123 protein-coding genes and 3 tRNA genes (2 of these 126 cut by a window edge) are annotated in these 106,626 nt (G+C 63.0%); 47 read left to right on the top strand and 79 right to left on the bottom strand.

Going from position 1 to position 106,626, the window contains the following annotated elements:
• The 5 genes from FJ867_RS08790 to FJ867_RS08770 all read right to left on the bottom strand — a co-directional run.
• Positions 1-1,546 carry the 5' portion of a terminase gpA endonuclease subunit gene (locus FJ867_RS08790; protein WP_140817144.1) on the bottom strand. The gene continues 572 nt to the left of window position 1, outside the view, so 1,546 of the gene's 2,118 nt are visible here — the first part of the coding sequence; it begins with the start codon at positions 1,544-1,546; its stop codon lies off the left edge, out of view.
• Entirely contained in the window at positions 1,539-2,189 is a 651-nt protein-coding gene (locus tag FJ867_RS08785) for a terminase small subunit (protein ID WP_140817142.1), read from the bottom strand. The genes FJ867_RS08790 and FJ867_RS08785 overlap by 8 nt, the downstream gene beginning before the upstream one ends.
• A 135-nt stretch (positions 2,190-2,324) precedes the next feature.
• Positions 2,325-2,918: a hypothetical protein gene (locus tag FJ867_RS08780; RefSeq protein ID WP_140817140.1), complete on the bottom strand. Its 594-nt coding sequence runs from the start codon at positions 2,916-2,918 to the stop codon at positions 2,325-2,327.
• Between the two features lie 142 nt (positions 2,919-3,060).
• Positions 3,061-3,708 (bottom strand): transcription termination/antitermination protein NusG, encoded by a 648-nt coding sequence (locus FJ867_RS08775; protein WP_140817138.1) that lies wholly within the window; start codon positions 3,706-3,708, stop codon positions 3,061-3,063.
• On the bottom strand, positions 3,677-4,867 hold the full coding sequence (locus FJ867_RS08770; protein ID WP_140817136.1) for a helix-turn-helix domain-containing protein: 1,191 nt from the start codon (positions 4,865-4,867) through the stop codon (positions 3,677-3,679). Before FJ867_RS08770 ends, FJ867_RS08775 begins: the two co-directional genes overlap by 32 nt.
• Before the next feature lie 53 nt (positions 4,868-4,920).
• On the opposite strand from FJ867_RS08770, the gene FJ867_RS08765 reads away from it, so the two are divergent.
• Positions 4,921-6,183, top strand: a complete 1,263-nt coding sequence (locus FJ867_RS08765) for a hypothetical protein (RefSeq protein WP_140817134.1) — start codon at positions 4,921-4,923, stop codon at positions 6,181-6,183.
• Between the two features lie 38 nt (positions 6,184-6,221).
• On the opposite strand, the gene FJ867_RS08760 is transcribed toward FJ867_RS08765, so the two are convergent.
• From FJ867_RS08760 to FJ867_RS08735, 6 genes are read right to left on the bottom strand one after another with little or no spacing between them, the layout of a single operon-like run.
• Positions 6,222-6,770, bottom strand: coding sequence for a hypothetical protein (locus FJ867_RS08760; protein ID WP_140817132.1), 549 nt, complete (start codon positions 6,768-6,770; stop codon positions 6,222-6,224).
• Positions 6,767-7,057, bottom strand: a complete 291-nt coding sequence (locus FJ867_RS08755; protein ID WP_140817130.1) for a hypothetical protein — start codon at positions 7,055-7,057, stop codon at positions 6,767-6,769. Before FJ867_RS08755 ends, FJ867_RS08760 begins: the two co-directional genes overlap by 4 nt.
• Positions 7,054-7,344 (bottom strand): hypothetical protein, encoded by a 291-nt coding sequence (locus FJ867_RS08750; protein ID WP_140817128.1) that lies wholly within the window; start codon positions 7,342-7,344, stop codon positions 7,054-7,056. The genes FJ867_RS08755 and FJ867_RS08750 overlap by 4 nt, the downstream gene beginning before the upstream one ends.
• Positions 7,341-7,637, bottom strand: a complete 297-nt coding sequence (locus tag FJ867_RS08745; RefSeq protein ID WP_140817126.1) for a hypothetical protein — start codon at positions 7,635-7,637, stop codon at positions 7,341-7,343. Before FJ867_RS08745 ends, FJ867_RS08750 begins: the two co-directional genes overlap by 4 nt.
• Entirely contained in the window at positions 7,630-8,331 is a 702-nt protein-coding gene (locus FJ867_RS08740; protein WP_181168336.1) for a hypothetical protein, read from the bottom strand. Before FJ867_RS08740 ends, FJ867_RS08745 begins: the two co-directional genes overlap by 8 nt.
• Positions 8,328-9,038 carry a site-specific DNA-methyltransferase gene (locus FJ867_RS08735; RefSeq protein WP_140817123.1) on the bottom strand — a complete coding sequence of 237 codons (711 nt, stop codon included), beginning with the start codon at positions 9,036-9,038 and terminating at the stop codon, positions 8,328-8,330. The genes FJ867_RS08740 and FJ867_RS08735 overlap by 4 nt, the downstream gene beginning before the upstream one ends.
• A gap of 59 nt (positions 9,039-9,097) precedes the next feature.
• On the opposite strand from FJ867_RS08735, the gene FJ867_RS08730 reads away from it, so the two are divergent.
• Positions 9,098-10,102, top strand: coding sequence for a hypothetical protein (locus FJ867_RS08730; protein ID WP_140817122.1), 1,005 nt, complete (start codon positions 9,098-9,100; stop codon positions 10,100-10,102).
• A 5-nt stretch (positions 10,103-10,107) separates the two neighbouring features.
• Here the strand turns inward: FJ867_RS08730 and FJ867_RS08725 are convergent, their stop codons facing one another.
• From FJ867_RS08725 to FJ867_RS08700, 6 genes are all read right to left on the bottom strand, one after another.
• Complete coding sequence (locus FJ867_RS08725) at positions 10,108-11,475, bottom strand: MT-A70 family methyltransferase (protein ID WP_140817119.1); 1,368 nt, start codon at positions 11,473-11,475, stop codon at positions 10,108-10,110.
• A complete protein-coding gene (locus FJ867_RS08720) occupies positions 11,475-11,741 on the bottom strand; it encodes a DUF2312 domain-containing protein (protein WP_140817310.1) in 267 nt (88 codons plus the stop codon). Before FJ867_RS08720 ends, FJ867_RS08725 begins: the two co-directional genes overlap by 1 nt.
• 59 nt (positions 11,742-11,800) lie before the next feature.
• Positions 11,801-12,169: an HNH endonuclease signature motif containing protein gene (locus tag FJ867_RS08715; protein WP_140817117.1), complete on the bottom strand. Its 369-nt coding sequence runs from the start codon at positions 12,167-12,169 to the stop codon at positions 11,801-11,803.
• Positions 12,166-12,453, bottom strand: a complete 288-nt coding sequence (locus FJ867_RS08710; protein WP_140817115.1) for a hypothetical protein — start codon at positions 12,451-12,453, stop codon at positions 12,166-12,168. The genes FJ867_RS08715 and FJ867_RS08710 overlap by 4 nt, the downstream gene beginning before the upstream one ends.
• Positions 12,450-12,932: a hypothetical protein gene (locus FJ867_RS08705; protein ID WP_140631197.1), complete on the bottom strand. Its 483-nt coding sequence runs from the start codon at positions 12,930-12,932 to the stop codon at positions 12,450-12,452. The genes FJ867_RS08710 and FJ867_RS08705 overlap by 4 nt, the downstream gene beginning before the upstream one ends.
• Positions 12,933-13,054: 122 nt before the next feature.
• Entirely contained in the window at positions 13,055-13,582 is a 528-nt protein-coding gene (locus FJ867_RS08700; RefSeq protein ID WP_140817113.1) for a hypothetical protein, read from the bottom strand.
• 50 nt (positions 13,583-13,632) lie between these two features.
• Here FJ867_RS08700 and FJ867_RS28950 point away from each other — a divergent pair, with 50 nt between their 5' ends.
• From FJ867_RS28950 to FJ867_RS08655, 9 genes are all read left to right on the top strand, one after another.
• Positions 13,633-14,298, top strand: coding sequence for a helix-turn-helix transcriptional regulator (locus FJ867_RS28950; RefSeq protein WP_246675027.1), 666 nt, complete (start codon positions 13,633-13,635; stop codon positions 14,296-14,298).
• A 726-nt stretch (positions 14,299-15,024) separates the two neighbouring features.
• Positions 15,025-15,252 (top strand): hypothetical protein, encoded by a 228-nt coding sequence (locus tag FJ867_RS08685; protein WP_140817109.1) that lies wholly within the window; start codon positions 15,025-15,027, stop codon positions 15,250-15,252.
• A 5-nt stretch (positions 15,253-15,257) separates the two neighbouring features.
• Entirely contained in the window at positions 15,258-15,563 is a 306-nt protein-coding gene (locus FJ867_RS08680) for a hypothetical protein (RefSeq protein ID WP_140817107.1), read from the top strand.
• Positions 15,563-15,754, top strand: a complete 192-nt coding sequence (locus FJ867_RS08675) for a hypothetical protein (protein WP_140817105.1) — start codon at positions 15,563-15,565, stop codon at positions 15,752-15,754. The genes FJ867_RS08680 and FJ867_RS08675 overlap by 1 nt, the downstream gene beginning before the upstream one ends.
• Positions 15,751-15,900: a hypothetical protein gene (locus FJ867_RS28695; protein WP_181168335.1), complete on the top strand. Its 150-nt coding sequence runs from the start codon at positions 15,751-15,753 to the stop codon at positions 15,898-15,900. Before FJ867_RS08675 ends, FJ867_RS28695 begins: the two co-directional genes overlap by 4 nt.
• Complete coding sequence (locus tag FJ867_RS29270; protein WP_281405951.1) at positions 15,893-16,123, top strand: DUF5131 family protein; 231 nt, start codon at positions 15,893-15,895, stop codon at positions 16,121-16,123. Before FJ867_RS28695 ends, FJ867_RS29270 begins: the two co-directional genes overlap by 8 nt.
• Positions 16,120-16,458 carry a DUF4326 domain-containing protein gene (locus FJ867_RS08665; protein ID WP_140817103.1) on the top strand — a complete coding sequence of 113 codons (339 nt, stop codon included), beginning with the start codon at positions 16,120-16,122 and terminating at the stop codon, positions 16,456-16,458. Before FJ867_RS29270 ends, FJ867_RS08665 begins: the two co-directional genes overlap by 4 nt.
• Positions 16,455-16,745, top strand: coding sequence for a hypothetical protein (locus FJ867_RS08660; protein ID WP_140817101.1), 291 nt, complete (start codon positions 16,455-16,457; stop codon positions 16,743-16,745). Before FJ867_RS08665 ends, FJ867_RS08660 begins: the two co-directional genes overlap by 4 nt.
• Positions 16,738-17,925, top strand: coding sequence for a hypothetical protein (locus FJ867_RS08655; RefSeq protein WP_140817099.1), 1,188 nt, complete (start codon positions 16,738-16,740; stop codon positions 17,923-17,925). The genes FJ867_RS08660 and FJ867_RS08655 overlap by 8 nt, the downstream gene beginning before the upstream one ends.
• A 45-nt stretch (positions 17,926-17,970) precedes the next feature.
• Here FJ867_RS08655 and FJ867_RS08650 read toward each other — a convergent pair.
• Positions 17,971-18,047, bottom strand: a tRNA-Asp gene (locus FJ867_RS08650).
• 216 nt (positions 18,048-18,263) lie between these two features.
• Here FJ867_RS08650 and FJ867_RS08645 point away from each other — a divergent pair.
• A tRNA-Val gene (locus FJ867_RS08645) sits at positions 18,264-18,339 on the top strand.
• 25 nt (positions 18,340-18,364) lie between these two features.
• Here FJ867_RS08645 and rbsK read toward each other — a convergent pair.
• The 3 genes from rbsK to ugpC are packed head-to-tail and all read right to left on the bottom strand — an operon-like array spanning position 18,365 to position 20,828.
• A complete protein-coding gene (rbsK, locus tag FJ867_RS08640; RefSeq protein WP_140817098.1) occupies positions 18,365-19,294 on the bottom strand; it encodes a ribokinase in 930 nt (309 codons plus the stop codon).
• Between the two features lie 4 nt (positions 19,295-19,298).
• Positions 19,299-19,751, bottom strand: coding sequence for an RbsD/FucU family protein (locus tag FJ867_RS08635; protein WP_140493920.1), 453 nt, complete (start codon positions 19,749-19,751; stop codon positions 19,299-19,301).
• A 27-nt stretch (positions 19,752-19,778) separates the two neighbouring features.
• Positions 19,779-20,828, bottom strand: a complete 1,050-nt coding sequence (ugpC, locus tag FJ867_RS08630; protein WP_140493922.1) for a sn-glycerol-3-phosphate ABC transporter ATP-binding protein UgpC — start codon at positions 20,826-20,828, stop codon at positions 19,779-19,781.
• A gap of 288 nt (positions 20,829-21,116) precedes the next feature.
• Here ugpC and FJ867_RS08625 point away from each other — a divergent pair, with 288 nt between their 5' ends.
• The 3 genes from FJ867_RS08625 (at position 21,117) to FJ867_RS08615 (ending at position 24,931) form a co-directional block, all read left to right on the top strand.
• The gene (locus FJ867_RS08625; protein WP_140493924.1) at positions 21,117-22,781 is read left to right on the top strand and encodes a sugar ABC transporter substrate-binding protein; all 1,665 of its coding nucleotides are present in this window, start codon (positions 21,117-21,119) and stop codon (positions 22,779-22,781) included.
• 97 nt (positions 22,782-22,878) lie between these two features.
• A complete protein-coding gene (locus FJ867_RS08620) occupies positions 22,879-24,000 on the top strand; it encodes a sugar ABC transporter permease (protein ID WP_140521848.1) in 1,122 nt (373 codons plus the stop codon).
• Between the two features lie 13 nt (positions 24,001-24,013).
• Positions 24,014-24,931 carry a carbohydrate ABC transporter permease gene (locus FJ867_RS08615; RefSeq protein ID WP_140515758.1) on the top strand — a complete coding sequence of 306 codons (918 nt, stop codon included), beginning with the start codon at positions 24,014-24,016 and terminating at the stop codon, positions 24,929-24,931.
• A gap of 45 nt (positions 24,932-24,976) precedes the next feature.
• On the opposite strand, the gene FJ867_RS08610 is transcribed toward FJ867_RS08615, so the two are convergent.
• Both FJ867_RS08610 and FJ867_RS08605 read right to left on the bottom strand, forming a co-directional pair.
• A complete protein-coding gene (locus FJ867_RS08610) occupies positions 24,977-25,720 on the bottom strand; it encodes a creatininase family protein (RefSeq protein WP_140515756.1) in 744 nt (247 codons plus the stop codon).
• 4 nt (positions 25,721-25,724) lie between these two features.
• Positions 25,725-26,270 carry an SIS domain-containing protein gene (locus FJ867_RS08605; protein WP_140515824.1) on the bottom strand — a complete coding sequence of 182 codons (546 nt, stop codon included), beginning with the start codon at positions 26,268-26,270 and terminating at the stop codon, positions 25,725-25,727.
• 208 nt (positions 26,271-26,478) lie between these two features.
• On the opposite strand from FJ867_RS08605, the gene FJ867_RS08600 reads away from it, so the two are divergent.
• Positions 26,479-27,501: an aldo/keto reductase gene (locus tag FJ867_RS08600; protein WP_140515754.1), complete on the top strand. Its 1,023-nt coding sequence runs from the start codon at positions 26,479-26,481 to the stop codon at positions 27,499-27,501.
• Between the two features lie 93 nt (positions 27,502-27,594).
• Here the strand turns inward: FJ867_RS08600 and FJ867_RS08595 are convergent, their stop codons facing one another.
• The 4 genes from FJ867_RS08595 to clpP form a co-directional block, all read right to left on the bottom strand.
• On the bottom strand, positions 27,595-27,867 hold the full coding sequence (locus tag FJ867_RS08595; protein ID WP_006201846.1) for an HU family DNA-binding protein: 273 nt from the start codon (positions 27,865-27,867) through the stop codon (positions 27,595-27,597).
• Between the two features lie 196 nt (positions 27,868-28,063).
• A complete protein-coding gene (lon, locus tag FJ867_RS08590) occupies positions 28,064-30,475 on the bottom strand; it encodes an endopeptidase La (RefSeq protein WP_140493937.1) in 2,412 nt (803 codons plus the stop codon).
• 272 nt (positions 30,476-30,747) lie between these two features.
• Positions 30,748-32,022: an ATP-dependent Clp protease ATP-binding subunit ClpX gene (gene clpX / locus FJ867_RS08585; protein WP_140493939.1), complete on the bottom strand. Its 1,275-nt coding sequence runs from the start codon at positions 32,020-32,022 to the stop codon at positions 30,748-30,750.
• A 295-nt stretch (positions 32,023-32,317) separates the two neighbouring features.
• Positions 32,318-32,947 (bottom strand): ATP-dependent Clp endopeptidase proteolytic subunit ClpP, encoded by a 630-nt coding sequence (gene clpP, locus FJ867_RS08580; protein WP_027028064.1) that lies wholly within the window; start codon positions 32,945-32,947, stop codon positions 32,318-32,320.
• Between the two features lie 337 nt (positions 32,948-33,284).
• Between clpP and FJ867_RS08575 the strand changes: the two genes are divergently transcribed.
• Positions 33,285-33,875, top strand: coding sequence for a hypothetical protein (locus FJ867_RS08575; protein ID WP_140817096.1), 591 nt, complete (start codon positions 33,285-33,287; stop codon positions 33,873-33,875).
• A 2-nt stretch (positions 33,876-33,877) separates the two neighbouring features.
• On the opposite strand, the gene FJ867_RS08570 is transcribed toward FJ867_RS08575, so the two are convergent.
• Complete coding sequence (locus FJ867_RS08570) at positions 33,878-34,981, bottom strand: FAD-dependent oxidoreductase (protein ID WP_140817094.1); 1,104 nt, start codon at positions 34,979-34,981, stop codon at positions 33,878-33,880.
• Positions 34,982-35,085: 104 nt separating this feature from the next.
• Between FJ867_RS08570 and FJ867_RS08565 the strand changes: the two genes are divergently transcribed.
• A complete protein-coding gene (locus tag FJ867_RS08565) occupies positions 35,086-36,336 on the top strand; it encodes a cytochrome P450 (RefSeq protein ID WP_140817092.1) in 1,251 nt (416 codons plus the stop codon).
• Positions 36,337-36,371: 35 nt separating this feature from the next.
• On the opposite strand, the gene FJ867_RS08560 is transcribed toward FJ867_RS08565, so the two are convergent.
• The 6 genes from FJ867_RS08560 to FJ867_RS08535 all read right to left on the bottom strand — a co-directional run bounded on the left by FJ867_RS08560 (position 36,372) and on the right by FJ867_RS08535 (position 40,799).
• Positions 36,372-36,722, bottom strand: coding sequence for a cupin domain-containing protein (locus FJ867_RS08560; RefSeq protein ID WP_181165167.1), 351 nt, complete (start codon positions 36,720-36,722; stop codon positions 36,372-36,374).
• 83 nt (positions 36,723-36,805) lie between these two features.
• A complete protein-coding gene (locus FJ867_RS08555; RefSeq protein WP_140493947.1) occupies positions 36,806-38,086 on the bottom strand; it encodes an O-acetylhomoserine aminocarboxypropyltransferase in 1,281 nt (426 codons plus the stop codon).
• 157 nt (positions 38,087-38,243) lie between these two features.
• Entirely contained in the window at positions 38,244-38,765 is a 522-nt protein-coding gene (locus tag FJ867_RS08550) for a CoA-binding protein (protein WP_140521835.1), read from the bottom strand.
• Positions 38,762-39,544, bottom strand: coding sequence for an AAA family ATPase (locus FJ867_RS08545; RefSeq protein ID WP_140521833.1), 783 nt, complete (start codon positions 39,542-39,544; stop codon positions 38,762-38,764). Before FJ867_RS08545 ends, FJ867_RS08550 begins: the two co-directional genes overlap by 4 nt.
• On the bottom strand, positions 39,544-39,966 hold the full coding sequence (locus FJ867_RS08540) for a VOC family protein (protein ID WP_140521831.1): 423 nt from the start codon (positions 39,964-39,966) through the stop codon (positions 39,544-39,546). Before FJ867_RS08540 ends, FJ867_RS08545 begins: the two co-directional genes overlap by 1 nt.
• A gap of 11 nt (positions 39,967-39,977) precedes the next feature.
• Entirely contained in the window at positions 39,978-40,799 is an 822-nt protein-coding gene (locus tag FJ867_RS08535; RefSeq protein ID WP_140666789.1) for an enoyl-CoA hydratase, read from the bottom strand.
• 152 nt (positions 40,800-40,951) lie between these two features.
• Between FJ867_RS08535 and FJ867_RS08530 the strand changes: the two genes are divergently transcribed.
• From FJ867_RS08530 to rpsI, 4 genes are all read left to right on the top strand, one after another.
• Entirely contained in the window at positions 40,952-41,398 is a 447-nt protein-coding gene (locus FJ867_RS08530; RefSeq protein ID WP_140670019.1) for a PaaI family thioesterase, read from the top strand.
• Between the two features lie 62 nt (positions 41,399-41,460).
• Complete coding sequence (locus tag FJ867_RS08525) at positions 41,461-42,108, top strand: LysE family translocator (protein ID WP_140817090.1); 648 nt, start codon at positions 41,461-41,463, stop codon at positions 42,106-42,108.
• 273 nt (positions 42,109-42,381) lie between these two features.
• Complete coding sequence (gene rplM, locus FJ867_RS08520) at positions 42,382-42,846, top strand: 50S ribosomal protein L13 (protein WP_010915638.1); 465 nt, start codon at positions 42,382-42,384, stop codon at positions 42,844-42,846.
• A 1-nt stretch (position 42,847) separates the two neighbouring features.
• The gene (gene rpsI, locus FJ867_RS08515; protein WP_140493960.1) at positions 42,848-43,330 is read left to right on the top strand and encodes a 30S ribosomal protein S9; all 483 of its coding nucleotides are present in this window, start codon (positions 42,848-42,850) and stop codon (positions 43,328-43,330) included.
• A gap of 60 nt (positions 43,331-43,390) precedes the next feature.
• Here rpsI and FJ867_RS08510 read toward each other — a convergent pair whose 3' ends face one another.
• The 3 genes from FJ867_RS08510 to FJ867_RS08500 all read right to left on the bottom strand — a co-directional run bounded on the left by FJ867_RS08510 (position 43,391) and on the right by FJ867_RS08500 (position 47,223).
• Complete coding sequence (locus FJ867_RS08510) at positions 43,391-44,779, bottom strand: MFS transporter (RefSeq protein ID WP_246675026.1); 1,389 nt, start codon at positions 44,777-44,779, stop codon at positions 43,391-43,393.
• An 80-nt stretch (positions 44,780-44,859) separates the two neighbouring features.
• A complete protein-coding gene (locus tag FJ867_RS08505; RefSeq protein WP_140817087.1) occupies positions 44,860-45,918 on the bottom strand; it encodes a glycerophosphodiester phosphodiesterase family protein in 1,059 nt (352 codons plus the stop codon).
• 96 nt (positions 45,919-46,014) lie between these two features.
• Positions 46,015-47,223, bottom strand: coding sequence for an acyltransferase (locus FJ867_RS08500; protein WP_140817086.1), 1,209 nt, complete (start codon positions 47,221-47,223; stop codon positions 46,015-46,017).
• 123 nt (positions 47,224-47,346) lie between these two features.
• Here FJ867_RS08500 and speB point away from each other — a divergent pair, with 123 nt between their 5' ends.
• Genes speB through FJ867_RS08485 form a run of 3 tightly spaced genes read left to right on the top strand, consistent with a single transcriptional unit; the run spans position 47,347 to position 50,149 of the window.
• Positions 47,347-48,354 (top strand): agmatinase, encoded by a 1,008-nt coding sequence (gene speB, locus FJ867_RS08495; protein ID WP_140817084.1) that lies wholly within the window; start codon positions 47,347-47,349, stop codon positions 48,352-48,354.
• A gap of 29 nt (positions 48,355-48,383) precedes the next feature.
• Positions 48,384-49,310, top strand: coding sequence for an N-acetyl-gamma-glutamyl-phosphate reductase (argC, locus tag FJ867_RS08490; RefSeq protein WP_140493968.1), 927 nt, complete (start codon positions 48,384-48,386; stop codon positions 49,308-49,310).
• Positions 49,307-50,149, top strand: a complete 843-nt coding sequence (locus tag FJ867_RS08485; RefSeq protein WP_210240547.1) for an aminoglycoside phosphotransferase family protein — start codon at positions 49,307-49,309, stop codon at positions 50,147-50,149. The genes argC and FJ867_RS08485 overlap by 4 nt, the downstream gene beginning before the upstream one ends.
• 82 nt (positions 50,150-50,231) lie before the next feature.
• Here FJ867_RS08485 and FJ867_RS08480 read toward each other — a convergent pair whose 3' ends face one another.
• On the bottom strand, positions 50,232-51,320 hold the full coding sequence (locus tag FJ867_RS08480; RefSeq protein ID WP_140817082.1) for a COX15/CtaA family protein: 1,089 nt from the start codon (positions 51,318-51,320) through the stop codon (positions 50,232-50,234).
• Between the two features lie 183 nt (positions 51,321-51,503).
• On the opposite strand from FJ867_RS08480, the gene FJ867_RS08475 reads away from it, so the two are divergent.
• Entirely contained in the window at positions 51,504-51,719 is a 216-nt protein-coding gene (locus tag FJ867_RS08475; RefSeq protein WP_140556977.1) for a DUF2842 domain-containing protein, read from the top strand.
• A gap of 17 nt (positions 51,720-51,736) precedes the next feature.
• Here the strand turns inward: FJ867_RS08475 and FJ867_RS08470 are convergent, their stop codons facing one another.
• Positions 51,737-52,795 (bottom strand): polysaccharide deacetylase family protein, encoded by a 1,059-nt coding sequence (locus FJ867_RS08470; RefSeq protein ID WP_140817080.1) that lies wholly within the window; start codon positions 52,793-52,795, stop codon positions 51,737-51,739.
• Positions 52,796-52,883: 88 nt separating this feature from the next.
• Here FJ867_RS08470 and FJ867_RS08465 point away from each other — a divergent pair, with 88 nt between their 5' ends.
• A complete protein-coding gene (locus FJ867_RS08465; RefSeq protein ID WP_140817078.1) occupies positions 52,884-54,110 on the top strand; it encodes a GNAT family N-acetyltransferase in 1,227 nt (408 codons plus the stop codon).
• A 46-nt stretch (positions 54,111-54,156) separates the two neighbouring features.
• On the opposite strand, the gene FJ867_RS08460 is transcribed toward FJ867_RS08465, so the two are convergent.
• The gene (locus tag FJ867_RS08460) at positions 54,157-56,406 is read right to left on the bottom strand and encodes an exopolysaccharide transport family protein (protein ID WP_140817076.1); all 2,250 of its coding nucleotides are present in this window, start codon (positions 56,404-56,406) and stop codon (positions 54,157-54,159) included.
• Positions 56,407-56,659: 253 nt separating this feature from the next.
• Here FJ867_RS08460 and FJ867_RS08455 point away from each other — a divergent pair, with 253 nt between their 5' ends.
• From FJ867_RS08455 to FJ867_RS08440, 4 genes are all read left to right on the top strand, one after another.
• Positions 56,660-57,223, top strand: coding sequence for a polysaccharide biosynthesis/export family protein (locus tag FJ867_RS08455; protein WP_140493982.1), 564 nt, complete (start codon positions 56,660-56,662; stop codon positions 57,221-57,223).
• A gap of 9 nt (positions 57,224-57,232) precedes the next feature.
• The gene (locus FJ867_RS08450) at positions 57,233-58,363 is read left to right on the top strand and encodes a glycosyltransferase family 4 protein (RefSeq protein ID WP_140817074.1); all 1,131 of its coding nucleotides are present in this window, start codon (positions 57,233-57,235) and stop codon (positions 58,361-58,363) included.
• Positions 58,364-58,456: 93 nt separating this feature from the next.
• Positions 58,457-59,992 carry an undecaprenyl-phosphate glucose phosphotransferase gene (locus FJ867_RS08445; protein ID WP_140493986.1) on the top strand — a complete coding sequence of 512 codons (1,536 nt, stop codon included), beginning with the start codon at positions 58,457-58,459 and terminating at the stop codon, positions 59,990-59,992.
• Positions 59,989-61,263 carry an O-antigen ligase family protein gene (locus FJ867_RS08440; protein WP_140817072.1) on the top strand — a complete coding sequence of 425 codons (1,275 nt, stop codon included), beginning with the start codon at positions 59,989-59,991 and terminating at the stop codon, positions 61,261-61,263. Before FJ867_RS08445 ends, FJ867_RS08440 begins: the two co-directional genes overlap by 4 nt.
• 80 nt (positions 61,264-61,343) lie before the next feature.
• Here the strand turns inward: FJ867_RS08440 and FJ867_RS08435 are convergent, their stop codons facing one another.
• The 3 genes from FJ867_RS08435 to FJ867_RS08425 form a co-directional block, all read right to left on the bottom strand.
• Positions 61,344-61,853: a DUF892 family protein gene (locus FJ867_RS08435; RefSeq protein ID WP_140493990.1), complete on the bottom strand. Its 510-nt coding sequence runs from the start codon at positions 61,851-61,853 to the stop codon at positions 61,344-61,346.
• Between the two features lie 117 nt (positions 61,854-61,970).
• Positions 61,971-62,573: a DUF4142 domain-containing protein gene (locus FJ867_RS08430; protein WP_140493992.1), complete on the bottom strand. Its 603-nt coding sequence runs from the start codon at positions 62,571-62,573 to the stop codon at positions 61,971-61,973.
• A gap of 49 nt (positions 62,574-62,622) precedes the next feature.
• Entirely contained in the window at positions 62,623-64,020 is a 1,398-nt protein-coding gene (locus tag FJ867_RS08425; protein WP_140556988.1) for a cytochrome B6, read from the bottom strand.
• A gap of 389 nt (positions 64,021-64,409) precedes the next feature.
• Here FJ867_RS08425 and FJ867_RS08420 point away from each other — a divergent pair.
• Positions 64,410-64,486, top strand: a tRNA-Pro gene (locus FJ867_RS08420).
• Positions 64,487-64,532: 46 nt separating this feature from the next.
• Here the strand turns inward: FJ867_RS08420 and FJ867_RS08415 are convergent.
• Together FJ867_RS08415 and FJ867_RS08410 are read right to left on the bottom strand one after the other, a co-directional pair.
• Positions 64,533-64,994, bottom strand: a complete 462-nt coding sequence (locus FJ867_RS08415) for a YbaK/EbsC family protein (protein ID WP_140624656.1) — start codon at positions 64,992-64,994, stop codon at positions 64,533-64,535.
• 139 nt (positions 64,995-65,133) lie between these two features.
• On the bottom strand, positions 65,134-65,418 hold the full coding sequence (locus FJ867_RS08410) for a helix-turn-helix transcriptional regulator (RefSeq protein ID WP_140560581.1): 285 nt from the start codon (positions 65,416-65,418) through the stop codon (positions 65,134-65,136).
• A 286-nt stretch (positions 65,419-65,704) separates the two neighbouring features.
• On the opposite strand from FJ867_RS08410, the gene FJ867_RS08405 reads away from it, so the two are divergent.
• Positions 65,705-66,316, top strand: a complete 612-nt coding sequence (locus tag FJ867_RS08405; RefSeq protein WP_140560580.1) for a hypothetical protein — start codon at positions 65,705-65,707, stop codon at positions 66,314-66,316.
• 220 nt (positions 66,317-66,536) lie between these two features.
• Positions 66,537-66,722, top strand: a complete 186-nt coding sequence (locus FJ867_RS08400; RefSeq protein WP_140817070.1) for a hypothetical protein — start codon at positions 66,537-66,539, stop codon at positions 66,720-66,722.
• A gap of 282 nt (positions 66,723-67,004) precedes the next feature.
• On the opposite strand, the gene FJ867_RS08395 is transcribed toward FJ867_RS08400, so the two are convergent.
• The 7 genes from FJ867_RS08395 to FJ867_RS08365 all read right to left on the bottom strand — a co-directional run bounded on the left by FJ867_RS08395 (position 67,005) and on the right by FJ867_RS08365 (position 71,860).
• Positions 67,005-67,307, bottom strand: coding sequence for a hypothetical protein (locus FJ867_RS08395; RefSeq protein ID WP_140494003.1), 303 nt, complete (start codon positions 67,305-67,307; stop codon positions 67,005-67,007).
• A 100-nt stretch (positions 67,308-67,407) separates the two neighbouring features.
• A complete protein-coding gene (locus FJ867_RS08390) occupies positions 67,408-67,947 on the bottom strand; it encodes a MerR family transcriptional regulator (protein ID WP_140494005.1) in 540 nt (179 codons plus the stop codon).
• Positions 67,948-68,171: 224 nt separating this feature from the next.
• Complete coding sequence (locus FJ867_RS08385) at positions 68,172-68,495, bottom strand: integration host factor subunit alpha (RefSeq protein ID WP_140494007.1); 324 nt, start codon at positions 68,493-68,495, stop codon at positions 68,172-68,174.
• Positions 68,496-68,595: 100 nt separating this feature from the next.
• Positions 68,596-69,567 carry a beta-ketoacyl-ACP synthase III gene (locus FJ867_RS08380; RefSeq protein ID WP_140494008.1) on the bottom strand — a complete coding sequence of 324 codons (972 nt, stop codon included), beginning with the start codon at positions 69,565-69,567 and terminating at the stop codon, positions 68,596-68,598.
• A 9-nt stretch (positions 69,568-69,576) separates the two neighbouring features.
• Entirely contained in the window at positions 69,577-70,647 is a 1,071-nt protein-coding gene (plsX, locus tag FJ867_RS08375) for a phosphate acyltransferase PlsX (protein ID WP_140494009.1), read from the bottom strand.
• 119 nt (positions 70,648-70,766) lie between these two features.
• Positions 70,767-71,315, bottom strand: a complete 549-nt coding sequence (locus FJ867_RS08370; protein ID WP_140515709.1) for a DUF177 domain-containing protein — start codon at positions 71,313-71,315, stop codon at positions 70,767-70,769.
• Positions 71,312-71,860, bottom strand: coding sequence for a ubiquinol-cytochrome C chaperone family protein (locus FJ867_RS08365; protein ID WP_140494013.1), 549 nt, complete (start codon positions 71,858-71,860; stop codon positions 71,312-71,314). The genes FJ867_RS08370 and FJ867_RS08365 overlap by 4 nt, the downstream gene beginning before the upstream one ends.
• Positions 71,861-71,974: 114 nt before the next feature.
• Here FJ867_RS08365 and FJ867_RS08360 point away from each other — a divergent pair, with 114 nt between their 5' ends.
• Complete coding sequence (locus FJ867_RS08360; RefSeq protein ID WP_140494015.1) at positions 71,975-72,490, top strand: outer membrane protein assembly factor BamE; 516 nt, start codon at positions 71,975-71,977, stop codon at positions 72,488-72,490.
• A gap of 243 nt (positions 72,491-72,733) precedes the next feature.
• Here FJ867_RS08360 and FJ867_RS08355 read toward each other — a convergent pair whose 3' ends face one another.
• Both FJ867_RS08355 and FJ867_RS08350 read right to left on the bottom strand, forming a co-directional pair.
• Complete coding sequence (locus tag FJ867_RS08355) at positions 72,734-74,875, bottom strand: sodium-translocating pyrophosphatase (protein WP_140521791.1); 2,142 nt, start codon at positions 74,873-74,875, stop codon at positions 72,734-72,736.
• 230 nt (positions 74,876-75,105) lie between these two features.
• Positions 75,106-75,606, bottom strand: coding sequence for a DUF2165 domain-containing protein (locus FJ867_RS08350; protein ID WP_140494019.1), 501 nt, complete (start codon positions 75,604-75,606; stop codon positions 75,106-75,108).
• Between FJ867_RS08350 and FJ867_RS08345 the strand changes: the two genes are divergently transcribed.
• Positions 75,578-75,919, top strand: coding sequence for a hypothetical protein (locus tag FJ867_RS08345; RefSeq protein ID WP_224519177.1), 342 nt, complete (start codon positions 75,578-75,580; stop codon positions 75,917-75,919). The genes FJ867_RS08350 and FJ867_RS08345 overlap by 29 nt on opposite strands.
• 25 nt (positions 75,920-75,944) lie before the next feature.
• On the opposite strand, the gene FJ867_RS08340 is transcribed toward FJ867_RS08345, so the two are convergent.
• The 5 genes from FJ867_RS08340 to FJ867_RS28690 form a co-directional block, all read right to left on the bottom strand.
• A complete protein-coding gene (locus FJ867_RS08340) occupies positions 75,945-76,694 on the bottom strand; it encodes an ABC transporter permease (RefSeq protein ID WP_140494023.1) in 750 nt (249 codons plus the stop codon).
• Entirely contained in the window at positions 76,691-77,629 is a 939-nt protein-coding gene (locus FJ867_RS08335) for an ABC transporter ATP-binding protein (RefSeq protein WP_140670042.1), read from the bottom strand. The genes FJ867_RS08340 and FJ867_RS08335 overlap by 4 nt, the downstream gene beginning before the upstream one ends.
• Complete coding sequence (locus FJ867_RS08330; RefSeq protein ID WP_140670044.1) at positions 77,626-78,789, bottom strand: ABC transporter permease; 1,164 nt, start codon at positions 78,787-78,789, stop codon at positions 77,626-77,628. The genes FJ867_RS08335 and FJ867_RS08330 overlap by 4 nt, the downstream gene beginning before the upstream one ends.
• A 316-nt stretch (positions 78,790-79,105) precedes the next feature.
• Positions 79,106-80,017, bottom strand: coding sequence for an ABC transporter substrate-binding protein (locus tag FJ867_RS08320; RefSeq protein ID WP_140817068.1), 912 nt, complete (start codon positions 80,015-80,017; stop codon positions 79,106-79,108).
• 79 nt (positions 80,018-80,096) lie between these two features.
• A complete protein-coding gene (locus FJ867_RS28690) occupies positions 80,097-80,306 on the bottom strand; it encodes a hypothetical protein (protein WP_181168349.1) in 210 nt (69 codons plus the stop codon).
• Here FJ867_RS28690 and FJ867_RS08315 point away from each other — a divergent pair.
• Complete coding sequence (locus FJ867_RS08315) at positions 80,223-80,795, top strand: NADPH-dependent FMN reductase (protein ID WP_140817066.1); 573 nt, start codon at positions 80,223-80,225, stop codon at positions 80,793-80,795. The two genes, FJ867_RS28690 and FJ867_RS08315, sit on opposite strands and share 84 nt — an antisense overlap.
• Positions 80,796-80,810: 15 nt before the next feature.
• On the opposite strand, the gene FJ867_RS08310 is transcribed toward FJ867_RS08315, so the two are convergent.
• The 13 genes from FJ867_RS08310 to FJ867_RS08250 form a co-directional block, all read right to left on the bottom strand.
• Positions 80,811-82,025 carry an MFS transporter gene (locus tag FJ867_RS08310; RefSeq protein WP_140817064.1) on the bottom strand — a complete coding sequence of 405 codons (1,215 nt, stop codon included), beginning with the start codon at positions 82,023-82,025 and terminating at the stop codon, positions 80,811-80,813.
• Positions 82,022-82,522, bottom strand: coding sequence for a transcription antitermination factor NusB (gene nusB, locus FJ867_RS08305; protein WP_140494035.1), 501 nt, complete (start codon positions 82,520-82,522; stop codon positions 82,022-82,024). The genes FJ867_RS08310 and nusB overlap by 4 nt, the downstream gene beginning before the upstream one ends.
• Complete coding sequence (gene ribH, locus FJ867_RS08300) at positions 82,519-83,013, bottom strand: 6,7-dimethyl-8-ribityllumazine synthase (protein WP_140494037.1); 495 nt, start codon at positions 83,011-83,013, stop codon at positions 82,519-82,521. Before ribH ends, nusB begins: the two co-directional genes overlap by 4 nt.
• A gap of 237 nt (positions 83,014-83,250) precedes the next feature.
• Positions 83,251-83,868: a riboflavin synthase gene (locus tag FJ867_RS08295; RefSeq protein ID WP_140515697.1), complete on the bottom strand. Its 618-nt coding sequence runs from the start codon at positions 83,866-83,868 to the stop codon at positions 83,251-83,253.
• An 11-nt stretch (positions 83,869-83,879) separates the two neighbouring features.
• The gene (gene ribD, locus FJ867_RS08290; RefSeq protein WP_181168346.1) at positions 83,880-85,010 is read right to left on the bottom strand and encodes a bifunctional diaminohydroxyphosphoribosylaminopyrimidine deaminase/5-amino-6-(5-phosphoribosylamino)uracil reductase RibD; all 1,131 of its coding nucleotides are present in this window, start codon (positions 85,008-85,010) and stop codon (positions 83,880-83,882) included.
• The gene (gene nrdR / locus FJ867_RS08285; protein ID WP_010915593.1) at positions 85,007-85,486 is read right to left on the bottom strand and encodes a transcriptional regulator NrdR; all 480 of its coding nucleotides are present in this window, start codon (positions 85,484-85,486) and stop codon (positions 85,007-85,009) included. Before nrdR ends, ribD begins: the two co-directional genes overlap by 4 nt.
• A gap of 139 nt (positions 85,487-85,625) precedes the next feature.
• The gene (locus FJ867_RS08280) at positions 85,626-86,210 is read right to left on the bottom strand and encodes a hypothetical protein (RefSeq protein ID WP_140494043.1); all 585 of its coding nucleotides are present in this window, start codon (positions 86,208-86,210) and stop codon (positions 85,626-85,628) included.
• Positions 86,211-86,291: 81 nt separating this feature from the next.
• Complete coding sequence (gene glyA, locus FJ867_RS08275) at positions 86,292-87,605, bottom strand: serine hydroxymethyltransferase (protein WP_140817062.1); 1,314 nt, start codon at positions 87,603-87,605, stop codon at positions 86,292-86,294.
• Positions 87,606-87,786: 181 nt separating this feature from the next.
• Positions 87,787-89,427 (bottom strand): Na+/H+ antiporter, encoded by a 1,641-nt coding sequence (locus FJ867_RS08270; RefSeq protein WP_140515693.1) that lies wholly within the window; start codon positions 89,425-89,427, stop codon positions 87,787-87,789.
• A gap of 163 nt (positions 89,428-89,590) precedes the next feature.
• Complete coding sequence (locus FJ867_RS08265) at positions 89,591-90,844, bottom strand: murein L,D-transpeptidase (protein WP_140494050.1); 1,254 nt, start codon at positions 90,842-90,844, stop codon at positions 89,591-89,593.
• Positions 90,845-91,194: 350 nt separating this feature from the next.
• Positions 91,195-91,710 (bottom strand): winged helix DNA-binding protein, encoded by a 516-nt coding sequence (locus tag FJ867_RS08260; RefSeq protein WP_013896002.1) that lies wholly within the window; start codon positions 91,708-91,710, stop codon positions 91,195-91,197.
• 237 nt (positions 91,711-91,947) lie between these two features.
• Positions 91,948-92,370 carry a DUF6163 family protein gene (locus tag FJ867_RS08255; RefSeq protein WP_140557009.1) on the bottom strand — a complete coding sequence of 141 codons (423 nt, stop codon included), beginning with the start codon at positions 92,368-92,370 and terminating at the stop codon, positions 91,948-91,950.
• Positions 92,367-93,410, bottom strand: coding sequence for an enoyl-CoA hydratase/isomerase family protein (locus FJ867_RS08250; RefSeq protein ID WP_140494054.1), 1,044 nt, complete (start codon positions 93,408-93,410; stop codon positions 92,367-92,369). Before FJ867_RS08250 ends, FJ867_RS08255 begins: the two co-directional genes overlap by 4 nt.
• A gap of 193 nt (positions 93,411-93,603) precedes the next feature.
• Between FJ867_RS08250 and FJ867_RS08245 the strand changes: the two genes are divergently transcribed.
• The 3 genes from FJ867_RS08245 to FJ867_RS08235 all read left to right on the top strand — a co-directional run bounded on the left by FJ867_RS08245 (position 93,604) and on the right by FJ867_RS08235 (position 96,445).
• A complete protein-coding gene (locus tag FJ867_RS08245; protein ID WP_140817060.1) occupies positions 93,604-94,434 on the top strand; it encodes a DUF2066 domain-containing protein in 831 nt (276 codons plus the stop codon).
• 88 nt (positions 94,435-94,522) lie between these two features.
• Positions 94,523-95,554 (top strand): porphobilinogen synthase, encoded by a 1,032-nt coding sequence (gene hemB, locus FJ867_RS08240; protein WP_140515685.1) that lies wholly within the window; start codon positions 94,523-94,525, stop codon positions 95,552-95,554.
• A 243-nt stretch (positions 95,555-95,797) separates the two neighbouring features.
• Positions 95,798-96,445 (top strand): dihydrofolate reductase family protein, encoded by a 648-nt coding sequence (locus FJ867_RS08235; RefSeq protein ID WP_140494060.1) that lies wholly within the window; start codon positions 95,798-95,800, stop codon positions 96,443-96,445.
• 90 nt (positions 96,446-96,535) lie between these two features.
• Here the strand turns inward: FJ867_RS08235 and ppk2 are convergent, their stop codons facing one another.
• Complete coding sequence (gene ppk2 / locus FJ867_RS08230; RefSeq protein ID WP_140494062.1) at positions 96,536-97,456, bottom strand: polyphosphate kinase 2; 921 nt, start codon at positions 97,454-97,456, stop codon at positions 96,536-96,538.
• Positions 97,457-97,695: 239 nt separating this feature from the next.
• Here ppk2 and FJ867_RS08225 point away from each other — a divergent pair, with 239 nt between their 5' ends.
• Both FJ867_RS08225 and FJ867_RS08220 read left to right on the top strand, forming a co-directional pair.
• Positions 97,696-98,739: an aldo/keto reductase gene (locus FJ867_RS08225; RefSeq protein ID WP_140560568.1), complete on the top strand. Its 1,044-nt coding sequence runs from the start codon at positions 97,696-97,698 to the stop codon at positions 98,737-98,739.
• An 80-nt stretch (positions 98,740-98,819) separates the two neighbouring features.
• Complete coding sequence (locus FJ867_RS08220) at positions 98,820-98,966, top strand: hypothetical protein (RefSeq protein ID WP_140494066.1); 147 nt, start codon at positions 98,820-98,822, stop codon at positions 98,964-98,966.
• A gap of 27 nt (positions 98,967-98,993) precedes the next feature.
• On the opposite strand, the gene FJ867_RS08215 is transcribed toward FJ867_RS08220, so the two are convergent.
• Positions 98,994-99,227, bottom strand: a complete 234-nt coding sequence (locus tag FJ867_RS08215; protein WP_246670991.1) for a DUF982 domain-containing protein — start codon at positions 99,225-99,227, stop codon at positions 98,994-98,996.
• Between the two features lie 130 nt (positions 99,228-99,357).
• Positions 99,358-100,023 carry a GntR family transcriptional regulator gene (locus FJ867_RS08210; protein WP_140547575.1) on the bottom strand — a complete coding sequence of 222 codons (666 nt, stop codon included), beginning with the start codon at positions 100,021-100,023 and terminating at the stop codon, positions 99,358-99,360.
• Positions 100,024-100,141: 118 nt separating this feature from the next.
• Here FJ867_RS08210 and FJ867_RS08205 point away from each other — a divergent pair, with 118 nt between their 5' ends.
• Both FJ867_RS08205 and FJ867_RS08200 read left to right on the top strand, forming a co-directional pair.
• Positions 100,142-101,395: a multidrug efflux MFS transporter gene (locus FJ867_RS08205; RefSeq protein WP_140515675.1), complete on the top strand. Its 1,254-nt coding sequence runs from the start codon at positions 100,142-100,144 to the stop codon at positions 101,393-101,395.
• A 36-nt stretch (positions 101,396-101,431) separates the two neighbouring features.
• Positions 101,432-101,797 (top strand): DUF423 domain-containing protein, encoded by a 366-nt coding sequence (locus FJ867_RS08200; RefSeq protein WP_140565179.1) that lies wholly within the window; start codon positions 101,432-101,434, stop codon positions 101,795-101,797.
• Positions 101,798-101,812: 15 nt separating this feature from the next.
• Here FJ867_RS08200 and FJ867_RS28685 read toward each other — a convergent pair whose 3' ends face one another.
• Together FJ867_RS28685 and FJ867_RS28680 are read right to left on the bottom strand one after the other, a co-directional pair.
• Positions 101,813-101,962, bottom strand: a complete 150-nt coding sequence (locus tag FJ867_RS28685) for a hypothetical protein (RefSeq protein ID WP_181167565.1) — start codon at positions 101,960-101,962, stop codon at positions 101,813-101,815.
• Positions 101,963-102,027: 65 nt separating this feature from the next.
• Entirely contained in the window at positions 102,028-102,168 is a 141-nt protein-coding gene (locus FJ867_RS28680) for a hypothetical protein (protein ID WP_181167564.1), read from the bottom strand.
• Between the two features lie 164 nt (positions 102,169-102,332).
• On the opposite strand from FJ867_RS28680, the gene FJ867_RS08195 reads away from it, so the two are divergent.
• Positions 102,333-103,409: a LacI family DNA-binding transcriptional regulator gene (locus tag FJ867_RS08195; protein WP_140817058.1), complete on the top strand. Its 1,077-nt coding sequence runs from the start codon at positions 102,333-102,335 to the stop codon at positions 103,407-103,409.
• Positions 103,410-103,424: 15 nt separating this feature from the next.
• Here FJ867_RS08195 and FJ867_RS08190 read toward each other — a convergent pair whose 3' ends face one another.
• Positions 103,425-104,603, bottom strand: coding sequence for an OpgC family protein (locus FJ867_RS08190; RefSeq protein WP_140728255.1), 1,179 nt, complete (start codon positions 104,601-104,603; stop codon positions 103,425-103,427).
• 201 nt (positions 104,604-104,804) lie between these two features.
• On the opposite strand from FJ867_RS08190, the gene FJ867_RS08185 reads away from it, so the two are divergent.
• Positions 104,805-105,464 carry an alpha/beta hydrolase gene (locus tag FJ867_RS08185; protein ID WP_140515667.1) on the top strand — a complete coding sequence of 220 codons (660 nt, stop codon included), beginning with the start codon at positions 104,805-104,807 and terminating at the stop codon, positions 105,462-105,464.
• Positions 105,465-105,488: 24 nt separating this feature from the next.
• On the opposite strand, the gene FJ867_RS08180 is transcribed toward FJ867_RS08185, so the two are convergent.
• On the bottom strand, positions 105,489-106,109 hold the full coding sequence (locus tag FJ867_RS08180; RefSeq protein WP_140494084.1) for a TetR/AcrR family transcriptional regulator C-terminal domain-containing protein: 621 nt from the start codon (positions 106,107-106,109) through the stop codon (positions 105,489-105,491).
• An 80-nt stretch (positions 106,110-106,189) separates the two neighbouring features.
• Between FJ867_RS08180 and FJ867_RS08175 the strand changes: the two genes are divergently transcribed.
• A protein-coding gene (locus FJ867_RS08175; RefSeq protein ID WP_140728254.1) for a TCR/Tet family MFS transporter crosses the window boundary here: on the top strand, positions 106,190-106,626 show its 5' portion. It continues 754 nt past the right edge of the window; 437 of the gene's 1,191 nt are visible here — the first part of the coding sequence; its start codon is at positions 106,190-106,192; its stop codon lies beyond the right edge, outside the window.

Here is a 106,626-nt window from a genome sequence, read left to right as displayed (position 1 = left end):
CGCCGGAATCGACGATCATCGCACGCGGCAGGAGTTCGTAGCCGCTGCCGGCAACCGGGTATGAGCGATCCAGCAAGGGCCGGAGAGCCGCCCAATCCTCGCTGTACCGCGGCGGATCGATCGCCCGGCCCTTGCCCGCACTATCGCGCTCGGCACCGGGCGCTCCGGCCGGAGGTTCCGAAATGTCGAACCGATCGATCAACCAATGCTCAAGGTCGCGTCCCCACGCCTCGACCGACACCACGAAGCGGTTGCCCTGGACGTCGACCTGCAATGTCAGGAAACGCGTGCCCTCCGGCGCCACACCCATGGCGAAGCGCTGCGACAGAGCCTTGAGAGTTTCGGTTCCAAGCCCTTCGCCGACAGTGCGAACCGCGGGAAGGTAGGGACGGCCCTGATCGAGATTGATCGTGGCTTTCAGCGACGTCTCATCGCCTCGTTCATCGAATTGCGCCTTGCCCTGGAGATAGCGCAGCACGAGCTGCTCCCAGCTCTGCATCGCCGCCACCGGACCCTCACACCAGTAGGAGACGACGTCCGTGTCGCGGACATTGTCGTCGTCGATCTCGACAAGACTCTGGCCGTCGCCTGTCTCGTGCAGCCAGATGCCGCCCTTGTTCAGTTCCCGCTTGCGATCATGGCCGATGACACAGCCATGCGGGCAGGCCATGAACACCGTCTTGGCCATCTCGCCATGGGTCTCGCGCGCTTCCCAGTGCAGGGTGTCGAAGAGCGGACGAAATGGCGTCTTGCAGCTCGGACACATCCAGTAGAACTGGCCGCGCGTGCCCATATTGTATTCCGACAGGATGCCCGCACATGGCGGAGCCTCGTGCAGCGTCGCCGGCTCCCAATCGTCGCGCTCGATCGTGCGGCCGGGCGATGATTCCGAGACTGCCATGCCGAGGGATCCGGCATGCTGAACGCGCTTGCGGGCAAGCATGAAGGGATCGCCTTCACCGTCGACATCGTCGGGCATGCGGTCCCGGTCGGTGAGCAGGACGGTGAAGTATTCGTTCTGCGAGAAATAGCCGATCACCGGCCAGCCGATTTGGAGATCCATGCCGCCGTCGAACTTCTTGGCGTGGATGTTGTCCGCCCCGCGTTCACTCTTTTGCCTGACGCGAAGGTGCGGGTTGGCCCGCAGCATCGGCCCGAGTTTGCGCTCGGAAAACTGCTTGGCGGAATCCTTGGTCTGGCAGACGACAAGCATGTCGCGCGGCTTGCACTCGATCGCATGGCCGATCGGATTGAGGATCAGGCTTTCCGATTTCGCGGTGCGGGCCGGCCCGACGAACACTTCCGCGCCGTACCGCCTCGAGGTGATCATGCGCGACGGCTCGGTCATGTAGGGCGCGAAGTCGTTCGACCACTTGCCCTGGAAGGTCGGCAGCGAAATCCGCCTCGATGTCTCCGCCCATTCGGCGACATCGATGCGACGTTGTGGCGTCAGCGTCGGCAGCGATCCCCGCACGACTTCCTCGACCGTCGCGAATTCTGGCGGCGGCAACGCCGGCAAGAACCGGAGCCAGGACATTTCACGCATCGAACAGATCCCGCTTTTCCACCGCGGTAACCTCGCGATGGTCGAGCCAGAAGCTTTCGATCCGGCCGCGCAGTTCGTCGATCAGCGAATCGCAGACGCCGATGAAGGCTTGCACGGCTTTCGGCGGCATGGCCTCGATCCGCTCGACGCGGTCGGGCGCGGCCTCCATCGTGTCGCGCACCATCGCGAACATCTGGTCGAGCATCTCGGCGACATCGGCACGGCGCATGAGCTGCTTGCGCTGCGCGCTGAAACGCTCCTGTTCGATCTGAACGGCGAGGATCTCGCGCCTGGTCTTGGGGTCGAGCGCCTCGATCGAGTCGCCGGTACCGCCGCCGACCAGCGCCAGGCGCATCGCCATCTGCGCGGTCTTGACCTCGGCGGACCGGAGATCCTCGTCGGCCTTCTTCGACTGCCGCCAGGCCCAGCAATGCGACAGCCGCAGCTCATAGGCCTTGCCCTGCCCGCCCGTCTGCTGCACCGGCATGCCGGAATTGATCCATGCCGTGACAGTGTTCATCGAAGTCGCCAGCGCGTCGGCCAGCTCTTCCCGGTTCATGACGCAATCGCCCACGCCATCCGGCAAGGGATAGCGCGCCACGAGATCATCGATCTGCAACTGCGTCAGGTCGGAGGTGTCCATAGGCTTTCTGCAATGCGAGCAAGCGGAACAACAACAACAAGGCCATCCGCCACCCAAGCCGGACACCTCGCATCGCCATGACCTGCGCGCGCGAAATACCCGTGGGGCTGCTATTTCTCTGGGAGTACCTTCGAATTATCTGGCCGAGGCCAAGGCCTGGCTGAACGCGGCATCGAAGCGGCGGGGGAAATGCAGCTCGGCCACCGATCTCGCAGTCTCATGGAAGCCGAAGCGAGGTGAGTAGCTGGCCTGATCGGCCCATGCGATCAACAGCTTCAATCCCTTGCGGGTACGCTGCCAGATACCGCCCTTGCCGTTGACCCGACCCGAGAACGTATCCTTGCGCGCAAGCAGCCGTTGGACCGTGCCGCGTGGAAGGTTGCCGTAGCTGTTGACCTTCTGGGCAGCAGGTATGACCAGCGCACGCTTGAGCGGTGTGCGGACCCCACCATGCTCTTCGATCTTCAGGTAGCGTTCCTGCGCATCCATGATGAACACCTTGGATGCCAGCACGCTCTTGTTGGCGGGCCTGTAGGCAACACCACGCTTGGTAAACTCGATCGGCTTTTCGAAGACGACCTCGATCCGGCGCTCGATCTCTGGTTTGACGTCAAGGCGCGCTACATCGGTCAAGGCCTTGGCAGTGGCGAAGGGCAGTTGTTGCCGTTCGAACGCCACCATGCCCGCCGTCCACTCACGGATATTGCTCTCGAACGAAACGTCGATCACAGCCGCATCCTGTCTGGAATCTCATCCATCGCGGCGAAGCTGGGGCGCTTCGCCTGGGTCCGTTCGGGGCTCGGCCTGTCGGCTGCCACTCGGTCTCAGAAGCTTTCGCTTCAGGTCAACGGATCATCCTGGGACGGACTCGCTAATCCCTTTTGGTGATTTGCGCAAGGGAGAGCTCGACCGGTGTGAAGCGCCCGAATATCTCGACCAGCACGACGGCCGAGCGCTCCTCGAGCACGCTCTCAATGACGCCGGTGAACGACGCGAATGGCCCTTCCTCGATCAGCACTTCGGCACCCAGCGGGAACGCCGCCTCGACCACATCCTTGTCGGTCGACTTCTCGCCAAGTTTCTTCTTGAATTCCATAAGGTTGACCTCCGGCACAGGCACCGGGCCGACACGCCCGCCAAGCACCGAAAGAACGCCCTCGACCGACAGGATGCCGGACCATGTGGCATCCTGGTTGACCACTCTGACGAACAGATATCCAGGGAAGACAGGCGCCTGAAACACGACCTGACGCTTGGCATGAGGCGCTCGGCGCAGCCGCTTTTCCATCGGCCGCCAGCATTCGATGCCGACAGCGCCGAGTGATTCTTCCACAGCTTTCTCGCTGTTGGGAACGACACGCACGACGAACCACCGCATCGCCGGACCTGATTCGCCCGCAGCAGCAAGCAGCGCCTGTGCCCTTCGGCTAAGCCCTCGCTGCCTGTCTGATTCGGCATGGCAGCGGTCGAGGTTGATCGGGTCCGCCTCATTCAGCCGCTTCACGTCCGCCCGCATCATGGTTCCCTCGCACCGCCTGTTCGAATTCCGCCAATCGATCCGGCCCGCCTGCCGGGAAGTAGACCCATTCCTGCCGTCCGGGGTCGGGAAGCCAGGGCCAGCCGCGCTCGTCGTGCAGCGCCTTCCATGCCCGGTATTCGTCCGAGCCCACGCGGCATGCAGCCATCATCGTCAGCACCGCCTCGGCAGGCTCGGCCTCGGGGACGAGCGTCCAGCCCTTGGCGTCGGCGGCGAGCTGATGCATGCGGCTGACCTCGGGAAAGCCGAAGGTCGCCTGGCGCGACAGGAGCTCGCGGCGGCCCATCTCGCCGCCCTGCTCGATCAGCTTTGCCGAGAACCCTTTCGGCTCCGGCAGCGGCCCAGCGCCCGACAGCAGCACCACCATGCGGCGGGCGCCCCATGCCTTGCCGAACGGCGCCGCCAGCACCGGAGCCGCCGGCGCGTCGGCCGGATCCTGCACCGCCTCCCACAGCTTCTCCGACAGGTAGGTCGAGGGCGCCGGGGTATGCGATTTCTTCTGCGACCGCAGCAAGGTCAGCCAGGGCAGGAAACGACGCCGCGCCGTCGCCCGCTCCTCGGCATCCAGCGTGCGCCACACCCGCATCGCCGGTTCCTTGGGCATGCCGTCAAAGCCCGGCCAGTTCTTCAGCAGCGCCCAGCCTTCGGCCTCGATCTTCTTTTCATCCCCGTCCTTTTCGGTAACCTCTCGCGCGCGCTCTCTCAGATTCGTTCTAAGAGGGTCGTTCTTAGGTGCCGGTCCAGGACCGGCAGGGGGTGCCGATATACCGGCAGGGGGTGCCGGCTGGTCGGCAGGGTCGGAAGCCTCGCAAACATCCTCTTCCGGCTCCGGCAGCAAGGTCGAAAGCGCGGCGTGCACGGGGTCGAGGATGACGCGGTAGAGGTGCGGCGCGTCGCGGCCGTTGCTCTGCTCGACGACGTGCCGTTCGAGGTAGCCGGCCGCCATCAGCCGCTCTATCGCCTCGAACACGGTCGAGCGCGCGCAGCCCATTTCCGCCGCCATCTTGACCTGGCTGCGCGTACACCAGCCGAGATCGTCGGTGTGGCGACCGAGCACGCAAAGCACCTGCAGGTCGCGTGGCTTCAGCGACCTGTCAGTCGCAGCGCGCGCCGGGATGATGGAAAGGCGGGGGCCAGTCATGATAGTTGTCCGTCGCCTGCGCAGCTCAGGCCTGGAAAGTCAGGGGGAACAAAATGTCGGCATCCGACGTCGAGACTATTTTCAATATTCTGCACAATCAGCCGATTGGTGACGCTCTGAGTGAAGATCTGGCCGGAAACGCAAAACGACTGCTCAGTTTGGCGAGCGCGATCCGAGCCAAGGTATTTGAAGTGATGACTCCCGGCCCGTGGATGGACACGATTCTGGATTTCAACAGAAATCTTGAGCAATACCTTAGAATGGACGCTAATTCTCGCGACCTTCCCAGAATCGCCAAAGACGAAAATGATATATTTAACGATATCAAAGCTAGCAGCGCAGAGATATTGAACGCGTATATTGCAGGAATTCAATGTGAATTCGGACCTGTTCTTCCACCAATTGCCGACAATGACAAAATAGCTAGAGACCGGGGACTTTACACCAGAATGGTTGCGGTGTCCGACCAAGGCGGAAGTGTACCGTTCGACGAACAGCGTGTACAAAAAAGCGTTGTTAGGCTGTTGAGTGAAGAACGCAAACGGATCACGGATGGCATCCGGGAAATCGAAAGCGACTTCCAGAAAACAATAGCCGAAGCGAATTCGCAGTTTGCAGCCGCAGTCGTCGAAATTCGCAAGATAGTGAACGAGGCATCGGAAAGTGTAGCATTGGCCGTTGCTAAATCGGACACGGCAGTTCAGCAGGCAGAGGCGGGGCACAAGCTCGCTAACAGTATCAATGAGCAAACAAAGATCACCGAATTGAACCTGAATTCTTTTGTGAACGAGGCACGCGCTCGCGGCAATTTTGATCAGCTCAAGATCGAGTGGAACAACCGGGCGAATGCGGCCACATGGGCGGTGTCGCTGTCGTACGCCCTTGTGCTGATTCTTATTGCCGCACCTGTCGTGTACCTTAGCTTTAGCTACAGCAACGTGATGGATTATCTCAAGGAAGTGGGCTCTCTCACAAAAGAGGAACTCGGGGAAAACCCCAATGCAGGCCTTGCAGCCGTGGTTGCAGCTACCCGCCTTGCTCTGATTGGCGTCCCGTTGGTCCTTTACTTCTGGATTATCCGGCTTGCCGTCAAATTCAATTCTCGATCCATGATGCTGATGGACGACAGTCGAGCTCGTGCAACAATGCTCGAAACCTACTACCGCATGATAGCAAAAGATGCGGCGAAGGATGAGGATAGAGCCCAGGTGCTTGCGGCTCTCTTTAGACCTACGCCTGGCTATGAGGCCGATAGCGGTGAGCCACCAACTCTCATTTCCAGCGTACTCAATCTTGCCAACGGAAGGGGCGGCTGAACCATTGTTTTCTCTCTTTCGCAATGCTTGGGCCACGTTCATCGTTCCGCCTTCAGCCATGCGGCGAAATCGGCGCGCAGCGCTTTCCACGCTTCGCTGGCCCGGCCGCCTTCGTTGATGTCTTTTCGGGAGGTGACGCCAAGGATCGAGCGCACCTTTTGCGCCACGCGCTTGTCACTCAGCGGGCGTTCAAGCCCGTGCCGCTCTTCCAGGAACACCTTGAAAGCCGGCTCCTGGCATTTCATCGCGCATTCGGCGGCGAAGTTCTTCGGCTCGCTGGCCGCAGGCGGCCCGGCCGGGGCGTTGTGGCGCGCCGGCTCGCCCTTGAGCGCGCGGATCGTGCCGAAAGCTTCGTCGAGCAGCCGCAGCAGGAACCGCACCGTGTCCGCCGCATCGCAAAGAAAGGCGATCTCGTCCGGCGTCGCCATGTCGAAGCGCGCCAGCACGAACAACTCGCCCATCTCGCCGCGCGCTTCGATAAAGGCGCCGGTAGCGCTGTGCACGCGCGTCCAGTTGGCCGGCGCGACTGCCGCGAAGCCGGCGCGGATGTCTTTCAGTTTCCGGGCGCCCGGCGAGAGCGCGTTCATGGCATGCGCCCGTGGCGGCACATAGCGCGCCGAAGTCCATTGGCCGCGTTCTCCAGCGATTTGCGCGCGGCGATCTCGCCGGGGCCATACTTCGCCTGCGCCAGCCGGTCGGCGGCGCTGGCAACCACACGGCAGGCTTTCATGATGTCGGCGTCGACCTCGCCGGCCTTGGCCCTGCTCGACGGTATCGACGCGGCGATGCGCTCGACTTCCGCCATCAGCATCTCGCGCACCACGGGCGCGAGCTTGCGCGCAAGCGGATCGACCTGCTTGCCGATCGCCGTCATGCGCCACCCCTGGCGAATTCGGCCATTACATCGCGATAGTGGTCCAGCGTCTTGGACAGGTCGACCGGCGCAAGCCCGGTGGCATCCCGCACGGCCAGGCACACCGAGACGCGCAGTTCGACGAAGGCCATGCCGACCTCGAACCCGCCGCGCCGGCACGCGGCAAGGATCACGTCGTGATACTTCAGCATCACCGAATCCGGCATGCGCAGCAGCGTGTCCGCCCGTGCCCGGTCGCCGTCGGCATCGTGCAGCTGGCGCAAAATCGGCAGCATGGAATCGGTCATCTGCCGTCTCCTGTTTCACATGGGACAGGTGGTGTAACCCACTGGTCAGAAATGCTTTTGAGCGTTACGCGGCGGTGCGGCGGGCGCTCCAGATAGGCGTAGGGGTCAAGCCCGGCCATCTCGCACAGCAGCAGGTAATTGCCGGCCGACAGCGTCTTGCCGTTGATGGCGCGCGACAGCATGGCGCGGTCGGTGTCGGGCCATTGCTCTTCCGCCCGCCGCAGCGAATAGCCGAGCGCGTTCAGCCGGTCCTGAAAGTCGTTGGCGAAGCGCAGGAAGGAGACCTCAGCCACGGCCCGCCTCCCGCAGCTTGCGGTCCAGTGCCCGCTTCAGCCGCTTTATCTCGCGTTCGGTCTCAGGATCCGGCGCGCGTTCTTGATGCTCGGGGTAATGCGTGTCCCCGCGCAGCCGCTTGGCCTCGATCGCGGCGGCGTAGCAGCCGGCGGAGTTCTTGGCCGCGTCATAGTCAGCCGGTGCGCAAGGCGCATATTTGCCGCCGCCAAAGACGTACTCACGCCAGGGCGTCCAGCACCAATTGCCGTCCCGGTTGCGCAGGAAACCCCATTTGCGGTTCGAGCGGCCCTGCCAGACGATGGTCACGATCTTGCCAGGGCCGGCGTCGCTGACGTCGGCAAAAGGCACATGCTTGTTGCCGGTCCAGCGACCGATGACGCGATGCGTGTGCTCGGCCGGCCGGTAGGACCATCGCCACGATGGGACGACGTGGCGGCTCAACATGTATCGGGCCGCCGGCTCAGGTGCGTCAGCCGCGCAAGTATCGCGCTGCCGCGTCGCGACCTCCTCGACATAGGACGTCAGCGGAAAGGTCCAGAAATCCCATGGATGATCGTGTGGGTCCGGGTCAGCGTCGCCGCGATGAAAGACATGGATGCGAAGCCGGCCGGCGCGGAAGCGCGTCAGGAAAGGCGTCGCATGTTCGCCGTCGACGCCATAGATCGTTTCGAAGCCGAAGAAGCTTTGTGTCATAGCTCCAGCGCCTCCTGCTTCGGATCAGGAGCACGAGGCTCAACGAACATGTCAGGCTGGGCATAGGCCTTGCGGATGCGCTCGCAGGCGATGTCGAAATAGGTTTCGTCGATCTCGATGCCGATGAATTTGCGGCCGAGCTTGATGCAGGCGACGCCCGTGGTGCCCGAGCCCATGAACGGGTCGAGGATGACCGACGACTTCACCCGCTCGACACACCAGACCATCAGGTCCAATGGCTTTTGCGTTGGGTGCTTGCGTGAATCCGTCAGTGCATAATTCGACAGATCGCGCTTGCAATAGACGCCATAACCACCCTTCTGCCACGCCACTTCGGCATCCGACAGGAACGACCCGAAGGCCGCATCGAGCCGCTTGATCCAGACGAGCGTCGTGCCGACAGGCAGGCGGGCGGCAAAATGGTTCGACCCGAACAGGATGCATTCGGGAAACGCCGCCCAAATCGCAGGGTCGAACGGCTTGTCGTCGTTCTTGACCGCACCCCAGTCGTCGCGCCCTTCTTTGCGACGCAGCCTATGGGTCCGATGCCCCCCGCTGAAGCGCGTGGAATCGGTGTCCCAATCCATGCCGTAGGGCGGATCACTGACGACAGCCATGCCGCCCGCCAATAGCGGCAACACCTGCAGGCAATCGCCCAGGATGAGCCGGCAGTCGCCGATGGTTTCCTCGCGGCGGATGGCGCTCATGCCGCCCTCGCCAAATCTTGACGCGTCGTGCTACCAGCACAACTTGGGAGGGACATTGCATGGCCGAGGATAAAGATGATGAGGTTTGGAAGAGCGCCGAGAGTTGGAAGGCGGGCGCAGTTGCCATCGCGGTAATCACGCCCGTTGTCAGCGCTTTTTCGTTTCCCTGGATATGGGCCGCCGCGACTGACGAAAGCATGCTGCATAGGGTGCAGATAGTCGGGGCAGGTGCGGCGTTCGGAATAGCGTTGATTACGTTCTGTACGGTGGTTTGGAGGGGGACGATTGCGACTCAACAGGCGAAGCTGCAACGGATTCAAATTGATCGGCTGTCCGCGCAGATAGCGGCCACAGATGAAAACAACACCGCTCTTCGCCTTCAGAAGGGAGCTGAGTTGCTGGGCGAACACGGGAAACGTTCGCATATCAGTGCCGGTCTCATGACTCTCCAAGCCGTCGCAACAGCGCCTAAATCGCCCTTCGCTGTTGAGGCGATGAACCTGATCGCTGATTTTATCGACGAGCGGGGCAAAACGAGCCACTCTGATACCGGTGTTCAGCTCGCGATCACCGCACTCGAAAAGGCTTGGCGAGCCACCAACCTGATCGCTGAACGCGAACTCGGCTTCGAAATGGCAACCATTGACGACGGCACGCCAAAAATCACCAACTGGCGGATTGTAAGGGGTGCGATATCGGCCAGTTATGATGAAGGCACATTCAGACGTGCAAACAACATCACGGAACAGGACGCCAGCATATACTTTCTTGAGTGCCGATTTATTTCCTCGACATTGAGGGTCGACGGCAACTTCTTTAAGTGCAAATTTAACCTTTGCCGGATCAACAGTATTGATCACGTGACGAGTCATGAATTCGTAAAATGCGATTTCTCCGGCGCCTTGATCAGCAGCTCTGTAGTTCCCGATCTGCGCGAGGGCAGGAATTGGTTTGATCCTGAAAATCCGCCGATCGCTGCCGATGGCCGGGCAGTCGATTGGTCGCAGCATTTCCACATGGGCAAACCGAAAAGTCCTCCAAGGCGAGCGAAAGCTAAAGCTTGACGTCGTCATGCCGGCACCGCCTTGCGCGGCCGGCCGCGCTTGGGCTTCGGCGCTTCTTCAGCCGCGATCATCATGTCGAGCGCCTTGACCAGTGCCTTGCGGCCGGTTTCGGTCTGCATGCCCTTGGCGACGGTTTCGATCAGCTTGGGGTCAACGTCAGCCCCCAACGGGGCAGCGCCCCCCTCTGCCCTGCCGGGCATCTCCCCCTCAAGTGAGGAGAACGGCTGCTCCGGCGCCTCGCCCGCCTCAAACCCCCAAGCATCCCAACCCGGCCTTGGATTGCGGCAGAACATTTCGAGCTTCGGCACGCCGGGATATAGCCGCTCGATCTGCTCGGCATACCAATCGGGCTTGGCGCTATGCGCCGAGACTGGATGCGCGGTCAGCTTGCGCGGTTGCGTGCCGGGCAGCGGCGCAGGGAAATCGCCGCGCGTGCCGATCAGCAGCAGCTCGCAATTGTCGAAGCCCCAATAGCCGGTACCGTGCTGCTCGCCGGGATATTGTTTCTCCCACGCCCAGTAGGACTTGAAGGCGAAGCCCCAAGCCTGCATGCAGGCCAGCCCGTTGGCGAGATCTGTCACCCACAGGAACAGCACCGCGTTCTTTGTCGCCGGGCAGCCGAGCGCGAGGATGTCGGCCAGGTCCATCGTCGGATAGTGGTTTTCGGCGCTCTTCTCCCGTCCCGTCACTTCGGAATGGACGATGAACTTCCACGGGGGATCGGCGTAGATGATCGGATAGGTCGGACCTTCGCCGCCATCCTTCCACCAGATCGGAGCGGTGGCTTCGCCGCGCTTGGCAATCAGGCCGAGATGTTCGACCCGAACGGCATGCGCGACCTTCTGCCGCTCGGCGCGGATGACCTTGGCGCCCTTCAGGAACTCGCCGACGTTTTCGCGGTCGGGGACGAAGGCGGTCTTGATCGTCTTGCGTGCCGGCTGGCGCACGCCGTCCTTACCCTCGACCTCGTCGTGGTGGGGAATTTCCCCACCGTCGACCATTCGCTTGCGCACGCCCGACACGGTCTTGTGGTCGACACCCAGCATGGCGGCAACCGCACGCGACGAAATCGACGGCGTGTCGCGCAGCTGGTCGGCGATGACCTCCTGCTTTTGCGCGGTGCTGAGATGCCGGCGGGCGAAATTGAATTCGCGCGACAACGTGCGCTTTTCAACTTCGGACAGGCCCTTGCGCACGAAGCGCGGCCAGTCGACCAGGCCAAGGCTTTCGCAGATCTCGACACGATGGTGGCCGTCGATGATCTCGCCGGCCTCGTCATATTCGACCGGCACCAGAACGCCATGCGCGATGATGGAGCGTTCGAGCGAGGCGTATTCTTCGGCGGAGAGGCGCGGCAGGAGCTGGTATTTCATCACACCATCCCCAGCGCGGCTTTGTAGAGCTCAAGGATCGCCTCGGCCTCCTGCCGCTCCGCCTGGTCCATCTTCCGGAGCTTGACCAAGGTGCGCACGGCCTTCGTGTCGAAACCCATGGCCTTGCACTCGGCGAAGATTTCCTTGCGGTCGTCGGAGAGCGCGTCGATGTCCTCCTGCACCAGCTCGATGCGTTCGATGAAGGCCCTCAGCTGACCGGCGGCGACCGTCTGCGGGCCGCTCGCCTCGTCGGCATCCGCCGCCATCTTCGCGCCGGGGCGCTCGCGGGCGGGGCCGCGCGGCGTGTAGGGATCGTATTCGTCGCTCACCTTGCCACCGCCTTCCGGCGCCGCTTGCGCTTGGGCGTCAGGCCGCGCGCTTCGTCGCGCCGTTTCTGGTTCTGCTTGTGGGTGACCATCTCCAGATGGTCGTCGCGCACGCAGCGGCGCGTGCGGCACTTGTGGTCGAGCTGCTTCTTGCCGGGGATGTAGCCGTGCTCATTGGTGAAGCTGACGCGATGCACGGCGACGGTCTGGCCGTCGAGCTTCATGCGCGGATAGTCGCCGCCGCGCCCATTGCCGGAATCAGGACCGATCCACAGGTGGCAAGGCGTTTCATAGCCGGTGTCGACCACCTCGATATTGGCGGCGATCTTGGCCCGGATGACCTCGCGGCGCGTCAGCGGCAGCGTCATCCCGCCAGCCTCTTAAGCACGCGCGGCGCTGCACGCTCTGCCGGCGTGCCGCGCCCTACGCTGAGGCTGCGATGGAAGGTGCAGTAGCAACGGCCCGGGAACCCCGGCATCCAGTCGGCCTCGCTCACATCTGCCGCGCAGAAGCGCGTCGCGGCGCCGTCGCCGCGCAGCGGGAACCGGCATTGATGGCTGTCGAGATCGGCGAGGATCCTGCCGAGGCCGGGCTTGCCGTCGGCTTGTGGCGCGTCGCGCCCGGCGATCATGTCGAGGACGCTGCGCATCACTGCCCCACCACCTTCAGCCCGCCGCCGGCGACGACGCCGGCCAGCGCGTCGTCGATGTCGGCGTTGAGGCTGGCAATCTTGGTGGAGATGCCGCGCAGCAGCGTCGCTTCGGTCGGTGTCACGACGCCATCGGCACGCGCTTTCACCGTCTGCACCACGAGGTGGCCGGCCTGCTCGACCAGGTCGGCCACCTGCTCGGAGAGGTTTGCAATGCGCTCGCCGCGATCGGCGGCATCGGTCAGCGCGCGGCCGTTGAACTCCGCCATCACCTGCGTGATGAAGGGCCGCCTGTTTTCTTCGAGCGCCAAGACCACCGGGATCGGCATGAAGGCGCGATCCATGCCGCCATGCCAGCGGCCGACCTGGCCGCGCGAATAGCCGGTGACTTCCATCACGCGTGCAACGCCGCCGCTTGCGTCGATGAGATCCTCTTGCGCAGCCAGCAACCGTTGCTGCCACTTCTTCGTGAATTCGCTCAATTGCGCCTCCTCAGGCAAAAGCATTCACGCGGCGGGAATTACCGCCGGCGTTTCCCGTGGTGGGACGGTCTGGAAAGGTTCAGTATTAGCGGGTCCTCAAGGAGGCCCGCAGTTCGATGTCCTCATGGTCCGCCGCTCCTGAATCGGTTTGCCGCTGCCCGCGCGTGACGCGGCACGTCGGCCAGCTCGTCGCCGAGATCGGCCACCGCACGGGCCAGCGCCCCTGCCCCGATCAACGTAGCGTATTCGGTCAGCGCCAGCGCCACCGCGCGTTCGTTGCCGCAGCGCTCATAGGCAGCGATCGCGCGCACCAGCACCATCACATGGTCGGGCAGCACGATCGCGTTGAAGGGCGCGCCGGCGGAAGGGGCATCGACCGCCGGCGCATGCTCCTGCCCGCCGGAGGCGGCGAGCGGACAGGATTCGGTGAAGTGGGACTTGTCCTCCGTAGCCTTGGCGAAGGAGGAAAAAGCCGCGCCGCCCAGGGAGGAGCCGGACGGCGCGGCAGGCTCTGCGCGATGTGCTTGGGAGGACAGCGCAGTGGGGAATTCACAATCGATGGCGCCGACCTGGCGCGGCTCGGCAAAACCGACGCCGGCAAGGCGCGCGCCACGATCGGCAAGAACGGGATTGGCGAGGCGCGGCTTCATGCGGCGTCCTCCGCCGCTGTCGGGATTTCAAAGAACCAGGCATCGTTCCATTGGATGCCGCGCTCGATGGCTGCTCCGCGGATGGCGCGCATATCGTCAAGCGAGGGAGCAACACCGGCCTCCCATCGCGAGACGGTTGCCTGGGTTACGCCCGCCAAGACGGCAAAATCCGCTTGTGTGACCCCAAAAATGTCGAGGCGAATATGACGAATAGCGCTCATAGCGGCGCATATTATGCGCAAACGGATAGTTTACAAGCGCAATTTTATGCGCAAGCGGATTTTTATTTATCCGCCGACCGTGGCAGCGTCCGCGCGATGACCATCGAGGACAAAATACGAGCGATTATGAAGGCTACCGGCTGGAAGCAACAGAAGCTGGCCGAGCACTTCCGCGTCTCTCAATCAACCGTCAACCGCTGGTTATCCGGATCCGAACCGGAAGGGCCGCGCCGGGATGCGATTAATGAAACCTACGCCGTGCACGTCGATGTGGCTGAGCCCACGACCGAGCCGTCATTGGTCCGGGATATCGATGAAGTCCGCGTGATGCTTGAGCGGATCGATGGCCTGAAGCCTGAAAACATCACTGTCCTGCTTTCGGCGATTCAGGGATTCCAGCAGGTCAATGGCGTACAACCATCACCAGTCCCGCCAGGTGATCAACCTGCACTCGCCAGCCGCCCCCATGAATCCGAGCCATCTCGGCGGCGATAGCGTCGGCATATTTCCGAACCTTCGCCGGTGGATCGAGCGTTAGTTCGCATCCCGCCATATCTCGCAATTCCGCCAGTGTCGTCTCATTCCGCGTCTTGTTGCGCTGCTTCACCTGATGCTGGATCGCCAATTCTAACTCCCAAGCCCTGCCAGAACAGACTAGGAACAAATGCCTAGCCCTGTCAATAATCACTCTGCGGCCCGCATGGTCGCAGTCGCTGTAGACCAATGCTGTTGTGGATGCGCTAAAAGTAGCGCGAGGCTGAATTTCAATGCTTTTCTCGGCTGCGCGCTACTGTGGCGCGAGCCGGGAGTTGATAACCTGTTGAGAACAGGCCGACGGCTTTTAGCCGAGGCTTGGACAGCACCGCCGCTCCCGGCCAAAGCCAGGGTGCGCGATGCCGCCAAGCAGGCGCGCGGTTCGGCGCCTGTGCTGCGCCTATCTCAAGCCGGGTTATCAAGCCCGACTCGACGGTAGAACGGCAGGGAAAGAATGCAAGCGCGGATTGCGGCTGGTAACGGAAGTTAACAGCGCTGTTGCGATATAGTTACCGAACCGGAACATCGAGCCTAGGAGGCTTCCGCTTGCGAATGAGAGCGGCCTGGCGTTCGAAGTTATCCGCCCTAGCGACAATTTCTATCCGTTTGCGCATTTTCTTTATTGATTAATATCCGTTTGCGCATATTATCCGCTTCCAATCGCAATCCCGCGATGGAGGCAATCCCATGATCACCACCCAGCCCCGCCCGGCGCCGGCCATCTCGCCCGCCGCCATGCCCAAAGACATCGTCGAGCGCATGGCCGACAAGATGCTGGAAATGGGCATGAACGGCACGGCGGTAACCGCCGAAAGCCTGTTCGAGCATTCCGACTTCTCCCGCGCCGAGATCAAGGAGCACGGGCCCGAGGCGTCGGACCTGGCGCGCTCCCGCGCCGTCCGCCACCAGGGCTGACGGCCATGAGCACGCTCGCTGACCGGCTGATCGCCGCAGCCGCCATGTCTCCCGAGACCGAAGCCTGGATTTCGCGCCAGCTCATGGCCGGCCAGAGACCGTCGCAGATCCTCGCCGCAATCGAGGCTGTCAACGTGGTCAGCTTCGCGCCCAAGGGCGTGAAATCGGCCGGCGACAACGACAACCGGCAACTTGCCGGGATGGTGGAGCGCGCCTGCAACGCGCTTGCCACTGTCGACCTTCGCCTCGCCTTGGCCGCCGCCTTCACCTTCGGCATGACGGTTGCCTGCCTCGCCGTGGGGGTGCGCTGATGAAAGGCGACCTCATCGCCATCAGGCGCGGCAAGCCGATCATCCGCTGCCCGAACTTCCCCGAATGCCGCTGCGGCGACGACTGCACCGACCGCAGCGACATCAGGATGGTGCGCCTGCTGTTCGGCCTCTTCATCACCGGCACCCTCGCCATCGGCGTCGGGCTGATCATCCTTGGGCTGTGGTCATGACCGCGTTCCGCATCCACTATGCCGACGGCAAGCGCCTCCTCGTCGATGCCGAGACGCCGAAGGAAGCCGCCACCAAGGCGGTGAAAGCCGGCCACGTCGGCACCGTCCTCAAGATCAAGATCGCGAAGGACGTGAACCATGGCTGACAAATCCGCCATTGAATGGACCGACGCGACGTGGAATCCCATCGTCGGCTGTTCCATCCTCTCGCCCGGTTGCACGCACTGCTACGCCATGAAGATGGCCGGCCGTATCGAGGCCATGACGGCCGCGTTGCAGGCCAAGGGCCAAACCGGGGCGCCGATGGCCGTCTATTGGAAGGGATGGAGTGTCTACTTCCGCCACCTGGCGCGCGTGGTGCGGCCATGACGGTGCCGAAACGCATCCAGCTATCCCGCCGAAAAGGCTGGCGCATGCCAGAAAACACCGTGACCGTGGCGCGCCCTGGCCCATGGGGCAATCCGTTCATCGTCGGCAAGCATGGCGACGCCGCCTATTGCGTCGACCTCTACAAGGCCTTGTTGGCCGGCTTGCTGCGCGTCGGCACCGATCCCGACATCGAGGCGCTCAAGCGCACCCGACAGTTCGTCGCCGAAAATGCCGGTGAGCTCACCGGCAAAAACCTCGCCTGCTGGTGCAAGCCAGGCGCACCCTGCCACGCAGACGTGCTGCTGACGGTTGCCAACCGTGAGGCAAAGCCGTGACCCAGACCCATGGGCCACAGCCGTCCTCCGTCCGCTTCCCGGTGCAGCCGCGCCTGGTGCCGGCGACCAAGGCGGCGCGCTACCTGCACCTGACGCTGCCCGAATTCATGGAATTGCTGCCGGCTTTGCAGCATCAGGGTTTTCCCAGGGCCTGCCCGATCACCGGCAATTACGACCTGGTGGCGATCGACGCATGGCAGGACAAGCGCTCCGGCCTTGCCGGATCAGGATCCGGCGCGCAGTCTAGCGCCGAGATCGCAAGAGCGAGGCTGGCGACCCTTGGCTAAGATCAAGCTGAAGCACTACGTCATCCGCAAGGGCAAATACGGCTACTGGCTGCCGACCCCGAAAATGGTCGCGGCCGGTTTCGAATGCATCTCCTGCGGCGTCGACGGGCCGGACGCCTGGGCGGTCGCCAAGGAATGGGAAGACCGCTGGCAGGCGTTCCGCAAGGGGCGCGAGCCGCCGCGCCTGCATGTGTGGCCCAAGGATTCCATCGGCGATGCCTTCACCCGCTACCGCCGCATGCAGGAATGGAAGCGCAAGCCGCCGCGCACCCGCGAGGACTGGGAGCGCGGCTGGACCTTCATCGAGCCGTACTTCGCCGACTTGCCGCCGGCCGACATCACGCTCGAGCTGCTGGATGACTGGTATGCCCGCCTGCTGCGCGTCAAGGGCGTCGACATCGCCTACCGGGCCATGAAGACGTGGCGATCGCTCTACACCGTCATGGCCGGCATGAAGCTTTGCCCGCCCAAGGCCGACCCCTCGCAGGCGATTCGCCGCCAGACGCCAGCGCCGCGGCACCAGACGTGGAGCGAAGGCGAAGTCGTGCGGCTGGTCAAGGGCGCCTGGCGCGGCGGCTTCAAGGGGCTGGCCTGCATCATTGCCGTCGCCTGGGACACCAGCTTCTCCCCGGTCGACGTGCGCACGCTCAACCCGGCGCAGGCCATGCAGACGGCGCAGGAATGGGGCTTTCTCATCGCGCGCACCAAGAGCGGCGAGGCCGCGTTCGGCACGCTGTCTCCACGCACGCAGCGCCTGGTGCTGGCCTATGTCGAGCAGCTCGGCGTCACCCTGCTCGACGACGCGCCGATCTTCCGCTCGCGCGGCTTTGCGCCGGGCCCCAAGGGCGGTCGGCCGCGCGCCGGCGTGCCCTACACCAAGGATTCGCTGGTCGACGACTTCGCCGACATCCGCAAGTTGGTGTTCGGCGAGAGCGAAAAGCGCCGGCTGATGGACATGCGGCGTTCGGGCGCGGTCGAGGCCAACGCCGGCGGCGCCTCGGTCGAGGCGATCTCGGCGAAGATGGGCAACTCGATCGACGAGAACAAGGCGCTCCAGAAGACCTACATGCCAGTTAACCTGGTAGCCGTGCGCGCAGCCGACGAGAGCCGCCGCAAGGGGCGCCAGCTGCTCGGCCAGGAACGGAATGAATACAAAAAGTTGAAACTCTCCGGAAAATGAGAGTTGAAACTTTTCAAGGGACGGTAGCTAACCCCTTGAAACTAATGGCGCGAGTGACGGGGCTCGAACCCGCGACCTCCGGCGTGACAGGCCGGCACTCTAACCAACTGAGCTACACCCGCGCATTGACGAGCACGTGTCAGCCGCGTTCGTCGTTGGGCGCTGGATAAGGGGTTCGCCACCGGGTGTCAAGCGCACGAAACCATCATAACATCAAACTGGAGAAGGTTTTTTGACAGCCGGCGTTTTGTTCGCAAATACGGCCCGCAACCACGGCGTCCCACGCTCATTTGGCCTTGCGAAGCTGGCCCCGACCGCTTAAAGGTCCGGCCCGGAGCGGGCGATTAGCTCAGTTGGTAGAGCGCTTCGTTTACACCGAAGATGTCGGCGGTTCGAGCCCGTCATCGCCCACCATTCAGGCGCCTTTCATTCAAACGCCTCAGCCCCTCGCCAGCAGCGCCTCGACCTCGTGCAAGTCCGGCATGGACGGCGCGGTGCCTGGCCTCGTCACCGAAATGCCCGCAACGGCGCAAGCAAAGCGCACGGCTTGCAGGGGCTCCACCCCACGCGACAGCGCGGCGGCCAGGCCGCCATTGAAGGCATCGCCGGCTCCCGTGGTCTCGACCACCGGGCCGGCGCTGACGGCGGCGACATGTTCGGACCGATCCCTCGTGTGCAGCAATGCGCCTTTCTCTCCCAACGTGACGATGACGGCGCCGGCGCCCTTTTCGAGCAGCTTGCCGGCGGCTGCGCGGGCGTCATCGACAGAGGCGACCTTCATGCCGGTCAACTCCTCCGTCTCCGTCTCGTTGGGCGTGAGGTAGTCGCAGAGCGAATAGATGCGGTCGGGGAGCCTGGCCGCTGGAGCCGGGTTGAGGATGGTCGTCACCCCTGCCCCGCGCGCGATCTCCAACGCCCGCAGCGCCGCCTCGATGGGCTGTTCGAGTTGCGTCACGAAGACGCCGGCACCACGAATCAGGGCGGCATTGGCCTCGATGTCGTCGGGCGAGATCAGCATCGCCGCGCCGGGGCTGACGATGATGGCGTTGTTGCCGGTGCCCTCCTCGACGAAAATATAGGCAGCGCCCGTATAGCTGTCGGGCGTGTCGATCACGGCATTCTTCACGCCGGCGTCCTTCCAGGTGCGCTTGGCCATGTCGGCGAAGGCATCGACGCCGAGGCGCGTGAGGAAGGTTGCATCGGCGCCGAGCTTACCGGCCGCAACCGCCTGGTTCGAACCCTTGCCGCCGGGACCGAGGGTGAAGGACGTTCCAAGGATCGTCTCGCCCATGCGCGGCTGCCGCGCGGCGCGATAGGCCGTGTCGGCGACAAAGACTCCGAGGATGACGATCGGCTTGCCGGCCAGCATGCCGCTACTCCGCATCCGGCGGGACCACGCCCTTGCGGAAGGCAAAACAGCCGTAGAAACGGCGCTCGCCGGTCTGGATGACGCAGTAAGCCTGCTTGGCGCGCTCGTAGAAAGCGTAGCGCTCGACCGGCAGCATCGGCCATGGCTTGCCCTCGGCGGCGTCGATCTCCTTTTGCACTTCCTGCTGGACGGGCGGGATCTCGTCCGGCTTGCCGACGATCTCCATGCGCGCGGCCGAATCGTCGACGAACGTATCCAGCGGGTAGAGCGACAGCACCGCCTTCACGACTTGCGCCGCCGGCGCGTCGATGCGCAGCAGCCGCCCGAGCGCCGTCTGGCGCGCCACCGAATCGGAGGGGAAGTTGGTGTCGGCGACAATCAGGTCGTCGCCGTGTCCCATCGCCCGCAATGCCTGGAGCACGTCGGCATTGAGGAGCGGATTGATCCCTTTGAGCATGATATTCCTCGTGAAATGAGTTTGAGATCAGAGACGCCTGCCGGTCTCGGCATCGAACAGATGGATGTGGTCGAGCCGCGGCCTGAGCTTGAGCGTATCGCCGGGCTTGAAGTCGTGGCGTTCGCGGAACAGCGCCACCATCTCGCCGTCCCCGAAACGCAGGAAGACCAGGGTTTCCGAGCCAGTCGGCTCGACCACCGAAATCTTGGCAGGCACGCCATCGGCATGAATCTCGAGATGCTCCGGCCGCACGCCATAGACGACGGCGCGCCCTTCCTCCACGGCGCTGCCGGGCGTGACCGGGAACAGAGCGCCGGCGATGTCGACACCGCCCTTGCGCGCGACGCCCTTGAGCAGGTTCATCGACGGAGAGCCAATGAAGCCGGCGACAAACAAGTTGGCAGGCCGGTCGAACAGTTCCAGCGGTGCGCCGACCTGTTCAATGCGGCCGTCGCGCATCACCACGATCTTGTCGGCCATGGTCATGGCTTCGATCTGGTCATGCGTGACATAGATGGTGGTGGTCTTCAGCCGCTGGTGCAATTCCTTGATCTCGGTGCGCATCTGCACGCGCAGCTTGGCGTCGAGATTTGAGAGCGGCTCGTCAAACAGGAACACCTGCGGGTTGCGCACGATGGCGCGGCCCATGGCGACGCGCTGGCGCTGGCCGCCGGAAAGCTGCCGGGGATAGCGTTTCAGATAAGGGTTGAGGTCGAGGATGTCGGCGGCGCGCTTGACCCGCTCGGCAACCACGGCCGGATCGGTTTTGCGCAGCTTGAGCGCAAAGGCCATGTTCTGCTCGACTGTCTTGTGCGGATAGAGCGCATAGTTCTGGAACACCATGGCGATGTCGCGCTTGGCCGGCGGCAAGTGGTTGACCACACGGTCGCCGATGGCGATCGTGCCGCCGGAGACGGTCTCCAGCCCCGCCACCATTCTCAGCAGCGTGGACTTGCCGCAACCCGAAGGACCGACCAGCACCACGAATTGGCCGTCAGATATATCGACGCTGACTTCGTGCAGAACCTTGACGGTTCCAAACGCCTTGGCCACTTTGCTGATCGCGACTTGAGCCATATCTCCCCCATCGGCTCCATTGCCGTATGCGCAGAAGCTAACCAACGCGACCTGCCAGGGCAAGCCGGTCTCTTCCCGACAAAACCCGGTCTCGTTGACACGGCGTTTGGTTGCGAGAATAGTGACGGGCGCTGGTCCGAATACCGGTTGCCCGAACCAAAAAAACGGAACTTCAATCGAGCAGGTGGGGTCCTGCGTCGTTCGTTTCCGAACCGGGAGAATCGTTTGGCGCTCCAGCGCCTGAGAAATTTGGCCGCATTCACAACAGATATTCTGGGAGGAACATCGATGAAAACAGGTCTCTACGAAACGCTGGTCCGCGCGGGGGCAACCCGACGCGACATATTGAAGGGCGCGGCCTCGATGGCCGCGATCGCTGCCGCATCCGGCGCCGGGCTCGGCGCCCTCACGCGCCCGGCCTCCGCCGCCAGTGAGCTGCGCTCGAAAATCCTGCAGATCCCCGGCGTGGGCAAGGGTCAGCCGACCGACGCCGACTTCCAGAAGGTCGGCGAGCTCTGCCTCGAGGCGACCAAGGCCAATGTCAAGGAAGGCGAATTCGCCGGCGTCGAGCTTACCTTCATGGGTCTCAACAACCAGAACCTGCACAATGTGCTATTCCGCGGCTTCCTGAAGCCCTGGGAAACCTATACCGGCGCCAAGATCAACTGGATCGATCTGGCGCAGGCCGACTACAATGCCCGCCTGCAGCAGTCGATCGCCACCGGCACGGTCGACTTCGACATCATCGAGATGGGCGCTCCGTTCGAGGGCGACGTCTGCGGCAAGGGCCTCACGTCCGAGATGCCCGACTGGGTCAAGACCCAGATCGATTTCGACGACCTCGTCAATTATCTGAAGCCGCCTGTCGGCACCTGGAACGGCAAGCAGTACCGCGTGACCGTCGACGGCGACGCGCATAATTTCAATTACCGCACCGATGTGTTTTCCGATGCCGACCTCGCCAAGGCCTGGAAGGACGGCGGCGGCGGCGGTGAATGGGGCGTGCCGAAGACCTGGCAGCAGGTCCAGGCTGTCACCAAGTTCCTCAAGGGCAAGCAGGTCAAGGGTCAGGACGTCTACGGCTATCTCGACGCGCCGAAACCCTGGGGCGGATTCGGCTTCTATTTCCTTGGCAGCCGCGCCACCGCCTACGCCAAGCACCCCGACGACAAGGCCTGGCTGTTCGACGCCGACACGATGAAGCCGCGCATCAACAATCCGGCCTGGGTGCGCGCTATACAGGACGTGATCGACGCGCTGCCTTCGGAGCCTGCCGACCAGATCAACGCCGATCCAAACACCACCGCCTTCCAGCAGTTCCTGGCCGGCACCGGCTCGATGGTCACCTGGTGGGGCGATGTCGGCTCGAACGTCAAGACCAACGACTCCTCCGTCGTAGGCGACGTCACCGGCTTCTCGATCCTGCCCGGCTCCGACGATGTCTACAACTCCAAGACCGGGCAGTGGGACAAACTCGCCAGCGGACCGAACTATGCGCCGAACTGCGCCTATCTCGGCTGGGGCGTATACGTCATGGCCCGCGTCGATAGCGACGAGAAGAAGAAGAAGGCGGCATGGTCCGCCGCCGCCCATCTCGGCGGCAAGGACCTGTCGATCTGGACGGCGATGTACCCGTCAGGCTTCCAGCCCTACCGCAACTCGCATTTCGACATTCCGGAATGGGTGGCGGCGGGCTATGACGAAGCCTTCATCACCTCCTATCTCAAGTCGGAATCGGACAGCTACAACCACCCGAACGCGGCGATCGAGCCACGCATTCCCGGCATCTTCCAATACTATTCAGCCGCCGAGGACATTCTGGCTAACACCTTCGCCGGCAAGATGAAGGCCCAGGAGGGCGCAGATGCCATTGCCGCGGCCTGGGAGAAGCTGACCGACCAGATCGGCCGCGACAACCAGATCAAGCTCTACAAGGCCTCGCTCGGCCTGTAGGCAGGCGTTATGATGGATCACGGCCCGGCGGAACGTCGTCGCCGGGCCGTATCTTGGCCGGCTTCGGCCGGTCATTTGCGCAAAAGAGGCAAGAGGCGTGGCTGACCAGACTTCGACCACGAATGCGTGGCCGGCAAATTCCGTACCGACCGATCTGATCCCGCCCGGCCGCAAACGGCTTGGTTGGGCCCTGATGGCCGTCGCGACGCTCGGCCTTCTGGCAACGATCCTGGTGCAAATCCTCTACAAGAGCGAGGTCGACACGATCGGCTTCGAGACATGGCGGCCCGTGGTCTACGCCTATGTGCTGTGGGGCGTGGCACTCGGCGTCGGCCAGGTGCTGACGCGCGGCGAAGACGGCCAGCGGGCGCTGTTCCTGCTGCCGGCGCTGCTGTTCACCATCGCCATGGTGATCTTCCCGACCCTGTTCGGCTTCTACATCGCGCTGACCGACTGGAACCTGAGTTCGTTCTCGGGCCGCAAGTTCAACGGGCTCGACAATTTCTGGCAGATGCTCGGCGATCCCTATTACCGCAACGCGCTGTTCAACATGGTGCTCTATGTGCTGGCGGTGCTGGTCGAATATGTCATCGCCTTCGGCTTGGCGCTGCTGCTCAATGCGCAGATCCGGGCGCGCAAATTCTTTCGCGTCGTCTTCCTGATGCCGCTGATGCTGTCGCCGGTCGCGGTCTCGTGGATGATTGGCAAATCGCTGATGGAGTACCGGTTCGGGCCGGCGGCGACGCTGGCGCGGCATCTCGGCTGGGACAACCCCGCTTTCTTCTCCAACCCGATCACCGCCCGTATCTCGATCATGATGCTCGACGCCTGGACCTTCATCCCCTTCATGATGATCATGCTGCTTGCCGGCTTGCAGGCGATGTCGCGCGAGGTGCTGGAGGCCGCGCGCGTCGACGGCGCCACGGCCTGGCAAACCTTCTGGCAGGTCACCTTCCCGCTGATGCTGCCGGTGTCGGTGACCGCCGTCGTGTTGCGCATCATCTTCAAGCTGAAACTGGCAGACATCATCATCACGGTCACCTCGGGTGGTCCCGGCGGCGCCACCGATTCCGTGTCGAGCTTTATTTATCGCGAGTACCGGGACCGTTCCAATGTCGGCTACGGCACGATGCTGGCGATGGCCTATCTCGTCATCATCGTGGTGTTCGTGACCTGGCTGCTGAAGGTCGCCAACCGCTTCGTGCGCAATGTGAACTAGTGCGGCAGGGATCATGAGCGTTCAGACCACCGACTATACCGTCTCCGAAATCCGCTCACCGGCGAGCTTCATCACCAGCCGCGTCTTCATCTATGGCGCGCTTGTGTTCTGGGCCTTCATCTGCCTCTTTCCGATCTACTGGACGATCACGACCTCGTTCAAGTCGGCGGTAGACGTGACCCAGGGGCATCTGATCCCCTTCGTCGACTTCCAGCCGGACTGGAAGGGCTGGCGATCGCTTGGCCTGTCGCCGGATTCGATCTTCCAGACGTCGACCGTCCGCGACGAATTCTTCAAGCGCTTCATGAATTCGGTCATCACTTCGGTCGGCGCGTCGAGCCTCGCCATCGTCATCGGCAGCCTCGCCGCCTACGGCCTCACGCGCTACCGCTATCACTTCGCCTGGTTCAAGAACGAGGACATTTCCTTCTTCTTCCTGTCGCAGCTCATCCTGCCGCCGGTCGTGCTCGCACTGCCGTTCCTGGTGCTTTACCGCGAAGTCGGACTGCTCGACACGCGCATCGGGCTGATCCTGCTCTACACGCTGATGGTGCTGCCGATCGTCATCTGGATCATGCGCGACCAGTTCAATTCCATCCCGGTCGAGCTCGAGGAAGCGGCCCTCGTCGACGGGTTGTCGATCTGGGGCGCGTTCTTTCGCATCGTCATGCCGATCGCCCTGCCCGGCATGGTCGCGGCTTTCATCCTGGCGATGGTGCTGTGCTGGAACGAGTATTTCTTCGCCGCCCTTTTGACCTCGACCGACGCCAAGACAATTCCGGTCATGGTGGCGAGCCAGACCGGTTCGCAAGGCATCAACTGGTGGTCGATGGCAGCGCTTGCCACGGCGGCAATCGCGCCCTTGGCCGTCATCGGCATCGCGCTGGAGCGCTACCTGATCATGGGTATGACCGCGGGAGCGGTGAAATAGGCGGCGCCGTCCTTACCTTCTCCACAAGGGAGAAGGAGAACCGCGCTAGCCCCTCAGGATCGTGCGCAGGTGATCCATGATCATGGCAACGCCCTCTGCTCCGAGCGCAGCCGAGGCATCCGGAGCGCTGGCCGTATACCAGCTCGTATTGTCGGCGAAATGGCCGGCATCGACAGCCTCAGGGCATAGCGCCAGCATCAGCGAGGTCTCGCCGATGCCGGCATGATCGAACGGGTACTTGCCGTTCATCTCGGCCGGCATCAGCGGATGCACCTGCACCCAGTTGAAAAAATTGCTGCCCTCGGCATGCTCGGCATAGTAGGCGGCCATCGCCTCGGAGCCCCACCAGCCTTCACCTCGTTCCTTCTCAAGGAAGCGGAAGATCGCCTGACGTCCGGCGGCCTTGAAGGCGAGATCGGTCGGCATGCCGGCGGCGAAATTCTCGGTCTGGTGGTGGATTATGGCGTGGATGTTGCGAAAACCGATGCGCAGCAGGCTGTAGAACAGTTCCTCCGCGAAGGGCGCCAGTTGATTGCCGCCAACCTGCACCGAGCCTGTGCCCTCCGGCGGCGCCACGGCGTAGCTCGCCGCGCCGTAGTAGAAGGGCGGCAGGATGACGATCTCCCGCTCCTTCTCAAACAGCTCCAGCGTCTTGACGACCGCCAGCGTGTCCATGCCGACCGCCATGTGCTCGCCATGGTATTCGAGCACGCCGAGCGGCAGGGCGATCGGCCAGTTCTGGGCGATCGCCTTGCGGATCTGGTGCGGCAGCATCAACTCGTAGCGCATCGCACTACTCCATATTGGTGTGACGGGCCCGCATCGCCTCCGGCGAGGCCGCGGTCAGACCCCTGAGTTTCAGCACCATGACCTCGAACAGCAGGAACAGCGCGCCTTCGAACACCGATCCCATCGGCAGGACCGATGTTTTTTGCGGACCCTGGTCGTCGGCCATGGTCTGCGCCGGCACGAGCAGCGTGAAGTCGGCCAAGCGCGCTGCACTGCCGCCGGGCTGAGCGGTCAGAAGCAGAACCGTCGCGCCGGCCTGGCGCGCCACCTGCATCAGGGTTAGCACGGTCGCGGTTTCTCCAGGCCCGGAACTGACCAGGAAGACATCGCCCTGCGCCACGGGCGGCGTGGTCATGTCACCGACCACCGACACCGGCAGGCCCAGATGATGGAGCCGCATGGCGAAGCCCTTGACCTGCAAGGCCTCGCGGCCGCAGCCGTAGACGACGATCTGCCGTGCTCCTGCAAGCATCTCGCAGGCGGCATCGATCCGGCCGTCGTCGACGCGCGCCAGCACAGTGCCGAGCTCGTCCAGAGCGGTCCTGAACATCTGCGAGCCCCCATCGCTCACGACGGTGCCGTCCAACGATCCGAGGTCGAAGAAGAGTGGAAATTCCCGGTCACGTCTCTCCCCGAACAGCTTGTTTTTATTCATGCTATCACCGCCAAAATCCGTGTCCAACGCCCCTGCGCGCTTTTGCTGTGCCACGAGCGTGATAGTGTCATGTCAGACAAATCAATGAGGCAAACGGCAGGATATGAAGACACGGCATTTCGACCGCATCGGCAATGGCGGCATCAGCTTCACCGAACTCGGCTTCGGCACGGCGCCGCTCGGCAACCTCTACCGCGCGGTCTCCGACGAGGACGCCAATGCGACGCTGGAGGCTGCATGGGCGACCGGCTGCCGCTATTACGACACCGCGCCGCTCTATGGGCTTGGCTTGTCGGAGACGCGGCTCAACCCCTTCCTGCGCGGCAAGAAGCGCGACGACTACGTGCTGTCGAGCAAGGTCGGCCGCATCATGCGCGCCTGTCCGCCGCAAGAGCGCACCGGCATCGGCAAGTTCTTCGACACGCCGTCGCGCAAGGAGGTCTACGACTACAGCTATGACGGCGTGATGCGCTCCTTCGAAGCGTCCCTGGAACGGCTCGGCGTCGACCGCATCGACATTCTGTTCGTGCACGACGTCGACATCTTCACCCATGGCAGCAAGGAAGCGTCCGACCAGCGCATAGAGGAGTTTATGCGCTCCGGCTATTACGGGCTGCTTGCCTTGCGCGACCAGGGCGTCATCAAGGCCTTCGGTGGCGGCATCAACGAATGGCAGGTTGCCCAGACATTGGCCGAGCGCGGTGATTTCGATCTGTTCCTGCTCGCCGGCCGCTATACGCTGCTCGAGCAGGAGGCGCTGACATCCTTCCTGCCGCTCTGCCAGAAGCGCGGCATCGGCATCGTTTTGGGCGGCCCCTACAATTCCGGAATCCTGGCCACGGGGCCGAAGCCGGGTGCCTTCTACAACTACACCGAAGCGCCGCGGGACGTGCTCGACCGGGTGGCGCGCATCGAGGCGGTCTGCCGACGGCATGACGTGCGCTTGATCGAAGCAGCGCTGCAGTTCCCGTTGCTGCATCCGTCCGTCGTGTCGGTGATCCCCGGTGGCCAGCGGCCAAGCGAGGTCGAAAGCAATCGGTCACTGCTCGATGCTAGACTGCCGGCGGCACTCTGGGCCGACCTGAAGAAGGACGGCCTGATGCGGGCGGACGCGCCGACCGGGTAGCTCGCAATCACGAACCTATCGACCAGTAGGAGCGCAAAAGAAAAGCCGGGGCTTGCCCGGCTTTTCTGATATTTTGAAATTTAAAAAAGGCGCTTAATTGACGGCGTCCTTGAGACCCTTGCCGGCCGAGAACTTCGGCACGGTGCGCGCCGGGATCTTTACTTCGGCGCCGGTCTGAGGGTTGCGGCCGGTCGAGGCTGCGCGCTTTGACACGGTGAAATTGCCAAAGCCGACAAGCCGGACATCGCCGCCCTTCTTCAGTTCGCCGGTGATGACGGAGAATACCGCATCGACAGCCGACTGCGCGTCACCCTTCGAAATGCTCGCGGCGTCGGCAACAGCGGACACCAGTTCGTTCTTGTTCATAAAAATTCCCTTCCATGAGAACACCGGAACTCACGACTCATCCGGCAGGAAACGGACTTTAGAAAGAAGCGCTCGCGCAACCAAGTCGAAAAGCCGGGAAAGAATGGAAAAAAGCCCGGAATTCCGGGGTTTTTCACATGAAAAAGCCGGGCGCGAGGCCCGGCTTTCTGTTTGTGCGCTGCAACTTTAGCAAGAACTAATGCGCAAGCGACTTTCCGGCGTCATCCGCAGTGTCCGTCGCGGCAGGAGGATTGACCGGTTCGACCCATTCGATTGGCTCCGGCATACGCACCAACGCGTGGCGCAACGCCTCGCCGACCCGCGAGACCGGGATGATTTCCATACCGTTCTTCACGTTGTCAGGAATATCCGCCAGATCCTTGGCGTTGTCTTCCGGGATCAGCACTTTCTTGATGCCGCCGCGCAGTGCGGCAAGCAACTTCTCCTTCAGACCGCCGATCGGCAGCACCCTGCCGCGCAGCGTGATCTCGCCGGTCATGGCGACATCGGCCCTGACCGGAATGCCGGTCAGCACGGAGACGATCGCGGTCGCCATCGCCACACCGGCCGACGGCCCATCCTTGGGCGTGGCACCCTCCGGCACGTGGACGTGGATGTCGCGCTTGTCGAACAGCGGCGGCTCGATGCCGAAATCGAGAGCGCGCGAGCGGACATAGGAGGCCGCCGCCGAAATCGATTCCTTCATCACGTCGCGCAGATTGCCGGTCACCGTCATGCGGCCCTTGCCGGGCATCATGACGCCTTCGACCGTCAGCAGCTCGCCGCCGACTTCCGTCCAGGCAAGTCCGGTGATGACGCCGACCTGGTCGTCTGCCTCGACCTGACCGAAGCGGAAGCGCGGAACACCGAGATAATCGGCGAGATTGTCCGCCGTGATGTTCACAGTCTTCTTCTTCGTCTTCAGGATCTCGGTCACCGCCTTGCGCCCGAGCTTCATCAGCTCGCGCTCCAGGCTCCTGACGCCCGCTTCACGGGTGTAGGTCTGGATGATGGCGCGGATCGCGTCCTCACTGACGGAGAACTCCTTCGGCTGCAGCGCGTGATCGCGCACCACCTTCGGCAGCAAATGCCGCTTGGCGATCTCGATCTTCTCGTCCTCGGTGTAGCCGGCGATACGGATGATTTCCATGCGGTCCATCAAGGGCGCAGGGATGTTCAGCGTGTTCGCCGTCGTCACGAACATCACACTCGACAGGTCGTACTCGACCTCCAGATAGTGGTCCATGAACGTCGAGTTCTGCTCGGGGTCGAGCACCTCCAGCAAAGCCGACGACGGATCGCCGCGGAAATCCTGGCCCATCTTGTCGATCTCGTCGAGCAGGAAGAGCGGATTGGATTTCTTCGCCTTCTTCATCGACTGGATGACCTTGCCGGGCATCGAGCCGATATAGGTGCGGCGGTGACCGCGGATCTCGGCCTCGTCACGCACGCCGCCCAGCGCCATGCGGATGAACTCGCGGCCGGTCGCCTTGGCGATCGACTTGCCGAGCGAGGTCTTGCCGACGCCGGGAGGGCCGACGAGGCACAGGATGGGCCCCTTGAGCTTCTTCTGGCGGCTTTGCACGGCGAGATACTCGACGATACGGTCCTTGACCTTGTCGAGACCGAAATGGTCGGTGTCGAGCACGTTCTGCGCGAACGCCAGGTCCTGCTTGACCTTGGAGTTCTTGCCCCACGGGATCGACAGGATCCAGTCGAGATAATTGCGCACCACGGTGGATTCCGCCGACATAGGCGACATCGTCCTCAGCTTCTTCAATTCGGCTTCCGCCTTTTCGCGGGCCTCCTTGGAGAGCTTGGTCTTCTTGATGCGGGCCTCGATCTCGGCGGCCTCGTCGCGGCCGTCCTCGCCTTCGCCGAGCTCCTTCTGGATCGCCTTCATCTGCTCGTTGAGGTAGTATTCGCGCTGCGTCTTCTCCATCTGGCGCTTGACGCGCGAGCGGATGCGCTTCTCCACCTGCAGGACGGATATCTCGGCTTCCATGAAGCCCATCGCCTTTTCCAGCCGCTCCTTGACCGAGAGCGTGGCCAGCATCTCCTGCTTTTCAGGGATCTTGATGGCGAGGTGCGAAGCGACCGTGTCGGCGAGCTTGGAATAGTCGTCGATCTGGCTGGCGGCACCAACCACCTCGGGCGAGATCTTCTTGTTGAGCTTGACGTAGTTCTCGAAGTCGGTGACGACCGAACGAGCCAGCGCCTCGACCTCAACCTCTTCCTCTTCCGGCTCGACCAGCGCGGTGGCGCGGGCCTCATGGAAGTCGGGACGGTCGGTGAACGCGGTGATTTTCGCGCGCGAGGCGCCTTCGACCAGCACCTTGACGGTGCCGTCGGGCAGCTTCAGCAATTGCAGCACGTTGGCGAGCGTGCCGATATCAAAGATGGCATCGGGCTCCGGATCGTCATCGGCGGCATTCATCTGGGTGGCGAGCAGGATCTGCTTTTCCTGACCCATCACCTCTTCCAGCGCCTTGATCGACTTTTCACGCCCGACAAAGAGCGGAACGATCATGTGCGGGAACACCACGATGTCGCGCAGTGGGAGGACTGCGAAGACGCCGTCGCTGGGAGCCTTGGTTATTTTGGCCATTGTCCAACCTTTCATGTCGCGGCCGCCAATCGGCCAACCGCGAATCTTATATTAACGACCGGGGATCGTTCCGCCTACCACCGTTGTGACGGGAGTTTTACAGCACAGAAATCGGGCACCTCGGCCTTCTCGTGTTAGGTGGATGCAGGAGGGCCAAAGATCAAGAGTTAACATCGCCGGCTTTCCATTCCCTCGCGAAGGTCGCATGCCTCTCATGGCAAAACGGCGCCCCGAGGGCGCCGTTCCACAAAAATATGGGTTCAAGTGGCATGTCAGGCGCTGACATTGCCCTTCTTTTCCTTCTGTTCGGAATAGATGTAGAGCGGCCGGGCACTGCCGGTCACCACTTCTTCCGAAATCACCACTTCGCGCACGCCTTCGAGCGCCGGCAGTTCGAACATGGTGTCGAGCAGGATCGCTTCCATGATGGAGCGCAGGCCACGCGCGCCGGTCTTGCGCTCGATGGCGCGCTTGGCGATTGCAGACAATGCGTTCTCGTGGAAGGTCAGGTCGACATTCTCCATCTCGAACAGCCGCTGGTATTGCTTGACCAGTGCGTTCTTCGGTTCGGTCAGGATCTGGATCAGCGCCGGCTCGTCGAGGTCTTCCAGCGTCGCCAGGACCGGCAGACGGCCGACAAACTCGGGAATGAGGCCGAACTTCAAGAGATCCTCTGGCTCCACAAGGCGGAAGACATCGCCGGTGCGGCGATCCTCGGGCGATGCCACGGTGGCGCCGAAGCCGATCGAGGTCTTGCGGCCACGATCCGATATGATTTTGTCCAACCCGGCGAAGGCGCCGCCGCAGATAAACAGGATGTTGGCGGTGTCGACCTGCAGGAACTCCTGTTGTGGATGTTTCCTGCCGCCCTGTGGCGGTACCGAGGCGACAGTGCCTTCCATGATCTTCAACAGCGCCTGCTGCACGCCCTCGCCCGACACGTCGCGGGTGATGGAGGGGTTATCGGACTTGCGCGAGATCTTGTCGATCTCGTCGATGTAGACGATGCCGCGCTGGGCGCGTTCGACATTGTAGTCGGCCGACTGCAACAGCTTCAGGATGATGTTCTCGACGTCCTCGCCGACATAGCCGGCCTCGGTCAGCGTCGTGGCATCGGCCATGGTGAAGGGCACGTCGATGATGCGGGCCAGCGTCTGCGCCAGCAGCGTCTTGCCGCAACCGGTCGGGCCGATCAACAGGATGTTGGACTTGGCCAGTTCGACATCGTTGTTCTTGCCGGCATGGGCGAGGCGCTTGTAGTGATTGTGGACGGCCACCGAAAGCACGCGCTTGGCGTACGGCTGGCCGATAACGTAGTCGTCGAGAACCTTGAGGATCTCCTGCGGGGTCGGCACACCCTCGCGCGACTTCACCATCGAGGTCTTGTTCTCCTCGCGGATGATGTCCATGCACAGCTCGACGCATTCGTCGCAGATGAAGACCGTCGGGCCGGCGATCAGCTTGCGCACCTCATGCTGGCTTTTGCCGCAAAACGAGCAATAAAGCGTGTTCTTGGAATCGCCGCTGTTGTTGCCGACTTTGCTCATTTTCATGTCCTTTCATGGCCGCCCGCCGATGGTCTGGCTGAAAGGGCGCATACTCTATTTATCGCGGGAATCCGCCGCCGCCAGTATCCCGGCTCCCGCAACGTATTCCGTACGAAACACAAATCAGAAAACGTGGCAATGATTCGCAGCAACCCCACACAAAGCTAAGCCGTCGAAAATCAACATAGCCTTAACGTAGGCAATCCCGATCGTCGAGGGAACAGCCAATTGTGGCCGAAATGCCGCAAGACGCGCCAAAAGCGCGTGATGCCGCCATCCAACTGCCAATATGCCGTTATGCCAGCGCCCCTTCGGCCGCTTCGCGCGACGAAATGACCTTGTCGATCAGGCCGAAGTCCTTGGCCTCGTCCGCGGTCATGAAATGGTCACGGTCGAGCGTCTTTTCAATCTCGTCGTAGCTCTTGCCGGTGTGCTTGACGTACACCTCGTTGAGGCGGCGCTTCAGTTTGATGATGTCCTGGGCATGACGCTCGATGTCGGACGCCTGGCCCTGGAAGCCGCCGGACGGCTGGTGAACCATGATGCGGGCGTTGGGCGTGGCGAAGCGCATGTCCTTGTGGCCGGCGGTCAGGAGCAGCGAGCCCATGGAGGCCGCCTGGCCGATGCACAGCGTCGACACGGCCGGCTTGATGAATTGCATGGTGTCGTAGATGGCCATGCCCGAGGTGACGACGCCACCGGGCGAATTGATGTAGAGGTTGATTTCCTTCTTCGGATTCTCGGCTTCCAGGAACAGAAGCTGCGCGCAGACCAGCGTCGCCATGCCGTCCTCGACCGGACCGGTGATGAAAATGATGCGCTCCTTGAGGAGGCGCGAGAAAATGTCGTAGGCCCGCTCGCCGCGATTGGTCTGTTCGACCACCATCGGAACGAGGTTCATGTAGGTTTCGACGGGGTTCTTCATTCGTTATCTCTTGTCTCGCGGTGGGATTCCGGCGCCGGACATGCTGGCAACTCGGGCAGAATCGGTTCTGGATCGTTATTGTGTAAATAGGATGCCGGCTCATCCTTGTGCAAGGCCGACCCCTCCTAGCCATCTGGGTAAGTCGAATCAAGCTTTCCAGGCGAGATTCGCAGCGGCGGGCGCTTCCGCAGGCTCGCGACGGCACCTGCGGCCGAAGACAGGTAGCAGTTTCTTAACGCATCACTTAACGAAATGCGCCGAAACTGCTTTTCTCGCGGACCGCTTCCCCTACAATTCAACGTTGAACTTGTGTCCACGGTTCAACAGGGGGAATGTCATGTCCAGGAAAACCGCATGCTTCGCCATGGCCGGGCTGACCATGCTTAGCTCGATTTCGCAGACGGCCGCGGGCGGCCGCGCCGTCGAATGCTATGAGCCGGTCCGCACGCCTGATGTCTATGATACCGTGTATGAGGACGTGATGATCAGTCCGCCCAGCCAGCAGGTCGATTATGAAGCGCCGATCTACGGCACGCGCGAGCGCGTGGTGATGACGGTTCCGGCACAGGTGACCTATGAGGTGGTGCCCGCAATCACCCGCACCGTCTACCACACAGTCAAGGTCGACGATGGCGGCTATTCCTGGGAATGGCGCGTCATCCACGGCCGCAAGGTGCTGTGCAAGGTCCGGCACGGGGCGCGCTATGAACGCGTCGCCGAAACGGTGGTGATCCGGCCGGAGCGCACGAGGCGCACCGTCATCCCGGCGCAATATGACAGGATCGCCGAGGAGGTGCTGGTGCGACCGGAGCAAAGGCGCGTCGTCGACATTCCCGCCGCCTACCAGACCGTCGCGCGGCGCGTGCTGGTGCGCGAAGGCTCATCCGGCTGGCGGCGCGTGCATATTCCCAGGCATTGCCAGGACTGAATTCAGGCGATTTCGGCTCGCAACCAACGTTTCAGGCCGGCAATATCGCCATCATCGACAGCCGCCGCCACGCGCCGGCCGACCGCCGCGCCGAACTTGTAGCCATGGCCCGAGCAGGCCGAGACGATCAGGCATTTGCCCGTCTCATGCGCCAGGAATTTCTCATCGTCCGTGAATGTATAGGCGCAGGTGACCACTTCGGTCACCTCATACTCCTCGATGCGGGCGATCGGCGGCGAAAACAGGTTGCGAATCGCCTCGCCCTCGCCCGGCACCGGCTGCCGGTTCCAGTCGGCGTCGCTGGTCGGCACCCTGTGCAGGCCTGAACCGAATTTCATGCCGGCACCTCGGGTCAGCGGGATCATGTAACCGTCGGTCTTGCCACCTACATCGAGGACTACGGGCGCAACTTCCCAGACGGCCTTGAGGTCCGTCGGCGGTTCGACATAGGCGAGCGCGGTTCGGTACGTCTTCAGTTCGCCGCCGAGTTCGGGGAACAATTTCAGCACCCAGGCGCCCGCAGCGACGACGATGCGGTCGGCCTGCATCGTCTCGCCGGACGCGAGCACGATATGCCCTGCCTCGGAGTCGACCGCCGTCACCTTGCTGTTCTCGTAGACGTTGGCGCGGTTGGCGCGCAGCCACTTGGCCAGGCCGGACGCGATCTTGCGGCAATGCAGCGCGCCGCCTTCCGGCGAAAAATAGGCGTAGCGGAACGAGCCCGGCTCCAGGAAAGGCCAGCGTTCGACCGCGGCATCAGGTTCCAGCAGGTCGAACGGATAGTTTCCCTCCTCCAGCCCTTCCCGGTATTCCTCGGCTTCGTCGCCCGGCTCGCGCGAGACGCAGAGGAAGCCCCTGGAATCGAGATGGTTCTCGCCGAGGTCGGCCCACATTTCGTCCCAGGCTTCATAGGCCTCGCTGATCAGCCGGCCGTAGCCGGTCCCGGCCCGGTAGGCACGGCGAATGATGCGGTGATGGTCGCCGGATGCCGCCAACGGATTGGGGATCGGCCCCTGCTCGACGATGGAAACGCTATGGCCAGCCTTGACCAGCGACCATGCGGTGGAGAGACCGGCGATGCCCGCGCCGACAACGATCACATTCATCAAATCAGACTTTCCGCAGCCGTTGCGGCTGGCTCAACGCATTGGATTGCGGCCGCCAACATACGGTCTGGAACCAGGCTGGCAAGCCGCGCTATTGGTCTGGCATGACCAAATCGACGCCATCCTACCTCGCCTTTGATCCAGCGACCCGTCACCTGAGGCTTGACCCGCACGAGCGGGCTTTCTTCCAGGATCCGTACGAGGCCTACACGTTCCTGCACGATGCATCGAATGCCTTTTTCTGGGAAGAATTCGGATTCTGGTGCTTTGGCGGCTTCGACGACGTCAACAAGCTGTTGCGCGACCGCCGCTTCGGCCGCCAGAACCCGGCGGGCATTCCCGACAGTCGTGGCATCGGCCGGGATAGAACACATCTCAAGGCATTCGACGGCATCGAAGCCAATTCCATGCTGGAACTGGAGCCGCCGGTACACACGCAGCTTCGAACACTGGTCAACCGCGCCTTCGTGTCGCGCCAGGTCGAGCGGCTGCGGCCGCGCGTGGAGGCACTCGCCAACGAACTGATCGATCGTTTCGAGCCGGGCAAGCAAGTCGACCTGCTGCCCGCCTTCGCTTCTCCCCTGCCCATCACCATCATTGCCGAGATGCTCGGCGTGCCGGTCGAAATGGGACCGCAACTGCTCGACTGGTCACATCGAATGGTCGCCATGTACGTGCATGGCCGCACTCGCGAGATCGAGGAGACGGCCAATCGCGCGGCGCAGGATTTCGCCGATTTCCTGCGCGGCACCATCGCCGAACGGCGCAAAAATCCCGGCGACGACCTGCTGTCGCTGCTGATCTCGGCGCAGGAGGACGGCCAAAAATTGTCGGAAGACGAAATGGTGTCCTCGGCGATCCTGCTGCTCAATGCCGGCCACGAAGCGACCGTGCACCAGACCGGCAATGCGGTGCGCTCGATTTTGGCGCAAGGTGGCGACCCGCGCCGTTTCTTCACCTCAGCCGAGGCGACAGCGGCCGCTGTCGAAGAATGCCTGCGCTTCGACGCGCCGTTGCACATGTTCACCCGCTACGCCTACCAGGAGATCGAAATCGCTCCCGGGATCGTCGTGCCGCCCGGCCAGACGATCGGTCTGCTGCTTGGCATGGCCAACCATGACCCTCATGCCTTTGCCGAGCCGCGGGCCTTCCGGCCGGGTCGTGTCGACCAGAAGAACGTGTCGTTCGGCGCCGGCATCCATTTCTGCATCGGCGCGCCCCTGGCCAGGCTCGAATTGCAGGTGTCGCTGAAAACCTTGTTCGAGCGGCACCCAAAGCTCCGTCTTGCCCAAAGCCCAAGCTTCCGTGACACGTATCATTTCCATGGGCTGGAAGCGCTCACCGTCGGCTTCTGAAGGAGCGCAGGCCTGAGCTGTGAGCTGCGCGCAGCTCACAGCCTGATCACATACTCCTTGCGGGTGGTTTCAAGCACTTCCCAGCTTCCCTTGAAGCCAGGTCGCAGCACGAAGCTGTCGCCGGCCCTGACGGTGCGCGCTTCGCCACCCTCCTCTTCGATCACCGAAACGCCGGAAAGGATGTGACAGAATTCCCATTCGTCGTAGACGATGCGCCACTTGCCCGGAGTCGATTCCCAGATACCGGCATAAAGACCGCCTTCGCGCTCCTCGACGTTCCAGGTGCGGAATTTCGGATCGCCTGAGATCAGGCGATCGGGCGCCGGCGCGCCTTCTTCGGCGTCGACAGAATCCGTCGATATCGTCAGGTAATGCTCGGACAGGATTTGCCTCCATGAAGAACCGGCCCCGGGCCGGCTCGCCTTACCCCGGCGTTTTGCGCCGACCCTCCTACGAGGGGGAGGCTAGATCAAACTTTGGCGAGTGCCTGTTCGAGATCGGCGACGATGTCGGTGACGTCCTCGATGCCGATGGACAGCCGCACCGTGTCCGGTCCCGCACCCGCCTTGACCTTCTGCTCGTCGGACAGCTGTCGGTGCGTGGTCGACGCCGGATGGATGACCAACGACTTGGTGTCACCGACATTGGCCAAGTGCGAGAACAACTCCAACGCTTCGACGAATTTGACGCCGGCCTCGTAACCGCCCTTGAGGCCGAAGGTGAAGACCGCGCCGGCGCCTTGCGGCGAGTATTTCTTTTGCAGGGCGTTGTTCTTGTCGCTGGGAAGGCCGGGATAGTTGACCCAGGCCACCTTGGGATGGTTGGACAGCCAGCCCGCGACGGTGATCGCATTGTCGCAATGGCGCTGCATGCGCAGCGGCAAGGTTTCGAGGCCTGTCAAAATGAGAAAGGCGTTGAACGGCGAAATCGCCGGGCCGAGATCGCGCAGGCCAAGCACGCGCGCGGCGATGGCGAAGGCAAAATTGCCGAAGGTTTCGTGCAGCACCAGGCCGCCATATTCGGGGCGCGGTTCCGACAGCATCGGGTACTTCCCTGATTTCGACCAGTCGAACGTGCCGCCATCGACGATGGCGCCGCCGATCGAGTTGCCGTGACCGCCAATGAACTTGGTCAGCGAATGGACGACAATGTCGGCGCCGTGCTCGATCGGCCGGATCAGGTAGGGCGAGGCCAGGGTGTTGTCGACGATCAGCGGCAGGCCATGCTTACGCGCGATGTCGCCGATCTTCTCGATGTCGACGAAGGTGCCGCCGGGATTGGCCAGGCTCTCGATGAAGATCGCCTTGGTCTTGTCATCGATCTGGCTCTCGAAGGTTGACGGATCGTTCGCTTCGGCCCAGCGCACCTCCCAGCCAAAGTTCTTGAAGGCATGGCCGAACTGGTTGATCGAACCGCCATAGAGCTTGTTGGCGGCAACGAAATTGTCGCCCGGCTGCAACAGATTGTGGAACACGATTACCTGGGCGGCGTGGCCGGACGCCACCGCAAGGGCGGCCGTGCCGCCCTCGAGCGCCGCTATGCGTTCTTCGAGCACCGCCTGCGTCGGGTTCATGATGCGGGTGTAGATGTTGCCGAAGGCCTTCAGCCCGAACAGCGAGGCAGCATGATCGGCGTCGTCGAAAACAAAGGAGGTCGTCTGGTAGATCGGCGTGGCGCGTGCGCCGGTGGCCGGATCGGGCTTGGCGCCGGCATGGACGGCGAGCGTGTTGAAACCGGGCGTGCGGGTCACTGAAACCTCCCTCGAAAAAACTTCTGAAATTCGCCGGCCATTCTTGGCCAAGCTCAACCACGAATGCAAAGAAGAAAATACCCTTCGGCGTGTCATCTTCGACCAGGCAGCAGGAAAATACGGCTCCTGCCGGAATAATTTTGCGCCTTCCCCTTGTCTATTTTTGCCGCACGCCGAAACTCTGGAATCCCGACCGCATCAGCGGCTTCTTCGACGACAGCACACCGGAATTGACCCCGGTCCAGCCGATCTCGCCGGACAGCTTGCCATATTCGATCTTGGGGCAGCGGTTCATCACCACCTTAACGCCGGCGGCTTCGGCGCGTGCGGCGGCTTCGTCGTGGCGCACGCCGAGTTGCATCCAGATCACTTTCGGCAGGGGATCGAGCTTCAGTACCTGGTCGACAACGCCGGCCACCGCCGCCGAGGCGCGAAAGATGTCGACCATGTCGATGGGCTGGGCAATCTCGGCAAGGCTGCCATAGACCGTACGGCCGAGTATCTCCTTGCCAGCATGGCCCGGATTGATGGGGAACACCTCAAACCCCTTGGCCAGCAGGTATTTCAACACGAAATAGCTTGGACGAACGTCGTTGGCGGACGCGCCGACCATGGCGATGGTCTTCACCGAATTGAGGATGCCGGCGATGTAGGCGTTGTCATAGCTATCGTGATTCATGGCTCGTCCTCATACAACGCCTCGGCGAGAAAGCCATCAGGATCACTGCTGAAATCGCGCATCATGCGGAAGTGGTCCGTATCACGAAAATCGGTCGAATCTAGCCCGAACCGGCTGATGCGGAACAGCCGCGCGCCTGGACAGGCCATCAGCAGCGGCGAATGCGTCGCCATGATCACTTGCGCAGTGCCCGACCGATCCATGCGCCGCAGCATCTTGAGAAGTTCGATCTGGCGCGATGGAGACAGCGCACTTTCGGGCTCGTCGAGGATGTAGATGCCTTGCCTGCGGCAACGTTCCTCGAAGAAGCGGATGAACCCTTCGCCATGCGACCAGGACAGAAAGTCGGGCGGAGGTGGCTTGAACGGATCTTCCAGGGCCACCTGGTCAAGATAGCGAGCCACCGAGTAGAAGGATTCGGCGCGAAAGAACCAGCCGGCGGTGACTTTTGGCAACCAATGGCCACGGAAGGTATCTGCCAGCGCGGCACCACTCCTGTCGATGGCGCCGGAATGGTCGACAGGCCGGTAGCCCTTGCCGCCTCCGGCTTCGTCGTAACCGGCGAGCGCGCCGATCGCCTCGAGCAATGTCGATTTGCCGGTGCCGTTCTCACCGACGATGATGGTAATTGGTGTGGTGAATTCGAGTTCGAAGGCGTGACCGCGAAACAGCGGCAGGTTCCACGGGTATTTTTCCCAATCGGTCACCCGCTCGGAATCGAGCAGAATGCGCTTGAGATAGGGCGCCTTGAGCCGCGTCAACTGCCTGCGGTGAGCCATCAATCGGGCAGCGAGATCGTACCGTCTTCCGCGATCGGAAAGGCCGGGTTGTGCGCCACTTCCCAGACATGTCCGTCGGCATCGGCGAAATAGCCGTACCAGCCGCCCCAGAAGGCACGGCCTGCCGGCTTGACGATGCGGCCGCCGGCCTCTTCAGCCATCGCAAGCACCGCGTCGACTTCGGCATCGGAGCGGGTGTTGTAGGCGAGATAGACGGCGGAAGGCGCCTTGGCGAAGGTGATGCCGGAATCCTCCTCGGCGCTGACGCGCGGGAACAGGCCGAGTATAACACCACCCATCTGGAAGAAGGCGACGCCATCGGTGATGCCGGCATGACGCTTCAGGCCCATCGTCTCGTAGAAGCGCACCGCACGATCGAGATCGTCGGTGGCGATGGTGATGATGGAGATGCGCGGCTCCATGACTTTCGTCCCTATTCGTCGATCCATTCCGGCTTGCGTTTGCCGATGAAGGCGCCGATGCCCTCCTGGGCGTCACGCGCCAGCATGTTCTCGACCATGACCCGGCCGGTATAGGCATAGGCATCCGCCAGCCCCATCTCGGCCTGCGCATAAAACGCTTCCTTGCCGGTCTTCAGCACCGAAGGTGATTTTGAAGCAATGGTTTGCGCGTATTTGTTGACAATCTGATTCAGGTACTCGCGCGGCACTATGCGGTTGACCAGGCCGAACTCCTTGGCGGTCGCGGCATCGATGGTTTCGCCGGTCAGGAGCATTTCCATGGCGTGCTTGCGCGAGACGTTGCGAGACAGCGCCACCATCGGCGTCGAGCAGAACAGGCCGATATTGACGCCCGGCGTGCAGAACGTCGCCTCATGCGAGGCGATGGCGAGGTCACAACTGGCGACAAGCTGCAGGCCGGCGGCGGTGGCCAGGCCATCGACCTCGGCGATCACCGGCTTGGGGTGGCGCACGATCGCCTGCATCAGCGTGGCGCAGGCGGCAAACGTCTCTTCGAAGAAGGCCTTGCCGCGATCGGCGTCGGCGCGGCGCGCTGTCATCTCCTTCAGATCGTGGCCGGCGCAGAATACCTTTCCGGCCGCCGACAGCACTATGACGCGAACGGCCTTGTCGGCCCTGGCACGGTCCAGTTCCTCCGTCAGCGCCGCCATCACCGCCAGGGAAAGCGCGTTCGCGGGGGGATTGGCAAGCGTCAGGCGCAGCACGCCCTCGTCGCGGCTAGCCGCAACCGGCCCTTCAACTGCGACAGGCTTGATGGCAAGGATTTCGGCCATGGCTAAGGTCTCCGCGATTCCATTCCGCTGGCAGCGTATCTAATATCGGCTGGGGTTTCATCAACACCGTATCGCTTGCGCCAGTAGGATGAAGGTGTTGCCAGAAACGCGCCGCTTCGCCCATACAGGCTTGGCGCAGAATGAGGACCGAGATGCCCGCCCAGACCAAGCTCGAGCCGGTGCTGACAGCAGCCCAGGTCAATGCGCTGATGGAAACCGTGTTTCCGCAGCTCAACGAAAAGGGCGCGGCCTTTGAGGCAACCGACGTGTTCCCCGGCGGCTGCACCGTGCGGCTCAATGCCGGCGAACGGCATTTGCGTCCCGGCGGTACGGTGTCCGGCCCTGCCTTGTTCACGCTGGCCGACATTGGCGGGTATGTTTGCGTGCTCAGCCATGCCGGGCCGGATGCGCTCTCGGTCACCACCAATCTCAACATCAATTTCGTCCGCAAGGCCGAGGCAGGACCGATCGATGGCCATTGCCGCATCCTGAAGCTCGGAAAGAACCTGATGGTCTTCGACATCGACATCGTCGCTGGCCCGGACGGGCAGACAGTGGCGCACGCCACTGGAACCTATTCGATCCCGCCGAAACGCTGACACGGAGAAGGCCGATCCGGCATCCTGGCCGGAACTCCCGATCGACACGTCCGTTTTGCGGCATGCCCGATCTGAGCACATACCTTGCCTTTCTCGGCGCCGTGCTTGCCTACCAGCTTTCCGGCGTCGGGCCCGATATGATGCTTGTGATCAGTCGCGGCGTCGGACAGGGCTGGCGCCACGCGCTGGCGGCCGCGACGGGCTGCGTATCGGCCGGCGTCGTGCAAATTCCATTACTTGCGATGGGACTTGCCACGCTGATCACATCCTCGCCGCCTCTTTACAGCTTTCTCCAAATCGTCGGCGCCATCTATCTGATCGCCATCGGGGTCAAATTCCTGTTGGCGCGCCGGCAGGATGAAAGTCGTACCTTTGCCTTTGCCAACACCGGTGGCACTACAGCCGCTTTCCGGCAGGGCATGATCTGCAATCTCACCAATCCGACGACGCTTGCCTTCATGTTAGCGGTGCTGCCGCAATTCGTTCACCCTTGGGCCGGTCCAGCGGCGTTGCAGTTCGTCATTCTCGGCACGACTATGAAGATGATGGGAATGTTTGTCCTCGGCGCTGTCGCGCTGACCTCCGGCGCGGTCGGCGGCTGGCTGTCGCGCCGAAGCAGCTTCGTCGTGTGGCAGGGAAGGCTGGCCGGAGCCATTATGGTCGGCGTTGGCATCAGACTCCTGCTTGCAGTGGCGAGTGGCCGGCGGTGAGCGAAATACCAGCCGTTTTGGCGGTAGGCCGTGTTGTAAAATAATACCACCTCGTTTAACGCTTGAAATTTAACGGCTTTTCGTTTTCGTTGACTCCCAATGATGCTTGACGAGGGCTACTCTCTCCCCTATAAGCCCTCACGAAGCAGCGGCCCGCAAAGGCCGCCGTTTTGTTATTGGCGGCGGGCAAGCGCTTTTCGCCAATCCAAGCAACAAGAAACGCCTTCCTTATCGTTTGTGGATTGGGGAAGGTCCGAACCGAAAGCAGAAAACATGACAACCTTTTCGCAGAAGCCTGCGGATGTGGTGAAAAAGTGGATCCTGATCGACGCCGAAGGTCTCGTCGTCGGCCGTCTCGCCACCGTTATCGCCAATCATCTTCGCGGCAAGCACAAGCCGACCTTCACCCCGCATGTCGACGACGGCGACAATGTCATCGTCATCAATGCCGACAAGGTGGTGTTCACCGGCAAGAAGTTCACCGACAAGGTCTATTACTGGCACACCGGGCACCCCGGCGGCATCAAGGAGCGCACCGCGCGCCAACTGCTTGAAGGCCGTTTCCCCGAGCGTGTCGTCGAGAAGGCCGTCGAGCGCATGGTTCCGCGTGGCCCGCTCGGCCGTCGCCAGATGAAGAACCTGCGCGTCTATGCAGGCGCCGAGCATCCGCATGTCGCCCAGCAGCCAGAAGTCCTCGACGTGGCCAAGCTGAATTCCAAGAACAAGAAGGTCGCATAAGATGGCTGAGCTTTCCTCGCTCGCAGAACTGGGCGCCGCCACCGGCAACACCAATACGCAGGCCGCGGCACCCGTCCATGTCCAGAAGCTCGACAAGTCGGGCCGCGCCTATGCCACCGGCAAGCGCAAGAACGCCATCGCGCGTGTTTGGGTGAAGCCAGGTTCGGGCAAGATCGTCGTCAACGACAAGGAATTCGCGACCTATTTCGCGCGTCCGGTCCTGCAGATGATCCTCAACCAGCCGATCATCGCCGCCAACCGCTCGGGCCAGTACGACATCGTCGCCACGGTCATCGGCGGCGGCCTTTCGGGCCAGGCCGGCGCTGTGCGTCACGGCATCTCCAAGGCGCTGACCTATTATGAGCCGGCGCTGCGTGCCGTGCTCAAAAAGGGCGGCTTCCTGACCCGCGACAGCCGCGTCGTCGAGCGCAAGAAGTACGGCAAGGCGAAGGCCCGTCGTTCGTTCCAGTTCTCGAAGCGCTAGGCGCAGGCAGCTTCACAATCGAAAGGCCGCCTCCGGGCGGCCTTTTTGCGTTGCGCATCACTATTGAGCGGAATGGTCGGCGTCGCGGATGAACAGGAACGCGCAAAGTGCCGAGCCGGCCACCGCGAGCGCCGAGGCCAGGAATGCCAATTGCATGCCATCGATCGTGCCCAGCGCCAAGGCGGACCCGAACAGCGCCACCCCGATCGCGCCACCCGACTGGCGCACGGTGTTGAGCACGCCCGATGCCGTTCCCGACATCTCCGCCGGAACGGAAGACAAGAGCGCGGTGGTCATGGCCGGTACGGCAAGGCCAATGCCGACCGGCAGGAACAGCAGGCGCCACAGCAGCGACAGGTAGGATGTATCGGCCTGGATCAGCGCCATCAGTCCGAAACCGGCTGCTCCGACGAACAGGCCAACCGCCATAGGCAATCGTGGGCCATGGTTTGCGGCAATGCGCCCGGCGGCAATGTTCGACAGGGTGACCGCCGCCATGAACGGCAGGAAGGCGAGCCCTGTCATCTCGGGAGAAAAATGCCTTTCCTGCTGGAAATACAGGCTGAGCATGAAGATCGTGCCGTAGAGCGTCAGGTTGACGGCCAGTCCGACAAGGCTCGTCACAGCCGGCACGCGGCTGGCAAAGAGACCGAGCGGAAACATCGGCGCCCTCGTCCGGCTCTCGACCAGCAGGAACAGGCTTGCGGCCACCGCCGCCAATACCAGTCCGCCGATGACCGGCATCGAGGTCCAGCCCGATGAACCGGTTTCGATAAAGGCGCCGGTCAGCGAAAACAGCGCCAGCACGACAAGTCCCTGCCCCACCCAGTCGATCGGCGGCCGCTCGGCCTTGAGCGGCGTTTCCTGCAGAAACCGATAAGCCATCCAGATGGCGAGAGCGCCAATGGGCAGGTTGACCAGAAAGATGCTGGCCCAGCCAAGCGACGCGACCATGAAGCCGCCGAGCACCGGCCCTGCCGACAGCGCGATGCCGCCCGCCGCCGTCCACAGCCCAACGGCGCGTGCCCGGCGCGCCTTGTCGGATGCGTAGGCGCGATTGAGGAGTGCCAGCGAACACGGCATCAGCAAGGCGGCACCCGCGCCTTGTGCAGCGCGCGCCGCAATTAGCAACCAGGCACTCTGAGCCAGGCCGCAAGCCAGCGAAGCAATGCTGAACAGCGCCATGCCGCCAACGAAAACGCGGCGAGCGCCGACCCTGTCGCCGAGGGCGCCGCCGGCGAGCAGCAGCGAGGCGAAGGCAAGCGTGTAGGCGTCGACGACCCATTGCAGGCCGCCGACCCCCATCGACAGCCCAGTACCGATCCTGTTCAGCGCGACGTTGACGATGGAGACATCGAGCTGCACGACCACGAAGCCGAGGCTGGTCGCAGCAACGGTGGCGGCATAGGCGGCAGGGCGCTTGATAACGATGGTATCGGGCATGCCCATGGATAACGGGTTTCCGCTGACACCGTTGCGTCAGCAGGCGCCGGCCTGCGACAACCAGGCCGGAACTTCAGCCGCGCAAATCAATTGATGCTGGCGATCGCGGCAGGTTCGACGCGTTCGCCCGTCCCCGCATAGGGCACGCGAAACCCATTTGCCGCCAGCCAGCCTATCGCCGCCTTCGGCTCATCGGTCTGGATGATGGTGGCGCCGCGATCGGCCCAAAAGCCCCAGGCTTCACGCGGCAGGCTGGCCTGAACCGCCAGTTCATCGCCCCGGCCGCCGGCAAGGAAGCCGCCGGGCTTGTTGACGATGGCGTAGGTGTCGGCCCAGATGTGCCAGTCGCCCCTCACCGCCGCCGCGCGCATGCGCGCGCTGAACAGCGCTCCGCCAGTCTCGGTCAACGTCTCCGCGCCGGCGCGCCAGTTGATCAGCTCGATCGCGCGCGGCGCAAAAGCATGGTCGACCGTCGCGGCGAAACCGGCGTCATGCACTGCGTCGTCGGCGATGATCGGCATGAACTGGAAGCCGCCGCCGATTGCAGCCATGGCGGCCTTGACCATGTCGATCCTGGCCTGGCTCCAGAGGTTTTCCTTGACGATGACCTGGTCGGCCATGCCGAGATCTCGCGCCACCGCGACCATACCCGACAGGTCCCCAACCTCGAGCTTGTTGTCGAGATTGATGAGGATCTGGTCCCGGGTCGCCAGCAGCATCTCGCGCAGCGTCGAGACTGTCTCGTCGGTTACGGCGCCCGTGCCTTCGATCACCAGCCGGCAACTCTTCAGTTCGGCCAGCGTGTACTTAACCACCTCACCCTTGCAGGTCGTGGTGCGATCAAGCCAGCTGTCATGCATGACGACAAACTCGCCGTCCTTCGAGCGCCGGATGTCGACCTCGACGATCTCGGCGCCGATCGCGATCGAGCCTTCGACGGCGGCGAGCGAATTTTCCGCATAGAGCCTCTTGCCGGCCTGCATGCTGCCGGCGCGATGCGCGGCCACCATGACGTGGTCGCGCCATCGGTTGGCATGTTCGAAGCGGTCGAGGATCTGCCTCGCACGGGTTTCGCCCGCGATTGACTGGCTGGCGGAAGCCGCCAGCGTGACGGAAAACAGAAGGCTCGGCCAGAAGGTCCGCATCGAGAATCGCTCCATTCCGGATCGAACCGGGAATAGGCGATGCCCGTGACGTCTAGGTGAACGAAGCCGGCTAGCGGTTGCCAGCGATATGTCGCCTCAGATGCGTTTCGACAGTCGGCGGAACCAGGCCATCGCAGGCATCTCGACGAAACGCCAGGTAATCCAGGAGACACCTATCGTGGCAAGGAGCATGACGAGGATCGCAACGTCCCCCGCCCAGCCGGCGCCGAAGCCGGTCGCCGGCTCTCCGCGCAAGACGATGTCGCCGACAAGACCGAGGCCGAGCTTGCGCTCGACCAAGCCGGCGACGTTGATCATGCGCGCCTGGACGAAGATGTGGACCATGTAGATCGAGTAGGACAGCGCGCCGAGCGTCAGCATGAAAGGGGTTCTCAGGAAGACACTGATCCAGCCGCCCTCATGGGCAAAGAGGAACAGCGCCAGCGCGAACACCAGCGGTGCTGCTATCCCGGCATCATTGTCGCCCGCCAGTGCAACGAAAAGCACAATGACAGCCGCCATGACGATTTCGGCAAGGGTCCAGCTCAGCAGCGGGCCGGTCCGGGCAAGCGCCTGTCGCCCGCCTGCAATGGAATCATGCTGGAACCAGGCAAGCAAGGCGCCGAGTGAGAAGCCGTACAGGCAGCGTATGAAGCCGAAATCGAAGGACACATCCATGTGGTGGGTCGAGTAACCAAGCAGGAACAGCGGCGCGGTGATGGCGGCGGCGACGAACCACACCCAGGCGCGTGCGCCTGCGGTGAAGACCACTCCCGCGAACGACAGATAGGCGAAGAACTCCGCCGAAATGCTCCAGCTTGGCGCATTCCAGGTCAATTGGTCCTCGAAGCCGACCCCCTGGAGCAGCAGCAGGTTGGCAAGCAGGCTCTCGAAGCTGAAGCCGCCGGTGAAGGGAGCGGCACCGGCGCCATGCACCCGCGGCAGCATCAGCCGCAGCAGCTCGAAGCCGGCAAAGGCGGCGAGCATGAGAAGGTGCAGCGGATAGATGCGGCCGAAGCGCACCAGCGCAAAGCGTGCGACCTCCCGCGGCTGGTTCAGCCGCCAGCCATAGGAGCTGGCGATGACGAAACCGGAGAGAACGAAGAAGAAGTCGACAAACAGATAGGACGAACCGACAAAGGCGCTTTGCGAGATCGTCGAAGCGGTCGGGAAGTGGAACAGCGCAACCAGCAGGGCGCAGATGCCGCGCCACGAATCGAGAACCAGGAACCGCTCACCCGCCACCGTGCCGGCCTGGATCGACACCGCGCCGTGGGGAGAATCAAGAAACGCGGTCTGCGTCATGATGATACAATCCTGTCTCGCGGCGGCACCGCGCCCGCGCCGTTTCGTTTCCCCAAGCTGTGACTGGCATGTTGCGTGCCGGTTCTGTAGTTGTTGCACCCCGATAAAAACCAAGGATCCGTAATGGCGAACAAGAACATCGACCATGCCTTCACAGCCCGCTCGAAGACGGGCGCTTCGCTGGAGCCGACCTATGCCGGCGCGCTGTCGTTCATGCGACGCAAATACACGAAGGATGTGAAGGGCGCGGACGCTGTGGTTTGGGGCATCCCTTTTGATGCCGCCGTCACCAATCGGCCCGGCGCGCGTTTCGGGCCGCAGGCGATCCGCCGCGCCTCGGCAATCCTCGACAACGATCCGCAATATCCCTTTTCGCGCGATCTGTTCGAGCACCTCGCGGTGGTCGACTATGGCGATTGTCTGCTTGATACCGGCAACCACCAGAAGGCGCCGGGGACGATCGAACGCGAGGCGGCCAAGATCCTGAAGTCAGGTGCCTTCCTGCTGTCGCTGGGCGGCGACCATTTCGTCACCTGGCCCCTGCTCAAGGCACATGCCGCAATCCATGGCCCGCTCGCTCTGGTGCAGTTCGATGCGCACCAGGATACCTGGGAGGATGACGGCAAACGCATCGACCATGGATCCTTCGTCGGCCGCGCGGTCAAGGAAGGCATTATCGATCCCGACCGCTCGATCCAGATCGGCATCCGCACCCACGCGCCCGACACGTTCGGCATCAAGATCCTCTACGGTCACGAGATCGAGGAGATGCGTGCATCCGACATCGCCTACGCCATCGTCGACAGGACGGGCGGCAAGAAGACCTATCTCACCTTTGATATCGACTGCCTTGATCCCGCCTATGCACCCGGCACCGGCACGCCGGTCGCCGGCGGGCCGTCCTCTGCAAAGATCCTGTCGACGCTGCGCCAGCTCAACCAGATCGATATTGTCGGGGCCGATGTCGTGGAGGTTGCGCCGGCCTACGATCACGCCGATATAACGGCGATTGCCGGCTCGATGATCGCCATGCAGTATCTCGGCCTGCTGGCCGAGCGGAAAGCACGGCTCGAAGAGCTGAACAACGGCAGCCACAACGGTGCCGCGGTGAACCAAGGCAACGGCATATAGTTTTCGATATCAGGGAATTTGATCAGCCAATGAAACCGAAAATCTTCATCGACGGCGAGCACGGCACCACCGGTCTCCAGATCCGGGCGCTGCTTGCCGAGCGCGGCGACCTGGAGATCATTTCAATTCCCGCCGAGCGCCGCAAGGAAACGGCGGCGCGAGCCGAATTCCTCAATGCCGCCGACGTTGCGATCCTGTGCCTGCCGGACGATGCGGCGAAGGAGAGCGTGTCGCTGATCTCCAACGAGACCACCAGGGTCATCGATGCTTCGACCGCGCATCGCGTAGCGCAAGGCTGGGAATATGGCTTTGCCGAGATGGACAAGGAGCAGGCGAAGAAGATCGGGGCGGCGAAACGCGTCGCCAATCCCGGCTGCTGGCCGCAGGGACCGATCGCGACGCTGCGGCCGCTGGTCGCCGCCGGCCTGCTGCCTGCGGATTTCCCGGTCACAGTCAACGGCATCTCGGGTTATTCGGGCGGCGGCCGCCCGATGATCGAGGACTATGTCGCCAAGGGCGAGGACGCCTCTGAATTCCTGCCCTACGGGCTCACCCTCCAGCACAAGCACGTGCCGGAGCTCAGGGCCTATGCGAAACTGTCGCACGATCCGATCATGCAGCCAGCGGTGGGCAATTTCGCGCAAGGCATGATCACGGTGGTGCCGCTGCAGCTCGGTGGCCTCGACCATGTGCCGACCGGTGCGGAACTCCATGCAGCCATCGCCGACCATTTCGCCGCCATCAAGGGCGGCGTGGTCGAAGTGGCGCCCTATGCGCATGTGGAGCGCATTCCGGAGATCGATCCGGAAATCTACAATGGCACCAACCGAATGAAGCTCTACGTCTTTGCCAATGACAAGCGCGCGCAGGCCCTGCTGCTCGCCGTTTACGACAATCTCGGCAAAGGGGCATCGGGGGCTGCCGTACAGAACATGGACCTGATGCTCGGCCTCTGATGGCGGCACCGGCATTTCCGGACCGTTGGAAGATCAGCGCGCCCGAGCTCATCGCCGAGACCTTTTCGAGCCGCATCTGGAAGGTGCGGCGCGAGGACGGCTCGCCGGCGATCGTCAAGGCGCTGAAGCCATTCGATGACGTCGCAGACGAGTTGCGCGGCGAGCATTTCCTTGCCTGGCGGCGCGGCGAAGGCGCCGTGCGGCTGCTGGGCCGCGACGGGCATTCCATGTTGCTCGAATATGCCGGGGAGACCATGCTGTCGCATGTTCTTGCCGAGCAGGGAGATTTGGCCGCCACGGAAATCGCGGCGGAGGTGATGGCAAAGCTGTTTTCGCCATCGGATCACCCCGCTCCGCCCGACCTGCAGCCGCTTCGGGAACGATTTTCCAGCCTGTTCAAGAAAGCGGAGGCCGACCGTGTCGTTGGCCGGAACAGCCTTTATGTCGAAGCGGCGGAAATCGCCGACCGGCTGCTGGGTGGTCCGCATGATGTCAGGCCGCTGCATGGCGACCTCCATCACGACAACATCATGCACGGAGCACGCGGCTGGCTGGCGATAGATCCGAAGGGCGTTCTCGGCGACCCGGGATTCGATGCCGCGAACATGTTCTACAATCCTCTTGATCGCGACGACCTTTGTCTCGATCCCCCACGGATTGCCGGGATGGCTGAAGTCTTTGCGCGAACGCTGAGCCAGACGCCGGCGGCAATACTGGATCACGCCATCGCCTATGGCTGCCTGTCGGCTTCCTGGCACCATGAGGACGACAACGCGATCGAGGAGAACCGCGAACTGTCGGTCGCAGCAGCGATCCGAACGGTACGGCTCGGCTTCTGATCCGTGCCGCCTTGCGTCAGGCGGAATTCGACGGCGACAAGACGATGGCGCAGTCGAACGTTCTGGATGTGACCGGAGAGACTCAGCGTCCGAGGGCGATCTCGTGGGGCAAGGGATATGCGCCCTTGGTGCCGCGCCAATGCGCGGCGGCGAACCCCAGCACGATCAACGCGAGTCCCTGGTGGATCAGCGCCATGTGCAGCGGCACATGCATCAACAGCGTGCCGATGCCGACGGAGGCCTGCACCAGCACCAGGGCAAACAACAGCGTCGCGCGACGAGCATGCGTTGAACCGGGCAGACGGCGACGCGCGGCGATCATGTGCCACAAGGCGACGACGAACACCGTATAGGCGCCGATCCTGTGCACGAACTGCACCGTCTTGGGGCTTTCGAAGAAATTGCGCCATGCCGGCTCCAGGATCAGCAGATCGCCGGGAATGATCTTTCCGTCCATCAGCGGCCAGGTGTTGTAGCTCAGGCCGGCGTGGAGCCCGGCGACCAGACCGCCGAGATAGATCTGGATCAGCGCCAGAAGCACTACGAGACCAGCCAGTTTCTGGGTCGAACGATCGGCCGCAGGTTCCGAATGCGGCGCCAAGCCGCGCGCGACGACCATGGTCGCCGTGAAGATCAGCGCGGCAAGCGTCAAATGGGTGGCGAGCCGGTACTGGCTGACTGAGACGCGGTCGACCAGACCGGAGGCAACCATCCACCAGCCGATGGCGCCCTGCAGACCGCCGAGAAGCAGGATGCCGACCAGCTTCGGCCCCAGTCCGCGCTCGATGCGGCGCGCCGCCCAGAAGAACAGCAGCGGCAAGGCAAAAACCAGACCGACGCTGCGCGCCAGGAGACGATGCGCCCACTCCCACCAGAAGATCGACTTGAATGCCTCGATGCTCATGCCCTTGTTGAGCTCGGCATATTGCGGGATCTGCTGATAGCGCTGGAATTCCTCTTGCCATTCGGCGTCGTTGAGCGGCGGGATGACGCCGTGGATCGGCTGCCACTCGGTGATCGACAGGCCGGACTCGGTGAGCCTTGTGGCGCCGCCGACCAGCACCAGCGCGAACAGCACCAGAAGCACGACGTAGAGCCAGCCGCGCACCAGCGCGCGGTTGTGCAGATCGCGGTCACGCGCCTCGTAAGGCGCGGCAGTAATGGCGGCCATGGATTTATCCCGGCAGGTTGAAGTCGCGGATTGGTGGACCATCGCATTCCCGCATGCAAGACCGGGCGGCGCGGCACGCCGTCGCGCCGCGTCTGTCGGGTTGCACAGCTTCGCGTCAAGGCCTATGGCCAAGCCGACACATTGAGCTGGGCCGCACTTTACCCCGGCTCCAGGAGGCCAACCATGCCCGTGCGCCTGAAAAAGCTGATCGGAATGTTCCTGCTGGTGGCGCTTGTCGTCATCTACGCGCTGGTCGCATCGATCTTCGCGGTCGCCCGGCTGTCCGAGGCGGGCCCGTGGACACATTTCCTGTTCTTCCTGCTAAGCGGCCTGCTCTGGGTGCTGCCGGCCATGGGCATCATCAAATGGCTGATGCTGGAGCCTCGGCCCAAGCGCTGAACCGTTGCCGGCCGGCCTCAGATGGTGACCACCATCTTTCCGGCGTTGGCGAGCGGCGTCGTCACGCCAGACAGCATGGTGCGGATGTGGGCGACGTTCTGATAACGGCCGTTGACCGAGATGCGCGGCAATGCGTGCAGGAAGCCGGCGTGTTCGGCGCGCAGCACGCCATGACGGGTGGTCACGGCCGAGGTGTAGCCGGCATCGCGGACAAAGCCCACTTCGCGGCAGCCGACAGCGCTGGCATAGCCGTAGGGATAGGCGAAATGGCGCGGCTCCTCGCCCAGCTCGGCTCGCAGGATGGACTTCACCCCGACGATTTCGTGCCGCGCGTCGGCTTCTGAAAGCCGCTTCAGATTGCTGTGGTTGATCGTATGAGCACCGATCGTTACGAGCGGATGCGCTGCGATCGCGCGGATCTCCGACCAAGTCATCAGCGTGTCGACGCGCGGCCGGCCGGCGTCGACGCCGTTCGCATGCGCCAGTTCGCGCAGCACGGCGCGCAGGTCCTCCTCGCGAACCTCGCTGGTGAGATAGGTGTGCAGCCGTGCGATGGCCTGGAGCTTTTTGGCCGGGCTGGTGCAGTCGATCGTCGTTTTCCCTTCGGACGTCGTCAGGGTCAGGCGATCGCCCGCGTTGACGAGATCCTCGACCACGTCCCACCACAGATCCGCAGTGCCGTTGATAAGCCCCGGAGCCACATAGATGGTGATCGGCGCGCCGTGCTTTTCCAGCACCGGCAAGGCCTCGGTCATGTTGTCGCGATAGGCGTCGTCGGCGGTGATGGCGGCGAACTGGCCGCCCTTGCCGCGCGCCGCGATACGCTCCACCGCCTCGTCCATCGAGACGAAGGCGTAGCCATCCGCCTTCAGGCCGGCGATCATGGCGTCGAGGAAGCCGGGCGCAATGTTGAGATGACGGTTGACGCTGTCGGGCTTTTCGGGCTTTGCCGTAACGCGGTGCAGCATGAGGATGGCGCCAATACCGCCGACCAGCGGTTTGGCCAGCGGTGCGAGGCCGGTATAGCGGGCGACGTTGAGCGCCAGCTTTCGGATTGCCTCCCCGCCGTCGATCATTCCTTCACCTTTTGCGCCTAGGCTGAACCAAGCACGGATACGCCTGAGCGCCCCCAAATCGGCAGCAATACGCCCTAAGGATTGAGGTATGGTTGACGCGGCCGCGTCATTTGACGGCAATCGCCTGGCGGCAATCGAAGCCCCGCCCAGTGTGCCGCCAATAGGGCCGGCTGGGCTGTCGGTTTCCACCGCTTCCGCCGATGGGCTCGCGGCCTATGCCGCGTTCTGCCGCTCCGCCGTGTTCGCGCCGGCGCAGAGCGCGGTTTGGGTCCGCAACTGGGCCGCGCAGGTCGAGCCGGACCCGGTCGTGGCGATGCTGAATTGCGAAGGCAGACCGGTTTTCGCACTGGCGCTGGAGGTCGTCGGCCGTGGGCCGTTCCGCGTTGCGCGCTTCATGGGCGGCCGCCACGCCAATGGCAATTTCGTCGCCGCCGACCCGCAATGGCTTGCCAGGGCGGACAGCGCGGCTATTCGTTCGACCCTGGCGGCCATAGCCGAGGCTCGCCCCGACATCGATCTCGTCGCCTTCGAACGCCTGCTGCCCGACCTCGATGGCGTAGCCAACCCACTCGCCTCGTTCGATTATTTCGACAGCCCGAACCTGTCGCTCGCCGTCGACCTGGTCGGCGGTTTCGATGCACTGCTCTCTCGCGCAAACGGAAAGCGCAAACGCAAGAAGCACCGCTCGCAGACGCGCAAGTTCGAGGCCATCGGCAGCCATCGGCGCATCGAGGCGCGGACCGTGGACGAGGTCGGCCGGCTGCTCGACGGCTTTTTCGAGATGAAGGAATCCCGCTTCCGCAGGATGGGCATCGCCAACGTCTTCGGCGACAATCAAGTGCGCGCGTTCTTCCGTGCTCTGTTCACCGAGGCGCTTGCCGAGGATAAGCCCTCCTTCGTGCTGCACGGGCTCGAGGTCGCCGGCAAGCTTCGCGCCGTGACCGGATCGAGCCGCTCGGGCAAACGGCTGATCTGCGAGTTCGGCGCGATCGCCGAGGATGACCTCGCCCACACCAGCCCCGGCGACTTCCTGTTCTTCGACAATATCCAGGAAGCCTGCGAGGCGGGTTTCGACGTCTATGATTTCTCGGTCGGCGACGAGCCGTACAAGCGTTTATGGTGCGATATCGAAACGCAGCACTTCGAGGTGCTGGTTCCGCTGACGTCGAAAGGCCGCGCACTGGCGCTGGGGCTGCGGCAAAGCGCCAGGCTGAAAGCCGTCGTCAAGAACAGTCCGACGATCTGGAAGCTGACCAAGCTGCTGCGTCGCAAGGCCGCTGGCCAGGCGCCGGCGCCCGCCGAGGACGGTAGCTAACCCGCCCACCTTCCAACGTGATGACCACAAGCGCCGCTCATCGGACTCAAGCCGCCGAGCGCCTTCCTGGCACCGGGGTGCCCGGCGGTTCGTGGCCGAGCGGGGTCACCAGCGTCAACTCCGGATAGCCATTCTCGATAAGCTTGACGGCGGCCTGCGTCACCTCATCATCCGGCTCCAGCATGGAGAGGAACACCTCGGTCGCATCGCCACCCAGACGGCTGATGCCTTGGGCGTCGGCGGGACCGCATTCGACCACCACCAGGTCATAGGCGGTGGTCAGCGATTGCATGATGATCGGCAGCCGGTCGGCGGCGCGCATGGCGCGAACCGGATCGGCGGTGCCGACAGGAATGACATGGCAGTCGGAATAGAGGTCGGGGTGGATGACTTCGCTGAACTGCGCCTGCGACGCGAGCAGATTGGTGATGCCCGGGAACAGTCCGCTGTCGAGCATCGGTCGCGAGGCGGCGCCGGAAGCCGTGAGGTCGAGCAGCAGCACGCGCAGGCCGGCGTCGGAGACCTCACGCGCCACCAGGATCGCGGACGCGGCCGCCTCGTCACCTTCGGGCGACACGAAGATGGCGCGCGCGGCGCCGCTTGCGATCAGCTTTTCCGCCGCTTTTTCAACGTCGATCTCGCCCAGCACCGAACGTGGCCTGGTTTTGGCGACCGGGACGGCCTCGGCAACAGGGACGGTTTCGGCGACCGGTGCGCCGGCGGCGGGTTCGACCTCCATGGCAGGTTCCGCCGGCGAGGGCAGATCCGGCTCCACCATCATCTCCGGTTCCACCGCTTTCTCAGCGTGGTGCTCAGGCCCGGACTCTGGAATGATCGTCGGTTCCCTGGCCGCGACCGGCATCGCCACCTCGTCGATCGGCTCGAAGCGAGCGCCGCTGGCCGGGCGCATGGCGCGGCCGGAAAAGAGTTCGCGCAGCAGCGTGAACACCGACATGAGCAAAAGCGAGGCGGCAAAAGCAGCACCGACGATCGGCCCGATCTTGGGGAAGTAGGCCTCGGAAGGCACTACGGCCTTCGAGATGACACGCGCGTCGACCGGCACGTAATTGCGATCCTGGCGCGAAGCCGCCTCGCGGTAGTTGGTCAGGTAAAGTTCGAGCTGCTGGCGCTTGGCGGCAGCGTCACGCTGCAGCGCATCGAGACCGACCTGCTGTTCGCCTGCCTCCGCGGAAGCCGCCTTCAGCGTGTTGACGTCGGCGACGAGCTGGCTCTCACGTGACTTGGCGGCATCGGCCTGCATGGCCAGCCCCTTCATCACCTTCTGAGCTTCGCTGCGGATCTGCGCGTCGAGATCGGCCAGCTGTGATTTTGCCGCGCGAATGCGCGGATGATTGTCGAGCAGCGTCGTCGACAGGTCGGCGATGTTGGCGCGCAGTTCGACCTGCCGTTCGCGCAAGCGCTGGATCAGATCGGATGACAGCACCTCGGGCAGCGAATCCAGCGAGCCGCCATTCTGCAGCGCCTTGCGCACGCTGTCGGCGGTGCCTTCGGCGGCGGCGCGGTTGGCCCGCACCCGCGACAATTCGGTCGACAGTTCGGCCAGTTGTTGGGTGGCGAGCACAGAATTGTTGCCGCCCACCAGAAGGTCCGACTGGGCGCGATAGGCGGCGACCTTGGCCTCGGCATCCCTGACCTGCTTCTGCAGATCGGCGATCTCGGGAGCCAGGAAGTCCGCCGCGGCCGTGTTGGATTCGAGCTTGGCCGCGCCCTGCCCGGCAATGTAGGCGGCGGCAATGGCATCGGGGATAGCAGCCGCGAGCTTGGGATCTTCCGAGGAGAACTCGATGGCGATGATACGCGTCTTTTCGACGCCATAGACGTTGAGCTTCTCGCGCATCTTCTTCAGGACGCGCTCATCGACCGGGATATCCAGGGGATCGTTCTTCAACCCCACCAGGATCAGCAGGCGGCTGAGAGGCGACATATCGACAGTTTCATCGAATTCGTGCAATCGCGACAGATCAAGCTTCTGCGCCACCCGCTTCAGGATTTCGTTGGACGAAATGATCTGGACCTGGGTGGCGACGCCTTGCTCATCGAGGATCGGCTTGTCGCTGTCATTACTGCCGGCGGGGCGCGTGTAGACGGATTCACGCGTATCGATCTGAACCTGCGTCTGGGCCTTGTAGTGCTTGGTTGCCAGCGAAGCGAGAGCAAACGCCAACCCGGTGACCACCAGGGAGACGACCAATATTCGCAGCCAGTTCCTCGCCAGGCTGGCGAAGAGCTGCCCAAGATCGACGTCAACGTCTGCGGCCGTGGACTGAACGGACATGCATCCTACTCCGATACGGATCGCGTGCACCGTAAACAACTATGGTAACTCAGCCGTTAAGATCACAGCAAGCTTCCGCTAGGACTTACTGGGAGGCGCCAAGCAAAATCGCCAAAGTTGTAAAACTCCTGTAGATCGATGCCGTATCGGTCGTACCCTTTACCGGCCATTAACCCTAACAGGACGATAACGGACGCGCTCTCAGATGTTTGCTGCGACGCCGCAGCGGCCAGTCGAAGGTATGTGTCCTGTCATGAAAAGCACTGCTTCCCTTTTTCGCGCGCTGCTTGCCGTGTCGATGCTTGCCGGCTGCTCCAGCTACCGGCCGACGCCGGCCGCCTTCCACGAGGTGCTCGATCAACCCTATCGCCTGGGCGCCGGCGACCGCGTCCGCGTCACCGTGTTCGAGCAGGACGGGCTGACCAACACCTATAGTGTCGACCAGTCCGGCTATCTCTCCTTCCCGCTGGTCGGTGCCGTGCCGGCCCGTGGCCACACCGCCCAGCAGATGGAAAAGGAAATCGCCGACAAACTGCGCCAAGGCTATCTGCGCGATCCCGATGTTTCCGTCGAGATCGACCGCTACAGGCCTATCTTCGTCATGGGCGAAGTGGGCGCCGCCGGCCAGTATTCCTATGTGCCCGGCCTCACCGTTCAGAAAGCCGTCGCCATTGCCGGCGGCTTCACGCCGCGCGCCAACCAGGAAAGCGTCGACATCACCCGAGATATCAACGGCAAGGTGATGACCGGCCGGGTTGTCACGTCAGACCCGCTGCTGCCCGGAGATACTGTCTATGTGCGTGAACGTCTGTTCTGACGAACACACGTGGCGGACAAACTCAGGATCGTCCATTGCTTTCGTTCACCTGTCGGCGGGATCTTTCGGCATGTGCGGGACCTCGCGGAAGCTCAGGTCGCCGCCGGCCATTCGGTCGGCATCGTGTGCGATTCGACCACAGGCGGGGAATACGAGGAGCGCCTGTTCGAGCGGATGAAGGCCATGCTGGCGCTCGGCATCCATCGCACGCCGATGCAGCGCCATGTCGGACTGGGCGATCTCGCCTCGGCCTCGCGCACCTACGGAATCATCAAGGAATTGCGGCCGGACGTGCTGCACGGGCACGGCGCCAAGGGTGGCGCCTATGCCCGTCTGTTCGGCTCACTGTTGCGGGTATCAAGGTCTCGCGTAGCCCGCCTTTATTCGCCGCATGGCGGTTCTCTCCACTATGACGAGAGCACGTTCACGGGAAAGCTGTTCTTCGCGCTCGAGCGATCCATGGCTCACTTCACCGACTGTCTGCTGTTCGTCTCGGACTATGAGCGACGCACCTATCGCAGGAAGGTCGGCGAGGCGCCCATTCCGAACGCGCTGATCTACAATGGCCTGCGCGCGGCTGAGTTCGACCCCGTTCCGGAGAAGCCCGGAATGGTGGACCTGCTCTACATCGGCATGATGCGTGACCTCAAGGGACCCGACATCTTCATCGACGCGCTGGCCCTTGCGGGGACACGGCTCGGACGCCCGCTGGGCGCGGTCATGGTGGGCGACGGCGACAACCTGCCTCGGTACCGCGCGCAAGTGAGGCGGCTCGGGCTTGACGGCAATGTGCGTTTCCTGCCGCCGATGCCGGCCAGGGATGCCTTTGCGCTGGGCGCGCTGGTCGTCGTTCCCTCGCGCGCCGAAGCATTGCCCTATGTCGTGCTGGAGACGCTGGCTGCGGGAAAACCGATGATCGCCACGGCCGTTGGCGGCATACCGGAGATCTTCGGTGCCGATTCCCCTGCCCTGATCAGGCCTGATCCGCTGCAGCTTTCCGACAAGATGGCCGAAGCGCTGGCCGATCCCGCCGCCTATCGAAAACTGATGCCCGATCGCGCCGATCTGGAGGCACGCTTCGGAGCCGATGTCATGGCCGCCGAGATCGAGAAAGCGTATTTCGCGGCGCTGGCCAAATAAACCACAAGCCCAAGCCCTTCCAAAGCCACGCGTTGTTTCAAGGGTTTCTTAGCTCTCTTTTGCTATTGCCTGGGGGAAGCTTGCGGAAATCCCATGAACGAGATCGATCCCGTGCACCGCTTTTCGGCAGAGGCTGTGCGCAAACTCGACACCCCGACCGATGGCGGCATGCCGGGCGGCATGAATGATGTCGCCCGTCAGGTCGCCTCGCAATACCGGCGCGATACGATGTCGCCGATCATGGTGAGCGGCGTCCTGCGGATGGTCGAGTTCGCAGTGCTGTTCCTTTCCGGCCTCGGCGTCTATTTCTACTTTGTCGGCTTCTTCAACTATTTCGCCTGGCAATATCCGCTGACGATCGCCGCCGCGTCGTTCCTTGCAGTGGTGCTGCTCGACGTCACCGATTGCTACCAGATCGTCTCACTCATGCGGCCGATCGCCAATTTTGGCCGTTTGCTGCTGGTCTGGGCCGGCACGTTCGCCCTCATGGCGCTGACGGCATTCGTGATGAAGATATCTGAAAACTATTCACGATTGCTGTTCGGCACTTGGTTCGCCGTCGGTTTCATTCTCATCTTCGGCCTGCGGCTGGTGATGTCGAAGCTGATCCGGCGCTGGGCGCGCGACGGCCACATGGAGCGGCGCGCCGTCATCGTCGGCGGCGGCAAGGCAGCGGAGGTCCTGATCCGCTCGGTCGAGAGGCAGCCCTACAACGACATCCGCATTTGCGGCATTTTCGACGATCGCAGCGACAAACGCTCGCCGCCTATCGTCGCCGGCTATCCCAAGCTCGGCACAATCTCGGAGCTGATCGAATTCGCCCGCATCGCCCGCATCGACATGCTGATCGTGTCGCTGCCGCTGACCGCCGAATCGCGCGTGCTGCAATTGCTGAAGAAACTGTGGGTGCTGCCGGTCGACATCCGGCTGTCGGCGCATTCGAACGCGCTGCAGTTTCGTCCACGCGCCTATTCCTACATCGGCTCGGTGCCGATGCTCGACATCTTCGACAAGCCGATCAACGACTGGGATTCGGTGGCCAAGCGCGCCTTCGACATCGTTTTCAGCCTGATCGGCATCGTCGTGTTCTCACCGGTGATGCTGGCGACCGCTATCGCCATCAAGCTCGACAGCAAGGGACCGGTGCTGTTTCGCCAGAAGCGGCATGGTTTCAACAATGAGGTGATCGAAGTCTATAAATTCCGCTCGATGTATGCCGACCGGTCGGACCCGACCGCCAGACAGACGGTCACCAAGAACGACCCGCGCGTCACCCGCGTCGGCCGCTTCATCCGCAAGACCTCGATCGACGAGCTGCCGCAGTTCTTCAATTCGCTCTTGGGTTCGCTGTCGCTGGTCGGCCCGCGGCCGCACGCGATTGCCGCGCAGTCGCACAACCTGCTCTACAACGAAGTGGTCGACGGCTATTTCGCGCGCCACAAGGTCAAGCCCGGCGTCACCGGCTGGGCGCAGATCAATGGCTGGCGCGGCGAGATGGACACCAACGAGAAGATCCGCATGCGGACGGAATACGACCTCTATTATATCGAGAACTGGTCGATGCTGTTCGACCTGCGGATCCTGTTCCTGACGCCGATCCGGCTGCTCAACACGGAAAACGCCTATTGAGCGCGGTCACCCATGACCTGCCGCGCGCGGCGGTCAATGCCAAGCTGATCGCACTGATTTCCTCGGGCGCGGTCGGGCTCGGCATCCTGCTTTCCGGCTTCGTCATCAGCGAGCCGGCTCCTTACGAAATCTACATGGCCGGCCTGATCGCCATCTGGGCGCTTTTCGGTTTGAGGATTTCGCACGCGGCCGCGCCGCTGCTGGTGCTTCTGGTGACGATGAATATCGGCGGCATGATCGCCATGACGCAGATGTCGGACCTCGCCAACACGCCGCTCTACCTTGCAGTGTCGCTGTTTCTCGCCTTCAGCGCGGTCTTCTTCGCATCGGTCACCGCCACGCAGCCGAGCCTCTACCGGCTGATCTTCATTGCCTATGTGATATCCGCGGTGATGACTTCGCTCCTCGGCATAGCAGGGTATTTCCATGCCTTCCCGGGCGCGGAGATGTTCACCAAATACGACCGCGCCGCAGGCGCCTTCCAGGACCCGAACGTGTTCGGGCCGTTCCTGGTTCTGCCCGGCATCTATCTGCTCTATCTGCTGCTGACCGGGCCGGTCTCGCGCATGCCGCTGCTGGCGGTGCCGCTGCTCATCATCACATCAGGCATCTTCTTCTCCTTCTCGCGCGGCGCCTGGGGCATGTTTGCCGTCTCTGCCGTTCTGCTCACCGGCTGCCTGTTCCTGCAGAGCAACAGCGGCATGTTCCGGCTGCGCGTGGTGGTGATGACCATCGCGGCATTGTCGCTGCTGGCGATCGCCATGATCGTCATCCTGCAGCTGCCCGGCGTGGCGGAGATGTTCTCCAACCGTGCCCATCTCGAACAGAGCTACGACACCGCCCGCCTCGGCCGCTTCGCCCGCTATGCGATCGGCTTCCAGATGGCGATGGAGCATCCGTTCGGCATCGGGCCTCTGGTGTTCGGCACCATCTTCGGCGAGGACACCCACGATATCTGGCTGAAGATGCTGATGGACTATGGCTGGCTCGGCTTCGTGTCGTTCCTGACGCTCGTCATCTGGACGATATGTGCCGGATTCCGCATCCTGCTGCGCGACCGGCCATGGCAGCCTTATCTCCTGTGCGCCTATGTCGCCTTCATCGGCAATGTCGGGCTCGGCACCTTCATCGATATCGACCATTGGCGCCACGTCTACCTGCTGCTCGGATTGGTCTGGGGCGCGATCGCGCTGGAACACCGTCATCAGCGGCAATTACGGCTGGCGATGCCGAAAGCTTCACGTGACCGCGGAGCGCTATCGGCTCGATAGTCGCCGCCGCCGACAGGCAGCGCGCGCTGCCGCTGTCGCACGATCATGGCCGGCGAAATTCGACGCGATGACAGGCCCGATTATCGTTTTGCGGCATCGCTGTCGGCCGCGGCGCGAGACAGGAACATCTGCGTCGTCTCGGCGAGATGGCTCTTGAGCCAATCCGCCATCGCCTCCTCTTCGCGCAGATTCTGCTCAGACACACGCGCCACCTCGGCCTCCCCTTCGGCGTTGGCCGCGGCGATGAGCATCGTGTAGGAGGCAATCTCCATATGCTCGAAAGTATAGCTGGCGAGCGAGCCCTTCATCACCTCGTCGCCGGCAAACACGCCGCTGATCGACTGGGCCATGGCGGTGAGCTTGCCGCCTGCGTCTTTCATCGCGGAGGATCCCTCTCCGATCCGGTCAAGACAGCTTTTGAGGCGCGAGGCCTGCTGCCGCGTCTCGTCGAGATGCTGACGGATGCGGTCGCCGAGTTCCGGATAGCTTTCGAGGCGTGACAGTTGCCCGGAGAGCATCGTCTCGGCCTGCTCCTCCATGGCGTGAGCGTCTCTCAGCCACTGTATCAACCAGTCGCGCGATTGTGTCATGAAGGTCTCCCTTGGGTTGCTCGCCCAAACCGCGAGTGGAGAGCATTGTTCCGCCCGGGCTATGGCAGGTTCGGCCAGAGGCGCTGCCAACGCGCGGATTGGCCGCCGACGCGACGGTCACTTCTTGCTCTGGCCCGAGGCATCGGCCAATGCCGGGTTCACCAGCTTGCTGCGGACGTCCCGCGCCATTCGCAGATGCTCCAGTACGGCCGGCAGGATATCCGAGGCGAAATGCTGGACATCCGGATCCTGGCCGGAGCCGATCTCCCATTCAAGGAGTTGCACAGTCTTCTGATGCTCGACGATCTGGCCGCTGATGTAAGCCAGATCGAATTCGACGCCTGTAAGCTTTTCCAGCCTGGTACGCATCTCCTCGTGCTCGGCATCCAGCCCAGGCGGAAGCGGCATCTTGGCCGCTTCGGCGAGCGACTTCAGCCTGTCGTTCGCCCTCTGGTGGTCGTCAACCATCCTGCGGGCAAAGTCTTTCACCGCGGCATTTTCGGATTTTCCGGCAAGCTCGCCGAAGCGGACCTCGGCCAGACCGCCAGCAGCGGTAAGCTGCGCGAACAGCCGGTCCTGATAGTTGGTTTGGTGAGGCATTGGCTTGCCGGGAGATTCCTTCATCGTGTCCGGCGCCATGCCAGCCGGATTGCCGAACTGGGCGAAGGCGGTGGCGGCAGGCAGAAGCGCAAGCCCCACGACAGTTGCGAGTAGACGCATGCGAACCTCCTCGGGAAGCGTATCGCGCCGGATATCACGGCGCGCTTTCTCAGAGCACGAGCAGATAGGCGACCAGCGCGTCCTTTTCCGATTGGTCGAGTTTGGTGCCCAGCACCAGATTGAAGAACTCGACCGTGTCGGCGAGCGTCATCAGGCGGCCGTCATGCAAATAGGGCGGCGTGTCCTTGATGCCGCGCAGCGTGAACGTCTTGATCGGACCGTCGGGAAGCTCGACCATGTCGTTGACGGTCTGTCCTGGCTTGTAGAAACGATCGAGCTTCAGATCGTGCATGTTGTTGTCCATGAAGGACGTCTGCGGATTGTGGCATTGGGAGCAGCGGCCCTTGCCCATGAACACCGCTTCCCCTTTCAATTCCTCTGCTGACGCCAGTGCCGGATCGAGGCGGCCAAACGGATCGAGCTTAGGCGCCGGCGGGAAATCGATGATGTTTTGCATCTGTGCCATCATCGCCACCTGGTTCGGGCGGTCAGGCAGGTTGACGCCCTTGCGGGTGGCACTGACATGATCGCCATTGAAATACGCGGTGCGCTGCTCGAATTCGGTGAAATCCTCCACGGACCGCAATGAGCGCTTCGATCCATGTATCTGCTGGTTGAAGAGGCCGCGCAGACTGGTGGTGTCGAGACGGAAGCGCGCCGCCTGCGGCCTGATGTCGGGTGTCTGATGGAAGGCGGCGTTAGTGTTGAAATTGGAATGGCAATCAAGGCAGGCGACACCCATGCTCTGGCCAGCGACCTTGCGGTCCTCGGTCTGATTGAACTCTTCCTGCGGGAATGGCGTCAGCAGAAGCCGCAAACCCTCCATCTGTACTGGGGTGATGATGCCGTTCATGATCTCGTAGTAATTGCGGATGGTAAGCAGTTCGCCGCGCGAGACATCGCCGAGTTCAGGGTGGGTGGTCAGGAAAATCGGTGGCGGGAATTCGGGCGTCAGGTGATCGGGAAGATCGAAATCGACGTCGAAGCGGCGCAGATCACGGCCTTCCTGGCGGCCGATCTCGCGGATTTCCTTCTCGGGAAACACTTGGCCTCCGGCAGCCTGCTTGACATGAGGTAGCGGCAGGAAGCCAGCCGGCAGAAGACCCTGGTCACGAATATCGCCGGGGCTCATCGAGCTTAGCCTGTCCCAGGTCGAGCCACCCGCCAGCTTGACCCTGACGCCACCCTGGACCGGCTTCTTGCCGTCGGTCATCATCACGCCCGGTATCGGACGGTCAGCCAGATCATAACGTTGCTCCAAAAGCTTCTTCTGACGCTCCATCACGCCAGGCTTCTGCGCCTCGTCATCGGCTTTCACCGCGGAAAAGGGCTGGCTCGGCAATGGCCGATAGGTGATGTCAGGAGGCAGCGGATCCGAGAACGCACTGATGCTGGCCGCCGCGACGATGATCGCGCACGGAAGGCCGATATGGAGTTTGCCGGTCATTTCGTCCCTCCTAAGTTCCCCGGACGGTTGCCAAACCGGACCGGGGGCGGTTTGTTCCAAGGCGGGAGTTGGCGAAAGGGAATTTATTTCCGCCACCGGATTGAGCCATCGCCGGGCCCGTCATCTCTGAATGCAGGGCGACATCTTCCCCGCCTCGAACGGCGACGCCACGTTTGGAAAGCAATTCCCGGCCAAGAGGGCCCCGACAGGTGGAGGCATTTACTCTGAAGGAAGCCTTGCTCATGGCATGGTCCACGGAGCGACCCGGGAACGCCCGTGGGACTTCCGGTCAGGTTTGACGCGATTTATCGGCGATGGTTGGTTCTGCTTCCGGAGGCGGTTTTAGCGCTTGCGCGCCAAGCCTCGAATATATATGGCTTTGCGCGGTCCGGAGTGTAGCGCAGCCCGGTAGCGCACTTGACTGGGGGTCAAGGGGTCGTCGGTTCGAATCCGGCCACTCCGACCATTTTAAACAAGGACTTACCCCCAAAGTCCGTCTCATCTATCGCCATCTACCCCTGGCACACATCGACCCATTCGGCGCCGGTGAGATCAGCCATGCGTTGCGGTGCGATCCGCACCGCCGCGTTGGTGGCGCCGGCGGCAGGCACGACCTCTTCGAAACCGCGCAGCGACACGTCGCAATAGACCGGCAGCGGCGCCGGCAGGCCGAACGGGCAGACACCGCCGACCGGATGGCTGGTTGCCTCGATAACCTCAGCGGCCTCCAGCATGCGCGGCTTACTGCCGAACCGATCCTTGAACTTGCGATTGTCCAGCCTGGCGGTGCCGCTGGTCACGACCAGCATGGTGCGTTCGCCGACGCGAAGGCAGATCGTCTTTGCGATCTGCGCCGGCAACACGCCGTGTGCCTGCGCAGCCAATGCTACGGTCGCCGAACTCGCCTCGGTCACGATCACGTCGATATCGGGCGCCTTGCTGGCGAAAAAGGCACGAACGGATTCCAGGCTCATCGAAACCCCCGCGGATCGAAATGACGAAGCAGCAAGCTAGGCCGGCGCGTCCATAAACACGTGCCAAGGCCTTCAGTCACGGCAAACAGAAAACCCGCCAAGGTCCCCGGCGGGTTTTCGAACATGCATGGCACTGGCGCTACAGCGCGGGGCGGTCTTGCGCGGCCCGCGCCTGCACGGCCGTGCCGAGCAGCGCCTCCTGAGGAAGCCGAAGCGCCGACGCAATACGGCGCAGCTGCGACGGATCGGCCGTCCTGCCGTTCTCGATATCCTCGATTTCGTCGACCGCCAGACCGGTTGTCAGGGAAAGCTCCTCGACACTGTATCCCTTGGTTTCCCGAATCGTTCTGAGGGCGCTATGGCCTTGCCCGGCTTCGCTGGCAACCAGTTCCGGGAGGGGTTCGCGCTTTGCACTGTATGGCATTGGCAACTCCGTTGGCTGAAAGAGTTTGATGAAAATGGTGTTGCCTGAGACGGCGAGAACATGCCCGCTTGCGGGTGATTTGCCAAGTCACAAACTGGCCGTCACAGCATCGTGAACCATGCCTGGCGCACGCCGCTCGCAACCGCTCTCGATCAAGTTCTTTTGAACACCTGATCACCTCGTCGCTCGATGATTTTTACGACCCCGTTCGTTGGTTCAATTGCGCCGGCGCGAAACCCAGGACCGTTGCCGGCGCGGCTGTCATTTTCCTGAAAGGATCGATGCGATGAAATTGCGGACAATCATGATCGTGCTCGGCACGCTTTCCAGCCTTGGCCTTGCTGCAACCAGCGCGCCGGCGGCAGACACGGTGCGGGTGCGCGGCGTCGTGGCCAGTTCCGACCAATCCCAGCTGACGGTGAAAAACCGCCAGGGTGGCATGGATAAGATCAAGCTCGCCGCCGGATGGAAGATATCGGGCGTCGCGGGCGCGTCGGTAAAGGACATCAAGCTCGGCGATTTCCTCGGCATAGCGTCCGTGTCGAAGGCCGATGGCGGCAGCGGCGCGCTCGAGGTCGTGGTGTTTCCCGCAGCCTTGAAAGGCACGGGCGAAGGCGACCGCGCCTGGGACCTCAAGCCCAACAGCCGCATGACCAACGGCACCGTCGCCGACGTGACCGACGTGAATGGCCGCGCGGTGACGCTGACCTATGACAACGGCCAGACAAAGAAGATCTCAATCCCCGACAAGACGCCGGTCGTCACCTTTGCGCCGGCCACGCCGGCCGATCTCAAGCCCGGCGCGCCCGTCGTGGTCACCGCGACGCGCGGCGCCGACGGCACGCTGAGTGCCAACCGCGTCGTGGTCGGCAACAATGGCGTGGTCCCGCCCATGTAAGCCGGTTGCGTCTGCGGCCCCGTACCGAAATTTCTCCCGCTCATCGGCGCTGTGGGCTCAGCCTGTCGGCGGAGCCCACAGCCTGCGCCGCCAGACACATTCCAGAAACAAAATTCTATATTCGGGAAATACTGACGAAAAAAATCGGGAGCGTAATCCCGCTCGCGGCGAACAGGCTGTTGGCCTGATTCAGATTGCCTGCGAAAAAAGGAAGATATCCATGAAGAAGTCCCTCCTCTCGGCCCTCGGGCTTGCAGTTGCACTTGCATTCACCATGCCAATCCTCGGCGCGACCAGCGCTGATGCCGCGCCGATGCACAAGCATCATCGTCATCATAGCAAGCACCATCGCAGCCACCACTACCATCATCACCACCACCACAAGGTTATGGGCAAGAAGGCCTGAGCTTAACCGACTGCCAATGAGAAGACCGGCTTTGGCTTCTTGTTCGAAGCCGGTCTTCTCCTGGTTTCCTCCGGATACGCGCCGTATCAGCGCGATCTCGCAGCGCTACAACGAGCGCCTGCTCTGACGAAAAAACCCCTGTTCGTGCTGCAGACCGACAAGCTGGGGCTATGGCCCTTTTTTCATGGCACCCACAGGCGCCGCTGTCCTAAACCGGGTGCACTTTCGGGCAACATGAATCGCCCGCGCACCGATCCAGCGGAACCGAGGAATAAATAAAGGTCAGCGCCGGCTGAACAGCAGACTGGCGACCAGACCAAGCACCACAAAGCCGATCGCCGCGGCCGCCGCCGGATGCTCGCGGGCGGATTTCTCGATCGCCCTGCCCCGCTCGCGGATCGCCGGCAACGCATCGTGCAGACGTTCCGCAAGGTCGGAATACGTGTCAAGCGCCGCGTCGCGACCGTCTTCGTAATAGGCGCCGCCCCGCCTGGACGCAGCCTTCTTCAGGGCCGCCAATTCCCTGGAGAGTGCAGCGACCCGCCTGTCGAGATCGACGTCCGAGAGGGTCGAGAATAATGCCATGATGCGTTTCCTTGTCTGCTCAAGCCTTGTCTTGCTCAAGAAAACGTAACGCATCACCCAAAGGCGGGTTCCCGTTCTTCAGGCGCCGGCCGGTTGCCCGTCAGCGCACTTGGTCGAGGAGGCGCTTGCATTCGAGGAGGTCGAACAACGCTTCCTGCAACAGCGCGCGATTGTCCCGGGACAGTTTCGAAGCGTCCGGCTGGACCGGGCCTTCCTCGTCGCTCTTGCCAAGACCGAAGAAACGGCGGCTGGGCTTGACCCTCGGCTGGCCAACCAGTTCGTCATCTCCGCCGCGCGGCTGCGCTGCCGCCGTCAACGGCACCTGGTCGGCCTGCTTTCGTTGCGAGATCGCCTCGACGGCGGCCATATCGCCATTGCCGATGGCAACCAGGAAATGGTTGCCGTTTTCGCGCAACAGCTTCTGCACGCCCTTAATGGTGTAGCCCTGGTCGTAGAGCATATGGCGAATGCCCTTGATCAGTTCTACATCCTGCGGCCGGTAGTAGCGGCGGCCGCCGCCGCGTTTCATCGGCTTGATCTGGTTGAAACGCGTTTCCCAGAAGCGCAGCACGTGCTGCGGCAGATCGAGGTCTTCGGCGACCTCACTGATGGTGCGAAAGGCGTCAGGGCTCTTGTCCATGGGCGAAATCCTCACACTGGAGCATGATCCCGGGACATGGGAACCGGCGTTCGAACGAGATTCCCTCGACAGGAGGGGAGCTCATTCCGGCTGCGCGTAACGATCACGCGGAACACCAATCCGGCCATGTTGCCGAATCGGGTCTCATTTCAGCGGTTTGTGAGGCAATATTCAAGCCCGGCATCATCGCAAGGCCTGTTTTCAACCGTGCATTTGCAGCGAGCCTACTTGCCGCCCTTCGCCTTGCCGCTCTGGTGGGAGCGCAAGATGCGGTTCTTCAGCACGTTCGACGACTTGAAGGTCATCACCCGACGCGGCAGGATCGGCACCTCTTCGCCGGTCTTGGGATTGCGCCCGATGCGCTCGTTCTTGGAGCGGACGTGGAACGTCGCGAAAGACGACAGTTTCACCGTCTCGCCACGGACGATCGCCTCGCAGATCTCGTCCAGCACCGCCTCGACAAGTTCCGCCGATTCAGTGCGCGACAAACCTACCTTGCGGTAAACGGCTTCGGCAAGGTCGGCGCGCGTAAGTGTCTTTCCCCCCATGCGACCGTCCCATCAGCTCAAACATAAAATCGACACAACAGCGGCAGAGCCTAAGTAATTGATCCGGCAAGGTCAAGGACCGAACCGGACCGTTCGGCACTTACCAGCGAAGCAGAACCGCGCCCCAGGTGAAGCCGCCGCCCATCGCTTCCAGAAGCACAAGGTCGCCCTTTTTGATGCGGCCATCGGCAACAGCCACGGAAAGCGCCAGCGGCACGGAAGCAGCCGAGGTGTTACCGTGCAGATTGACCGTCACCACCACCTTTTCCTCAGCTATCCCGAGCTTCCTGGCGGAAGCGTCAATGATCCGTTTATTGGCCTGATGCGGCACGAACCAGTCGAGGTCGTCGGCGGTGATGCCGGCCTGCGAAAACGTCGCCTCGATGACGTCGGTGATCATGCCTACCGCATGTTTGAAGACCTCGCGGCCTTCCATCCTGAGGTAGCCCACCGTTCCCGTCGTCGAAGGCCCGCCGTCGACAAAGAGCTTGTCCTTGTGCGCGCCGTCGGAGCGCAGGCTCATCGCTAGCACGCCGCGGTCGGCAATACTGCCGCCCCCTTCGCCGGCTTCAAGAACCAGGGCGCCGGCGCCGTCGCCGAACAGTACGCAGGTCGAGCGATCGGTCCAGTCGAGGATGCGCGAAAAGGTTTCCGAGCCGATCACCAGCACGCGCTTGGCCAAGCCGCCGCGAATATAGAGGTCGGCCGTGGTTACCGCATAGACGAAGCCCGAGCATACCGCCTGCAGGTCGAAGGCAAAGCCGTGATGCATGCCGAGCCGGTTCTGGATCTCGACGGCCGTGGCCGGAAAAGTATTGTTGGGCGTCGAGGTCGCCAGCACGATCAGGTCGATGTCTCCGGGCGTCAGGCCGGCATCGGCGAGCGCTGCGCGCGCCGCCGCCTCACCCAGCGAAGCGGTGGTCTCGTCGTCGGCCGCGATATGGCGCTGGCGGATGCCGGTGCGCTGGGCGATCCACTCGTCCGAGGTTTCGACCATGCCTTCAAAGTCGGCATTCTTCATGATGCGGCGGGGCAGCGCGGCGCCCATGCCGCGCACGACTGATCTGATCAAAGTTCTTTCCTATTCCTTTGCGTCGCTGACGACGTCGGATTTCCTAGATGTCTGGGCATGCGGATTGCGCGCATGGAACAAGTCCAGGTCGGCCTCGATGCGGTCGAGCAGATTGTTGCGCACCATATCGTAGCCGAGTTCGATGGCGGCGGCGAAACCATCCGAATCGGCGCCGCCGTGGCTTTTCACCACAATGCCGTTCAGCCCCAGGAAAACGCCGCCATTGGAGCGGCCGACATCCATCTTTTCGCGCAGGCGATCGAACGCGCCCTTGGCGAAGATATAGCCGATCCTGGCCATCAGCGTACGGCTCATCGCCGCCCGCAGGTAGCCGCCAATCTGGCGCACCGTGCCTTCCGCCGTCTTCAGGGCGATGTTGCCGGCGAAGCCTTCGGTGACGACGACGTCGACCACGCCCTTGCCGATATCGTCGCCCTCGACGAAACCGTGATAGTTCATCGAGGCCATATTGGCTTCACGCAGCATGCGCCCAGCCTCCTTGACCTCTTCCTGGCCCTTGATCTCCTCGACGCCGACATTGAGCAGGCCGACACTGGGCCGCGAGACGCCGAAGACCGATCGGGCCATGCCGGTTCCAAGGATGGCAAAATCAATGAGCTGGTGCGCATCCGCGCCAATGGTGGCGCCGACGTCGAGGACCACGCTTTCGCCGCGCAGCGTCGGCCAAAGTGCCGCGATCGCCGGGCGGTCGATGGTGGCCATGGTGCGCAGGCAGAATTTCGACATCGCCATCAGCGCGCCGGTGTTGCCGGCCGAGACGCAGGCGTCCGCCGTACCCGACTTGACCGCCTCGACAGCCTTCCACATCGATGACTTCCAGCGGCCATGGCGCAGTGCCTGGCTCGGCTTGTCGTCCATCCTGACGGCCACCTCGCAGTGGAAGAATTCGCTCACACCGGCCAGCTTGGGAAATTTGGCCAGTTCGGGTCGTACGGCCTCCTCCCGCCCGTAGATGACGAAGCGGACGTCGGGACGGCGGGTCGCGACCGTCATGAGCGCCGGAATGACCACGGCTGGTCCGTGATCGCCGCCCATGGCATCGATGGAAATCCTGATCACGCGGTATTCATCTCACGGTTTTGCTTAGGCGGCGGATCGTTTTAGTGATCGCGAAGGTTCGGCGAAAATAGCGGTTTTGGACATTCGCACAACCGACTTTTCCGTCGCGGGTGAGGTTTTCAGGATTTTCCCAACAGCGACCGCAGTTTCTGCTGAAATTCATTCTCCACCGGTTCGGCCTCGCGGCCGGCATCAAGCGACGCACCCGGCTTGCGCGGATAAGGATCGATGGCCAGTCCGAAGAACTGCTCGGCGAGTGCCCCGACATCGATCGTGTCGCCTGAAAATGTTTCGGGACTGTCAGGTCCATCCGCGTCGAGCAGGATCTCGCCGCCGCCTTCGAATCCCTGTCGTCCAAGCTTGGAATCCTCGGGCAGGAACAGAGCCTCGAATGATTCATCGATATGCGCCCCAACCGGATCGAGCGTGACGATACAGGCCTGGGTGATGTCGGCCTCGACCCGGCCGCTGACCTTCACGCCATTGCGTTTCCACGGCGTCACCAGGAATTCAGCACGGTAGGCTTCGACCGAGAGCAAGCTGTGCTCTTCGGCGAGTGTCGCGCGCTGGGTGGCATCGGCCTCGATGACCACCGGCAAGCCCTTCTGCGGCAGGCGGGCGACGTTGGCAAAAAACGATACCGGACTCTGCGGATCGGCGTGCTTCATCGATCTGCCTCCTGGGCGAGCGGAAAGGTCACCGTACCGGAGACGATCGCCCGGCACGGCTGCGTGGCCAGCCGATTGCGGGCATCGGCGACATAGTCGGACAGTCGTGACGCTTCCGCCCAGGCCGCGGCGTCGGGCCGGACATTGCGTGCAAGGGCGGCGGTGAGCCCATCATGATCATTGCGCTCCAATGCGTCGTCATAGGCGGCGGTGCGGCCATAAAACATCTTCGCCAGCTTTTTCATGCGCTTGGGCACTCCGACATCGCCAATGCCGAGTTCCCGCAGCGAATGGTCGACGTCGAGGAAAAACTCGTCGATCAGCACCTGCGCGATCTCCTGCGCCACGCCGTCTTCCCCACGCAGCCGGTGCTGGACCAGGAACATGTGCAGCGACAGCATTTCGAAACGCCCAAGCGGCGTGTCCGGCACATTCCAGTGGGAATAAAATACGGTCTGCCGCGCGGCCGCCACGATTTGTGCGTAAAGCGCGTCGGTGATGGCGCGGTTGGCGTGGCGTTCGCGACCAAAAAGGCGCTGGAACATGGGGATGGTCTCCGGGGACCGTTTGTTGAATTGGCCTTGTTGCATCGGCAAGCAAGCTGGTTTACCGGTTTTGCGGCCCAGCGCAAGTTGCGGCGATATAATGGAGAATTGTTGTTGCGCGCGCTGAATTTCAAGTCGACCTTCTCTTCCAGGCCCGCTGGCGCGATCTCGCTGCTGGCCATCATTGCGGCGCTTTCGGCCTGCAACAGTTCCAAGATGATCGGTGATCTGAACCCCAGCGAAACGCTGACGCAGGGGTATGTCATCGATCAGCAGGCGATCGATTCGGTGCCGGTCGGCTCAAGCCGCGAGCAGGTGCTGCTCGCGCTCGGCACGCCCTCGACGACGGCGACCTTCGACAATGAAGCCTTTTACTACATCTCGCAGACTCGCAAGCGCTATGTCGCCTTCGACAAGCCCCGGCTGATCGATCAGCATGTGCTGGCGGTTTATTTCGGGGCCGATGGGCGGGTCACCCAGATCGCCAATTACGGTCTGAAGGACGGCAAGATCTTCGACTTCATCTCGCGCACCACGCCGACTGGCGGCAAGGACCAGAACTTCCTCAGCCAGATCATCAACGGCGCCAGCAAGCTGGCGCCCGGCATTCCCGGCGGCGGCACTCCCTGATCTCAGACCCGCCTCCCCTTGGGGATGGCAGCACCATCTCAGGCGACCAAAAACCCGTGGGAGCGATCCCACGGGTTTTTGTTATCATGGGGCGGGAGAGGCCGGCTCGTGGGCGATGGGCAGACAGCGACGGCAGGACGCGGACGCAGCCGTTGAAATTCGTTTTCCGCGTTCCAAAACCGCCGTCAAATAAAAACCCGCGGGGATTGCTCCCCGCGGGTTTTCAATGTCGAGCTTTGCCGCTCAGCCGTGCGCCAGCACCGCCAGCAGCAGGAGCGCCACGATATTGGTGATCTTGATCGCCGGGTTGACCGCCGGGCCGGCCGTGTCCTTGTAGGGATCGCCGACCGTATCGCCGGTCACCGAGGCCTTGTGCGCCTCGGAACCCTTCAGGTGCTTGATGCCGTCCTTGTCGGTGAATCCGTCCTCGAACGACTTCTTGGCGTTGTCCCAGGCGCCGCCGCCCGAAGTCATCGAGATGGCGACGAACAAGCCGTTGACGATGACGCCGAGCAGAGAGGCGCCGAGAGCCGCAAAGGCCGACGCTTTCGAGCCCGAGATCAGCAGCACGCCGAAATAGACGACGAGCGGCGCCAACACCGGCAGCAGCGACGGGATGATCATTTCCCGGATCGCCGCCTTGGTCAGAAGATCTACCGCGCGCGCATAGTTCGGCTTGGACGTGCCGGCCATGATGCCCGGGTCGTCACGGAACTGCTTGCGCACCTCCTCGACGATGGCGCCCGCCGCGCGGCCGACGGCCGTCATGGCGATGCCACCGAACAGATACGGGATCAAGCCGCCGAAGATCAGGCCGGCGACGACGTAGGGGTTGGAAAGATCGAAGGAGACCTCGCCCATGCCCTGGAAGTAGGGATATTTGTCGCCATTGGCGGCAAAGAATTTCAGGTCGTTCGAATAGGCCGCGAACAGCACCAGTGCGCCGAGGCCCGCCGAACCGATGGCATAGCCCTTGGTCACCGCCTTGGTGGTGTTGCCGACCGCGTCGAGCGCGTCGGTGGAGTGGCGCACTTCCTTGGGCAGGCCGGCCATTTCGGCGATGCCGCCGGCATTGTCGGTGACCGGGCCAAAGGCATCGAGCGCGACGATCATGCCGGCAAGGCCGAGCATGGTGGTGACGGCGATCGCCGTGCCGTAAAGGCCGGCGAGCTGATAGGTCGAGATGATGCCGCCGACGATGACGATGGCCGGCAGTGCCGTCGATTCCAGAGAGACCGCAAGGCCCTGGATGACGTTGGTGCCGTGCCCGGTCACCGACGCCTGGGCGATCGAGTTGACCGGACGCTTGTTGGTGCCGGTGTAGTACTCGGTGATCACGACGATGAGACCGGTCACCACGAGGCCGATCAGGCCGCAGATGAACAGGTTCTTGCCGGTGATGACCATGCCGGCGACAGTGCCGACCTCGCCCCAGCCAAGCGTGGCCGAGGTGGCGACGCCCAAGCCCACGATGGACAACAGGCCAGTGACGATCAGCCCCTTGTAGAGCGCGCCCATGATCGAACCGTTGGAGCCGAGCTTGACGAAGAAAGTACCGACGATCGAGGTCAGGATGCAGGCGCCGCAGATAGCGAGCGGATAGAGCATCGCGGCACTCAGAACCGCGGTGCCGCCAAAGAAGATGGCGCCCAGCACCATGGTGGCGACGACTGTCACCGCATAGGTCTCGAACAGGTCGGCCGCCATACCGGCGCAGTCGCCGACATTGTCGCCGACATTGTCGGCAATGGTGGCGGGGTTGCGCGGATCATCCTCGGGAATACCAGCTTCGACCTTGCCGACCAGATCGCCGCCGACATCGGCACCCTTGGTGAAGATGCCGCCGCCGAGACGGGCGAAGATCGAGATCAGCGAGGCGCCGAAGCCGAGCGAAACCAGCGAGTCGATGACGATACGGTCATTGGGCTGAAGCCCCATGAAATGGGTGAGGATCAGGTAGTAGATCGACACGCCAAGCAGGGCAAGGCCGGCAACAAGCATGCCGGTGATGGCGCCCGACTTGAATGCGATGTCGAGGCCGGCGGCAAGGCTGTTGGAAGCGGCCTGTGCCGTGCGAACATTGGCCCGCACCGAAACATGCATGCCGATGAAGCCGGCCGCGCCCGAAAGCACGGCCCCGATCAGGAAGCCGATCGCGGCGGTGATGGACAGCAGCCACCAGGCGAGCAGCAGCACGACCACGCCGACGATGGCGATGGTGGTGTACTGGCGCGCCAGATAGGCTTGCGCGCCCTCACGGATGGCGGCGGAGATTTCCTGCATGCGTGCATTGCCCTGGTCCGACGCGAGGACCGAACGTGTCGCCCAGATGGCGTAAAGGACAGAAAGCAGGCCGCAGGCGATGACGGCGGAAATTATGGTCATGCCGGGTTTTCCTCGATTGCTGGCCCAAAAGAACCCCTCCCTGGGCCGTTGAGACAAAGACGGAATCCCGTGCGCGGAATCCCCCTCTTCGCAGCGGTGTATGCGAAACAGGGCCGCGAACGTCAAGATATTGTTCGGTTTTTGCCCGGCTTTCGCCCAAAAGAGCCAGACGGCGGCAGGTGTCGCCATGCCGCTGCTGCTTTATATCGATTGAAATCACGGATCAGCACTCAGGTTTGGCGCAGATCACCGTCTGGCTGGATGACGAAGATCAGCACCGCCAGCATGGTCATGTAGAACATGAATGCCTTCTGCTGGCCGTTCCAGATGCTCGATTGCCACATGGCGAACCACTCGCCGCCCACCACCATAAATCCAAGATACCAGATCAGGAATCCCATCGTCGCGGCGATAACGGCGAATTTCTTGGCATCGTTGAAAACCTCTCCGCTGGCATTGCGCGCTTGCCACAGGTTCCAGGCCGCGATCAGGTAGAGCAGACAGGTCAGCGCCTCGCCGGCGATGATGAGCCAGTAGCCCGTCGTCCATAGCGAGGGGTTGGTGATCGAGCGATACATCAGCGCGTTGCCGGGAAAGGTCGTGTCCATGCTCAGCACGTGCTGGACAAAGGCGAAGTTTGAGCCGTAATCGGTGACGTTGCCGAAAGCGACAAGAAAGGCGAAAGCCGCCAGACAGAGACACATGACGATCTTGGAGAAGCGCAAGGTCATGGCAAGAACTCCTGCTGAAGGATCGGGGCATCGGCCCAATCAATCGCCGAGTCCCGAAGATCGCGCAACTGGCAGGCGGGTGTTGATTACGCTCACGGCCAGCGCAAGACATTATGCCGGCAAGCAAGTCATCGCCGAACCCATCGAGGCGCTCCAGCTCGGCAGCGATTGCGCCGTGGGTGATCTTGTCTCGCTCGTGAAAGCCGGCACACAACACGACTTTGCCGTCATCTGCCGCCGCTGGATCTGCAAAGAGCAAGGCATCGAACTCGAACTGACGCTCGACCACCCTGCCCGTTCAAGTGGACGTTGAAAGATCGGAGCACCGGGACAGAAGCCTACTCGGCCTGGCGCCCCATGCGCCGCGCGGCATAGCGTTCGACCGCCGACAATCCATCATAGATCAGCACGGCCAAGGCGGCGACGATCAGGCCGCCCTGCAAGATGAAAGCGAGATTGTTGGACAAGAGCCCGGCAATGATCACCTCGCCCAATGTCTTCGCTGCAACCGTCGAGCCAATGGTGGCGGTGGCCAGGCTGATAACCACCGACAGCCTTATGCCGCCGAGGATGACCGGCGCGCTGAGCGGCAATTCGACCTTTAGCAGCCTTTGCCAACCGGTCATGCCGGCACCGCGCGCCGCTTCCATGACATTGCCGGGCAACGTCGTCAGGCCGGTCAGCGCGTTCTCGAAGATCGGCAGCAGACCATAGAGGAACAATGCGATCAGCGTCGGCTTCTCGCCGAACCCGACCGCCGGCACGGCAAGCGCCAGCACCGCCACCGGCGGGAAAGTCTGGCCGATATTGACCAGGCTGCGTGACAGCGGCAGGAATTCGGCGCCGGCAGGTCTGGTGACCAGGATGGCGAGCGCGACCGCCACGATGGTGGCGGCGAGCGTGGCGATCAGCACGGTGCGCAGGTGCAGCAGCATCAGCGTCAGCAGGCTGCCCTGATTGTAGATCACCGGCGCGCCGTTCTCGGTCAGCGGCTTGAGCAGCGGCTCGAACCAGCCGGGACTGGTGACGAAAGCGACCAGCAGCACCACCAGCGCAAGCCTGAGCAGCAACGGCAGCCAGGCTTTCATGCCGGCCTCGCCGCACGCTTCACCAAGCCGTCGACGGTAACCCGGCCGAGCGGCTTGCCGTCGGCATCCTTGACCGGCAGCGCCGGACGGCCGGACCAGAGAAGTTCGGCCAGCGCGTCGCGCTGGCTGGCGTCGCCGGGGATTGCCTCACCTTCCGCCGCGCCCTTTTCGACTGCGTCGCGCACGCGGCCGAGCGACAGCAGCCGGAACGGTTTTTCGCTGGCGCCGACCAGGGTCTCGACGAAGCCGCTGGCCGGCCTCGCCAGTATCTCCGCCGGCCTGGCATATTGTACCAGCTTGCCGGCATCCATGACGGCGATCTTGTCGCCCATATGCACGGCCTCTTCCATGTCGTGGGTGACGAGAATGATGGTGGTGCCGAAGCGCCTCTGGATCGCAAGCAGATCTTCCTGCGCCTTGGTGCGGATGATCGGGTCAAGCGCGCCGAACGGCTCGTCCATCAACAGCACGTTGGGTTCGGCCGCGAGCGCGCGCGCGACGCCGACGCGCTGTTGCTGGCCGCCGGAGAGCTCGTGCGGATAGCGCGGCCCGTAGGCCTGCGGGTCGAGCTGGTAGAGCGTCATCAGTTCGTCGACGCGGGCCTTGATGCGATCCTTGGCCCAGCCAAGCAGCACCGGCACGGTGGCGATGTTCTGCGCCACCGTTCGGTGCGGGAACAGGCCGTGGCCCTGGATGGCGTAGCCGATGCTGCGCCGCAGCTCGTAGCCGGGCACCGAGCGGTTGTCGGCGCCGTCGAGCTTGATGACGCCGGAAGTCGGCTCGACCAGCCGGTTGATCATGCGAAGCAGCGTCGTCTTGCCGGAGCCCGAGGTGCCGACGATGACGCAAAGCGTGCGGGGCTCTATGATCATCGAGACTTCATCGACCACCGTGATCGCATCGTAGCGCTTGGTAATGCCTTCGATCTCGATCATGCGGGGTCCGCCCTGCGCTTGGTTGAGGTCATTTCGATCACCGCGTCGAGAATGATGGCAGCAGCGAAGGCGAGCGCGACCGTCGGCACGGCGCCAAGCAGCACCAGGTCCATCGCGGTCTGGCCGACGCCCTGGAACACGAACACGCCGAAGCCGCCGCCGCCGATCAGGGCAGCGATGGTGGCGAGGCCGATGTTCTGCACAAGCACGATGCGGATGCCGGTGAGGATCACCGGGAAGGCCAGCGGAAACTCGACGCCGAACAGGCGTTGGCGATCGGTCATGCCCATGCCGCGCGCCGCGTCATTGGCGCCGCGCGGCACACCGGCAAGGCCGACCACGGTATTGGCGACGACCGGCAGCAGCGAATAGAGGAACAGCGCCACGAACGCAGGTGCCGTTCCGATGCCGCGGATACCGAGCGCGGCCGCTCCCGGCACATGCGCCGCCACCCAGCCGAGCGGCGCGATCAGCAGGCCGAACAGCGCGATCGAGGGAATGGTCTGGACGATGTTGAGCACGTTGAGCACGCCGGCGCGCAGGCGCTCGACGCGATGGCACAGGATGCCGAGCGGCAGGCCCAGTATCACCGCCGCCGCCAGCGAACCGAGCGCCAGCGTGACATGTTTGGCGCCCTCGGCCCAGAAACTGTCGGCACGGTTGAAATATTCCTTGAGGATCGAAAGGCTGTCCCAGGATCCCGATATCAGCAGCAGCCCGATGGCGAGCGCGGCAACGACAAGCACGCCGACACGTGACCAGGGAGACAGGTTCATTCTCGTCAGCACGTCGGCCAGCAGGAGGGTAAAGGCAAAGATCAGCAGCCAAAACCCGGAGGCCGGCGAAACGCGCGCGAAGGTATTGCCTGCCGGGGTCAGGAATGTCCCGGTGACGCCGATCAACAGCGCGAGAGCCGCCAGCGTGATCACGCTGGCGGCAAGGCGCAGGACGAGCGGCGTTTTCAGCAGCGCGACAAGCGCGGCTGCGACAACGATGGCCAAAAGCAGCGGGCCGGCCATTGCCGGAAGTGCCTCTACGATCGAGCGCGCCTGGCCGGGCACGATGCGATTGGCGCGGAACGTGGCGAAGGGTGCTACGAAAGCCGCATAGGCAGCGATCGCAGCGATGACCACGCCGAGCTTGTCGAAGCGGAGGGTCATGGCCGCCCCTCAAAGAGGGAAATCTGCCACGAGGTACACAGTTGGCTGGCGACTGGCGAAAGCCGACGCGATTTCCGATCTCCCCCCTTGCGGGGGAGATGGCCGGCAGGCCAGAGGGGGGTGTGAAGGATCGCCAACTTTCGAGCGTCGGCTTGTTCGAAAACGGTCCTGTCCGAGCGCGCAGCTGTGACGAGTTGAGAGGTCGGCGGGACAGCACCCCCCTCTGTCCTGCCGGACATCTCCCCCGCAAGGGGGGAGATCGGCAGCTTCCAGAGGGGGGCGCCTCGCACCAGCATCACGGTCAGCTAAGCGCTGTCTACTTCAAGAACCCGTTCTTTTTCAAAAAGTCTTCCGCCACACCCTTGACCGGCTCACCGCCGACCTGGACGCGGCCGTTGAGTTCCTGCAGCGTGATGAGGTCGAGCTTGGCGAAGACCGGCTTCAACAACGTCTCGATCTCGGGATGCTCCTTCAGCACCGCCTCGCGGATGATCGGCGCCGGCTGGTAGACCGGCTGCACGCCCTTGTCGTCGTCGAGCACGACCAGCCCGGAGGGCGCGATGCCGCCGTCAGTGCCGTAGACCATGGCGGCGTTGGCGCCATTGGTCTGGTTGGCTGCCGCCGCGATGGTCGCGGCCGTGTCGCCGCCGGAGAGCGTGATCAACTGGTCAGGCTTCAACGTGAAGCCGTAGGTGGTCTGGAACGCCGGCAGGGCCGCGGCTGAATTGACGAACTCGGCCGAGGCCGCGAGCACCACCTTGCCGCCGCCGGCGACATATTTGCCGAAGTCGGACAGGGTGGCGAGCTTATTGGTTTCGGCCACCTCCTTGCGCAGTGCGATCGCCCAGGTGTTGTTGGCCGGCGACGGCGACAGCCAGACGATCTTGTTGGCGTCGTAATCGAGCTTCTTGGCCGTCTCATAGGCCTTGGCGGCGTCCTTCCAGACCGGGTCGTCGGTCTTCTCGAAGAAGAAGGCGGCATTGCCGGTGTATTCGGGATAGATGTCGATCTCGCCGGCGGTGATCGCCTTGCGCACCACCGGCGTGCCGCCGAGCTGGATGCGGTCAGTGGTCTTGATGTTGTTGGCGTTGAGGACGAGCTGGATGATATTGCCTAGCACGCCGCCCTCGGTGTCGATCTTTGAGGAAACAACCACCTGAGCATTCGCCGATGCTATCGCAATACCGAGCGCGAGCGCCGCGCCAGCCAGAAGCTTGATTGAAAACATTGTGAAAATCCCTTGCTGTGAACCGGAATTCGGTGCCGCATATGAGCACGGCTCCAACGTCTCGTCGGGGCACACGGTTTCATAACAAGTGGTACAGACGCAATATTTTTGTTCGGAAGGCCAATTGCGACGCGACGCTGGCGATCTGCTGCCATCTGGCGGATAATGCGGTGAGGGTGCGGGTGGCAAACACGGAGAGCGTGTCATGGCCATACACAAAGTCGGTTACCTCATCGGCAGTCTTGCCCGGGAATCCATCAACCGCAAGCTCGCGAAGGCCCTCGTTCAACTTGCCCCTCCCGAACTCGACATGACCGAAATCGCCTTCAAGGATCTGCCACTGTACAGCTACGACTATGACGCCGACTTCCCACCGGCAGCCCGGGATTTCAAAAAGGCGATCGCCTCCGTCCAGGCCGTATTGTTCGTCACCCCGGAGTACAACCGCTCGATCCCTGGTGGATTGAAGAACGCAATCGACTGGGCCAGTCGGCCCTATGGCAAGAATTCGTTCGCGCGCAAACCGTCGGCTGTCATCGGAACATCGCCGGGCGCCATCGCGACCGCCGTCGCCCAACAAAGCCTTCGAAGCGTTCTGAGTTTCTGCAATTCGCCCCAGATGAATGCGCCTGAAGCCTACATACAGTTCACGCCGGGGCTGATCACCGACGACGGCGAGGTGACGGTCGAATCCACTGAGGAGTTCCTGCGCAACTACATGGCTGAGTTTCACATGTTCATAGCGCGAGTGCTTCAGGTTCTGCCGCCGGACGCATAAATTCAAATTGGGGCGTCAAGCCAGACGCAAGCTCGCCATCCTCAGCGCGCCGAGCGCGACGAAGCACAGCACGGTGACGGGAAAGATCATCCAGTTCAGCATGGTCCAGCCCCAGGCATTGTAGACCATGCCCGACATCAGCGAGGCGCAGGCCACGGAGCCGAACAGGACGAAGTCGTGGAACCCCTGCACCTTGCCCTTTTCGGAAGGCCGGTAGCTGGCCGCGACCATGGCCGTGGCGCCGATGAAGCCGAAATTCCAGCCGAGGCCGAGCAGGATCAGCGCCGTCCAGAATTGCCATAGCGCCAAGCCGGACAGCGCGACGACCGCACAGCCGATCAGCAGCAGGAGGCCGACCGCGACAATGCGTTCAGCACCGAAGCGATGAATCAGCGATCCGGTGAAGAAGCTCGGCCCGAACATTGCCATGACATGCCACGAAATGCCGAGCGTCGCATCGTCCTCCGACAGGCCGCAGCCGACCATGGCGAGCGGCGCGCCGGTCATGACGAAGCTCATCAGGGCATAGCTGCCGACCGCGCAGAAGAGTGCCGCGACGAAACGCGGCTGCGTGACGATCTCGGCCAAGGGCCGGGCATCGCTGCCGGCAATTTCCGTTCCGCCGGCGGCGGCCCTCGCCGGCAGGCGCAGCAATGACAGGATCGCCGCGCCGACGGCGGCTAGCACCAGGATGGATGCGAACGAACCGGCAAACATCACCGGTGCGAACAACTCGCGGGTGAAGATGACAATCTGCGGTCCGAGAATGGCGGTGATGATGCCGCCCGCCAGCACGAAGGAGATGGCGCGCGCCTTGAACTGCGGCGGCGCATTGTCGGCGGCGGCAAAGCGGAACTGCTGGACGAAGGCGCCACCGACACCGATCACCGTCAGGCCGAAGGCAAACAGCCAAAAACTGCCATGGAAGAGTGCCAGCGTCGCGACCAGACCGCCAAGCGCGGTGACGATCGTACCGGTCACGAAGCCGCCGCGCTGGCCCATGGCGCGGATGATGGCCGCCGCCGGCAGCGCACCGAGTGCCACGCCGAGATTGAAGCCGGTGATCGGCGCCGTCGCCAGCGACTTGTCCGGGCCGAGCAGATATTGACCGGCAAGCGCGCCCATGGAGATGGCGATGGGCGCTGCCGAACCGATGATCGCCTGCGAGGCGGCGAGGATCAACGCGGTGCGCCGCGCCTCCCTGGCCGCCTCGATGGCGACCGCCGTCATGAAGCGTCCTTGCCGCGTCCCTCGCCACGCACCCGACGGGAGACGCGATCGAGCACGGCGTTGACCAGCTTCGGCTCGTCTTCCTCGTAGAAAGCCTTGGCGATATCGACGTATTCGGAAACGATCACCGCCACCGGCACGTCTTCGCGCTTCATCAGTTCGTAGACACCGGCGCGCAGGATTGCGCGCAGTGTCGAATCGAGGCGCGACAGCGGCCAGTCATCGGTCAGCGCCTGGCGGATAACCGGATCGATGGTTTTCTGGTCCTCGACGACACCGGTGAGGATGGCGCGGAACCATTGGGCATCCGCCTCGCGGTAAAGCGCGCCATCGACTTCCTTGCCAAGGCGAAACGCTTCGTATTCGGCAGTGATCTCGAAGACGCCGCTGCCGGCGACATCCATCTGATAGAGGGCCTGCACGGCGGCAAGCCGCGCCGCGCCGCGCTTGTTGGCGTGTCGCACCGTGGGCTGTCCGGGCGAAGCGGGGTCGCTCACGATCGCGCTCCCAGTCGTTCCTTGAGCGCGATCATGGTCAGCGCCGCGCGCGCGGCAAAGCCACCCTTGTCGCCCTCCGAACGCTTGGCTCGCGTCCAGGCCTGCGCGTCGTTTTCCGTGGTCAGGATGCCGTTGCCGATACAGACCGAGTCCTGCACGGACAGGTCCATCAGTGCGCGGCTGGATTCATTGGCGACGATATCGAAGTGATAGGTGTCCCCGCGGACGACGGTGCCAAGCGCGACGAAGCCGTCATAGTTCATGCCGCCTTCCGCCGCGCCGTCCAGCGCGAAGGTAATGACGGCGGGAATTTCGAGCGAACCTGGAACGGTGACGACGTCGTAGGTCGCACCCGCTTCGTCAAGCGCGCTCGTCGCGCCTTCGAGCAGCGCGTCGGCAAGATCGTCGTGGAAGCGTGCCTCGATAACGAGAAGGTGGGCCTTCTTCTTCGGGCGAATGAACGCTTTGCCGTGTTGGGATGTGCCAGCCATAAATGTCTCCGGGATCGCCGGTGACTTAGGCCGAAGCCGGATTGATCGCAAGCACAAGATTGCCTCATTGGGACGGGGTACCGAGATCGGACAGTCTGTAGCGAGGCTTTGAGCCCAGGCAACAATGGCGTGGGCCACTACTCGGCCAGCATCTACATCGGCCACCCCAGCCGCGCTTGCACTTTGGAATTCCTGTTTTCCATCACCGCTAGTTCCTCATGAACAGCTCGGCGATGCTCAAAGCCCCTCTTTCGCCGCTTCCGCCAGGCGGGCCGCATAGCGGGCCATGGTGTCTATCTCGAGATTGACGCGGTCGCCGACCTGGCGCTCACCCCAGGTGGTGACGGTCAGCGAATGGTGGATCAGAAGCACGTCGAAGCGGGTGCCTTCCACCTTGTTGACGGTGAGCGAGGTACCGTCGAGCGCGACGGAGCCTTTCGGCGCGATGAACTTCGCCAGCCCGCGCGGCGCTTCCAGCGTGAAGCGAACGGCGTCGCCTTCATCCTTGCGCTCGACGATCTCGGCCGTACCGTCGACATGGCCCGACACGATGTGGCCGCCAAGCTCGTCGCCGATCTTCAACGCCCGCTCCAGATTGATCCGCGTGCCCGATTTCCAGCCCATCGCCGTCGTCAGCCGGAGCGCCTCCTCCCAGGCCTCGACTTCGAACCAGCGCGCGTTCGAGCCGCTGTCGGGCAAGGCCGTCACGGTAAGGCAAACGCCGCCGCATGATATCGAGGCGCCGATGGCGATGGTTTCGGGATCATAGGCGGTGTCGATACGCAATCCCACGCCTTCCCGCAGCGGCTTGACGGCCGCGACGGTGCCTATGTCGGTAACAATGCCGGTAAACATCGGTGTTGATCCTAAAAGTCTCTTATCCACTCGGCGTAGCTGTCCTCGCCGAACCGCATCTCGCGCAGTTTGCGAAATCCCGCCGGGACATGGTTGGCATCGATGGGCGATGCAATGCCCCCCTTGCCAATCGCCTCCGGTCCTCGGAACAGCACGATGCGGTCAACCAGGCCTTCCGACAGGAAGGCGCTGGCCACCCTGGCTCCACCTTCGACCAGCACGCTGGCCATACCGAGCGCGGCAAGATCCTCGAGCAGTTCCGGCAGCGCCACGCCGCCTTCATGCGTCTCGGTGCCGATGAAACGCACGCCGGCGCGTTCGAGCGTTGCCCGCCGCAGAGGATCGGCTTCCAGGCAAGCCGCGACGTAGAGCGGCACCCGGTCGACACCGGACACCAGTTTCGAAGTCTCAGGCAGCCTGATCTGCCTGTCGAGCACAATGCGCGCCGGCGACCGGTTCTCCAATCCCGGCAGACGCACCGTCAGCGCCGGGTCGTCTTCCAGCGCCGTGCCAATGCCGACCAGGATGGCATCAGCCTCGGCGCGCATCAAATAGACTTCGCGGCGCGCAATGTCGCCTGTGATCGACACCTGCCCAACACCTTCCATGCCGATCTTGCCGTCGCTGGAAAGCGCTAGCTTGAGAGTCACTTCCGGCCGTTTCCTAAGCGATCGAATGAGATAGCCGGCCATCTGCTCGGCGGCCTCCGCCGCCAGGACATTCTCCACAACATCGACGCCCGCGGTGCGCAGGATCGCGTAGCCTTGGCCTGACACGCGCGGATCGGGGTCGCTGGCGGCGCCAACGACGCGCGCGATGCCGGCATTGACCAGAGCGTTGGCGCAAGGCGGCGTGCGTCCGTGATGCGCGCAAGGCTCCAGCGTGACGTAGGCGGTGGCGCCGCGCGCCAGTTCGCCCGCTTCGGCGAGCGCCTCGGTCTCGGCATGCGGGCGGCCGCCGACAGCGGTGACGCCGGTGCCGACAATCATCGGGCCCAAGCCATCGTCGCGCACGATGAGTGTACCAACGGAAGGATTGGTTGAGGTCCGGCCCGCATTCCTGCGCGACAGTCTGAGTGCGGCTGCCATGAAACGGCGGTCAAGGGCTGCCTGTCCGGCCTCGCTGTGTTCCGCCATGCTCAGCCAGCGTCCTCTTCGCTCTTGTCCTCGTCGCCTTTCAATTCCCCCAGCAGCTCATGGAAATCCTTGGCCTCGCGGAAATTGCGGTAGACCGAGGCGAAGCGGACGTAGGCGACGTCGTCGAGCGACTTCAGCGCTTCCATGACCAGCCGCCCAACCTCGCCCGAGGCCACTTCGGTCTCGCCGGAGCTTTCCAGCTGGCGCACGATGCCGGTCACGGCACGATCAATGCGCTCGGGATCGACATTGCGCTTGCGCACCGCGATCTCGACGGAGCGCAAGAGCTTGTCGCGGTCGAAAGGCACTTTTCGCCCCGACTTCTTGACCACGACGAGGTCGCGCAACTGCACGCGCTCGAAGGTGGTGAAACGGCCGCCGCAATCGGGGCAGACGCGACGCCTGCGGATCGCCGCGCCATCCTCGGCGGGGCGCGAATCCTTCACCTGCGTATCTTCGGACTGGCAATAGGGACAGCGCATTGAGAGCCTTGGGTTCACGAATCTGGTGAGGCGAAAAGGCTTAGAGCCTTTTGCCACGATGGCAAGGCACGCAGACCCTTTCGCGTCAGAGATAGCGAGCCGCGAGGCAGATTGCCAGCACCCGCCTTCGCGCGCTTGGCTAGGGTGCAACGTCCTTGGTCGGAAAGCCGCATGATGTGCCGAGGTTGCGGTAGGCCTTGGTGAAGCCGTCCATCGGAATGCTGGCGAAAGCCTCTTTGCCGAAAGCGACATCGAGCGAGGTGACTTTGCGCATGGCTCGCAAGAGCGCGAGACTGGTCTTGGGCTGGTTGTCGACCGTCCAGCTGGGACGGCCGTTCACGGCATCGTTCGAATAGACGGTGGCGGAAACCTTGACGCCAGGATCACCAAAAGTCGCGGCGATCTTCTTGCCAGTGGGCAGGTTCCGGTTGTCGACAATAAGCATGATGGCCGGGTAGGCGTCCGGCGGCATGGCGTCGCCGTTCGAGATCGACAGCGTCAGCGTGCCCGAATTGCCGCTGGCATCGAAAAAGGCAGTCGAAGCGGCGCAGGTCTTGCGCGCATCCTGCCCGGTGTCGAGCGTATCGACGATGGTTGTCCATCTGCCGAAGGTAGCGGTGGCGGGCACTTCAGGGGCGGTCTGCGCAAGGGCAGTCCCGGGCAATGTCAGGGAAACGGCCAGCAAGCCATGGGCGCCAAGGATGGCGGGACGGAAATTACGCATCGTCTGGTCTCCAGTTCGGCGCGTCGACCGATCGGGGGTCGGCGCGCCGCTGGCGGATAAGAGATGACGCGTGGCGCGAGGTCAACCGAGATAAGGGTAGAGCGGGAATCGATCGGTCAGCGCCACGACCTTGGCCTTGACCGCGGCCTCGACCGAGGCATTGCCCTCATCGGAATTGGCGGCCTTGAGGCCATCCAGCACCTCGGCGATCAGCTTGCCTATTTCGCGGAACTCGGCCTGGCCGAAGCCGCGCGTTGTGCCGGCGGGCGTGCCGAGCCGCACGCCGGAGGTGACGAAGGGCTTTTCCGGGTCGAAGGGGATGCCGTTCTTGTTGCAAGTGATGTTGGCGCGCCCAAGCGCTGCCTCGGCGCGCTTGCCGGTGGCATTCTTGGGGCGCAGGTCGACCAGCATCAGGTGGTTGTCGGTGCCGCCCGACACGATGTCGAGGCCAGTCTCCTGTAGGCTGGACGCCAGCGCCTTGGCGTTGGCGGCGACGCTCTCGGCATAGAGCTTGAAGCTCGGCTTCAGCGCCTCGCCGAAGGCAACCGCCTTGGCGGCGATGACATGCATCAGCGGTCCGCCCTGCAGGCCGGGGAACACCGCCGAGTTCATCTTCTTGGCGATCTCCTCGTCGTTGCACAGGATCATGCCGCCGCGCGGGCCGCGCAGCGACTTGTGCGTGGTGGTCGTCACCACATCGGCATGCGGCAGCGGCGAGGGATGCACGCCGCCGGCGACGAGGCCGGCGATGTGGGCCATATCAACCATGAGGTAGGCGCCGACCGCATCGGCGATCTCGCGAAAGCGCTTCCAGTCCCAGATGCGCGAATAGGCGGTGCCGCCGGCCAGGATCAGCTTCGGCTTCGTCTCATGCGCCGTCTTCTCGATGGCGTCCATGTCGAGCAGGTGGTCGTCCTTACGCACGCCGTAGGACACGACCTTGAACCATTTGCCGCTCATGTTGACTGGCGAGCCGTGCGTCAAATGCCCGCCGGAATTGAGGTCGAGGCCCATGAAGGTGTCCCCCGGCTGCAAGAGAGCCAGGAACACCGCCTGGTTCATCTGGCTGCCGGAATTGGGCTGCACATTGGCGAAGTTGCAGCCGAATAGTTTTTTCGCGCGCTCGATCGCCAGCTCCTCGGCGACATCCACGAACTGGCAGCCGCCATAGTAGCGCTTGCCCGGATAACCCTCGGCGTATTTGTTGGTCATGATCGAACCCTGCGCTTCGAGCACGGCGCGCGAGACGATGTTCTCAGACGCGATCAGTTCGATCTCGTGGCGCTGGCGTCCGAGTTCGTTGCGGATCGCGCCGAAAATTTCCGGATCGGCATCTTCCAGCGTGGTTTCGAAGAAGGATTCGAATTTGTTCGACGCTGCCGCTGCTGTTGCCATGGCCTGAATTCCTTAGGTCCGGAGGTCGGTTTTGTCTTGCGCATGCCGTTGTCCCAAACCCCTGCACATTTTTGTGTGACAGGATTGGGTTCGCCGCGCCATTAACACAGTTGTTTTCGCCTCGCCACGTTTGCGGCGCGAAATTTGCTGGCCCGATTGCGGCAAGCAGAGCGGCGAACCGTTATTTCCTGTCGCGCCGCTGCTTCAGAAGAGCCTCGGTCAAGGTGATCTCGGAAAACAGCGCCCGCATCGTATGGTCATTGATCTCGCGGCTGAGAAACATGGCGCGTAGCGCGGCGCGCTCGGCTTCTATGCCGGCCGCCCTGAGTTCAAGCTCCAGACGGCTCGCCTCACGCGCCTCGGCACGCGCTTCGTCGGCCTCGTCGGAGGCGGCGATGCGGCGCCGGTAGCCGGCGACGATGCTGTCGGCAACGGCGAGCCGTGCCTCGACGGCCCCGCCCTCGCCTGCCTCATTGGCGATGCTCTCGATCCTGGCGATCGCCGCATTGGCTGCGCCGACCCGCGCCCGGCGCTCCTCGGCCGCTGCCGGGTCCTCGCCCGGTTCGACCAGCCCGCGAGCGATCTTCGGCAGCGCGAGGCTGGCGATGGCCAGCGAGCAGATGATGACCCCGGCGGCGAGGAAGATCACCACGTCGCGGGCCGGGAACGGCGAGCCGTCCTGCAAGGTGAGCGGCAGCGACAGGATACCGGCCAACGTGATCGCTCCGCGCACGCCGGCGACCGATCCGGCGAGCCGCACGCGCAGGCCGAACGGCTCGGCCTTTCGCTTGCCGAGCCGCGCCGCCATGGCGCCCGCCATGTCGCCGATCCATATCCACAGGAAACGCAGGCCGATCAGGCAAAGGGTCAGCAGCAGGACTGTCAGCACCGGCTCGATGATCCAGTGCCGGCTGGACAACTCCGGCGGCACCTTACGGATGATATCGGGAAATTGCAGGCCAAGCAGGATGAAGAGCGCGCCGTTGAAGACGAAGGACAGCGTCGACCACAGCGACATCGTCTGCATGCGCGCCGAGACACCGAGAAAGCGGAACATGCCGGAAACTCCGGTCAACAGGCCGGCGGTGACCGCCGCCAGGATGCCCGAGGCGCCGATATGCTCGGCGCCGAGATAGGAGACGAAAGGCACCAGGATCATGACCAGAACCTGCGCCTCCGCCGGCACGCCGCCGATGCGGTTGAGCAGTTGCAGCGCCTTGGCGGCAACGAACAGCGCCGCCATGCCGGCGAGGATGCCGGCAGCCACGGCATAGAGAAAGCTCAGCGAGGCCGCGGCGAAGGAAAAGCTGCCGGTCAATGCCGCCGCCACGGCAAAGCGGAACATGACCAGGCCCGAGGCGTCGTTGAGCAGCGACTCGCCTTCCAATATATGCATCAGCCGCGCCGGAACGATGTTCCTGTCGACTATGGAAGACACCGCCACCGCGTCAGTCGGCGACAGCACCGCGGCGAGCGCGAAAGCGACGACGAGCGGGATGCTGGGCACCAGCCAATGCAAGGCGTAGCCAAATCCGACGATGGTGAAGAAGACCAATCCGATGGCAAGGTCGAGGATGGGGCCACGCAAGGCGACAAGCTCGCGCTTGGGCGCAGCAAAGGCATCGGCGAACAGAAGCGGCGGAATGAATACGAGCAGGAACAGTTCCGGATCGATCTCGACATGCAGCCCGCGCGCCGGCCAGGCCAGCGCAGCACCCATGGCGATCTGCAGCACCGGCAGCGGCAGCCGCACCAGCCGCACCAATGCACCGGAAAGCGCCACCAGGACGAGCACTACGAGGATGAAGACGGCAACTTGCATGGTCCGATTTCCGGCAGTTTTGCCGACCATGCGCAATCGCCCGCGCTTCGTCCAGCCGGAGCGCGCCTACGCAGAGTTGGAGGTCAGCGGCGGTGTGAATGGCCTGGCGGCGACGACAGAAAAGGCCGCTCAAGAGCGGCCTTTTCCCTGAATAATCAATTGCTTAGAGCGACGAAGTGATCTGTAGCTCGTTGTTTCCGTCGAGGCCATATATGTCGTCGCGGAACTGGACGACGCCGGGGCCCGTCGACCAGGCCGAGAGATAGAGGAAATGCACCGGCACCGGGTTGGTGACCTGGACCGGCGTGTTTTCGCCGGTCTTGATCGCAGCCTCGAAATGCTGACGGTCCCAGCCGGGCGTGTCGCGCAGGATCCAAGTGACGAGGTCGCGCACGTTTTGCACGCGTACGCAACCCGAGGAATCGAAGCGCATCATCTTGCCGAACAGGCTCTGCTGCGGCGTATCGTGCATGTAGACGCCGTCCGGGCTCGGGAAATTGATCTTCACCGACGCCATGGCGTTGTCCGAACCGGGATCCTGGCGGAAACGGTACTTGGCCGCGTCGTCGGTCGACCAGTCCACATTCATCGGATCGACTTCGCTGCCATCTGGCGCAAACAGGCGAATATGGCTGTTCTTGAGATAATCGGGGTCCTTGCGCATCAATGGGATGATGTCCTTGCGCACGATCGACACCGGCGCGTTCCAATATGGATTGACGATGATCTCGTTGATCTTGGAATTGACGATCGGTGTCTGGCGATCGATCTTGCCGACGATCGCGGTATGGCGAAGCACGACGCGATCGTTCTCGACCGCCTCGACCTGCGCTGCCGGAATATCGACCAGCACATAACGGCTGCCAAGCGTGCCCGCCTTCTCCTTCAATCGCTGGAGATTGGTTTGCAACTGGCCGAGCCGGATCTGCGCCGAAACGTTCATCGCCGCGTAGGTATATTTGCCCAGCGCTCCGTCGGCCGGCAGGCCGTGGCGCAATTGGAAGCGCTTGACCGCCGAGTCGACATAGGAATCGAAGGCCGTCGAGATGCCGGCGCTCTGCGACAGGTCGCCGGCGACCATCAGGCGCTTGCGCAGCGGCACGACATCGGGATCGTCGACGCCGAGCTGCAGTTTCTTGGTCGCGGGAACCTCGACCCAGCCGCCCTGCCCGACAATGTTCTGGTACTGCGCCACAGCCTGCTCGGTGAAGGCCACGGTCTGCGGGCTGAAGATCGGCAGCGTCGAGGCCACCTTGCCGCCTGCGCTGGCGCGGGCGTCGAACTGATCGTCCCAGTTGCCGCGCGCCGAGGACTTCAGGATGTCCCCGATCACGTCCTGCGCGCTGGCGCGGCCGGCAACAACGGCGGCTGCGAGCGCGGAGGCTCCGGAAAGGAAGAAACGGCGGCTGGTTCTCATGGACGTTCCAGACATTTGTAGCAGTTCGAACACTTGCTGCGTTGATCATCGGGCGATCTCGCCCGCACTCTAAAATTGGCAATCTTAACAATTAGCCAACCATGGTCCGCATCACCTCGGTGTGAAAACGCGCAAGGCTACCGCGGCTGCGGGTGAACTCATGGTCTTCACCACAGCATCACTGCCATCTTCGGTTCCATTGGAATATGGCGGCAACGTGGCCTTGGCCCCCAATTTGCTTCGGCCAGCGCAACGAAAAGAAAAGACCGATGCTTTTCGGCACCGGCCCTGACTGGAGGTCGCTGTTGCGGCCGCGCTTCTGTGGCGCGGCTTCTGATTGGGGATGTGGCTTACATCCGGTAAGCGATGGTGTCGTTCCAGAAGCGGTCGAGGCGCTGGAGGGCGCGGTTCATCTGCTTGAATTCGTCGGTGTTGATGCCGCCGACCTGCTCGATCGAGCCGACATGGCGCTCATAGAGACCGGCGACCACGTCCGCCACCTCGTTGCCCTTCGGCGTCAGCGAGACGCGGACCGAACGACGGTCGATGCGCGAGCGCTGGTGGTTGATGAAGCCGAGATCGACAAGCTTCTTGAGATTGTAGGAGACGTTCGAGCCGAGATAGTAGCCCCGCGAGCGCAACTCGCCGGCAGTCAGCTCCGAATTGCCGATGTTGAAGAGCAGCAGCGCCTGGATGGCGTTGATGTCGGAACGGCCATTGCGGTCGAACTCGTCCTTGATCACGTCGAGCAGACGGCGGTGCAGGCGCTCGACCAGTTGGAGCGATTCCATGTAAAGGGAACGGATTGCCTCGCGGCGATCGTCGGAAACGTTGGCGGTCTTTGCCGCCGGACGCGAATTGATCATTGTCTTTGCCTCTCGTTTGTCGCCCTGGTGATTTTTTGTTTTTCACCTTGATCGCGACACTATCGAATACTCATAAAATTCGACTTAAACGCCAAGGCTAACAAGAGCTTACCGGTAATAGGTTTCGCAAGACGCTTAACGAACGGTCACTCGAGCAAGGATAATTAACCTAAAGATTTAGCCAATGATTTCAGGGCGAAATCCGATCCGCCGGATCGCCGGCGGCGCGTGCCGGCTTCAGGTCCGGGGCGACCGCTTCTGCAGATAGATGACGAGGCGGAAAACGACATAGAGCAGCGCCACCCCCGCATGCGAGACGACGATGAGCGGGCGGCGGCCGAAGAGTTCGGGAAAGCCGGCATACATGACGATCTCCGTCGCGGCGCAGATGAACCAAATCACCGGCCCCCAGGAAGCCAGCATCCATAGGCCGGCTGCGGCAAAGGGAAAAAACACGGCGAGCATCACCGCTGTCACCTGCCAGTGGACCGGCATCAGGTCGAAGCGCCACAGCGAGCCGGGATAGAAGCCGATAAGCCTGATCCAGTACAGGATACCGAACAGCAGGCAGTATCCTGATATGATTCGCTGGAACCAGGCGAAGATAACCTCCACCCCTGAAGGCTGAAGCACGACGCGTCTGGACGTCACCTCACTCATAGCGCGAGTTCCCGTTCACCGAGCGAGGCAAAATAGGCATCGACATCCGCGTCGTCGACCGCATCGAGGGTTGCCGGCAGCCATTGCGGCTTGGAACCCTTTTCGATGATGGTGGCGCGTATGCCTTCGTAGAAATCGTGGCCCGCGAGCATCCGGTTGAGGATGCGGAACTCCATCTTCATGCATTGATCCATCGGCAGCGTCAGGCCGGCAGTGATCTGGCGCCAGGCGACACGAAGGCTGGTCGGCGAGCGCGTCAGGATCGTCGCCAGCGTCCTTGCCGCAAACTCATCGCTCCCTGCCGCCTGCTCCAGGCTGCCGATGATATCGGCAAGCGACGCCTGCGCGAAGTGATGGGCGATCGCCTCCAGCACCTGCCTGTCCGTCTCGCGCTTCGCCGGGATGAAGAAGCCGCGCAGCACCGATTCGGGATCGCCGGTGGCGGCGAGCTGGTCGAGAAAGCCAGCCTGGTCCTGCGCCTTGATCGTATGCGTGGCCAGCCCGGACCACAACGCGTCGCCATAGCGGATACGATTGCCGGTCAGCGCCAGGTACATGCCGAAGGAACCGCCAAGATCGGGCAGCAGATGGCTGGCGCCGACATCCGGGAAAAAGCCGATACCCACCTCCGGCATGGCGAACTGCGCATTTTCCGTCATCACCCGGTGCGATCCATGAAAGGAGATGCCGACGCCGCCGCCCATGACGATGCCGTCGATCAGCGCCACATAGGGTTTTTTGAAACGCGCGATCTGGGCGTTCAGCCGATACTCGTCGGCGAAGAACTCGACAGGCGGCTTGCCGGCCCGGCCGGCCTCGTAGATGTGGAGAATGTCGCCCCCGGCCGAAAACGCCCTGCCCTCGGCCTTGACGACGACGACGTCGACGCTCCAGTCCCGCTCCCAAGCGTGCAATGCCTTGGCGAGTGCATTGACCATGCCGTGCGTCACCGCATTGAGTGCCCGCGGCCGCGTCAACGTGACGATGCCGGCCCGGCCCAGATGTTCGAAGCGGATCTCGTCGCCTCCGCCAAAATCCATCGTGAAAGAATCCCTCCCCCGCTCCGCCGGGACTGAAGTGCTAAAGCGTGGCCCATGGCCGCGTCAATGCCGGCATGCCGGCAGCGCGTCTTGGCTCGTGCCGGAGCCTAGTGCTAAAAGAGCCGTTGTGGCCGCAACGCCGAGAACCACGGCGACTGCGCAGCTGTAGCGGGTTTCCAACGGGGTGTTGCTCATGGCTGGATTTGCGCGCCTCGTGCCGATGACGATCGGGCTGATCATCATTTGCCTGGCTTTGCAACCGACCCTGGCGGCAAGCCTCGCCGATCTTTACCAGTCGCAGACCATCGTCAACGGTCGGTACGAGAAGAACCGCCAGGCCGGCTTCAAACGTTGCCTCGACGCGGTTCTGGTCCGGGTTTCCGGCGACCAGCGCCTGCCGGCGAAACCGGAGATGGCGGCGCTGCGCGACAAGGCCGGCAGCTTCGTGGCGGCCTTTCGCTACCGCGATCGCATGGAAGGCATTCCCAACCATGACGATCAGGGCACGTATGATCGGCCTCACAATCTCTACTGCCAGTACAGCCCGGCGATGATCGATCCGGTGCTGGCTTCGCTCGGCAGCAGGCCATGGCTGACCGAAAGGCCACGGCTGGCGGTGTTCTTGTCGACCGAGCGCGGCGTCAAGCATTTCGCGCTCGATGCCGATGACGAGCGCGGCGTGCTGATGCGCGAGTCGTTCGGCAATGCCGCCGCGCCGATCGCCATGCAGGTAACCTTCCCCACGGCAGCGCTGCTGTCGAAGGCGGGGCTGGACGACAGGATCATGCGCGACGCCGACATGGCGAAGCTGGACACGGTTGCGAAAATGGCCGGCGCCGACCAAGCGCTTTCCGGCAGCATCGTCTGGAGCGACAAGGAGTTGGGCTGGATCGCCGACTGGCGGCTGGGGAAGGCCGGCAAGACCTACGCCTGGCAAGTGCGCGGCGTCGGCTTCGACGAGGCGTTCCGTGTCGGCATGCGCGGTGCGGCGCAGATCCTTTCGGGCAACGGGAAACCCGAATAAGGACCCGACCGGATTGCTGGCACAAACGTGTCGCATTGGTCAGCACCACGGGTGCGTGATAAAAGCCGGCCAAACGAGAGTTTTGGCGATGAACAGATTCACCCCCGCAAAACCTGCCGGCGCGCGCAGCGTCGACGACATCACCGGCAGCCGCCGCTTGCGACGCATGCGCAAGGCCGACTGGTCGCGGCGCCTGGTGCAGGAGAACAAGCTTTCCGTCGACGACCTGATCTGGCCGATCTTCGTCGTCGACGGCAGACAAGTGCGCGAGCCGATCGCCGCCATGCCGGGCGTCTTCCGCCTGTCGATCGACCTTGCCGTCAAGGAGGCCGAACGCGCGGCGAAGCTAGGGATTCCCGCGCTTGCCACCTTTCCCAATGTGGACATTTCGCTGCGCGACGAGACCGGCTCGCATATCCTCGATCCCGACAACGTCATCAACCGCGCCACGCGCGCGATCAAGGACGCGGTGCCTGAGATCGGCGTCATCACCGACGCCGCGCTCGACCCGTTCACCAGCCATGGTCATGACGGCATTCTGCGCGACGGTCTCATCGTCAATGACGAGACGGTGGAACAGGTGACCGCGGCGGCCGTCATACAAGCAGCGGCCGGCGCCGACATCATCGCGCCGTCCGACATGATGGACGGCCGCATCGGAGCGATCCGCGACGCGCTCGACGCAAACGGTTTTCAGGACGTGGCGATCATGTCCTATGCGACGAAATTCGCCTCCGCCTTCTACGGGCCGTACCGCGAGGCGGTCGGCACGGCCGGCCTGCTCAAGGGCGACAAGAAGACCTATTACATCGACCACGCCAATTCCGACGAAGCGGTGCGCGAAGCCGAGCAGGACCTGGCCGAAGGCGCGGACATGCTGATGGTCAAGCCCGGCCTGCCCTATCTCGATATCATCCGCAGGCTGAAGGACGAATTTGCGATGCCGACCTTCGCCTACCAGGTGTCGGGCGAATATTCGATGATCAAGGCGGCGGGCGCCAATGGCTGGATCGACGGCGAAAAGGTCATGCTGGAATCGCTTCTTGCCTTCAAACGCGCCGGCTGCGACGGCATTTTGACCTATTTCGCCCCTGAGGTGGCGGAGATGCTGAGAGCATAGTTTCCCCAGCGCCTTCAAACCATATGCTCTTCATGGACCCACCGGCAAATGAGCCGGTATAGCGGCTGTCTCGGCAACCGCCATTTTGGCATCCGCACCAACCATCAGGCAACACTCTGGACATCGCATAGGCGAAGTACGGATATGCATCTTTTCGATGGGGGAAAATACCACTTGCAATTTGCAATCGGTTTGCTAGAAAGTAACTGCTTGCAAAACACAACTGGTCTGAGGAGGCTTTCCATGTCCAGACTTCGCGTCAACGCATTCACCTTGTCGCTCGACGGTTACGGCGCCGGTCCCGACCAGGATTTGAAAAACCCGCTCGGCGTCGGTGGGGAAGCCCTGCACAAATGGATGATCGGTACCCGCACCTTCCGCAAGATGGTGCTCGGAGACGATGACGGCACAACCGATATCAACGAGGCGTTCGCGGCGCGCAGCTTCGAGAATGTCGGCGCCTGGATCCTCGGCCGCAACATGTTCGGGCCGATCCGCGGCGAATGGCCTGACGAAAACTGGAAGGGCTGGTGGGGCGACAACCCGCCCTATCATGTGCCGGTCTTCGTGCTGACCCACCATGCGCGCGAGCCGATCGTCATGGAGGGCGGCACGACCTTTTACTTCATTACGGATGGCATCCATTCGGCGCTCGAGCAGGCAAGGGCAGCGGCCAATGGCAGCGATGTGCGGGTCGGCGGCGGCGTCGCCACCATCCGGCAGTACCTCCAGGAGAGGCTCATCGACGAGATGCATCTGGCGATCTCGCCGGTGCTGCTCGGCTCCGGCGAGCACCTCTTCGCCGGGATTGATATGCCGAAGCTCGGCTACGCGTGCAGCGAACAAGTAGCGACGCCGCTTGCCACGCATGTCGTCATCAAGCGGACTTAGGAATTAGTTGTCTGCGACAGTGGGAATTGGCAACCCTTGGTGCAGATCCTTTCTCCCCGTCACTATACGGGGAGAAGGACAAACTCTCGTTCAATACTTCTCGGGCACGTAGAGCTCGCGCGGCAGCACCTGGCGCTCGTATTCGGGATTGAAGACCCGCTCGGGCAGCGTGATCTCCTCGTGCGGCACCTCTTCATAGGGAACCTGCTGCAAGAGGTGGTCGATGCAGTTCAGCCGGGCGCGCTTCTTGTCGTTGCCCTCGACGATGAACCAGGGCGCCTCCGGAATGTTGGTACGGGCGAAGGTCTCTTCCTTGGCCTTGGTGTACTGTTCCCAGCGCACCCGCGACTGCAGGTCCATCGGCGACAGCTTCCACTGCTTCATCGGATCGTGGATGCGCATCAGGAAGCGCATCTGTTGTTCCTCGTCGGTGATCGAGAACCAGTATTTGACCAGCGTGATGCCCGAACGGACCAGCATGCGCTCGAACTCCGGCACGTCACGGAAGAATTCCTCCACCTGATCGGGCCCAGCGAAACCCATCACCCGCTCGACGCCGGAACGGTTGTACCAGGAGCGGTCGAACAGAACGATCTCGCCGCCGGCCGGCAGGTGCGGCACATAACGCTGGAAATACCATTGCGACGTCTCTCGCTCGGTCGGTGCCGGAAGCGCCACGACGCGGCAGATCCGCGGGTTGAGCCGCTGGGTGATGCGCTTGATGACGCCGCCCTTGCCAGCCGAATCGCGGCCTTCGAAGATCACCACAAGCTTCTTCTTGTGGTAGGCGACCCAGGATTGCAGCTTGATCAGCTCGGATTGCAGCCCGATCAGGTCGCGAAAATACTGCATGCGGTCGATAGAAGGCGGATGCGCGTTCTTGTAGATCCTGGCGATCTCCAGCGACAGCGCCGGTTCCGACATCTCCAGTTCATAGTCCTCGTCGAGCGTGTCGGCGAGTTCGGCTTCCAGCCAGTCCCGGGCGCCGGACTTGGGTATGGATTCATTCATCGGTGTTCCTCCATCTGCAAGCTGCCGCCTCCGGCAACGACCGGGCGCACTGGTCGCGTCCTGACGGCGGCGCGCAACGCCCTGATCGACTGAGTATAGGCCGGCAATGACGGTTTTATTGCAGGGGCACGCCACGGCCGCTCATCGGTGTGCTGGGGCCGGAGGGCGACAAGCCGCACGGATTGTCCTACAAATCCAGCAACCTGATCGGGCCATTCTTCTCAATCGCGAGGACTGACATGGAATACCGCACTCTCGGCCGTTCCGGCCTGAAGGTTTCGGCGCTGACGATGGGCACCATGACCTTTGGCGGCGCCGGCCCGTTCGCGGCTGTGGGCAACAGCGATCTCGCCGAGGCGAAGCGCATGATCGATCTGTGCATCGATGCCGGCATCAATCTCATCGACACGGCCAATGTCTATTCGGACGGCCTGTCGGAGGAGATCATCGGCGAGGCACTCGGCGGCAAGCGCAGGAACGACGTGCTGATCGCCTCGAAGGCGCGCATGCGCATCGGCGACGGTCCCAATGACGAAGGCCTGTCGCGCCATCATTTGATCCGCGAATGCGAGAAAAGCCTTAAGCGGCTCAAGACCGACGTCATCGACATCTATTTCCTGCACGAATGGGACGGCGTGACGCCACTCGAAGAGACCATCGCCGCGCTCGACACGCTGGTCGGCCAGGGGAAGATCCGCTATGTCGGCTGCTCCAACTATTCCGGCTGGCAGGTGATGAAGGCGCTCTCCATCAGTGACACCCGCCATCAGCCGCGCTTCGTCACCCAGCAGATCCACTACACGCTCGAAGCACGCGAAGCCGAATACGAGCTGCTGCCGATCTCGGTCGACCAGGGATTGGGCGTGCTGGTGTGGAGCCCACTGGCGGGAGGCCTGCTGTCGGGCAAGTATCACCGTGACAGCCCGACCGCGCGCCAGGTCGCCGGCTGGTCCGAACCGCCAATCCGCGACGAGGACCGGCTGTGGCGGATCGTCGATGTGCTGGTCGAAATCGGCAAGGCCCGCGGTGTGTCCGCCGCACAGGTGGCGCTTGCCTGGCTGCTTGGCCGGCCGGCTATCAGCTCGCTTGTGATCGGCGGGCGCAACGAGGCCCAGTTCAGGGACAATATCGCGGCGGCCAGCCTGACGCTGGCCGGCGAAGAACGTGATCGCCTCGACGCGGTCAGCCGCCCGCCCCTGCTCTATCCCTATTGGCATCAGCAGCTGACGGCAAAGGAGCGTTTCGGCGCCGCCGACCTTGTGATCGACCGAAGCAGCTTATAGGAACCCTGGTGCCGGCTCCGAGACGTCGGAAGGCGAACGACGCGTAGTCAGCCCACAAGAACAGCAAAAAAGGAGCCGCTATGGCACGAGCACCAAATTACGATCAGGAACGCAAAGAACGCGATCGCCAGAAGGCGGCCAAGAAGGCCGAAAAGCTGGCGGCCAAGGCTGCGGCGCGGGAGCGTCAGAAACCCGAGACTGACGCCGAGATTGAAACAGAGGAATGACGGCGCGCGGCGGCAATCCGGCCTGGATCAGGCCGGCGCCTTGTCGCTGACGAAGACGTCCACTTCACGCGCCGCCGCGATAAAGGCGCGCCTTGCGTTCATGGCCGGCTTGTCGCCGGCCAGCGCATCGTGGCAGGCCTGCAGCGCCGCGCGATGCTTGGGGGTGCGCTTGCCGGGCCAGCTGTTCATGAGATAGTCGGAAGCCTCGCGGGCCGAGCGTAAGAGCTGTGTACTTCCCGCCGTGACTGATTTGACGGTCACGGGTACTTCAAATCGGTTGTTTTCCATCGCCCGGTCCTACGCCATCGGCGTCCGCGAAGCGAGGCCGAAAGTGGGGCTCGGGGCCGGTGGTCCTTTTTTCGGCGGCGAGTGGCCTGCCCTGCAGGCCGCATTATGCCGCCACGACGGCAAATCCCCTGGCGCGAAGGCCGCGGCGATCATTGGCCAGCGACGTCAACAGACGGTCGCGACTGCCCACGATATGCTCCGAGAGCAAGCGCGCGGCTTCCTGTGCATCGCCGCTCCGCACGGCGGCCAGGACGGCGTGATGTTCGGCCCAGGCGCGGCCAAGGGCCGCTCCATCGCGTACCTCCAGCCAACGGGCGCGCGAAAGCCTGGTCATCGCGTCGCGGACGGCCCGAAACAGGAATTCATTGCCGGACAGTCGCGCCAGCTCGATGTGGAAATCCATGCCGACGCGATGCCATTCCTCGCGCGGAGTGTCGTCGTCGCAGGAGACGAGCATAGCCTCGATGACATCGACGGCACTTCTGTCGGCAAGCCCGCATGTCAGCCGCAAGGCCGCGACCTCGACCGCTTCGCGGTAGACCGCGATCTGCTCGAGTTCGGCCAGGTTGATGGGCGAGACCGTCCAGCCGCGCCCGTCCCTGCCGACCAGCCCTTCGGTTTCGAGCCGCAGCAGCGCAGCCCTGACCGGCGTGCGCGAGGCGCCGAAGCGGCTTTCGATCCAGCGCTCGGTGAGTTTCTCACCCGGGCCGATCTCAAGTCCAAGGATCATCTCGCGGAGCTGCCGTTCGACGTTGTGCATCTGCGACATCGTTGTTGCCTTTTCACGTGCCCGCATTGACAGCGGTCGGGCTGTGGGTCCATGACGGATACCGACTTGGTATCCCAAAATGGTATCCACAACAATCCCTGGCACACGCAGGCACGGCATGACGCAGAACGATACGGAACAGGGCGGCTACAATATCCACTGGCGGCGCAATCTCGCCGTCTGCTTCGCGGGTTCGTTCAGCACGCTCATCGCCATGACCCTGCTCTTGCCGTTCCTGCCCCTCTATGTCGAGCAACTGGGCGTCGAGGGCCATGCGGCGATCGTGCAATGGTCGGGCATCGCCTATGGGGCGACCTTCTTCGCGGCGGCGCTCGTTGCGCCGTTATGGGGACGGCTCGGCGACCGCTACGGCCGCAAGCTGATGCTGGTGCGCGCCTCCTTCGGCATGGCGATCTGCATGTCGCTGACCGGAATGGTCGAGACGGTCTGGCAATTGGTGCTGCTGCGCCTGCTGATCGGCTTTGCCGGCGGCTATTCCTCCGGCTCGACCATATTGGTGGCCATGCAGACGCCGAAGGACCGCTCCGGCTGGGCGCTCGGTGTCTTGTCCGCTGGCATCACGGCAGGTTCGCTGGTCGGCCCCTTGCTCGGCGGCGCGCTGCCGCCGGTAATCGGCATCCGCGCGACCTTTCTGTTGTCCGGCGGCGTCATCTTCCTTGCCTTCCTGGCGACGACATTCCTGATCAAGGAGAACCAGCGCCCGCAAGCAAGCAAAGCCGCGACGGCGGCAAAGCCGAAGAGCGGCTGGTCGCAAATTGCCGACAAGCGTCCGGTCGTGGCCATGCTGACGACCGGCATGCTGCTGGCCTTCGCCACCATGTCGATCGAGCCGATCATCACCGTTTATGTGCAGCAGCTGATCGAGGACCAGAGCCGGGTGACGCTCGTTGCCGGCGTGGTGATGTCGGCGGCCGCCCTTGGCGCAATCCTGTCGGCGTCATGGCTTGGCAGGCTCGCCGACCGCGTCGGTCACTGGAACGTCGTCGTCGGCGCGCTGGCCGTGTCGGCGCTGCTGCTCATTCCGCAGGCCTTCGTCACCGACGGCTGGCAACTGATCGGGCTGCGGTTCCTGATGGGCCTGGCGCTCGGCGGTTTGCTGCCTTGCATCACCAGCGTCATCCGCCACAACATTCCCGACGGCGTCGGCGGCAACGTGCTCGGCCTTTCGATCTCGGCCCAATATGTCGGCCAGGTCGCCGGACCGCTTGCCGGCGGTTTCGTCGGCGGCCATTTCGGCATGCGGGCGGTGTTTCTCGGCACGTCGGTGCTGATGGCGCTCGGCGCGGTCTACAACTGGATTGTCCAGGCGCGGCGGACGCGGCATATGTTGATGGAAGCGAGCAAGCCCTGACAAGCTGCCCAGCCAATCAACCGAAGGAGCGTCGACATGAACCTGGCCGAAACGACCGGCAGCCGTCTGCTTGTGCTCGCCGCCGGCATCGTGGGCGCGGCCGGCGTGGCGCTGTCGGCGGCCGCCGCACATCTCGGCGGCGCCTTCACCGGAACCGCGGCATCCTTCCTGCTGATGCATGCGCCGGTGTTTCTCGCCGTCGGTCTCCTCGACGCGAATCGCCCGCTGCGGTTAGCCAGCCTGGTGCTGCTCGTCGGGCTCGTGCTTTTCACGGGCGATCTTCTCGCCCGCGATTTCCTCGGATCGAGGCTTTTTCCGATGTCGGCGCCGATCGGAGGCACCCTGCTCATCGCAGGCTGGCTGACCATAGCTGTCTCCGCCGTGGTGCGTCGGCGACCCTGAGATGCGCGGCCGGTTTCAATCCCGGCGACGTTCAAGCCGGATCCAAAGATCGCGGTTGCGCGCCGAGAGCGTCGTGCGGCGCGGCGCCTCTGGCCGCTCCGCGGCCGGGCCGATGCCCCAATAATTGCGATAGATGTCGTCGAACAGATGCTTCATGGGATGCATGGCTCTTCTCCTCTTGATTTAGATTGAATCGATCCAATCGGCCGACGCAAAAAATTTCACGCCAATCAGCTCCGCTTGCGCGCCACCAGGAAGCGCAGATCGCGAATCCACGGGCTTCCGCCGCGGCGGCTGGACTTTTTGGCGGCCGACCCGATGCTCCAGTCGTTGCGGTAGATGTCTTCGAACAGATAGTTAACAGGATGCATGGCGCACCTCCCATCTAGGTTTAATCCAGCAGGCAGATCTTAGTTGGATCGATTCAAAGATAGGCCTATGGAAGCCGCCGGTCAAGCAAAATTTGAATCGATCCAACGAAAGTGCTAGATGCAAATCGGGAACGTGCTAAATGCATGTCAGGAGGCACGCGCAAATGGCGTCACTCACCGCAGGCAATCGACGACCCGTCCGGCTGGCCGACATCGCCAAGGCCGCCGGTGTTTCGCATGGCACTGCCTCCAATGTTTTCAGCCGCCCCGAGATCGTGCGCGAAGAGGTCCGCGAACGCGTTCGCGCGACAGCCGAGGCGATGGGCTATGCCGGCCCCGACCCCAAGGGCCGCCTGCTGCGGGCCGGGAAGGTCAACGCCATTGGCGTGGCCACCGCGGAGCCCCTCTCCTATTTCTTCGAGGATCCCTTCGCGCGCGTGATGATGGCGGGTATCTCGCAGGCCTGCGATGCGACCGGGGCCGGGATCTCGTTAGTCTCGGCCGCCAACACCGAACAGCTTGCCTGGAATATCCAGAGCGCCCTTGTCGACGGCTTCATCGTCTTCTGTATCGAAGGCGGCTCGCGCCTTGTCGAATTGGCGCGTGAGCGCAAACTGCCCTTCGTGGCGCTGGACCTGGATTCGGAGGATGGATCCGTCGCGGCGATCGGCGTCGACAACATCGCCGGCGCCAGCCTGGCGGCGCGCCATCTGACGGAACTCGGGCATCGCCGCTTTGCCGTGCTGGCGCTGCCTTTCGCCGACGGCAGGACAGGCATCATTTCGCCCGAGGAGCTTCGCGCCGCGGCCTATGCGGGGACACGCGATCGCCTCACCGGCTATTTCCGGGAGCTTTCGCGGGTTGGCATCGATACATCCAAAGTGCCCGTCTACGAAACCGCCAACGATGCCGCCACCACAAAGGCGGGGCTGGAAACGATCTTTGCTTCCGGCGAACCACCCACGGCCATCCTGGCGATGTCGGACAGGATCGCCTTGGCAACGCTTGAATGGCTGAGCGCGCGCGGGCTGAATGTCCCCGATGATGTTTCGGTCATCGGTTTCGACGGTGTTCCCGAAGCAGCGCTATCCGAGCCGCCACTGACCACCGTCGCACAGCCGATCGCCGAGATGGGCCGGCTTGCGGTCAAGGCGATCCTGGAAAACGACGGCAAGGTCAGTCGGCAATTGCTGCCGGTCGAACTGATCGTGCGCGCCTCCTCGGCTCCACCGCGCCGCTGAACCGGCTCGCCGACCTCAGCGGTTGGCTCTAGCCACGGCCGAGATACCGAACGACGCCTGGACGGGTTTGGCGTCCTTTTGCGTCGTCCTGGCTTTCCCCGAACCGCCGATGGTCGACAACCATTCGAGATAGAAAGCGAGCGCGAACTGCATGGCGATGCCGGCGGCGAGCAACAGGCTGTCATAAGCGAGGCCGCCGGGATTGATCAGTTTCATCACCTGGGCAACCATGGCGATCAGCGTGCCGGCGATGAACACCGGCAGCGAACGCTTGCCGAGTATCGCCAGCGGATGGTCGGGGCCGGTGCGGAACAGGTTCGAGACCGCAGGCAGTGCCACCACCAGATAGCTGACCGCCAGGATGTGCAGCAGCCGCGGGAGCGACAGGAATGTCTTGTCGAAGCCGGTCAGCACCACCGGCAGGTCGAACCAGGTCACCTGGCCCCAAAGCGGACTATGCACCCATGCCAACGCGGCCAGCACATAGGCCGCGGCGGCACCGATCAGCCAGCGGTTGGCTGGAATGACGCCGCCGCGCCTGACATGCAGCATGGCGGCAAGGCCGATGTTGAACAGGAACTGCCAGGACAGCGGATTGAGGAACCAGAGGCCGGGCTCGGGATAGTTCGGCGGGGCGATCTGCCAGATGCCGGCAACAAGCCACAGCAGGCCGGACACGGTCAGCGCTGCAAGCGGCCTGTGGCTGATGAACAGCAAGAAGGCCGGCGCCAGCAAAAGCAGCACCGCGTAGACCGGCAGGATGTTGTTGTAGCCGAGTTGGTGGCCGAGCGTGACGATGCCGACCAGCACCTCGGGCGTGTCCTTCATCAGCGGTTCGATGTTGATCAGCTTCAGCAGTTCCGGCCGCCGGCCGAACACCGCCGCGGCACAGAACAATGCCATTACCGCCATCGTGGTGACGATATGGGCGATATAGAGCACGCCTGCCCGCCGCCACATTTTCAGCGTCGCGAGCAGCCGGCCTCCCGGGCGGAACTTCGTGCCATAGGCAAGCGCGACCGAAATGCCCGATATCAGCACGAAAGCCTCGGCCGCATCCGAAAAGCCGAAATTCTTGTAGGTCAGGGTGTCGAAAGCCGTGCCCGGCACATGGTCGACGAAGATCGTCAGCAGCGCGAGCGCACGCAGCACATCGATGCGCGTATCGCGCTCGGTTGGAACTGGGGTGGTCATCGACAAAAGGCCTCAAAGCTGGTTGTTCATGCCCAGCAATGCGACCCCCGGCGCACCGCTTCGATTCCTCCGCGATGGAGTATATCGGCGCAGAAACGGACTGAAATGCGCCCGGTTCAATCAACTTTCGCGGAGCATGAAAATATTGCGTTTTGAAGCCGGCAAATTGAGTGAAACGAAATGTAATCAAAAGGATACGGCATGAGCGATACAAGCGTCGAAAACAGCCTGCCGCGGCTGGATCTGGCCTTTCCCTATCGCTTCTTCGGATCCGGCGGGGCCAGCGACGAATGCCTGTTCCTGCTGCATGGATCAGGTGTCGACGAGACGACCCTGGTGCCGCTGGCGAGGCAGATCGCACCGCATGCCTGCCTGGTCGCCGTGCGTGGCCGCATCGTCCAGGACGACGGCTTCCGCTGGTTCGAGCGGATCACGCCGACCAGCTTCGAGCAGGCCAGCATCCGCCGCGAGACGGCCGCTTTCGCACGCTTCATGGCCGAGGCCATGAAGCGGCACCGGATCGATCCGAAGCGCGCGGCTTTCCTCGGCTATTCCAACGGCGCCAATCTGGTTTCCAGCCTGATGCTGCTCCATCCCGGCCTTGTCGGACGGGCGGCACTGCTGCGGCCGATGCCGGTGCTGGACGAGACGCCGGCAACCGATCTGACCGGCATCAAGGCGCTGATTGTCGCCGGCGCCGCCGACCTGACCTACGGACCCTTCGCGCCGGCCCTGGTAACGCTGCTCAGCCAGCGCGGCGCCGAGGTCGACGCGCGTATCGTCGCTTCGGGCCATGAAATCGGCGACCCCGATGCCGCGATCGTGCGGCAATGGCTTGCCCCGCCCGCTCCTGCCGCCTGACGGGCAAGACGCGGATCGCCGCGCTCAGCCTCCTTCAGCGATGCCGGCCTGCGCCCCGGCAATCAGCAAGTCGAGGCCGCTTTCGAACAGCGCCTCGTGACCGCCCGCACGATAATCGGCCAGGGCCTGGCTGAGCAGCGGGTAACCGCTTGCCTTGGCATCGAGCGCCGCACCTCGACCCGGGCCGGCCGGATATTCTGCCTGTTCCTCGAGGACGCAGCCCACCGTGTAGCGCCCGACGATCATCAGCAACCGCATGGCCATGACGGAAGGCATGCCGGCCTCGCGCAGAAAAGTGAGCAACCGTTCGACATGTTCGAGATCGCCCGGATCGGCCTCGGTACCGGCATGGACGCGCGCACCGTCGCGATAGGCCATCAAGGCGCCGCGGAAGCTGCGGGCGTTGTTGCGTACGAATTCCTGCCAGCTCTCGCCCGGCAGCGGTACCTGATGTCCATGGCCGCGCCGCAGGATCTCCTCGTTCATTGCGTCGAGCAGGGCGCGCTTGTTCCTGAAATGCCAGTAGAGTGCCGGCTGCTGGACCTTGAGCCGCTGCGCCAGCAGCCGGGTCGAGAGCGCATCGATGCCGACGTCGTTCAACAGCTCGAGCGCCTGCGCCACGATCAGCGCCTTGTCCAGCTTCATATGCACCTCGCTTGCCCAGCCAATTTATCGGTGATAAACGCTACCTTATCACCGATAAACTTTAGGAAAGAAGCATCTCGATGAAAAGGGCCTATCTCGTCGTGCTGACGGCAATGGCGCTGGACGCGGCCGGCATCGGGCTGATCATGCCGGTGCTGCCGGGGCTGTTGCGCGGGGTTGGCCATGTCGAGGACATTGGCTGGATTTTCGGCGCGTTCCTCGCCGCCTATGCCGCAATGCAGGTGCTGTTTTCGCCCCTGCTCGGCGCGTTGTCCGACCGCTACGGCCGCCGGCCGGTGCTGCTTCTGTCGCTTGCCGGGTCGATGCTGGATTATCTGTTCATGACCTTCGCGCCGTCGCTGCCGCTGCTGTTCGTCGGCCGACTGATCGCCGGCCTAACGGGCGCCAGCATGGCGGTGGCCTCCGCCTATATGGTCGACATCAGCAGCGAAGAGCGGCGCGCCCGCGCCTTCGGCCATCTGAGCGCCGCTTTTGGCGTCGGGTTCATCGCCGGTCC

It is taken from the genome of Mesorhizobium sp. B2-5-3, from assembly GCF_006441005.1.
Lineage (GTDB): Bacteria > Pseudomonadota > Alphaproteobacteria > Rhizobiales > Rhizobiaceae > Mesorhizobium.
This window is presented reverse-complemented; position numbering and strand designations above follow the sequence as displayed.

What these genes read in the sequence shown, in the direction of transcription:
- FJ867_RS08260 (WP_013896002.1), bottom strand. Translation starts at nt 91,710, where the DNA reads ATGATCAATTCGCGTCCGGCGGCAAAGACCGCCAACGTTTCCGACGAT.
- nrdR (WP_010915593.1), bottom strand. Translation starts at nt 85,486, where the DNA reads ATGCGCTGTCCCTATTGCCAGTCCGAAGATACGCAGGTGAAGGATTCG.
- FJ867_RS08390 (WP_140494005.1), bottom strand. Translation starts at nt 67,947, where the DNA reads ATGGACAAGAGCCCTGACGCCTTTCGCACCATCAGTGAGGTCGCCGAA.
- FJ867_RS08570 (WP_140817094.1), bottom strand. Translation starts at nt 34,981, where the DNA reads ATGAATGTGATCGTTGTCGGCGCGGGCATCGCCGGTCTCTCCACCGCA.
- FJ867_RS08510 (WP_246675026.1), bottom strand. Translation starts at nt 44,779, where the DNA reads ATGGGCATGCCCGATACCATCGTTATCAAGCGCCCTGCCGCCTATGCC.
- FJ867_RS08685 (WP_140817109.1), top strand. Translation starts at nt 15,025, where the DNA reads ATGATCACCACCCAGCCCCGCCCGGCGCCGGCCATCTCGCCCGCCGCC.
- ribH (WP_140494037.1), bottom strand. Translation starts at nt 83,013, where the DNA reads ATGGCTGGCACATCCCAACACGGCAAAGCGTTCATTCGCCCGAAGAAG.
- lon (WP_140493937.1), bottom strand. Translation starts at nt 30,475, where the DNA reads ATGGCCAAAATAACCAAGGCTCCCAGCGACGGCGTCTTCGCAGTCCTC.
- hemB (WP_140515685.1), top strand. Translation starts at nt 94,523, where the DNA reads ATGAACAGATTCACCCCCGCAAAACCTGCCGGCGCGCGCAGCGTCGAC.
- FJ867_RS08180 (WP_140494084.1), bottom strand. Translation starts at nt 106,109, where the DNA reads ATGAAGCTGGACAAGGCGCTGATCGTGGCGCAGGCGCTCGAGCTGTTG.
- ugpC (WP_140493922.1), bottom strand. Translation starts at nt 20,828, where the DNA reads ATGGCTCAAGTCGCGATCAGCAAAGTGGCCAAGGCGTTTGGAACCGTC.
- FJ867_RS08625 (WP_140493924.1), top strand. Translation starts at nt 21,117, where the DNA reads ATGAAAACAGGTCTCTACGAAACGCTGGTCCGCGCGGGGGCAACCCGA.
- FJ867_RS08760 (WP_140817132.1), bottom strand. Translation starts at nt 6,770, where the DNA reads ATGAACGCGCTCTCGCCGGGCGCCCGGAAACTGAAAGACATCCGCGCC.
- FJ867_RS08235 (WP_140494060.1), top strand. Translation starts at nt 95,798, where the DNA reads ATGTCCAGACTTCGCGTCAACGCATTCACCTTGTCGCTCGACGGTTAC.
- FJ867_RS08200 (WP_140565179.1), top strand. Translation starts at nt 101,432, where the DNA reads ATGAACCTGGCCGAAACGACCGGCAGCCGTCTGCTTGTGCTCGCCGCC.
- FJ867_RS08700 (WP_140817113.1), bottom strand. Translation starts at nt 13,582, where the DNA reads ATGAAGCCGCGCCTCGCCAATCCCGTTCTTGCCGATCGTGGCGCGCGC.
- FJ867_RS08480 (WP_140817082.1), bottom strand. Translation starts at nt 51,320, where the DNA reads ATGGCCGCCATTACTGCCGCGCCTTACGAGGCGCGTGACCGCGATCTG.
- clpX (WP_140493939.1), bottom strand. Translation starts at nt 32,022, where the DNA reads ATGAGCAAAGTCGGCAACAACAGCGGCGATTCCAAGAACACGCTTTAT.
- FJ867_RS08765 (WP_140817134.1), top strand. Translation starts at nt 4,921, where the DNA reads ATGTCGGCATCCGACGTCGAGACTATTTTCAATATTCTGCACAATCAG.
- FJ867_RS08775 (WP_140817138.1), bottom strand. Translation starts at nt 3,708, where the DNA reads ATGATGCGGGCGGACGTGAAGCGGCTGAATGAGGCGGACCCGATCAAC.
- ppk2 (WP_140494062.1), bottom strand. Translation starts at nt 97,456, where the DNA reads ATGAATGAATCCATACCCAAGTCCGGCGCCCGGGACTGGCTGGAAGCC.
- FJ867_RS08525 (WP_140817090.1), top strand. Translation starts at nt 41,461, where the DNA reads ATGCCCGATCTGAGCACATACCTTGCCTTTCTCGGCGCCGTGCTTGCC.
- FJ867_RS08550 (WP_140521835.1), bottom strand. Translation starts at nt 38,765, where the DNA reads ATGAATCACGATAGCTATGACAACGCCTACATCGCCGGCATCCTCAAT.
- FJ867_RS08785 (WP_140817142.1), bottom strand. Translation starts at nt 2,189, where the DNA reads ATGGACACCTCCGACCTGACGCAGTTGCAGATCGATGATCTCGTGGCG.
- FJ867_RS08345 (WP_224519177.1), top strand. Translation starts at nt 75,578, where the DNA reads ATGACGATCTTGGAGAAGCGCAAGGTCATGGCAAGAACTCCTGCTGAA.
- FJ867_RS08595 (WP_006201846.1), bottom strand. Translation starts at nt 27,867, where the DNA reads ATGAACAAGAACGAACTGGTGTCCGCTGTTGCCGACGCCGCGAGCATT.
- FJ867_RS08310 (WP_140817064.1), bottom strand. Translation starts at nt 82,025, where the DNA reads ATGACGGCGGTCGCCATCGAGGCGGCCAGGGAGGCGCGGCGCACCGCG.
- FJ867_RS08350 (WP_140494019.1), bottom strand. Translation starts at nt 75,606, where the DNA reads ATGACCTTGCGCTTCTCCAAGATCGTCATGTGTCTCTGTCTGGCGGCT.
- FJ867_RS08465 (WP_140817078.1), top strand. Translation starts at nt 52,884, where the DNA reads ATGGTTGACGCGGCCGCGTCATTTGACGGCAATCGCCTGGCGGCAATC.
- FJ867_RS08385 (WP_140494007.1), bottom strand. Translation starts at nt 68,495, where the DNA reads ATGGGGGGAAAGACACTTACGCGCGCCGACCTTGCCGAAGCCGTTTAC.
- FJ867_RS08715 (WP_140817117.1), bottom strand. Translation starts at nt 12,169, where the DNA reads ATGACGCTGCCGCTGACGCGCCGCGAGGTCATCCGGGCCAAGATCGCC.
- FJ867_RS08735 (WP_140817123.1), bottom strand. Translation starts at nt 9,038, where the DNA reads ATGAGCGCCATCCGCCGCGAGGAAACCATCGGCGACTGCCGGCTCATC.
- FJ867_RS08400 (WP_140817070.1), top strand. Translation starts at nt 66,537, where the DNA reads ATGAAGAAGTCCCTCCTCTCGGCCCTCGGGCTTGCAGTTGCACTTGCA.
- FJ867_RS29270 (WP_281405951.1), top strand. Translation starts at nt 15,893, where the DNA reads ATGGCTGACAAATCCGCCATTGAATGGACCGACGCGACGTGGAATCCC.
- FJ867_RS08445 (WP_140493986.1), top strand. Translation starts at nt 58,457, where the DNA reads ATGAACGAGATCGATCCCGTGCACCGCTTTTCGGCAGAGGCTGTGCGC.
- FJ867_RS08365 (WP_140494013.1), bottom strand. Translation starts at nt 71,860, where the DNA reads ATGTTCCAGCGCCTTTTTGGTCGCGAACGCCACGCCAACCGCGCCATC.
- FJ867_RS08190 (WP_140728255.1), bottom strand. Translation starts at nt 104,603, where the DNA reads ATGACCACCCCAGTTCCAACCGAGCGCGATACGCGCATCGATGTGCTG.
- FJ867_RS08770 (WP_140817136.1), bottom strand. Translation starts at nt 4,867, where the DNA reads ATGACTGGCCCCCGCCTTTCCATCATCCCGGCGCGCGCTGCGACTGAC.
- FJ867_RS08505 (WP_140817087.1), bottom strand. Translation starts at nt 45,918, where the DNA reads ATGCGGACCTTCTGGCCGAGCCTTCTGTTTTCCGTCACGCTGGCGGCT.
- FJ867_RS08320 (WP_140817068.1), bottom strand. Translation starts at nt 80,017, where the DNA reads ATGTTTTCAATCAAGCTTCTGGCTGGCGCGGCGCTCGCGCTCGGTATT.
- FJ867_RS08315 (WP_140817066.1), top strand. Translation starts at nt 80,223, where the DNA reads ATGGCCATACACAAAGTCGGTTACCTCATCGGCAGTCTTGCCCGGGAA.
- FJ867_RS08280 (WP_140494043.1), bottom strand. Translation starts at nt 86,210, where the DNA reads ATGCGTAATTTCCGTCCCGCCATCCTTGGCGCCCATGGCTTGCTGGCC.
- FJ867_RS08680 (WP_140817107.1), top strand. Translation starts at nt 15,258, where the DNA reads ATGAGCACGCTCGCTGACCGGCTGATCGCCGCAGCCGCCATGTCTCCC.
- FJ867_RS08340 (WP_140494023.1), bottom strand. Translation starts at nt 76,694, where the DNA reads ATGAAAGCCTGGCTGCCGTTGCTGCTCAGGCTTGCGCTGGTGGTGCTG.
- FJ867_RS08225 (WP_140560568.1), top strand. Translation starts at nt 97,696, where the DNA reads ATGGAATACCGCACTCTCGGCCGTTCCGGCCTGAAGGTTTCGGCGCTG.
- FJ867_RS08500 (WP_140817086.1), bottom strand. Translation starts at nt 47,223, where the DNA reads ATGACGCAGACCGCGTTTCTTGATTCTCCCCACGGCGCGGTGTCGATC.
- glyA (WP_140817062.1), bottom strand. Translation starts at nt 87,605, where the DNA reads ATGGCAACAGCAGCGGCAGCGTCGAACAAATTCGAATCCTTCTTCGAA.
- FJ867_RS08255 (WP_140557009.1), bottom strand. Translation starts at nt 92,370, where the DNA reads ATGAGTGAGGTGACGTCCAGACGCGTCGTGCTTCAGCCTTCAGGGGTG.
- FJ867_RS08665 (WP_140817103.1), top strand. Translation starts at nt 16,120, where the DNA reads ATGACGGTGCCGAAACGCATCCAGCTATCCCGCCGAAAAGGCTGGCGC.
- FJ867_RS08370 (WP_140515709.1), bottom strand. Translation starts at nt 71,315, where the DNA reads ATGAAGCACGCCGATCCGCAGAGTCCGGTATCGTTTTTTGCCAACGTC.
- speB (WP_140817084.1), top strand. Translation starts at nt 47,347, where the DNA reads ATGGCGAACAAGAACATCGACCATGCCTTCACAGCCCGCTCGAAGACG.
- FJ867_RS08455 (WP_140493982.1), top strand. Translation starts at nt 56,660, where the DNA reads ATGAAAAGCACTGCTTCCCTTTTTCGCGCGCTGCTTGCCGTGTCGATG.
- FJ867_RS08395 (WP_140494003.1), bottom strand. Translation starts at nt 67,307, where the DNA reads ATGGCATTATTCTCGACCCTCTCGGACGTCGATCTCGACAGGCGGGTC.
- FJ867_RS08185 (WP_140515667.1), top strand. Translation starts at nt 104,805, where the DNA reads ATGAGCGATACAAGCGTCGAAAACAGCCTGCCGCGGCTGGATCTGGCC.
- FJ867_RS08730 (WP_140817122.1), top strand. Translation starts at nt 9,098, where the DNA reads ATGGCCGAGGATAAAGATGATGAGGTTTGGAAGAGCGCCGAGAGTTGG.
- FJ867_RS08720 (WP_140817310.1), bottom strand. Translation starts at nt 11,741, where the DNA reads ATGGCGGCGGATGCCGACGAGGCGAGCGGCCCGCAGACGGTCGCCGCC.
- FJ867_RS08425 (WP_140556988.1), bottom strand. Translation starts at nt 64,020, where the DNA reads ATGACCGGCAAACTCCATATCGGCCTTCCGTGCGCGATCATCGTCGCG.
- argC (WP_140493968.1), top strand. Translation starts at nt 48,384, where the DNA reads ATGAAACCGAAAATCTTCATCGACGGCGAGCACGGCACCACCGGTCTC.
- FJ867_RS08725 (WP_140817119.1), bottom strand. Translation starts at nt 11,475, where the DNA reads ATGAAATACCAGCTCCTGCCGCGCCTCTCCGCCGAAGAATACGCCTCG.
- FJ867_RS08740 (WP_181168336.1), bottom strand. Translation starts at nt 8,331, where the DNA reads ATGACACAAAGCTTCTTCGGCTTCGAAACGATCTATGGCGTCGACGGC.
- FJ867_RS08530 (WP_140670019.1), top strand. Translation starts at nt 40,952, where the DNA reads ATGCCCGCCCAGACCAAGCTCGAGCCGGTGCTGACAGCAGCCCAGGTC.
- FJ867_RS08435 (WP_140493990.1), bottom strand. Translation starts at nt 61,853, where the DNA reads ATGACACAATCGCGCGACTGGTTGATACAGTGGCTGAGAGACGCTCAC.
- FJ867_RS08250 (WP_140494054.1), bottom strand. Translation starts at nt 93,410, where the DNA reads ATGGATTTTGGCGGAGGCGACGAGATCCGCTTCGAACATCTGGGCCGG.
- FJ867_RS08430 (WP_140493992.1), bottom strand. Translation starts at nt 62,573, where the DNA reads ATGCGTCTACTCGCAACTGTCGTGGGGCTTGCGCTTCTGCCTGCCGCC.
- FJ867_RS08540 (WP_140521831.1), bottom strand. Translation starts at nt 39,966, where the DNA reads ATGGAGCCGCGCATCTCCATCATCACCATCGCCACCGACGATCTCGAT.
- FJ867_RS08470 (WP_140817080.1), bottom strand. Translation starts at nt 52,795, where the DNA reads ATGATCGACGGCGGGGAGGCAATCCGAAAGCTGGCGCTCAACGTCGCC.
- FJ867_RS08615 (WP_140515758.1), top strand. Translation starts at nt 24,014, where the DNA reads ATGAGCGTTCAGACCACCGACTATACCGTCTCCGAAATCCGCTCACCG.
- FJ867_RS08545 (WP_140521833.1), bottom strand. Translation starts at nt 39,544, where the DNA reads ATGGCTCACCGCAGGCAGTTGACGCGGCTCAAGGCGCCCTATCTCAAG.
- clpP (WP_027028064.1), bottom strand. Translation starts at nt 32,947, where the DNA reads ATGAAGAACCCCGTCGAAACCTACATGAACCTCGTTCCGATGGTGGTC.
- FJ867_RS08220 (WP_140494066.1), top strand. Translation starts at nt 98,820, where the DNA reads ATGGCACGAGCACCAAATTACGATCAGGAACGCAAAGAACGCGATCGC.
- FJ867_RS08330 (WP_140670044.1), bottom strand. Translation starts at nt 78,789, where the DNA reads ATGACCCTCCGCTTCGACAAGCTCGGCGTGGTCATCGCTGCGATCGCT.
- FJ867_RS08755 (WP_140817130.1), bottom strand. Translation starts at nt 7,057, where the DNA reads ATGACGGCGATCGGCAAGCAGGTCGATCCGCTTGCGCGCAAGCTCGCG.
- FJ867_RS28695 (WP_181168335.1), top strand. Translation starts at nt 15,751, where the DNA reads ATGACCGCGTTCCGCATCCACTATGCCGACGGCAAGCGCCTCCTCGTC.
- FJ867_RS08635 (WP_140493920.1), bottom strand. Translation starts at nt 19,751, where the DNA reads ATGCTCAAAGGGATCAATCCGCTCCTCAATGCCGACGTGCTCCAGGCA.
- rplM (WP_010915638.1), top strand. Translation starts at nt 42,382, where the DNA reads ATGACAACCTTTTCGCAGAAGCCTGCGGATGTGGTGAAAAAGTGGATC.
- FJ867_RS08295 (WP_140515697.1), bottom strand. Translation starts at nt 83,868, where the DNA reads ATGTTTACCGGCATTGTTACCGACATAGGCACCGTCGCGGCCGTCAAG.
- FJ867_RS08675 (WP_140817105.1), top strand. Translation starts at nt 15,563, where the DNA reads ATGAAAGGCGACCTCATCGCCATCAGGCGCGGCAAGCCGATCATCCGC.
- rpsI (WP_140493960.1), top strand. Translation starts at nt 42,848, where the DNA reads ATGGCTGAGCTTTCCTCGCTCGCAGAACTGGGCGCCGCCACCGGCAAC.
- FJ867_RS08565 (WP_140817092.1), top strand. Translation starts at nt 35,086, where the DNA reads ATGACCAAATCGACGCCATCCTACCTCGCCTTTGATCCAGCGACCCGT.
- FJ867_RS08405 (WP_140560580.1), top strand. Translation starts at nt 65,705, where the DNA reads ATGAAATTGCGGACAATCATGATCGTGCTCGGCACGCTTTCCAGCCTT.
- FJ867_RS28680 (WP_181167564.1), bottom strand. Translation starts at nt 102,168, where the DNA reads ATGCATCCTGTTAACTATCTGTTCGAAGACATCTACCGCAACGACTGG.
- FJ867_RS08195 (WP_140817058.1), top strand. Translation starts at nt 102,333, where the DNA reads ATGGCGTCACTCACCGCAGGCAATCGACGACCCGTCCGGCTGGCCGAC.
- rbsK (WP_140817098.1), bottom strand. Translation starts at nt 19,294, where the DNA reads ATGCTGGCCGGCAAGCCGATCGTCATCCTCGGAGTCTTTGTCGCCGAC.
- FJ867_RS08265 (WP_140494050.1), bottom strand. Translation starts at nt 90,844, where the DNA reads ATGAGAACCAGCCGCCGTTTCTTCCTTTCCGGAGCCTCCGCGCTCGCA.
- FJ867_RS08575 (WP_140817096.1), top strand. Translation starts at nt 33,285, where the DNA reads ATGTCCAGGAAAACCGCATGCTTCGCCATGGCCGGGCTGACCATGCTT.
- FJ867_RS08270 (WP_140515693.1), bottom strand. Translation starts at nt 89,427, where the DNA reads ATGCAAGTTGCCGTCTTCATCCTCGTAGTGCTCGTCCTGGTGGCGCTT.
- FJ867_RS08600 (WP_140515754.1), top strand. Translation starts at nt 26,479, where the DNA reads ATGAAGACACGGCATTTCGACCGCATCGGCAATGGCGGCATCAGCTTC.
- FJ867_RS08475 (WP_140556977.1), top strand. Translation starts at nt 51,504, where the DNA reads ATGCCCGTGCGCCTGAAAAAGCTGATCGGAATGTTCCTGCTGGTGGCG.
- FJ867_RS08415 (WP_140624656.1), bottom strand. Translation starts at nt 64,994, where the DNA reads ATGAGCCTGGAATCCGTTCGTGCCTTTTTCGCCAGCAAGGCGCCCGAT.
- FJ867_RS08210 (WP_140547575.1), bottom strand. Translation starts at nt 100,023, where the DNA reads ATGTCGCAGATGCACAACGTCGAACGGCAGCTCCGCGAGATGATCCTT.
- FJ867_RS08410 (WP_140560581.1), bottom strand. Translation starts at nt 65,418, where the DNA reads ATGCCATACAGTGCAAAGCGCGAACCCCTCCCGGAACTGGTTGCCAGC.
- FJ867_RS08610 (WP_140515756.1), bottom strand. Translation starts at nt 25,720, where the DNA reads ATGCGCTACGAGTTGATGCTGCCGCACCAGATCCGCAAGGCGATCGCC.
- FJ867_RS08335 (WP_140670042.1), bottom strand. Translation starts at nt 77,629, where the DNA reads ATGATCGAGATCGAAGGCATTACCAAGCGCTACGATGCGATCACGGTG.
- FJ867_RS28685 (WP_181167565.1), bottom strand. Translation starts at nt 101,962, where the DNA reads ATGCATCCCATGAAGCATCTGTTCGACGACATCTATCGCAATTATTGG.
- FJ867_RS08750 (WP_140817128.1), bottom strand. Translation starts at nt 7,344, where the DNA reads ATGACCGATTCCATGCTGCCGATTTTGCGCCAGCTGCACGATGCCGAC.
- FJ867_RS08605 (WP_140515824.1), bottom strand. Translation starts at nt 26,270, where the DNA reads ATGTTCAGGACCGCTCTGGACGAGCTCGGCACTGTGCTGGCGCGCGTC.
- FJ867_RS08245 (WP_140817060.1), top strand. Translation starts at nt 93,604, where the DNA reads ATGGCTGGATTTGCGCGCCTCGTGCCGATGACGATCGGGCTGATCATC.
- FJ867_RS08355 (WP_140521791.1), bottom strand. Translation starts at nt 74,875, where the DNA reads ATGACCATAATTTCCGCCGTCATCGCCTGCGGCCTGCTTTCTGTCCTT.
- FJ867_RS08205 (WP_140515675.1), top strand. Translation starts at nt 100,142, where the DNA reads ATGACGCAGAACGATACGGAACAGGGCGGCTACAATATCCACTGGCGG.
- FJ867_RS08460 (WP_140817076.1), bottom strand. Translation starts at nt 56,406, where the DNA reads ATGTCCGTTCAGTCCACGGCCGCAGACGTTGACGTCGATCTTGGGCAG.
- FJ867_RS08535 (WP_140666789.1), bottom strand. Translation starts at nt 40,799, where the DNA reads ATGGCCGAAATCCTTGCCATCAAGCCTGTCGCAGTTGAAGGGCCGGTT.